102 protein-coding genes, 1 pseudogene and 1 riboswitch are annotated in these 100442 nt (G+C 70.7%); of the genes and pseudogenes, 46 read left to right on the top strand and 57 right to left on the bottom strand.

What is annotated here, in order from left to right:
- Positions 1 to 137: 137 nt before the first annotated feature.
- The 3 genes from creD to creB all read right to left on the bottom strand — a co-directional run bounded on the left by creD (position 138) and on the right by creB (position 3670).
- Positions 138 to 1493, bottom strand: coding sequence for a cell envelope integrity protein CreD (gene creD / locus E4F61_RS01010; RefSeq protein WP_238382745.1), 1356 nt, complete (start codon positions 1491 to 1493; stop codon positions 138 to 140).
- Positions 1494 to 1578: 85 nt separating this feature from the next.
- On the bottom strand, positions 1579 to 3006 hold the full coding sequence (gene creC / locus E4F61_RS01005) for a two-component system sensor histidine kinase CreC (protein ID WP_133477483.1): 1428 nt from the start codon (positions 3004 to 3006) through the stop codon (positions 1579 to 1581).
- A 1-nt stretch (position 3007) separates the two neighbouring features.
- Complete coding sequence (gene creB / locus E4F61_RS01000) at positions 3008 to 3670, bottom strand: two-component system response regulator CreB (RefSeq protein ID WP_133477482.1); 663 nt, start codon at positions 3668 to 3670, stop codon at positions 3008 to 3010.
- Between the two features lie 49 nt (positions 3671 to 3719).
- Between creB and E4F61_RS00995 the strand changes: the two genes are divergently transcribed.
- Complete coding sequence (locus E4F61_RS00995; RefSeq protein WP_133477481.1) at positions 3720 to 4577, top strand: 23S rRNA (adenine(2030)-N(6))-methyltransferase RlmJ; 858 nt, start codon at positions 3720 to 3722, stop codon at positions 4575 to 4577.
- Between the two features lie 18 nt (positions 4578 to 4595).
- Here E4F61_RS00995 and E4F61_RS00990 read toward each other — a convergent pair whose 3' ends face one another.
- Together E4F61_RS00990 and chrA are read right to left on the bottom strand one after the other, a co-directional pair.
- Positions 4596 to 5528, bottom strand: coding sequence for a cation diffusion facilitator family transporter (locus E4F61_RS00990; RefSeq protein WP_133477480.1), 933 nt, complete (start codon positions 5526 to 5528; stop codon positions 4596 to 4598).
- Positions 5529 to 5587: 59 nt separating this feature from the next.
- Positions 5588 to 6853 (bottom strand): chromate efflux transporter, encoded by a 1266-nt coding sequence (chrA, locus tag E4F61_RS00985; protein ID WP_133477479.1) that lies wholly within the window; start codon positions 6851 to 6853, stop codon positions 5588 to 5590.
- Between the two features lie 200 nt (positions 6854 to 7053).
- Here chrA and E4F61_RS00980 point away from each other — a divergent pair, with 200 nt between their 5' ends.
- From E4F61_RS00980 to E4F61_RS00960, 5 genes are all read left to right on the top strand, one after another.
- Positions 7054 to 7593: a GNAT family N-acetyltransferase gene (locus E4F61_RS00980; RefSeq protein WP_202908918.1), complete on the top strand. Its 540-nt coding sequence runs from the start codon at positions 7054 to 7056 to the stop codon at positions 7591 to 7593.
- A 45-nt stretch (positions 7594 to 7638) separates the two neighbouring features.
- A complete protein-coding gene (gene mfd / locus E4F61_RS00975; RefSeq protein ID WP_133477478.1) occupies positions 7639 to 11148 on the top strand; it encodes a transcription-repair coupling factor in 3510 nt (1169 codons plus the stop codon).
- A gap of 69 nt (positions 11149 to 11217) precedes the next feature.
- Positions 11218 to 11736, top strand: a complete 519-nt coding sequence (locus E4F61_RS00970; RefSeq protein ID WP_162301352.1) for a SixA phosphatase family protein — start codon at positions 11218 to 11220, stop codon at positions 11734 to 11736.
- Positions 11737 to 11795: 59 nt separating this feature from the next.
- Positions 11796 to 12167, top strand: coding sequence for a hypothetical protein (locus E4F61_RS00965; RefSeq protein ID WP_133477476.1), 372 nt, complete (start codon positions 11796 to 11798; stop codon positions 12165 to 12167).
- A gap of 146 nt (positions 12168 to 12313) precedes the next feature.
- Positions 12314 to 12766: a hypothetical protein gene (locus E4F61_RS00960; RefSeq protein WP_133477475.1), complete on the top strand. Its 453-nt coding sequence runs from the start codon at positions 12314 to 12316 to the stop codon at positions 12764 to 12766.
- Positions 12767 to 12800: 34 nt separating this feature from the next.
- On the opposite strand, the gene E4F61_RS00955 is transcribed toward E4F61_RS00960, so the two are convergent.
- The 4 genes from E4F61_RS00955 to E4F61_RS00940 form a co-directional block, all read right to left on the bottom strand.
- A complete protein-coding gene (locus E4F61_RS00955; RefSeq protein WP_133477474.1) occupies positions 12801 to 13628 on the bottom strand; it encodes a pirin family protein in 828 nt (275 codons plus the stop codon).
- A 131-nt stretch (positions 13629 to 13759) separates the two neighbouring features.
- The gene (rlmKL, locus tag E4F61_RS00950) at positions 13760 to 15916 is read right to left on the bottom strand and encodes a bifunctional 23S rRNA (guanine(2069)-N(7))-methyltransferase RlmK/23S rRNA (guanine(2445)-N(2))-methyltransferase RlmL (RefSeq protein ID WP_133477473.1); all 2157 of its coding nucleotides are present in this window, start codon (positions 15914 to 15916) and stop codon (positions 13760 to 13762) included.
- 3 nt (positions 15917 to 15919) lie between these two features.
- Positions 15920 to 16438, bottom strand: coding sequence for an alpha/beta family hydrolase (locus E4F61_RS00945; RefSeq protein WP_133477472.1), 519 nt, complete (start codon positions 16436 to 16438; stop codon positions 15920 to 15922).
- Between the two features lie 55 nt (positions 16439 to 16493).
- Complete coding sequence (locus tag E4F61_RS00940; protein WP_133477471.1) at positions 16494 to 16991, bottom strand: MOSC domain-containing protein; 498 nt, start codon at positions 16989 to 16991, stop codon at positions 16494 to 16496.
- 62 nt (positions 16992 to 17053) lie between these two features.
- Between E4F61_RS00940 and E4F61_RS00935 the strand changes: the two genes are divergently transcribed.
- From E4F61_RS00935 to E4F61_RS00925, 3 genes are read left to right on the top strand one after another with little or no spacing between them, the layout of a single operon-like run.
- Complete coding sequence (locus E4F61_RS00935) at positions 17054 to 17638, top strand: N-acetylmuramoyl-L-alanine amidase (RefSeq protein WP_133477470.1); 585 nt, start codon at positions 17054 to 17056, stop codon at positions 17636 to 17638.
- A 58-nt stretch (positions 17639 to 17696) separates the two neighbouring features.
- The gene (locus E4F61_RS00930) at positions 17697 to 18596 is read left to right on the top strand and encodes an acyl-CoA thioesterase (RefSeq protein ID WP_133477469.1); all 900 of its coding nucleotides are present in this window, start codon (positions 17697 to 17699) and stop codon (positions 18594 to 18596) included.
- Between the two features lies 1 nt (position 18597).
- A complete protein-coding gene (locus E4F61_RS00925; RefSeq protein ID WP_133477468.1) occupies positions 18598 to 19458 on the top strand; it encodes a putative signal transducing protein in 861 nt (286 codons plus the stop codon).
- A gap of 86 nt (positions 19459 to 19544) precedes the next feature.
- Here the strand turns inward: E4F61_RS00925 and E4F61_RS00920 are convergent, their stop codons facing one another.
- Positions 19545 to 20312 (bottom strand): EF-hand domain-containing protein, encoded by a 768-nt coding sequence (locus tag E4F61_RS00920; protein ID WP_162301351.1) that lies wholly within the window; start codon positions 20310 to 20312, stop codon positions 19545 to 19547.
- A 126-nt stretch (positions 20313 to 20438) separates the two neighbouring features.
- On the opposite strand from E4F61_RS00920, the gene E4F61_RS00915 reads away from it, so the two are divergent.
- Positions 20439 to 21179: an arginyltransferase gene (locus E4F61_RS00915; RefSeq protein WP_133477466.1), complete on the top strand. Its 741-nt coding sequence runs from the start codon at positions 20439 to 20441 to the stop codon at positions 21177 to 21179.
- On the top strand, positions 21176 to 22405 hold the full coding sequence (locus tag E4F61_RS00910; RefSeq protein WP_133477465.1) for an endonuclease/exonuclease/phosphatase family protein: 1230 nt from the start codon (positions 21176 to 21178) through the stop codon (positions 22403 to 22405). Before E4F61_RS00915 ends, E4F61_RS00910 begins: the two co-directional genes overlap by 4 nt.
- Before the next feature lie 18 nt (positions 22406 to 22423).
- Here E4F61_RS00910 and E4F61_RS00905 read toward each other — a convergent pair whose 3' ends face one another.
- Together E4F61_RS00905 and purT are read right to left on the bottom strand one after the other, a co-directional pair.
- Positions 22424 to 22846, bottom strand: coding sequence for a hypothetical protein (locus E4F61_RS00905; protein ID WP_133477464.1), 423 nt, complete (start codon positions 22844 to 22846; stop codon positions 22424 to 22426).
- A gap of 13 nt (positions 22847 to 22859) precedes the next feature.
- On the bottom strand, positions 22860 to 24059 hold the full coding sequence (gene purT / locus E4F61_RS00900) for a formate-dependent phosphoribosylglycinamide formyltransferase (RefSeq protein WP_133477463.1): 1200 nt from the start codon (positions 24057 to 24059) through the stop codon (positions 22860 to 22862).
- 122 nt (positions 24060 to 24181) lie between these two features.
- On the opposite strand from purT, the gene E4F61_RS00895 reads away from it, so the two are divergent.
- The 8 genes from E4F61_RS00895 to E4F61_RS00860 are packed head-to-tail and all read left to right on the top strand — an operon-like array spanning position 24182 to position 29489.
- Positions 24182 to 25114, top strand: coding sequence for a hypothetical protein (locus E4F61_RS00895; protein WP_133477462.1), 933 nt, complete (start codon positions 24182 to 24184; stop codon positions 25112 to 25114).
- Between the two features lie 48 nt (positions 25115 to 25162).
- Positions 25163 to 26026, top strand: a complete 864-nt coding sequence (locus E4F61_RS00890) for an SPFH domain-containing protein (protein WP_133477461.1) — start codon at positions 25163 to 25165, stop codon at positions 26024 to 26026.
- The gene (locus E4F61_RS00885; protein ID WP_133477460.1) at positions 26026 to 26328 is read left to right on the top strand and encodes a hypothetical protein; all 303 of its coding nucleotides are present in this window, start codon (positions 26026 to 26028) and stop codon (positions 26326 to 26328) included. The genes E4F61_RS00890 and E4F61_RS00885 overlap by 1 nt, the downstream gene beginning before the upstream one ends.
- Entirely contained in the window at positions 26325 to 26525 is a 201-nt protein-coding gene (locus tag E4F61_RS00880) for a type II toxin-antitoxin system antitoxin (RefSeq protein WP_133477459.1), read from the top strand. Before E4F61_RS00885 ends, E4F61_RS00880 begins: the two co-directional genes overlap by 4 nt.
- A complete protein-coding gene (locus tag E4F61_RS00875; RefSeq protein WP_162301350.1) occupies positions 26515 to 26697 on the top strand; it encodes a DUF4177 domain-containing protein in 183 nt (60 codons plus the stop codon). The genes E4F61_RS00880 and E4F61_RS00875 overlap by 11 nt, the downstream gene beginning before the upstream one ends.
- Before the next feature lies 1 nt (position 26698).
- A complete protein-coding gene (locus tag E4F61_RS00870; RefSeq protein WP_133477457.1) occupies positions 26699 to 28033 on the top strand; it encodes an alpha/beta hydrolase in 1335 nt (444 codons plus the stop codon).
- Between the two features lie 9 nt (positions 28034 to 28042).
- Entirely contained in the window at positions 28043 to 28831 is a 789-nt protein-coding gene (locus E4F61_RS00865) for a M15 family metallopeptidase (RefSeq protein ID WP_133477456.1), read from the top strand.
- A 55-nt stretch (positions 28832 to 28886) separates the two neighbouring features.
- On the top strand, positions 28887 to 29489 hold the full coding sequence (locus E4F61_RS00860; RefSeq protein ID WP_202908917.1) for an HAD-IA family hydrolase: 603 nt from the start codon (positions 28887 to 28889) through the stop codon (positions 29487 to 29489).
- A 58-nt stretch (positions 29490 to 29547) separates the two neighbouring features.
- On the opposite strand, the gene E4F61_RS00855 is transcribed toward E4F61_RS00860, so the two are convergent.
- From E4F61_RS00855 to E4F61_RS00835, 5 genes are all read right to left on the bottom strand, one after another.
- On the bottom strand, positions 29548 to 30222 hold the full coding sequence (locus tag E4F61_RS00855; RefSeq protein WP_133477455.1) for a DNA-3-methyladenine glycosylase family protein: 675 nt from the start codon (positions 30220 to 30222) through the stop codon (positions 29548 to 29550).
- Positions 30223 to 30224: 2 nt separating this feature from the next.
- On the bottom strand, positions 30225 to 30596 hold the full coding sequence (locus tag E4F61_RS00850) for a DUF423 domain-containing protein (RefSeq protein WP_238382743.1): 372 nt from the start codon (positions 30594 to 30596) through the stop codon (positions 30225 to 30227).
- Positions 30597 to 30669: 73 nt separating this feature from the next.
- A complete protein-coding gene (locus E4F61_RS00845) occupies positions 30670 to 31740 on the bottom strand; it encodes a polyketide cyclase (RefSeq protein ID WP_133477454.1) in 1071 nt (356 codons plus the stop codon).
- A 379-nt stretch (positions 31741 to 32119) separates the two neighbouring features.
- The gene (locus E4F61_RS00840; protein WP_133477453.1) at positions 32120 to 32782 is read right to left on the bottom strand and encodes a response regulator; all 663 of its coding nucleotides are present in this window, start codon (positions 32780 to 32782) and stop codon (positions 32120 to 32122) included.
- Positions 32779 to 33984 carry a sensor histidine kinase gene (locus tag E4F61_RS00835; protein WP_133477452.1) on the bottom strand — a complete coding sequence of 402 codons (1206 nt, stop codon included), beginning with the start codon at positions 33982 to 33984 and terminating at the stop codon, positions 32779 to 32781. The genes E4F61_RS00840 and E4F61_RS00835 overlap by 4 nt, the downstream gene beginning before the upstream one ends.
- Positions 33985 to 34120: 136 nt before the next feature.
- On the opposite strand from E4F61_RS00835, the gene E4F61_RS00830 reads away from it, so the two are divergent.
- From E4F61_RS00830 to E4F61_RS00805, 6 genes are all read left to right on the top strand, one after another.
- On the top strand, positions 34121 to 34723 hold the full coding sequence (locus E4F61_RS00830) for a GNAT family N-acetyltransferase (protein WP_133477451.1): 603 nt from the start codon (positions 34121 to 34123) through the stop codon (positions 34721 to 34723).
- Positions 34720 to 35493 carry a septum site-determining protein MinC gene (gene minC, locus E4F61_RS00825; RefSeq protein WP_133477450.1) on the top strand — a complete coding sequence of 258 codons (774 nt, stop codon included), beginning with the start codon at positions 34720 to 34722 and terminating at the stop codon, positions 35491 to 35493. The genes E4F61_RS00830 and minC overlap by 4 nt, the downstream gene beginning before the upstream one ends.
- 83 nt (positions 35494 to 35576) lie before the next feature.
- A complete protein-coding gene (gene minD / locus E4F61_RS00820; RefSeq protein ID WP_133477449.1) occupies positions 35577 to 36386 on the top strand; it encodes a septum site-determining protein MinD in 810 nt (269 codons plus the stop codon).
- 2 nt (positions 36387 to 36388) lie between these two features.
- On the top strand, positions 36389 to 36658 hold the full coding sequence (gene minE / locus E4F61_RS00815) for a cell division topological specificity factor MinE (RefSeq protein ID WP_133477448.1): 270 nt from the start codon (positions 36389 to 36391) through the stop codon (positions 36656 to 36658).
- 58 nt (positions 36659 to 36716) lie between these two features.
- Positions 36717 to 37196, top strand: a complete 480-nt coding sequence (locus tag E4F61_RS00810; protein WP_133477447.1) for a hypothetical protein — start codon at positions 36717 to 36719, stop codon at positions 37194 to 37196.
- Between the two features lie 84 nt (positions 37197 to 37280).
- Complete coding sequence (locus tag E4F61_RS00805; RefSeq protein WP_133477446.1) at positions 37281 to 39293, top strand: M2 family metallopeptidase; 2013 nt, start codon at positions 37281 to 37283, stop codon at positions 39291 to 39293.
- Positions 39294 to 39330: 37 nt separating this feature from the next.
- Here E4F61_RS00805 and E4F61_RS00800 read toward each other — a convergent pair whose 3' ends face one another.
- Positions 39331 to 40584 (bottom strand): multidrug effflux MFS transporter, encoded by a 1254-nt coding sequence (locus E4F61_RS00800; RefSeq protein WP_133477445.1) that lies wholly within the window; start codon positions 40582 to 40584, stop codon positions 39331 to 39333.
- A 161-nt stretch (positions 40585 to 40745) separates the two neighbouring features.
- On the opposite strand from E4F61_RS00800, the gene E4F61_RS00795 reads away from it, so the two are divergent.
- On the top strand, positions 40746 to 42548 hold the full coding sequence (locus E4F61_RS00795; RefSeq protein WP_133477444.1) for an ABCB family ABC transporter ATP-binding protein/permease: 1803 nt from the start codon (positions 40746 to 40748) through the stop codon (positions 42546 to 42548).
- A 3-nt stretch (positions 42549 to 42551) separates the two neighbouring features.
- Here the strand turns inward: E4F61_RS00795 and E4F61_RS00790 are convergent, their stop codons facing one another.
- Positions 42552 to 43199, bottom strand: a complete 648-nt coding sequence (locus E4F61_RS00790; protein WP_133477443.1) for a hypothetical protein — start codon at positions 43197 to 43199, stop codon at positions 42552 to 42554.
- A 234-nt stretch (positions 43200 to 43433) separates the two neighbouring features.
- A riboswitch (glycine riboswitch) is annotated at positions 43434 to 43538 on the top strand.
- Between the two features lie 34 nt (positions 43539 to 43572).
- Between E4F61_RS00790 and gcvP the strand changes: the two genes are divergently transcribed.
- Entirely contained in the window at positions 43573 to 46464 is a 2892-nt protein-coding gene (gcvP, locus tag E4F61_RS00785; RefSeq protein WP_133477442.1) for an aminomethyl-transferring glycine dehydrogenase, read from the top strand.
- 58 nt (positions 46465 to 46522) lie between these two features.
- On the opposite strand, the gene E4F61_RS15055 is transcribed toward gcvP, so the two are convergent.
- Positions 46523 to 46918 carry a KGG domain-containing protein gene (locus tag E4F61_RS15055; RefSeq protein ID WP_133477441.1) on the bottom strand — a complete coding sequence of 132 codons (396 nt, stop codon included), beginning with the start codon at positions 46916 to 46918 and terminating at the stop codon, positions 46523 to 46525.
- Between the two features lie 634 nt (positions 46919 to 47552).
- On the opposite strand from E4F61_RS15055, the gene E4F61_RS00775 reads away from it, so the two are divergent.
- The 3 genes from E4F61_RS00775 to E4F61_RS00765 all read left to right on the top strand — a co-directional run bounded on the left by E4F61_RS00775 (position 47553) and on the right by E4F61_RS00765 (position 50112).
- Complete coding sequence (locus tag E4F61_RS00775; RefSeq protein ID WP_133477440.1) at positions 47553 to 48278, top strand: Crp/Fnr family transcriptional regulator; 726 nt, start codon at positions 47553 to 47555, stop codon at positions 48276 to 48278.
- Positions 48268 to 48564, top strand: a complete 297-nt coding sequence (locus tag E4F61_RS00770) for a hypothetical protein (RefSeq protein WP_133477439.1) — start codon at positions 48268 to 48270, stop codon at positions 48562 to 48564. The genes E4F61_RS00775 and E4F61_RS00770 overlap by 11 nt, the downstream gene beginning before the upstream one ends.
- 72 nt (positions 48565 to 48636) lie before the next feature.
- Positions 48637 to 50112: an MATE family efflux transporter gene (locus E4F61_RS00765; protein WP_133477438.1), complete on the top strand. Its 1476-nt coding sequence runs from the start codon at positions 48637 to 48639 to the stop codon at positions 50110 to 50112.
- Here the strand turns inward: E4F61_RS00765 and E4F61_RS00760 are convergent.
- On the bottom strand, positions 50090 to 52747 hold the full coding sequence (locus tag E4F61_RS00760) for an excinuclease ABC subunit UvrA (protein ID WP_133477437.1): 2658 nt from the start codon (positions 52745 to 52747) through the stop codon (positions 50090 to 50092). The genes E4F61_RS00765 and E4F61_RS00760 overlap by 23 nt on opposite strands.
- Before the next feature lie 101 nt (positions 52748 to 52848).
- Between E4F61_RS00760 and modA the strand changes: the two genes are divergently transcribed.
- Genes modA through E4F61_RS00745 form a run of 3 tightly spaced genes read left to right on the top strand, consistent with a single transcriptional unit; the run spans position 52849 to position 54928 of the window.
- A complete protein-coding gene (gene modA, locus E4F61_RS00755; RefSeq protein WP_133477436.1) occupies positions 52849 to 53619 on the top strand; it encodes a molybdate ABC transporter substrate-binding protein in 771 nt (256 codons plus the stop codon).
- Positions 53619 to 54305 (top strand): molybdate ABC transporter permease subunit, encoded by a 687-nt coding sequence (gene modB / locus E4F61_RS00750; protein WP_133477435.1) that lies wholly within the window; start codon positions 53619 to 53621, stop codon positions 54303 to 54305. Before modA ends, modB begins: the two co-directional genes overlap by 1 nt.
- An 8-nt stretch (positions 54306 to 54313) precedes the next feature.
- Positions 54314 to 54928: an ATP-binding cassette domain-containing protein gene (locus E4F61_RS00745; protein WP_133477485.1), complete on the top strand. Its 615-nt coding sequence runs from the start codon at positions 54314 to 54316 to the stop codon at positions 54926 to 54928.
- Here E4F61_RS00745 and E4F61_RS00740 read toward each other — a convergent pair.
- From E4F61_RS00740 to rlmE, 14 genes are all read right to left on the bottom strand, one after another.
- Positions 54925 to 55107 (bottom strand): hypothetical protein, encoded by a 183-nt coding sequence (locus tag E4F61_RS00740; RefSeq protein ID WP_133477434.1) that lies wholly within the window; start codon positions 55105 to 55107, stop codon positions 54925 to 54927. The genes E4F61_RS00745 and E4F61_RS00740 overlap by 4 nt on opposite strands.
- A 61-nt stretch (positions 55108 to 55168) precedes the next feature.
- Positions 55169 to 55885: an anti-sigma factor family protein gene (locus E4F61_RS00735; RefSeq protein ID WP_133477433.1), complete on the bottom strand. Its 717-nt coding sequence runs from the start codon at positions 55883 to 55885 to the stop codon at positions 55169 to 55171.
- A gap of 119 nt (positions 55886 to 56004) precedes the next feature.
- Positions 56005 to 57297 (bottom strand): adenylosuccinate synthase, encoded by a 1293-nt coding sequence (locus E4F61_RS00730; protein ID WP_133477432.1) that lies wholly within the window; start codon positions 57295 to 57297, stop codon positions 56005 to 56007.
- Between the two features lie 225 nt (positions 57298 to 57522).
- Positions 57523 to 57711, bottom strand: a complete 189-nt coding sequence (locus E4F61_RS00725; RefSeq protein WP_133477431.1) for a DUF2065 domain-containing protein — start codon at positions 57709 to 57711, stop codon at positions 57523 to 57525.
- On the bottom strand, positions 57711 to 58574 hold the full coding sequence (hflC, locus tag E4F61_RS00720) for a protease modulator HflC (RefSeq protein ID WP_133477430.1): 864 nt from the start codon (positions 58572 to 58574) through the stop codon (positions 57711 to 57713). The genes E4F61_RS00725 and hflC overlap by 1 nt, the downstream gene beginning before the upstream one ends.
- Positions 58571 to 59689: an FtsH protease activity modulator HflK gene (gene hflK / locus E4F61_RS00715; protein WP_133477429.1), complete on the bottom strand. Its 1119-nt coding sequence runs from the start codon at positions 59687 to 59689 to the stop codon at positions 58571 to 58573. The genes hflC and hflK overlap by 4 nt, the downstream gene beginning before the upstream one ends.
- Positions 59690 to 59810: 121 nt before the next feature.
- Complete coding sequence (hflX, locus tag E4F61_RS00710) at positions 59811 to 61115, bottom strand: ribosome rescue GTPase HflX (protein WP_133477428.1); 1305 nt, start codon at positions 61113 to 61115, stop codon at positions 59811 to 59813.
- Positions 61116 to 61139: 24 nt separating this feature from the next.
- Positions 61140 to 61415, bottom strand: a complete 276-nt coding sequence (hfq, locus tag E4F61_RS00705; RefSeq protein ID WP_133477427.1) for an RNA chaperone Hfq — start codon at positions 61413 to 61415, stop codon at positions 61140 to 61142.
- Positions 61416 to 61561: 146 nt separating this feature from the next.
- Complete coding sequence (gene miaA, locus E4F61_RS00700) at positions 61562 to 62515, bottom strand: tRNA (adenosine(37)-N6)-dimethylallyltransferase MiaA (protein WP_133477426.1); 954 nt, start codon at positions 62513 to 62515, stop codon at positions 61562 to 61564.
- 21 nt (positions 62516 to 62536) lie between these two features.
- Positions 62537 to 63958, bottom strand: coding sequence for an amino acid permease (locus tag E4F61_RS00695; protein ID WP_133477425.1), 1422 nt, complete (start codon positions 63956 to 63958; stop codon positions 62537 to 62539).
- Between the two features lie 185 nt (positions 63959 to 64143).
- Positions 64144 to 65043 carry a dihydropteroate synthase gene (gene folP / locus E4F61_RS00690; RefSeq protein WP_133477424.1) on the bottom strand — a complete coding sequence of 300 codons (900 nt, stop codon included), beginning with the start codon at positions 65041 to 65043 and terminating at the stop codon, positions 64144 to 64146.
- On the bottom strand, positions 65043 to 65201 hold the full coding sequence (locus E4F61_RS14570; RefSeq protein WP_162301349.1) for a glycine zipper domain-containing protein: 159 nt from the start codon (positions 65199 to 65201) through the stop codon (positions 65043 to 65045). Before E4F61_RS14570 ends, folP begins: the two co-directional genes overlap by 1 nt.
- Positions 65202 to 65266: 65 nt before the next feature.
- Complete coding sequence (ftsH, locus tag E4F61_RS00685) at positions 65267 to 67159, bottom strand: ATP-dependent zinc metalloprotease FtsH (RefSeq protein ID WP_162301354.1); 1893 nt, start codon at positions 67157 to 67159, stop codon at positions 65267 to 65269.
- 123 nt (positions 67160 to 67282) lie between these two features.
- The gene (rlmE, locus tag E4F61_RS00680) at positions 67283 to 67915 is read right to left on the bottom strand and encodes a 23S rRNA (uridine(2552)-2'-O)-methyltransferase RlmE (protein ID WP_133477422.1); all 633 of its coding nucleotides are present in this window, start codon (positions 67913 to 67915) and stop codon (positions 67283 to 67285) included.
- Positions 67916 to 67994: 79 nt separating this feature from the next.
- Between rlmE and yhbY the strand changes: the two genes are divergently transcribed.
- Both yhbY and E4F61_RS00670 read left to right on the top strand, forming a co-directional pair.
- The gene (gene yhbY / locus E4F61_RS00675) at positions 67995 to 68303 is read left to right on the top strand and encodes a ribosome assembly RNA-binding protein YhbY (RefSeq protein ID WP_425480085.1); all 309 of its coding nucleotides are present in this window, start codon (positions 67995 to 67997) and stop codon (positions 68301 to 68303) included.
- 32 nt (positions 68304 to 68335) lie between these two features.
- Positions 68336 to 68707, top strand: coding sequence for an Mth938-like domain-containing protein (locus tag E4F61_RS00670; RefSeq protein WP_133477420.1), 372 nt, complete (start codon positions 68336 to 68338; stop codon positions 68705 to 68707).
- Positions 68708 to 68726: 19 nt separating this feature from the next.
- On the opposite strand, the gene E4F61_RS00665 is transcribed toward E4F61_RS00670, so the two are convergent.
- Genes E4F61_RS00665 through surE form a run of 4 tightly spaced genes read right to left on the bottom strand, consistent with a single transcriptional unit; the run spans position 68727 to position 71563 of the window.
- Positions 68727 to 69479 carry a peptidoglycan DD-metalloendopeptidase family protein gene (locus E4F61_RS00665; RefSeq protein ID WP_133477419.1) on the bottom strand — a complete coding sequence of 251 codons (753 nt, stop codon included), beginning with the start codon at positions 69477 to 69479 and terminating at the stop codon, positions 68727 to 68729.
- The gene (locus tag E4F61_RS00660; protein WP_133477418.1) at positions 69476 to 70090 is read right to left on the bottom strand and encodes a YqaA family protein; all 615 of its coding nucleotides are present in this window, start codon (positions 70088 to 70090) and stop codon (positions 69476 to 69478) included. Before E4F61_RS00660 ends, E4F61_RS00665 begins: the two co-directional genes overlap by 4 nt.
- A gap of 13 nt (positions 70091 to 70103) precedes the next feature.
- On the bottom strand, positions 70104 to 70781 hold the full coding sequence (locus tag E4F61_RS00655; RefSeq protein ID WP_133477417.1) for a protein-L-isoaspartate(D-aspartate) O-methyltransferase: 678 nt from the start codon (positions 70779 to 70781) through the stop codon (positions 70104 to 70106).
- The gene (surE, locus tag E4F61_RS00650) at positions 70778 to 71563 is read right to left on the bottom strand and encodes a 5'/3'-nucleotidase SurE (RefSeq protein WP_133477416.1); all 786 of its coding nucleotides are present in this window, start codon (positions 71561 to 71563) and stop codon (positions 70778 to 70780) included. Before surE ends, E4F61_RS00655 begins: the two co-directional genes overlap by 4 nt.
- A gap of 132 nt (positions 71564 to 71695) precedes the next feature.
- On the opposite strand from surE, the gene E4F61_RS00645 reads away from it, so the two are divergent.
- Positions 71696 to 72244 (top strand): Smr/MutS family protein, encoded by a 549-nt coding sequence (locus tag E4F61_RS00645; protein WP_133477415.1) that lies wholly within the window; start codon positions 71696 to 71698, stop codon positions 72242 to 72244.
- On the opposite strand, the gene E4F61_RS00640 is transcribed toward E4F61_RS00645, so the two are convergent.
- The 9 genes from E4F61_RS00640 to E4F61_RS00600 all read right to left on the bottom strand — a co-directional run bounded on the left by E4F61_RS00640 (position 72245) and on the right by E4F61_RS00600 (position 79964).
- Positions 72245 to 72481 carry a hypothetical protein gene (locus E4F61_RS00640; protein WP_133477414.1) on the bottom strand — a complete coding sequence of 79 codons (237 nt, stop codon included), beginning with the start codon at positions 72479 to 72481 and terminating at the stop codon, positions 72245 to 72247.
- A gap of 110 nt (positions 72482 to 72591) precedes the next feature.
- Positions 72592 to 73629 (bottom strand): tRNA pseudouridine(13) synthase TruD, encoded by a 1038-nt coding sequence (truD, locus tag E4F61_RS00635; RefSeq protein WP_133477413.1) that lies wholly within the window; start codon positions 73627 to 73629, stop codon positions 72592 to 72594.
- Entirely contained in the window at positions 73626 to 74114 is a 489-nt protein-coding gene (ispF, locus tag E4F61_RS00630; RefSeq protein ID WP_133477412.1) for a 2-C-methyl-D-erythritol 2,4-cyclodiphosphate synthase, read from the bottom strand. The genes truD and ispF overlap by 4 nt, the downstream gene beginning before the upstream one ends.
- Positions 74105 to 74815, bottom strand: a complete 711-nt coding sequence (ispD, locus tag E4F61_RS00625) for a 2-C-methyl-D-erythritol 4-phosphate cytidylyltransferase (protein WP_133477411.1) — start codon at positions 74813 to 74815, stop codon at positions 74105 to 74107. The genes ispF and ispD overlap by 10 nt, the downstream gene beginning before the upstream one ends.
- Entirely contained in the window at positions 74812 to 75156 is a 345-nt protein-coding gene (gene ftsB / locus E4F61_RS00620; protein WP_133477410.1) for a cell division protein FtsB, read from the bottom strand. The genes ispD and ftsB overlap by 4 nt, the downstream gene beginning before the upstream one ends.
- A 3-nt stretch (positions 75157 to 75159) precedes the next feature.
- Positions 75160 to 76446 carry a phosphopyruvate hydratase gene (eno, locus tag E4F61_RS00615; protein ID WP_133477409.1) on the bottom strand — a complete coding sequence of 429 codons (1287 nt, stop codon included), beginning with the start codon at positions 76444 to 76446 and terminating at the stop codon, positions 75160 to 75162.
- Between the two features lie 16 nt (positions 76447 to 76462).
- Positions 76463 to 77296 carry a 3-deoxy-8-phosphooctulonate synthase gene (gene kdsA, locus E4F61_RS00610; protein ID WP_133477408.1) on the bottom strand — a complete coding sequence of 278 codons (834 nt, stop codon included), beginning with the start codon at positions 77294 to 77296 and terminating at the stop codon, positions 76463 to 76465.
- Between the two features lie 67 nt (positions 77297 to 77363).
- Positions 77364 to 79046: a CTP synthase gene (pyrG, locus tag E4F61_RS00605; protein ID WP_133477407.1), complete on the bottom strand. Its 1683-nt coding sequence runs from the start codon at positions 79044 to 79046 to the stop codon at positions 77364 to 77366.
- 120 nt (positions 79047 to 79166) lie between these two features.
- Positions 79167 to 79964, bottom strand: coding sequence for a hypothetical protein (locus E4F61_RS00600; protein ID WP_133477406.1), 798 nt, complete (start codon positions 79962 to 79964; stop codon positions 79167 to 79169).
- Positions 79965 to 80151: 187 nt separating this feature from the next.
- Here E4F61_RS00600 and parE point away from each other — a divergent pair, with 187 nt between their 5' ends.
- The 3 genes from parE (at position 80152) to E4F61_RS00585 (ending at position 84771) form a co-directional block, all read left to right on the top strand.
- The gene (gene parE, locus E4F61_RS00595; RefSeq protein ID WP_133477405.1) at positions 80152 to 82062 is read left to right on the top strand and encodes a DNA topoisomerase IV subunit B; all 1911 of its coding nucleotides are present in this window, start codon (positions 80152 to 80154) and stop codon (positions 82060 to 82062) included.
- A gap of 148 nt (positions 82063 to 82210) precedes the next feature.
- Entirely contained in the window at positions 82211 to 84142 is a 1932-nt protein-coding gene (locus tag E4F61_RS00590; RefSeq protein WP_133477404.1) for an alpha/beta hydrolase family protein, read from the top strand.
- Between the two features lie 224 nt (positions 84143 to 84366).
- Entirely contained in the window at positions 84367 to 84771 is a 405-nt protein-coding gene (locus E4F61_RS00585) for an antitoxin Xre/MbcA/ParS toxin-binding domain-containing protein (RefSeq protein WP_162301348.1), read from the top strand.
- On the opposite strand, the gene hutG is transcribed toward E4F61_RS00585, so the two are convergent.
- From hutG to E4F61_RS00570, 3 genes are all read right to left on the bottom strand, one after another.
- A complete protein-coding gene (gene hutG / locus E4F61_RS00580) occupies positions 84768 to 85577 on the bottom strand; it encodes an N-formylglutamate deformylase (protein WP_133477402.1) in 810 nt (269 codons plus the stop codon). The two genes, E4F61_RS00585 and hutG, sit on opposite strands and share 4 nt — an antisense overlap.
- 13 nt (positions 85578 to 85590) lie before the next feature.
- Positions 85591 to 86955 carry a glutathione-disulfide reductase gene (gene gorA / locus E4F61_RS00575; RefSeq protein WP_133477401.1) on the bottom strand — a complete coding sequence of 455 codons (1365 nt, stop codon included), beginning with the start codon at positions 86953 to 86955 and terminating at the stop codon, positions 85591 to 85593.
- Positions 86956 to 87046: 91 nt separating this feature from the next.
- Positions 87047 to 88318, bottom strand: coding sequence for an NAD(P)/FAD-dependent oxidoreductase (locus tag E4F61_RS00570; RefSeq protein ID WP_133477400.1), 1272 nt, complete (start codon positions 88316 to 88318; stop codon positions 87047 to 87049).
- 383 nt (positions 88319 to 88701) lie between these two features.
- Here E4F61_RS00570 and E4F61_RS00565 point away from each other — a divergent pair, with 383 nt between their 5' ends.
- Positions 88702 to 90279 (top strand): M4 family metallopeptidase, encoded by a 1578-nt coding sequence (locus E4F61_RS00565; RefSeq protein WP_133477399.1) that lies wholly within the window; start codon positions 88702 to 88704, stop codon positions 90277 to 90279.
- Positions 90280 to 90467: 188 nt separating this feature from the next.
- Here the strand turns inward: E4F61_RS00565 and E4F61_RS00560 are convergent, their stop codons facing one another.
- Entirely contained in the window at positions 90468 to 90947 is a 480-nt protein-coding gene (locus tag E4F61_RS00560) for an FKBP-type peptidyl-prolyl cis-trans isomerase (protein ID WP_133477398.1), read from the bottom strand.
- A gap of 119 nt (positions 90948 to 91066) precedes the next feature.
- On the opposite strand from E4F61_RS00560, the gene E4F61_RS00555 reads away from it, so the two are divergent.
- On the top strand, positions 91067 to 91606 hold the full coding sequence (locus E4F61_RS00555; RefSeq protein WP_133477397.1) for a C40 family peptidase: 540 nt from the start codon (positions 91067 to 91069) through the stop codon (positions 91604 to 91606).
- A gap of 168 nt (positions 91607 to 91774) precedes the next feature.
- Positions 91775 to 92410, top strand: coding sequence for a C40 family peptidase (locus E4F61_RS00550; RefSeq protein WP_133477396.1), 636 nt, complete (start codon positions 91775 to 91777; stop codon positions 92408 to 92410).
- A 49-nt stretch (positions 92411 to 92459) separates the two neighbouring features.
- On the opposite strand, the gene E4F61_RS00545 is transcribed toward E4F61_RS00550, so the two are convergent.
- The gene (locus E4F61_RS00545; protein ID WP_133477395.1) at positions 92460 to 92948 is read right to left on the bottom strand and encodes an acyl-CoA thioesterase; all 489 of its coding nucleotides are present in this window, start codon (positions 92946 to 92948) and stop codon (positions 92460 to 92462) included.
- 28 nt (positions 92949 to 92976) lie between these two features.
- Complete coding sequence (locus tag E4F61_RS00540) at positions 92977 to 94305, bottom strand: dicarboxylate/amino acid:cation symporter (RefSeq protein ID WP_133477394.1); 1329 nt, start codon at positions 94303 to 94305, stop codon at positions 92977 to 92979.
- Positions 94306 to 94481: 176 nt separating this feature from the next.
- Here E4F61_RS00540 and E4F61_RS00535 point away from each other — a divergent pair, with 176 nt between their 5' ends.
- On the top strand, positions 94482 to 96167 hold the full coding sequence (locus tag E4F61_RS00535) for an alkaline phosphatase family protein (protein ID WP_133477393.1): 1686 nt from the start codon (positions 94482 to 94484) through the stop codon (positions 96165 to 96167).
- A 40-nt stretch (positions 96168 to 96207) separates the two neighbouring features.
- Here the strand turns inward: E4F61_RS00535 and E4F61_RS00530 are convergent, their stop codons facing one another.
- Positions 96208 to 96627 (bottom strand): CopD family protein, encoded by a 420-nt coding sequence (locus tag E4F61_RS00530; RefSeq protein WP_133477392.1) that lies wholly within the window; start codon positions 96625 to 96627, stop codon positions 96208 to 96210.
- Between the two features lie 92 nt (positions 96628 to 96719).
- Between E4F61_RS00530 and E4F61_RS00525 the strand changes: the two genes are divergently transcribed.
- Both E4F61_RS00525 and E4F61_RS00520 read left to right on the top strand, forming a co-directional pair.
- On the top strand, positions 96720 to 97328 hold the full coding sequence (locus E4F61_RS00525; RefSeq protein ID WP_133477391.1) for a class I SAM-dependent DNA methyltransferase: 609 nt from the start codon (positions 96720 to 96722) through the stop codon (positions 97326 to 97328).
- 68 nt (positions 97329 to 97396) lie between these two features.
- Positions 97397 to 98644, top strand: coding sequence for a polyhydroxyalkanoate depolymerase (locus E4F61_RS00520; protein ID WP_133477390.1), 1248 nt, complete (start codon positions 97397 to 97399; stop codon positions 98642 to 98644).
- A gap of 62 nt (positions 98645 to 98706) precedes the next feature.
- Here E4F61_RS00520 and E4F61_RS00515 read toward each other — a convergent pair whose 3' ends face one another.
- Positions 98707 to 99642: a sensor domain-containing protein gene (locus tag E4F61_RS00515; protein WP_133477389.1), complete on the bottom strand. Its 936-nt coding sequence runs from the start codon at positions 99640 to 99642 to the stop codon at positions 98707 to 98709.
- Positions 99639 to 100064, bottom strand: a complete 426-nt coding sequence (locus E4F61_RS00510) for a PadR family transcriptional regulator (RefSeq protein ID WP_133477388.1) — start codon at positions 100062 to 100064, stop codon at positions 99639 to 99641. The genes E4F61_RS00515 and E4F61_RS00510 overlap by 4 nt, the downstream gene beginning before the upstream one ends.
- Positions 100065 to 100217: 153 nt before the next feature.
- Here E4F61_RS00510 and E4F61_RS00505 point away from each other — a divergent pair.
- Positions 100218 to 100385: pseudogene (locus E4F61_RS00505) on the top strand (HupB); the annotation flags it as partial.
- Positions 100386 to 100442: the final 57 nt, after the last annotated feature.

Below are 100442 nucleotides of genomic sequence, written 5' to 3'. Positions count from 1 at the left end.
CGACGCGCTGGCTCGACGCGCGCCCGCTGCTCAAGGCCGACCTGCGCACCGAACAGGGCTATTTCGACGGGCTCGGCATGGAACTCGCGCTCGAGACGCAGTAGCGGCCGCCGGGCGGCGGCCGCTCCGCGTGCCCGTCACGCGGCGCCGGGGCTCGGCGCGCCGAGCCGGTACCAGTCGACGCGGCGGGTCACGATCATGATCCCGGCGAGGATCGCGAACAGCAGGCCGGCGCCCAGCACCAGCGCGTTGTCCTCGGAAATCAGCAGCCCGTACAACGCGGCGTACAGGAGCGCGAGCATCGCGGCGAATGCCGTGCCGCGGGCGGCGCTACGCAGCACGGCGCTCAGGTAGAAGCCGATCAGGCCGATGCAGGCGACGCTCGCGGCGAGATACGCGAGGCCGAAGGCGACGTGCTCGCTGAGGCTCACCAACAACAGGAAAAAGATGACCAGCGCGAGTCCCACGAGGCCGTACTGGATCGGGTGGATGCGCACCTGCTTCACCAGCTCGAACATGAAGAAACCGACGAACGTGAGCACGACGAACAGCACGCCGTACTTGGTCGCGCGGTCGGCCTGCGTATAGGCATCGACCGGGTCGGCCAGCACCACGCCGAGCGTGTCGACTCCCACGCCCGGATCCGCGCGCGCGGCCGACGGGTCGCCGAACGGCACCGTTCCGCGACCCGCGAGGTACTGCCGCTGCGCGTCGGTCGCGACGGAGGCGACCTGCCACTGGGCGCGGAAGCCCGTCGCATCGATGCGGCTGCGCCAGGGCGACAGGCCCTGGAAGCTCGGATGGCGCCACGTGGACGCGAGGTCGATGCGGTTGCGCTTGCCGATCGGCACGACCGCGAGCGACTCCGCGCCCGCCAGCTGCAGGTCGAGGCGCGTGGCGAAGCGCAGCGCAGCGCCCGCCGCCGGCGCGGCGAGACGCGCGTGCAGGCCGCTGCCCTCGCGGATGCCGGCGCCTTCGAGCACTTCGACGTCACGGCCGTCGACCCGCAACCGCGGCGAGCCGTGCAGCCCGCGCACGTCGGCGATGGCATAGCCCAGCACCGGCGCCCCGACGACGCGTTCCGCGCCGGGCGGCGCGTCGTCCGGAATGCGGACGTCGAAGCGTGCATTCACGGCGCCCGTCCATTCGTAGACGGCGACCTCGTGGATCCCGCGCTTGCGCGTGGCCGGCACCAGAGGCCCGCCGACGTCGAGTTGGGCCGGAAAGAAGGTCCAGTGCGACGACCGGCGCTTGCGCACCGTGTGGACGAGGCCGTCGCGCCCGGTCTCCTCGACGTCCACCAGCTCTGAGTACGGCACCGTCAGCACGGGGCCCGTCAGCGTCTGCGCGCCGGCATACGAGCGCACGATGTCCGCCACCGCCTGCCGCCGGTACGCCTGCCGCTCGCCGATGAGCCCGTTCACCATCGCCAGCGGCACCAGGATGACGAGCGCCATCACCGCCACCAGCACCATCTTCAATCCGATTCGCATCGCCGTCCGTCCACGTGGGAATGGAGGCACCATCCGCGCCCGCGGTGCGCATGCGATGGAGGGACGGTGAAGCGGAAATGAAGTCTCAGGCGGGCAGCACGAACCGGGCCTGCGCGCCGCCGCCCTCGCGGTTGCGCAGCGTCACCTCGCCGCCGTGCAGGTCGGCGACCTCGGCGACGAAGCACAGCCCGAGGCCGCTGCTGCGGCTGCCGCCGCCGGGCCGTGGCAGCGAGTAGAAGCGCTCGAAGACGCGGTCGGCCGCGTAGTCGGGTACGCCCGGGCCGCGATCGCGCACGTCCATGACGACGCGACCCCCTTCGCGTTCGGCGGCCAGCTCGATGCAGGCGCCGTCCGGCGAGAAATCCGATGCGTTCTCGACGAGGTTGATCAGCGCCTGCCGCAGCAGGAACGCGTCGCCCTCGGGTGCGGGCAGCGCCTCCGCGACGCGCAGCTCGAGCGATTGACCGCGGGCGCGCAGGCGATTGCGGCAATCGGCGGCGACGCCGGCGACCAGCGCGTCGATCTCGACGGGCTCCGGCGCCTCAAGTCGCTGTCGATGCTCGACGGCCGCCAGGGCCAGCAGCTTGTCGATCATCCGCGCCAGGCGGTCGCTCTGGGCGCGGATCCCCGCGACGAACCCCGCGCGCTCGGCATCGCTCATCGGTCGCTCGAGCAGTTCCGCGCTCGCGCGGATCGCGGCGAGCGGGCTCTTCATCTCGTGCGTGAGCGTGTGCACGTACTGCTCGACGTACTGCTTACCCTCGAGGCGCGCGCGCATGGTTTCCAGCGCCTGCCCCAGTTCGGCGAATTCGCCCGCGGTGGCCGGCAGCACCGCGCGTTCGCCGGCGGTCACGGCCTGCGCGTAACCACGCAGCAGGCCGAGCTGGCGCGACAGCCACCATGCCGCGGCGAGTCCGGTCAGCAACGCGACGCCCAGCAGCAGCGCGCCCCAGCGCGCGATGATGCCCTGGCTGCGCTCGATGAAAGGCTGCAGTGCGCGGTTGGGTTTGGCCACGGTCAGCACGCCGATGAGCCGCCCGCCGGCGTCACGCACGGGCGCGGCCACGTGCATCACGCTCGACGCCGGATCGGCGGGGTCCGCCAGCGTCGACCGCGCGCCGTACTGCCCGCGCAGCGTCCGGTAGACGTCGTTCCAGCGCGAGAAGTCCCGCCCGGTGTCGCGGCCCTCGCTGTCGAAGACGACGACGCCGCGCGCGTCGGTGACGTAGATCCGGTAGTTGGCCTGGCGCTTGGAGAAGCCCCAGATCGCCGCGCCCGGATCGCGGCCGCGCAGCGCGCGCACGTGCGTGGCGAAGCGCCCGTCCGCGATGCGGCCGGCCACCAGGTCGTCGGCGGCGAGTTCGGCCAGCACGTTCGCCGTGTCGACCAGCGTGTCCTCCATCGCCTGCCGCACGCCGGGCTTCACCTGCGCGACGAACACCTTGGTGACGATCAGCCCGGCCAGCGCGACGATCGCGAAGTAGCCGAGGAAGATGCGCAGGCCGATGCGCATGTCAGTCGAGTTGCAGCGAGTAGCCGAGGCCGCGCTGCGTGCGGATGGGGTCGGCGTCGGGCGCGACCTCGCGCAGCTTGGCGCGCAGCGTCTTGATGTGGGTGTCGACGGTGCGGTCGGTGCTGTCGCTGTCGCTGCCCCAGACGCGGTCCATCAGCTGCGCGCGGCTGAGGATGGCACCGGGCCGCTGCAGCAGTGCCGCGAGCAGGCCGTATTCGTACCGCGTGAGGTCCAGCGCGCGCCCGTGGTAGGCGATGCGATGGCCATCGGCGTCGTGCGCAAACGCTCCCGTGGACGGCGCGCCGCGGCTGCGCCGGAGCACGGCGCGCACGCGCGCGACCAGTTCGCGCGGGGAAAAAGGCTTGGCGACGTAGTCGTCGGCGCCGATCTCGAACCCGAGCACGCGGTCGGCCTCGGCATCGCGCGCGGTCAGGAAGATCACGGGCAGGTCGCGGCCGCGCCGCAACTCGCGGCACAGCGCGAAGCCGCCGATATCGGGCAGGCCGACATCGAGGATCGCGAGGTCGTGTACGCCGGCCGCGGCCAACCGCAACGCGTCCCCGCCGGTGAGCGCGTGCTCGACCTCGAAGCCCTCCTCGCGCAGCGCGAATTCGATCGTCCGCGCGATCGCGCTCTCGTCCTCGACCAGCAGGATCCGCCCCATCCGCGCCCTCCGTTACGGCCGCCAGTGTGCCACCGCGTAGGCTATGCGCATGAACTACCGACACGCCTTCCACGCCGGCAACCATGCCGACGTGCTCAAGCACGCCGTCCTGCTGGCCCTGTGCGAGGCGCTCGCCGCCAAGCCCGCGCCGGTGTTCGCGCTCGACACCCACGCCGGCCGCGGCCTCTACCGGCTCGACGACGCGAAGGCGCAGCGCACCGGCGAGGCCGCCGGCGGCGTCGGCCGCGTGCCCGACAGCGACGTGCCGCTGCCGCTGCGCCCGTACGCGGCGGCGATCGCGGCCTGCCGCGCGGCGAACGGCCCGACCGCCTACCCCGGCTCGCCCTGGCTGCTCGCGCACGCGCTGCGCGCGCAGGACCGCATCGCCTGCTGCGAGCTGCAGGCCGACGAGGCGGAGGCCTTGCGGGCGAATTTCGCGGGCGACCCCCGCGTCGCCGTGCACGCGCGCGACGGCTACGCCGCGATGCACGCGCTGCTGCCTCCGCGCATCGGCAACGAGCGCATCGGCCGCGGACTGGTGCTGATCGACCCGCCGTTCGAGGCGCAGATGGAGGAGTTCGACCACGCCATCGCCGCGCTGCGCGACGCGCTGCAACGCTTCCCGCAGGCGACCTACGCGCTCTGGTACCCCATCAAGCTGCGCCGCGCGCTGCAGCCGGTGTACCGGCGCATGGCCGCGCTGCCGGCGAAGTCGGTGCTGGTCGCCGAGACCCTGGTTCGGCCGGACGACTCGCCGCTGCGCATGAACGGCAGCGGCCTGGTGCTGATCAACGCGCCGTGGAAGTTCGACGAGCGCCTGCGCTCGCTGCTCCCGGCCATCGCCCGCCTGCTCGGCGAGGACGGCCGCGGCGCCTGGCGTCTCGACTGGATCAAGGCGCCGGACTGAGGGCGCGCGGCCGCCGCGTCAGGTGGCCGCGCACTCCCCGGCCTCGTCGTGGAGGTCGGGCTCGAAGAAGCTCCAGCGGATCTCGGGGAACGTGGCCTTCATGCCGCGTTCGACCGCGTTGATCGCCTCGACCATCGCGATCGCATCGCCGGCCTCGCGCATCTGCGCCTGCACCGAGACCATCGCATCGTTGCCGAGCTGGATGGTGATGACGTTGAGCACGCGCGCGATTTCCGGCCGCGCGGCCAGGTAGTCGCGGAGCTCGCGCTCGCGCAGCGGGTCCATGCTCTGGCCGATCAGCATCGCCTTGATCTCGACCGCGACGAACACCGCGACGACGATCAGCAGCACGCCGATGCCGATGGTGCCCACGGCGTCCCAGATCGGATTGCCGGTGAATACCGACAGGAGGATCGCGACGAGCGCGAACACCAGGCCGAGCAGCGCCGCGAGGTCCTCGCCGAAGATCACCAGCAGCTCGCCCTGGCGGCTCTCGCGGAACCACTGCGCGAGCGTGCGGCCGCCGCGCGCCTTGTTCACTTCCTGCATGCAGGCGCGCATCGAGATGCCTTCGGCGACGATGCCGAACGTCAGTACGCCGGCGGCCCAGCCCCACTGCCTGAGCGGCTCGCTCTCGTGCAGTTTGTGGATGCCCTCGTACAACGAGAACATGCCGCCGACGGTGAACAGCATCACCGCGACCAGGAACGACCAGAAGTAGATCGCCTTGCCGTAGCCCAGCGGATAGTCCGGCGAGGGCGGGCGCTTGGACTGGCGCACGCCGATCAGCAGCATCACCTGGTTGCCGCAGTCGGCCAGCGAGTGGACGGTTTCGGCGAGCATCGCGCTCGAGCCGGTGAAGAACGCCGCCACGCCCTTCGCGATCGCGATCGCGAGGTTCGCGCCGAGCGCGAAGAAGATCGCGCGAGTGGAATCGCCGCCGCCTGCCATGGAAATCCCGTTGCCTGGTGAAGGCCGGCGAGTCTATCAACCCGGTCGCCGCATCCGGCTCAGACCCGAAGCCCGGTGGCCGCGCCGACCAGGCCGCAGGCCACGACCACCAGCGGCACCGGCCAGCCGCGCCGGGCGATGCCGACGTAGACCGCCAGCGCGATCGCGGTGGCGAGGACCGCCCGCGCGGGCGTGGCGTGCGCGAGCAGGTTGTAGGCGAACCACAGCGCGAGGTGCGCGATCACCCCGACGACCGCGGCCGTCACGCCCGACAGCGCGGCGGCCGCGCGCCGCCATCGGCCGATCCGCTCGATCCACGGCGCGAGCGTCAGCACGAACATGAAGCTGGGCACGAACGTCGCCCAGAGCGCGACCGCTGCGGCGGCCAGCGCCGACGACAGCGGCGTCGCGAGGTCCGGCTGGCGCCAGCCGGCCACGAAGCCGACGTACTCCAGCACGAGGATCAGCGGCCCCGGCGTCGTCTCGGCGAGCGCCAGGCCCGACATCATCTGGGCCGGGCTCAGCCAGGCGTAGGTGTCGACCGCGTGCGCGGCCACGTACGGCAACACCGCGTACGCGCCGCCCACGGTCACCAGTGCCGCCTTGGAGAGGAACGCGCCGAGGCGGAACAGCGTGCTGTCGGTGCCGAGCCATGCGCCGATGGCCGCGAGCGGCGCGAGCCAGGCCACCGCGAGCGACGCGGCCGTCGCGAGGCTGCGCGCGAGGGACGGCGCGCGGTCGCCGGCCCCGTCGACGGCGCGGATCGGCGCGGTCGGCCCAGTCCCGGTGCCCGAACGTACCAAGCCCGCCAGCGCGGCGGCCAGCACCACCGCGGGAAACGGCACGCCCGCGGCGATCGCGACCAGCGCCGCCACCGCCAGGCCCCGCGCGAACGCGCCCTTCAGCACGCGACGTCCGAGGCGGTCGAGCGCCGCCGCGAGCAGCCCCAGCACCGCCGCCTGCAGCCCGAACACCACGCCCTGCACGGAGGGGTACGCGCGTCCCGCCATGTACAGCCACGACAGCAGTGCCAGCAGCAGCGACGCCGGCAGGATGAAGAGCACGCCCGCCACGACGCCGCCCCGCAGCCCGTGCAGCCGCCAGCCGATCCACGTCGCCAGCTGGGTGGCCTCGGGGCCGGGCAGCAGCATGCAGACATCGAGCGCGCGCGCGAATTCCTGCTCGTCCACCCAGCGCCGCCGGTCGACCAGCTCGGCATGCATGATCGCGATTTGGCCCGCCGGCCCACCGAAGCTGATGCAGCCGAGCAGCAGCCAGAACCGCAGCGCGGCGGCGAAGGACGGGCGTTCGGGCGCGGCCGTCATGCCGGCGCCTGCGGGCGGCCGACAGCCGACACGGCCGCCCCGGATCGCGCCGGAGCCCCGCGCGGGTGCGCGAGGTGCACCCGCGGAGTCCAGCCGCTGGCCCGCGATGGCCTCGCGCGTTTTGTCGCCGGTCGATCGCGGGCACACATCGCAGGCTCCAGACGACAATGGACTAACGGACATTCTGGAACGATCGCCGCATGACTGCGCGAGATCGACTTCCGCCGTGGCACGAACGCCACCGTCTTGCCAACGGACGGGAGCTGCTGATCCGCCCGATCCGTCCCGAGGACGCCGAGCCCCTTCGCGCGGGCTACGCGCTGCTGGAGCCGTCGCGCCTGCGCGATCGCCTCGCCGGCGCCACCGACCTGACCGAGGCCGCTGCCGATCGCCTGGCGCGGCCCAATCCGCGCACGGAGTTCGCGCTGGTCGCGAGCGAACCCGAGGATCCGGGCACCGCCGTCCTCGCGGCGGTCGCATATGCGCAGACCGACCCGGCGGCGCACGAGGGCGTGTTCACCATCCTGGTCAGCCGGTTCGTCGCGGGGCTCGGCGTGCGCCGCTACCTGCTCACGCGGATCGCCAAGTGGGCGCGCAGCCGCGGCGTCGGCGCCCTGCACGGGGAACTGCCGCGCTCGCCGGACGTGCTGCAGCTGGCGCAATCGCTAGGGTTCCAGCTGCACGAGGACGAGACCGACCCGTCCATGGTGCGGGTCTCGCTCGACGTCCCGCGACGCTGACCATGCGCAGCCGGTGCGACGCGCTTCGCTAGAATTGCGCGCCTGATGCCTCTCCCCCCTTTTCCGACTCCGCCGCTGCCCAAGGCCGGCCAGCAGCGCGCCTGGTGGCGCGCGCCTGCGTCCGCCTCGGCGCTCGCCTTCCACATCGCCGCCGCGGCCGCGTCGCACGACGCCCCGCTGCTGGCGATCACCCGCGACAACCAGTCCGCGCACCAGCTCGAGAGCGACCTGCGCACGCTGCTCGGCGCCGATGCGGGCGCCGAGGGCGCGATGCCGGTGCTCGCCTTCCCCGACTGGGAAACGCTGCCCTACGACGCCTTCAGCCCGCACCCGGACATCGTCAGCCAGCGACTGGCGACGCTGCACCGCCTGCCCTCGCTCAAGCGCGGCGTGCTCGTGCTGCCGGTGCAGACGCTCATGCAGCGCCTCGCGCCGCCGCGACACGTGGTCGGCGGCAGCTTCGACGTGCGCGTCGGCCAGCGGCTCGACCTCGACGCCGAGAAGCGGCGCCTCGAATCCGCCGGCTACCGCCACGTCCCACAGGTGCTCGATCCGGGCGATTTCGCCGTGCGTGGCGGCCTGCTCGACGTCTACCCGATGGGCGCGGACCAGCCCTTCCGCGTCGAGCTGCTGGACGACGAGATCGACACCATCCGCGTGTTCGATCCCGAATCGCAGCGCTCGCTGGAGAAGATCGACCGCATCCACCTGCTGCCCGGCCGCGAACTGCCGCTCGACGAGGCCGCGCTGAAGGGCGCGCTGGAGCGCCTGCGCGAGCGGTTCGACGTCGACACGCGCCGCAGCTCGCTCTACCAGGACCTCAAGTCCGGCCTCGCGCCCAGCGGCGTCGAGTACTACCTGCCCCTGTTCTTCGACGAGACCGCCACGCTGTTCGACTACATGGTCGAGGGCGTGCTGCCGGTCGTCACCGAGGGCAGCTTCGAGGCCGCCGAGCAGTTCTGGACGCAGACCGGCGAGCGCTACGAGCAGCGGCGCCACGACGTCGAGCGCCCGGTGCTGGCGCCGAAGGAGCTCTACCTCGCGCCGGACGCGCTGCGCGGCATCTTCAACGACACCTCGCGCATCGAGGTCTGCGGTGCCGGGCATGCGCAGCTCGACCGCGCGCTGCCGCTGGGCGACCAGCCGGCGATGCCGCTGCCACTGGCGCCGCGCGATCCCGCGGCCAGCGACTCGTTGCGATCGTTCCTCGGCGCGTACCCGGGGGACGTGCTGATCGCGGCGGATTCGGCCGGCCGGCGCGAGGCGCTGCTCGAACTGCTGGAGGCCGTCGGCCTGAAGCCCGTCGTCGTGGCCGACTGGGCCGCGTTCTACGAGCGCGGGCCGGCCACGCAGGCCGGTGCCCCGGACGCGAGACGGAAGCTGTTCGCGATCGCGGTCGCGCCGCTCGACGACGGCTTCGCGATCTCGACGCCCACGTTCACCGTCCTCACCGAGCGCCAGCTGTTCCCGGAGCGCGCGAGCCAGCCGCGCCGACGCAAGCGCGTCGGCCGCGAGCCCGAAGCGATCATCCGCGACCTCGGCGAGCTCACCGAAGGCGCGCCGATCGTCCACGAGGACCATGGCGTCGGTCGCTACCGCGGTCTCGTCACCCTCGACGTCGGCGGCACGCCCGGCGAATTCCTCGATATCGAGTACGCCAAGGGCGACCGGCTGTACGTGCCGGTGTCGCAGCTGCACCTGATCAACCGTTATTCGGGTGCCAGCGAGGAAACCGCGCCGCTGCATTCGCTCGGTGGCGAGCAGTGGCAGAAGGCGAAGAAGAAGGCGGCCGAGAAGGTCCGCGACGTCGCGGCCGAGCTGCTGGAGATCCAGGCCAAGCGCCGCGCGCGCGCGGGCCTCGCGATCGACGTCGACCGCACGATGTACGAGCCGTTCGCCGCGGCGTTCCCGTTCGAGGAGACGCCGGACCAGGCCGCGGCGATCACCTCGGTGATCGTCGACCTGCAGTCGAGCCAGCCGATGGACCGCGTGGTCTGCGGCGACGTCGGCTTCGGCAAGACGGAAGTCGCGGTGCGCGCCGCGTTTACCGCGGCGGCGGGCGGCAAGCAGGTCGCGCTGCTGGTGCCGACCACGCTGCTCGCCGAGCAGCACTACCGCAACTTCCGCGACCGCTTCGCCGACTGGCCGATCCGCGTGGAGGTGCTGTCTCGCTTCAAGTCGAAGAAGGAGATCGCGGCGGAGCTCGAGAAGGTCGCCGAAGGCACGATCGACGTCATCGTCGGCACGCACCGCCTGCTGCAGCCGGACGTCAAGTTCAAGGACCTCGGCCTCGTGATCGTCGACGAGGAGCAGCGCTTCGGCGTGCGACAGAAGGAAGCGCTGAAGGCGCTACGCGCGAACGTGCACCTGCTGACGCTGACCGCGACGCCGATCCCGCGCACGCTCAACATGGCGATGGCGGGCCTGCGCGATCTCTCTATCATCGCGACGCCGCCCGCGCATCGCCTCGCCGTCCAGACGTTCGTCGTGCCATGGGACGACGCGCAGCTGCGCGAGGCGTTCCAGCGCGAGCTCTCGCGCGGCGGCCAGGTCTACTTCCTGCACAACGACGTCGAAAGCATCCTGCGCATGCAGCGCGAGCTGCAGGAGCTGGTGCCGGACGCGCGCATCGGCGTCGCCCACGGGCAGATGCCGGAGCGCGAGCTCGAGCGCGTGATGCTGGACTTCCACAAGCAGCGCTTCAACGTGCTGCTGTCGACGACGATCATCGAATCGGGTATCGACATCCCGAACGCGAACACGATCATCATCAACCGTGCCGACAAGTTCGGCCTCGCGCAGCTGCACCAGCTGCGCGGTCGCGTCGGCCGGTCGCATCATCGTGCGTACGCGTATCTCGTCATTCCCGACCGCAAGGCGATCACCGAGGACGCGCGCAAGCGGCTCGATGCGATCAGCGCGATGGACGAGCTCGGGGCGGGCTTCACGCTCGCCACGCATGACCTCGAGATCCGCGGCGCCGGCGAGCTGCTCGGCGAGGAGCAGAGCGGCCAGATGACCGAGGTCGGCTTCAGCCTGTACACGGAACTGCTGGAGCGGGCGGTGCGGTCGATCCGCCAGGGCAAGCTGCCGGACGTCGACGTGGCGGAGGCGCGCGGCGCGGACGTCGAGCTGCATATCCCGGCGCTGATCCCCGACGACTACCTCCCCGACGTGCACACGCGCCTGACGCTGTACAAGCGCATCAGCAGCGCAAAGAACGTCGACGAGCTGCGTGAGTTGCAGGTCGAGATGATCGATCGCTTCGGCCTGCTGCCCGACCCGGCGAAGAACCTGTTCGCCGTCGCCGAGCTCAAGCTCGATGCCACCACGCTGGGCATCCGCAAGCTCGAGCTGGCCGAAAAGTCGGGTCGCGTGCAGTTCGTCGAGAAGCCGAACGTCGACCCGATGGCGATCATCCGGCTCATCCAGGGCCAGCCGAAGCTCTACCGGATGGACGGGCCGGACAGGCTGAAACTGACGCTGGACCTGCCCGAGGCGGCCCAGCGGATCGCCGCGGCGCGCGGCCTGCTGATCACGCTGGCGGCGCGCTGACATGACCTGCTTCACATGCGCGCCGGCGGCAGGCGCGCTGTGATGCGGGGTCTTCCGGGGAATCTCACCATGCGTCGCCTGCGCCACTGGCTCGTCGCGCTGACCGTCCTGTACGCGTTGTCGGGCTGCGTCACCCCACGCGGCCCGGAGGCCGGCGTCACCTACGTGCTGCTCCGCCACGCGGAAAAGGCCACTGACGACCCGCGCGATCCCACGCTCAGCGCCGCCGGCTTGAAGCGTGCGGAGCGCCAGGCCGAGCGCCTGCGCTTCATGCCGGTGGTGGCGGTGTACGCCACGCAGTACCGCCGCACCCAGCAGACCGCGGCGCCGATCGCGCGCGAGCACCGGCTCGCCGTGACCCCTTACGACGCCGCGCAGCCGGCCACCGCGTTCGCCGCCCGCCTGCGCGCGGCGCACGACCACGGTGCCGTCGTGATCGTCGGACACAGCAATACAGTAGCGGGCATCGCGCAGGCGCTGTGCCGTTGCGAGATCGCGCCGACCGCCGAGACCGAATACGGACGGCGCATCACCGTCACGGTGCTGCCGGACGGCCGCGCCACGGTGGACGACCGCCGGGAGCCGTGAACGCGCCTGTACGGCGCGCGGGCTAGGCTCGGTCGAATCCCGAATCCCCGGAGTCCGCGATGCCCCGTCTGCCGCTCACGTCGTTCCTGCTTCCGCTGGCGCTGCTCGCCGGCTGCGCCACCGCATCGGGGGGCGGCCGCGTACTCGTTCCGGGCGTGCCCGCGACGATGTCGGTCGGCGACACCGTGGCCCTGCCCGATGCCTCGACGCTCACGTACGTCGGCGTCACCAGCGATTCGCGCTGCCCGCCGAACGTGCAGTGCATCCAGGCCGGCAGCGCGGTGCTGGCGTTCCGCCACGGCGGTCATGAATTCACGCTCGAGACCGGCAAGTCGACCACGACCGACCTCGGCGCCTGGCGCCTCACGCTGGTTTCGCTGGACTTCTCGGAGCCGCCGAAGGCGACCGTCCGGATCGACGCGGCCCGCTGAGCGCCGCCCGGCTGACCCGGCGCGTCGGTTTCTGACCCGACGCGCCACCCGCGTGCAAGCCTGAACTCGATTCATTTGTCAAGCGCCCGACGCTGGATTATGGTCGAGTCGTCACCGCGGCACTCGCTGCGGTACGTGGGGGAAACATGGTCAAGAGCATTCGTGCATCCATCGGGCTGGGGCTGCTCGCGATGGCGGGCTTCGCGCAGGCGCAATCCACCGCGACCTGCCCGGCACTCCCCGCCGACAGCGGGCTGACGTGGGAAACCAAGATGGCGGGCGAGACGCAGTTCTGCCGCGCGCTCCGCGCCGACGGCAGCGAGGCGTTCGGCCTGTACATCGCGACGCGCACGGCGTTCAAGCCGACGCGCGCCAACCGCGCCGAGGAAGTGAACATCGACGGTCGCTCGACGTACTGGTACCGCAGCGAACTCGCCGCGCAACCGGACGTGCAGGCGCGCGAAACGGTGATCAACCTGCGCGATGGTCGGGTGGCCTACCTCTGGATCCAGGCGCATTCGAGCCAGGAGCTGTCGAGCGCGATGGCGCAGACCGGCTCGCTGCGCTTCGGCAACGGCGCGCAGCTGTCCAGCAAGTGATGTCGCGGGGCCGGCACGTGCCGGCCCCTGACCGTCAGAACCGTCCGGCCTGGTAGTCGGCGAAGGCCTGCTGCAGTTCCTCGCGCGTGTTCATCACGAACGGACCGTAACGCGCGACGGGCTCGCGCAGCGGCCGACCGGCGACCAGAAGCACGCGGGCCGCGCCTTTCGCCTCGAACGCCACGGCCTCGCCGTCGAGCACGCCCAGCTGCTTCGTGCGCACGTCGGTGCCGCTGATAGCGGCGTCGCCTTCGTAGACGTACACGAAGCCCGCGTGGCCCTCCGGTAGCGCGTAGGTCCACCGAGCGCCGGGTTCGAGCGCGATATCGAGATAATCCGGCGACGTCGCCGGCTGCGCGATCGGACCGACGGCACCGTCGACCTCGCCCGCGATCACCTTCACCGTGACGCCCGGCGCGGGCGTGGCCGACGGGATGCGTTCCGGCGCGAATTCCTGGTACTTCGGCTCGCTCATCTTGTCGCGCGCCGGCAGGTTTACCCACAGCTGGAAGCCGCGCATGCGGCCTTCCTGCTGCTCCGGCATTTCCGAGTGCACGAGGCCACGGCCGGCCGTCATCCACTGCACGCTGCCGGGCACCAGCACGCCCTCGTTGCCGTGGTTGTCGCGGTGGCGCATGCGGCCGTCGAGCATGTAGGTGACGGTCTCGAAGCCGCGATGGGGGTGGTCCGGGAAGCCGGCGAGGTAGTCCTGCGGCCGGTCGGTGCCGAACTCGTCGAGCATCAGGAACGGATCGAGCGCCTCCAGCTGCGGCGTGCCGATGACGCGGGTGAGCCGCACGCCGGCGCCGTCCGAGGCGGGCATGCCGGTGACGAGGCGGGTGATACGGGCGGGACGGGACATGGCGGTTCCAGCAGCGGCGTAAGGCCTACAAGATGGCCCCGCGAACGGCAAAACGAAGTGCGCACGGGGCGCACGTTTCGTTCCATCCATGGGCCGGGCCGGGGCCCCGAGGCTACTGCGGCCTCGCGGCGCTACCGCGCGGTGATGCGCCAGCAGCGGTGGATGCGCGCGTCGCGCTCGAAATCCGGCGGAATCGTCGATGCGCTGATGTCCTCGACGTTCGCGAACGCGCCCACCTGCGCCTCGTCCAGCTTGAAGCGGCGGTAGTTGTTCGAGAAATACAGCACGCCGCCGGGCGCCAGGCGCGCGACCGCCGCGCGCAGCATGCGTACGTGCACGGCCTGCACGTCGAAGTCGCTCGCCCGCTTGGAATTCGAGAACGTCGGCGGATCGCAGAACACGAGGTCGTACTGGCCGGCGTCGCCCTCCAGCCAGGCGATCGCGTCGGCCTGCACCAGCCGATGCTTCGCGCCGCCGAGGCCGTTTTCCTGCAGGTTGTCGGCGCACCACTCCAGGTAGGTCCCGGACAGGTCGACCGTCGTGGTCGTGCGCGCGCCACCCAGCCCTGCATGCACCGTCGCCGCGCCGGTGTAGCCGAACAGGTTGAGGAAGCGCGTATCCCGCGCGTCCTCGAACAGCCGCAGGCGCATCGGGCGATGGTCGAGGAACAGGCCGGTGTCGAGGTAATCGAACAGGTTCACGCGCAGCCGCGCGCGGCCCTCGCGCACCACGACGAACTCGCCGCGGCGGTCGAAATGCCCGTACTTGCTGCCGCCCTTGCCGCGCTCGCGCGTCTTCAACGCGACGTTGTCGCGCGGAACGGCGAACACCTCGCGCGCGGCGTTGAGCAGCTCGTTGCGGCGACGGCGCGTGTCGGCCTCGGGGATGTCGGCCGGCGCGGCGTATTCCTGCACGTGCAGGAACGTGCGCGGCTCGCGCTCGTCGGTGGTGTAGACGTCGATGGCGGCGGCGTATTCCGGCAGGTCGGCATCGTAGGCGCGGAAGCAGGTGACGCCTTCGCGCTCGCGCCAGGCCTTGAGCTTGCGCAGGTTCTTGCGCAGGCGGTTGGCGACCATCTCCGCGCCCGCCGACAGCGTCACCGATTCGACCGGCACCGCGCTGGGCGCCCGGCCGATCGGGTCGACGGTGAGCAGCACGGTCTCAATCGCGCCGTTGAACAGCTTGTAGGCCTTCTTCGCCCGCAGGCCGGTCGCGCGCGCCAGCGTTTCGTCGCCGCAGAGCAGGCTCGCGCGCCACGTCGGCACCGCGCGGCGGAGCGCGTCGCCGAGCGCGCGGTACAGCGCGGGGTCCGCCGCCAGGCGCGCGTCGTAGGGCGGGTTCGTCGCGACGAGGCCGCCCGCTTCGGCGACCTGCGCCGTGAGCGTCGCGCCCGTGTCGCGCACGTCGGCGACCTGCCAGTCGATGACGTCCACCAGGCCCGCGGTGATCGCGTTCTCGCGCGCCGCGCGGATCGCTTCGGGGTCCAGGTCGCGGCCGAAGAACGCCGGGCGCAGCGCGGCGCGCCCGACGGCCTCGCGCTGGATGGCATCGACCTGGATGTCGGACCACGCCGTCGCGTCGAAACCCGACCAGCGGGTCGGCGCGGCGTCGCCATGGCGCAGCAGGCCGGGCGCGACATCCGCCGCCATCAGCGCGCCCTCGATCAGCAGCGTGCCGCTGCCGCACATCGGGTCGAGCAGCGAGCCGCCGTCGCGGTACGCGTCGAGCCAGCGCCCGCGCATGAGTACCGCGGCCGCCAGGTTCTCCTTGAGCGGCGCATCGACCTGCCGGCGGCGCCAGCCGCGGCGATGCATGGGCCGGCCCGACAGATCGATCGACAGGATCGCCCGGGCCTTGCGGACCACGAGGTTGATGCGCACGTCGGGCTGCTCGAGATCGACGTCGGGACGCGCGCCGGTGGCGGCGCGCAACGTATCGACGATCGCGTCCTTGACGCGCTGCGCAGCGTACTGCGCATGGTTCAGCGCACCGCCGCCGCCGACGTGCGCGTCGACCGCGATCGTCGCGTTCGGCGGCACGTGCGCGGCCCAGTCGACATCCATCGCCCCGGCGTAGAGCGCGTGCTCGTCGGCGCAGTCGAATTCGGTCAGCGGCCACAGGATGCGGCTGGCGAGCCGCGACCACATCACCGCGCGCTGCGCATCGGCGAGCGAGCCCTCGACGTTGGCGCCGGCGGTGGTCGCGGTGGCATGCGCGCAGCCGAGCGCGATCAGCTCGTCGACGAGCAGATATTCGAGGCCCTTGCCGCAGCTGGCGAAGAAACGCATCGGTCAGAGCCTTTCGAGGAGCGCGGCGAACGCATGGGCGCTCGCGTCGACGTGGTGGGACAAGCGGTGGCCGTCGTCGACCAGCAGCAGCGTCGCGCGGCGGCGGTGCGCCCAGGCGACGACGTCGTCGGCGGGGATCAGCTCGTCGTCCCAGCCGTGGACGATCGAGGTCGGGACATGCGCTGCCTCGAGCGGGTGCTCGGCATTCAACCGCACCGGCGGCGCCATTAGGAACAGGCCGCGCACCGGCGCCTGCAGCGACACGTGGCCGCTGATCCATGCGCCCAGGCTCGACCCCGCGAGCACCACCGGCGCGGTGGCGGCGCGCACGCGCTCGCGCAGGCGCTGCACGCGCGCGGCCACGTCGCCCAGCGGGCTCACGTGGCGCATCGCGTCGAGGTCGGTGTAGTCCGGTCGTTCATGGCTGAATCCCAATCGCTCGGCGGCATCGGCCAGCGCCGTCACCTTGGTGGCGTCCGGGCCGCTCTCGAAGCCGTGGGAAAGGATGCAGTGTCCGCGCATGGGGCCGTCAAACCGGGGAGGACGGGCATTGTCGCCGGTTCGCGCGGACGGCGCGTCAGTCGACGTGCACCACCGGGTCGCCGCGACGGATCCAGCCGCCTTCCACGACGCGAGCGCACAGCCCGCCATGGCCCCGCATCGCGTTGTAGGCGCCCTCGCCCAGCGCCGCTTCCATCTTCGAGCACGGGTCGCAGGGCCCGGTGCCTTCGAACAGCGCCTCGCCGATGCGGAAGCGCCGGCCCTTCAGCGCGATCAGCGGAATGCCGGCGACGACCACGTTGCGGCGCAGTTGCATTGGGTCGAGCCCGTCCAGGCCGGAAAGCGCGGCGATCACCGGCAGGTGCTCGGCCTGGATCAGCGTGACGCCGCGGCTGCCGCTGCGTCCGGCGTAGCGATCGCCCACGACGCCGCGGCCCTCGACGGCCTCGATCGCCTCGCGCGGTTCGACGGGCGCATCGCGCGCAGGGCGCACGCCGAGCCATTCGACGCGGCCGGCGCGTGGAAACCGGGACATCAGCGCGCCGAGCTGGGATCGGTCGGGAAATCGATTCATGCCGCCGGACTCTAGGACCGATCCGGTGAACGGGGGCGCGTCGCCCGCGCTAGCATCGCGCCATGCTCCCCGACCTGCCGCCGCTTGCCGTCCAGCTCGACCCCCTGCCCTACGAGGCGCGCCTGGAGGCGCGGCCGCTGTCGCAGGTCGACCTGGTGGTCATCCACTGCACCGAGGTGCCCACCCTCGCCGAATCGCGGGCATTCGGCGAGCAAGTGCTGTACGAGGCCAGCGGCACCGGCAACAGCGGGCACTTCTACATCGACCGCGACGGCTCGCTCACGCAGTACGTCGCCATCGAGCGCGTGGCCAACCACACGCGCGGGTACAACCCGCGCTCGATCGGCATCGAACTGGTCAACACCGGCCGCTACCCGCGCTGGTTCGACAGCGCCCACCAGGCGATGGACGAGCCCTACACGCCGGCGCAGATCGACACGCTGGTCGCGCTGTTGCAGGGGTTGGCCGCCGAGCATCCCGGCCTGCATTTCGTCGCGGGGCACGAGGACCTCGATACCGCGATGGTGGCGGCCAGCGACGATCCGTCGAAGCAGGTGCGACGCAAGCGCGACCCGGGCCCGCTGTTCCCGTGGGACTACGTGCTCTCGCGCGTGCCGCTGAAACGCTTCGAGCCGCCCGCGTCCTGACCGGGCGCGCGGAACCCGGCCGGTATACTCGGCAGCCATTCCGCACGGCGTTCCGCGCATGACCTCCCCGGTGTCCGAACTGATCGAGCTGCTCGCGGTGGAGCGGCTGGAAGACAACATCTTCCGCGGCCAGAGCCGCGACATCGGCACCAAGTACGTCTTCGGCGGGCAGGTGCTCGGGCAGGCGCTGTCGGCTGCGCAGAACACTATGGACTCGGCGAAGGACCCGCGCGCCGCGCATTCGCTGCACGCCTACTTCCTGCGCGCCGGCGACATCGAGGCACCGATCCTCTACATGGTCGACCGCACGCGCGACGGCGGGAGCTTCTCGGTGCGCCGCGTGACGGCGATCCAGCACGGCCAGCCGATCCTGTTCCTGGCCGCGTCGTTCCAGCACGAGGAGTCCGGCAGCGAACACCAGCTGTCGATGCCCGAGGTGCCGCAGCCCGAGGACGTCGAGCACGATCATGCGGTGCCGCCCGAAGTGCTGGCGCGCCTGCCGACCAAGGTGCAGCGCTGGCTCTCGCGGCAGGGGCCGTTCGAGTTCCGCCATGTCTATCCGCGCGACGAACTCAAGCCGCCCAAGCGCCCGCCGTACCAGCAGGTCTGGTTCCGGCTCAGCGAGAAGGTGGGCGACGAGCCGGAATTGCACCGCGCGCTGCTGACCTATGCATCGGACTTCCACCTGCTGGGCACGGCCACCTTCCCGCACGGCATCAGCTACTACCAGCCGAACGTGCAGATGGCCTCGCTCGACCACGCGCTCTGGTTCCACCGCCCGTTCCGCGCCGACGACTGGCTGCTGTATTCCATCGACAGCCCCAGCGCGCAGGGCGCGCGCGGCCTCGCCCGCGGCATGATCTACGACCGCGAGGGCCGCCTCGTGGCGAGCACCGCGCAGGAAGGCATGATCCGCGTGCTCACCGACGCGCCCGCGCGCGGCCCGATGGTCGGCTGACGTGCGGCAGGTCTTCTCCAGCGCCCGCCTCGAGAACGTCGAACGCGTCGCCGACATGCTGCGCGAGGCCGGCATCGAGGTGCGCATCACCGACGGCCGCTCCTACAAGGGCGCGCGCCGCACCACGGTGAGTTATCGCGACACCGGCGATACCGCGCGCCCAGCCGTGTGGATCGTGCATTCGGAGGACGCGACGCGAGCGCGGGAGATCCTGCGCGAGGCCGGCCTCATCGATTCGACGCGACCGGGCGCCGCGAAGCTCACGGTCCGCTCGGAGTTCGGCGACGATGCGGCGCGCACGCCGGCCCAGAAGCGCGCGACGCGCATCAAGGTGGCATTGCTGATCGGCATCGTGATCGTCATCGCGTTCGAGTTCATGCATGCCGCGCGCAAGCCGGCCGTGGCCCCGGTCGCAGCCGTGGCGCCGAAGGCGCCCGTCGCGCAGCCGGCCACCGGGCCGTTCGATGGACGTGTCGCGGCGACGCCCGCCGCGCTTGCGCAGGCGGTGCTGCAGAAGGAAATCGCGGGCGTCGACACGCCGGTCGCCTGCATCGCGGTCGACGGGCGCGATCCGCCGGCGGCGGTGCTGGCAGCCGTGCGCGCGCCTGCGGGCGTCGTGCCCGTCCCCGCTTCGCAATGCCAGCGCATCGCCGACGAGGATCGCGGCAGCGTGCACCGCGCGACCGGCCGCAAGGCGACCATGATCGACGTGGAGCATTTCCGCCCGTCGTCGCCGGATGCCGGCACGATCGAATACAACGCCTACCACCACCGCATGTGGGCGAAGTACAAAACGCTCGATGTCCGGCGCAGCGGCGGGCAGTGGCAGGTGGCGCGCACGGTGAAGGTGGTCGCGCCCTGACCGGAGGCGGCGCGTTCCGGGACGCGCCACAAAAAAAGGCCCGCGTCCCCCGACGCGGGCCCACGCACCGATCGTTGCGCGGCTGATCAGCCCGCGCCGCCGGAAGCCGTGCCGTTCGGACGCTGCTCGCGCATGCGCTTGAACGCGGCGCGCGCCTCGTCGCGATCGACGAAGCCGTCGCGATTGGCGTCGAGCTGGTCGAACTTCTGCGCCATCGGCGTGCTGCCGGCCTCGGCGCGGCTCAGGCGACCGTCGTGGTCGGTGTCCAGCTGGGCCATGCGGCCGCCCTTTCCGCCGTGCTGCGGGCGCTCGCTCTTGTCGAGGCGGCCGTCACGATTCTTGTCGAGCTGGTCGAACTTCTGCGCGAAGCCCGGCACCTTGGCGGCTTCGCTGCGATCGATCGCGCCATCGTTGTTGGCGTCCAGCTTGGCGAAGCCGCCGCCGTGGTGCATGCCGCCCATGCGGTGCTGCGGCCGCTCGGACGCATCGATGCGGCCGTCGCGGTTCTTGTCGAACTGGTCGAATTTCTGCGCGAAGCCGGGGTGCTTGGCTGCTTCCGTGCGATCGATGGCGCCGTCGCCGTTCGCGTCGAGCTTGGCGAAGCCACCGCCGTGCATGCCGCGCTGCGGGCGTTCGGTCTTGTCGATGCGACCGTCGCGGTTTTTGTCGAGCTGGTCGAACCGCTGCGCCAGGTGCGGACGCGCGGCCGCTTCGGCGCGGTCGATGACGCCATCGCCGTTCGCGTCGAGCTTGGCATGCGGCGCCTTCACGGGCGCGGGGGCCGGGGCGGCGATCGCGACGCCGGCCGCCAGGACGGAGGCGACAGCAAGGAACAGGAGGTTGGACTGCTTCACGTAGGTGCTCCGGTAGGTCAGGCGCGTGCGCCGATGCACGTGGAAACGCCCGGCCAGCGCGGCGGTTGACGGAGGGCCGTGCGCGTTCAGCCGCGGGCCAGCCGCAGCGGGCGCTATGCTGCCGGCATGGGTACCCCGCCGGCGCGCGAAGGCGACGATCTCCGCCTGTTCCACACGGGCCTGCACGATTGCGGCTACTGGCCCGACCGGCAGGCGCGCGACCTCGTGCTCGATCCGCGCGATCCCCGCCTTCCGGAGTGGTACGCGCTGGCGCTGGGCTGGGGCTTCCGCCGCTCGGGCGACATCGTCTACCGGCCGCACTGCGGCACCTGCCGCGCCTGCACGCCGGTGCGCATCCCCGTGGCCGCGTTCAGCCCCAACCGCGCGCAGCGCAAAGCGCTTCGCCGCAACAGCGACCTGGTCATGCGCATCTGCCCGGCCGAGCGCGGCGACGAACACCTCGCCCTTTACCAGCGCTACCTCGCCGCACGCCACGCCGGCGGCGGCATGGACGACCACGGCGGCCCGGAATTCGACCAGTTCCTCGTCGGCCGCTGGAGCAGGACGCGCTTCCTCGAGTTCCGCACCGCGACCGACCACACGCTGCTCGCGGTCGCGGTGACCGACATGACGCCCGACGCGTTGTCGGCCGTCTACACGTTCTACGACCCCGAGCATGCCGATCGCGGCCTCGGTACCTACGCGATCCTGCGGCAGCTCGAATGGGCGGCGCAGGAAGGCCGCGACCATCTCTATCTCGGCTACTGGATCGCCGGGCACGCGAAGATGGACTACAAGCGCCGCTTCCGTCCGCTGGAAGCCTTCGATGGCCGCCAGTGGCTGCCCTTCCCCGACGAGACGCCATGACCCGACTGCTGACCACCGCGCTGCTCGTCGCAGCGCTGATCCTGCTCGCCGCCTGCGTGCGCGTCCGCGTGCAGGGCGACCGCGAGCAGTGGGCGCGCGACATGCGCGCGAACGGCGTGGCGGCGCTGCGCATCGCCACGTACAACACCTCGCTCAACGACGACCGCGCGGGTGGGCTCATCGAACGGCTCGAAGCCGGCGACGGCAACGCGCGCAAGGTCGCCGCGGTGCTGCAGCGCGTGCGCCCGGACATCGTGCTGCTCAACGAGTTCGACTTCGACCCGCAGCACCGCGCGGCCGACCTGTTCCAGCAGCGCTACCTCGGCGTCGCCCAGCCCGGCGGCGGCGACGCGCTCGCGTATCCGTACCGCTTCCTCGCGCCGGTGAACACGGGCGTGCCGAGCGGCTTCGACCTCGATCGCAACGGCCGCGTCGGCGGCGCGGGGCGCGACGCCGGCAACGATGCCTGGGGCTTCGGCCTGCATCCCGGCCAGTACGGCATGCTGGTGCTCTCGCGCTACCCGATCGACACGCCCGACGTGCGCACCTTCCAGCATCTGCTGTGGAAGAACCTGCCGAACGCGCGCGCGCCGCGCGATCCGGAAAGCGGCGCCCCCTGGTATTCGGCCGAGACCTGGGCGCATTTCCCGCTGTCGTCGAAATCGCACTGGGACGTGCCGGTGCGCACGCCGCTCGGGCGGATCCACGTGCTGGCCGCGCATCCGACGCCGCCGGTGTTCGACGGCCCGGAGAACCGCAACGGCCTGCGCAACTTCGACGAGATCCGGCTCTGGGCCGAGTACCTCACGCCGGGCGAGAAGCCGTGGCTCTGCGACGACCGCGGCCGGTGCGGCGGCCTCGCGGCGGATGCCTCGTTCGTGATCCTCGGCGACCACAACGCGGATCCGGTCGATGGCGACGGCGAGCCCGGCGCGATCCTGCAGGTGCTGAACCATCCCCGCGTCAACCGCGGCGTCGCGCCGACCAGCGAAGGCGGGCCGGAGCGCGCCCGCGCGTACGGCTTTCCGCGCAAGGGCGACATCGCCACGCATACCGGCGACTTCGGCCCGAACGCGGGCACGCTGAGGCTCGACTACGTGCTGCCCTCGCGTGACCTGCCGGTGCGCGGCGGCGGCATCTTCTGGCCCGCGAAGGGGCAGCCGGGCAGCGAGTTGCTCGATGCCAGCGACCACCACCTGGTCTGGCTGGACATCGCGCCGCGCTGAGGCGGCGCGCCGGAACGATCAGCCTTCGGGCGATCCGTCGGCCTTGTCGTCGACCGCCGCGTTCGCGCCGCTCTTGCCGCCCGACTGCGGCGTCGCAGTGGACGGCGTGCGCGGCGCCGGCGCATCGGGGCCCACCACCGGCAGCGCGGTCAGGCCGGGCTCGAGCGTCCGGGCGGCGAAGCCGAACGCGGTGTCGCTGTGGCTGGACACGATCATCCGCACCATGCCCACCGGCACCATCAATTCCGTCTCCGCCTCGTCGCCGCGCGCGTCCTTGCCGACGATCGTCATCTCCACGAATGAGCCCGCGGTGTCCACCGCCTGGCAGGCGATGTACACGCCCGTCGGGCTCTCGAGCAGGTACGGCTTGATCGCTTCGCCCAGCGCTTCCTGCGCCTGCTCGTACAGGTAGACGGCGTAGCCGGTGGTCTGTTCGGTCATGCGGTGCGGCTCCTCATTCGAGTTCGATGTCGATGGCGGCGGCGGATTGCCGCGCACGTTCGCGGGCATCCTCCACGTCGCTGCCGAGCGCGAGCGTGACGGCCACGCGCCGCTGCCCCGCCACGCGCGGCTTGCCGAACAGGCGCAGGTGCGTGTCCGGATGCGACAGCGCATCGCCGAGGTTGGCGAACACCGGCACGCCATGGCCTTCGGCCAGCACCGCGCACGACGCCGCCGGCCCGTACTCGCGGATCGCCGGGATCGGCAGGCCGAGGATCGCGCGGGCGTGCAGCGCGAATTCGCTCAGGTCCTGCGAGACGAGCGTGACCAGCCCGGTGTCGTGCGGACGCGGCGAGACTTCGCTGAACCACACGTCGTCGCCGCGCACGAACAGCTCGACGCCGAACACGCCCCAGCCGCCGAGTTCGTCGGTGATCGCGCGGGCGATGCGCTGCGAGGCCGCGAGCGCGCGCGTGCTCATGGCCTGCGGCATCCAGCTCTCGCGATAGTCGCCATCGCGCTGCAGGTGACCGATCGGCGCGCAGAACGTGGTGCCGCCCACATGGCGCACCGTGAGCAGCGTGATCTCGTAGTCGAACTCGACGAAACCCTCGACGATGACGCGCCCGGCACCGGCGCGGCCGCCGGTCTGCGCGTAGTCCCAGGCGCGGTCTACCTCGCCGTCCACGCGCACGGTCGACTGGCCCTTGCCGGACGATGACATCACGGGCTTCACCACGCAGGGCAGGCCGATGGCCGCGATCGCGTCGCGATATTCCTCGTAGGTGTCGACGAAGCGGTAGGGCGAGGTCGGCAGCTCCAGCGTCTCGGCGGCGAGCCGCCGGATGCCCTCGCGATCCATTGTCAGCCACGCGGCACGGGCCGTGGGCACGATGCGGGTCGGCGTGCCGTCCTCGCGGTAGCGCAGTTCCAGTTCGACCAGCGTCTGCGTGTGGATCGCCTCGATCTCCGGGACGATCAGGTGCGGCTTTTCGAGCTCGACCAGCCGGCGGATCGCCTCGCCGTCCAGCATGTCGAGCACGTGGCTGCGATGCGCGACCTGCATCGCCGGCGCCGCGTCGTACCGATCCGCGGCGATCACCTCGCAGCCGAAGCGCTGCAGCTCGATCGCGACCTCCTTGCCCAGCTCGCCCGAGCCCAGCAGCAGCACGCGCGTGGCGCGGGGAGAGAGCGGCGTTCCGATCGTCGGCATGGCGGCGGCGTCCTGCGGGAAGCGCACAGTCTAGGACGGCGGCACCGCACGGGCACGCACGGGACGTTGCGTCGGCGCCGCGTCATCGAAGTGCATGCGCCCCGCATGCGATGCTTGCACCGATGGCTCCTTGGCTGATCCATGCGCGGCTTCGCGGCGGCATGGCGGGCGTTCTCGCGCTCGCCCTCGCGGCCTGCACGCGCGCGTCCCCTACCGCGGGCGACGCGCGCGTGAGCGGCCTGATGCTGGATCCGCAACTGCGCGAGACGAGCGGCCTCGCCGTCTCGATCCACCACCGCGACACCCTCTGGATGCACGACGACGGCGGCAACCCGCCGCGCCTGTTCGCGGTGGACCGCGACGGCGGGCGCGTGGCGACGTTTCGCGTGGAAGGCGTGCCCAAGACCGATTGGGAGGACGTGGCCGCGTTCCGCCTCGACGGCCGCGACTTCCTGATGCTGGCCGACACCGGCGACAACGGCGGCCTGCGCCGCACGCTGCAGCTGCACGCGCTGGAAGAGCCCGCGACGCTCGAGAACGCGCGCCTGAAGCCGGCCTGGTCGATCGTCTTCCGCTGGCCCGACGGCCCGCGCGACTGCGAGGCCATGGCGGTGGACGCGCGGCGCAGCGAGGTGCTGCTGATTTCCAAGCGGCGCCAGCCGCCGGAGCTGTTCCGCCTGCCGCTCAGGCCGCAGGTCGACCCGCCGGCGGTCGCCGAGCGCCTCGGCCGGCTGCGCATGCCCGCCAGCCTGGCGCCGCAGGGCGGCACCGACGAGCGCGCCCCGCTGTCGGCGCAGGTCACGGCGGCGGACATCTCGCCCGACGGCCGTCGCCTCGCCGTCATGACCTACCGCTACCTGCTGGTCTACGACCGCCGCGGCGACGAGGACTGGGCGCGCGCCATCGCCCGGCCGCCGCGCGAGATCGTGCTCCCGTGGCTGCCGCAGGCCGAGGCCATGGGCTGGGACACCGATTCCCGGCATGTCTTCGCGACCGGCGAGTTCGTGCCCGCCCCGCTGTACCGGATCGACGTGGATGCCGACGAGCGGCGATAGAGGTTGATATCGTTCTGATATCTTTCTCTCGTCCACGAGGGAACCTCCATGAAAGAGCTCCAAGCCCGTTCGCTGCCCGGCATCCCGGTCCTGCTCGCCCTGCTCGTCGCCGGCCTGGCCGACGCCGCGTTCTTCATCCACGCCGTCGCGGGCGCCTCGCCGGTCCAGTCCGTCGCGGCCGGGCTGATCGGCGTCGTGCTGTTCATCTGCCTGTTCGGCCTGTACATGCTCGAGCCGAACCAGGCCGCCGTGCTGAGCCTGTTCGGCCGCTACATCGGCAGCGACCGCGAGGCCGGCCTGCGCTGGAACATCCCCTTCTATTCGAAGAAGAAGGTGTCCCTGCGCGTGCGCAACTTCGAGAGCGGCAAGCTCAAGGTCAACGAGCTGGACGGCTCGCCGATCGAAATCGCCGCGGTGATCGTCTGGCAGGTCGCGGATAGCGCCGAGGCGGTGTTCAACGTCGACGACTACGAGAGCTTCGTGCACATCCAGGCCGAGTCGGCGCTGCGCGCGATGGCGACCAGCTACCCGTACGACCAGCACGAGGACGGCCAACTGGCGCTGCGCAGCCACGCGGCGGAGATCAGCCAGCACCTCGCCGAGGAACTGGCCGAGCGCCTCGCCGACGCCGGCGTGAAAGTCCTCGACGCGCGCATCAGCCACCTCGCCTACGCGCCGGAGATCGCCCAGGCGATGCTGCAGCGACAGCAGGCCAACGCGATCATCGCCGCGCGCACGCGCATCGTCGCCGGCGCGGTCGGCATGGTGCAGATGGCGCTGGCCGAGCTCAAGAGCAACGGCGTCGTCGACCTCGACGAGGAGCGCAAGGCGCAGATGGTGAGCAACCTGCTGGTGGTGCTGTGCGGTGAGCGCGGCACGCAGCCGGTGGTCAACGCGGGCTCGCTGTACTGATGGACGGCGGCACGATCGCACTGGCCTTCGCGCTGACCAGCGTGCCGGCGTTCCTGGTCGCGCAGTCCATCGCGCGGAGCGCGCAGCGACGCGACCCCGACCGCGCCGAATCGGGCCTGGCGCTCACGCTGGTGCGCTACATGCGCATCGTCGGCGGCGTGATGCTCGCCGGCGCGGCGGCGATGCTCTGGGCCGGCGCGGACACCCGACGCATCGTGATCGTCGTGCTCGGCGTCGCGCTGCTGGTGAATGCGATGGCCATAGCGATGCTGGTCGCGGTGGCGCGGCGCCGGCGCGGATGAGCGAGAAGAAGGCCTATCCGCTGCGCATCAACGCCGACGTGCTGTCGGCAGTGCAGCGCTGGGCCGACGACGAGCTGCGCAGCCTCAACGCGCAGATCGAATACGTGCTGCGCGATGCGCTGCGCAAGGCCGGGCGCCTGCCCCGGCCGGACGAACCGAACGAATCCGCCCCGGAGGGCGCGCCGGATGAACGCTAGTCGTTGGCAATACAAGGTCGTGGAGCTGCCGATCAAGATCTTCGGCGGCAAGCTCACCGACCGCCTGCAGGCCGAGCTCGACAGACTCGGTGCGCAGGGCTGGGAGCTCGTCTCGGTCGTGCAGGCGGCGCCGGCCGACGCCACGCGTCTGTTCTTCAAGCGGGAGGCCTGACATGCGGGGTGCCTGGAAGTCCGGCGCGGCCGTCGTCCTCGTCGTGCTGATCGCCGCCGTGGCCGGCGGCGCACGCGCAGCCACGCCGCCCGTCGACGTCGCCACGCAACTGCTCGACCGCCTCGAGGCGGGCCAGTACGACGCGGCGGAATCCGCCTTCGATTCCACCATGCAGCAGGCGGTGCCGGCGGACCGCCTCGCCGGCGTGTGGAAATCCCTGCCGCCGGCGCGAGGTCGCGGCACGCCGCAGGTGCAGCCTGTCGACGGCGGTACGCTGGTCGCCATCCCCCTGCATCGCGACGGCGCGGAACTGATCGCGCAGGTCGTGGTCGGCCCCGATGGCCGGATCACGGGCTTCCTGGTGCGGCCCGCGCCACCGCCCGCGGCCGCGGCGCCGGCGGCGGATGCGCCCTACGTCGAACGCGAGACGCAGGTCGGCACCGGCGAGCGCGCCCTGCCGGCCACGCTCACCCTGCCGCGCAGGACAGGCCCGTTCCCGGCCGTCGTGCTGGTGCACGGGTCCGGCCCGCAGGACCGCGACGAGACGATCGGCGCGAACCGACCGTTCCTCGACCTCGCCCGCGGCCTCGCGGCGCGCGGCATCGCGGTGCTGCGCTACGAGAAACGCACGCACGCGCGACCCGGCGACTTCGCCGGGCGCGACTTCACGGTCGACGACGAGACGACCGACGACGCGGTCGCCGCGATCGCGACATTGCGCACGCAGCCGGGCATCGACGCGTCGCGCCTGTTCGTGTTCGGCCATAGCCAAGGCGCGATGCTGGCGCCGCGCATCGCCGCGCGAAGCGGCCACGTGGCGGGCGTGGTCATGCTCGCGGCGCCGGCGCGTCGCCTGCTGGACCTGCTGCCCGAGCAGAACCGCTATCTGTTCGAGCTCGACGGCACGTTGGGCGACGACGAGAAGGCCGCGCTGCAGCGCATCGACTCGATGATCGCGACGGTGCGCCGAGGCGGCCCGCTCGCCGCGGCCGATGCGCCGCTTGGACTGCCGGTCGCGTACTGGAGGTCGATCGACGCGGTCGATCCCGTCGCCGATGCGCGTGGGCTGGCGCTGCCGATGCTGCTGCTGCAGGGCGGCCGCGATTTCCAGGTCACCGCCAGCGACTGGTCGCTCTGGACGTCGGCACTCGGCGCGACGCCACGCGCGGCCCTGAAGTTCTATCCCGCGCTCAATCACCTCGCGATCGCGGGCAGCGGGCCGTCGACGCTGCAGGACTATCAGGTCCCGGGCCATGTCGATGCTGGCCTGATCGGCGATGTCGCGAGCTGGATTAGCGCGCAGCCGCGCACGCCCGCGCCCGCCCCGGCCCGCTAACCTGTCGGCATGCGCGCGCGTCCGACCGTTCTGCTCAATACGCCCGAGATTGAACTCTGGCCGGCCCACCTGTTGCGCGCGCGATCGAATGCCGACGCGCGCGTGCTGGCGCGTGCCCGCCATGTGATGCGCCGCAAGCGCGACGGCCGCTTCCTCGCGGCCGCGGGCGACGCCGGCATCGACGCATTGATGCACGGCTGGCGCCGCGAGCCGGGCATGGACGTCGCCCTGCGCCGCCTGCGCGAGGTCGATGCGCCGCACCTGCACGATCGCGACCTGTCGCTGGACCGCATCGCGCACCGGCTCGACGCGCTCGGGCTCGACGCGCCGGCCTACGAATCGCGCACCGGGCTGGCGCTGGTCGCCGAACCGGCGGCACTCGCCTTCGCCGGGTTCGACCGCTACCGGCGTCCGCTGTGGCTGCGCGCGCCCGCGGCGCGGGACTGGCACCGCATGCAGGGCGCGGCGCAGCGCGAGGGCATCGTGCTCGAGGCGATCTCGGGCTACCGCAGCCACGATTACCAACTGGGCATCTTCGAGCGCAAGCGCGCGCGCGGACAGTCGGTCGAAACGATCCTGACGGTGAACGCCGCGCCCGGGTACAGCGAGCACCACTCCGGTCGCGCACTCGACATCGCCGCACCGGGCGAGCCGCCCGCCGAGGAATCCTTCGAGTCGACGTCCGCATTCGCCTGGCTGCGCGACAACGCCGCGGCCTTCGATTTCGCGATGAGCTACCCGCGCGATAACCCGCACGGCATCGTCTACGAGCCGTGGCATTGGTGCCATCGCGGCTGAGCGCGCATCCATGCGTCGGCCCGGCCAAGCGGATGGCGAGTCGAGGATCCGTGCGGTGCTGTTCGACTTCGACGGGGTGCTGACCACGGATCCCTCCGGCTCGTTCACCACCGTGCGCCACGTCGCGCTGGCGACCGGGCTGCCGGAGCGACACGTGTGGGAAGCGCTTGCGCCGTACAACGAGGATCTGCTGCTCGGCCGCACCACGCACGCGGCGGTCTGGCCAGCCGTGTGCGCACGCCTCGGCCGCGAACTGCCTCTCGACTTGCTGACTCAGGCCTTCGACGCGACGCCGATGAACCGCGCCATGCTGGATCTGGCGGCATCGCTGCGGCCGAAGTTCTCGCTCGGCATCGTCACCGACAACAAGCGGGACCGCATCGAGCGGTTGGCCGCGCTGCACGCACTCGATGCGTTGTTTTCGCCGATCGTCGTGTCGGCCGACTGCGGCAGCGGCAAGTCGGACAGGGCCATCTTCGACGTCGCGCTGCGTGGGCTCGGGCTTCCGCCCACTGCGGTCATGTTCATCGACAACACGCGGCGCAACCTCGTCGCCGCCGAAGCGATCGGCATGCACACGCTGCATTTCGACGACGCGCGCAACGACGTGCCGGCGCTGGCCGCGACGCTTCGCATGCGCTTCGGCATCACGCCCTGAGGTCTCGCGTCACACCCGCCACGAAGCCGGTCGCGGACGCTGCGTCCGCGGCGCCGCGTCAGTCCTGCGAGCGTTTCACCGGCGCGCGTGGCGCCGGTGCCGCGAAGTCCGCGATGCGCCAGAGGTAGAAGCTCGCGTAGGTGCGGTAGGGGCCCCACGCTTCGCCACGCTCGGCCAGTGCACGCGGCGTCGGCAGCGCATCTAGGCCGTCGACCAGCTGCGCGCCCTTGCGGATGCCGAGGTCGTCGACGGGCAGCACGTCCGGCCGGCCGAGCCGGAACATCAGCATCATCTCGACCGTCCAGCGCCCGATCCCGCGGATCGGCACCAGCGCCGCGACGATCGCCGCCTCGTCCATCACCGACATCTGCCGAAGCGTGGGAATCTCCCCTTCGGCCTCGCGCCGCGCGAGGTCGCGCAACGCCAGCAGCTTGTTGCCGGACACGCCGCAGGCCCGCAGCGTCGGATCATCGCAGCGTGCAAGGGTGTCCGCGTGCAGCCGATCGCTGCCGATCGCCGCTTCGACGCGGGCGACGATCGTCGCGGCGGCCTTGCCGGAGAGCTGCTGGTAGAGGATCGCCCGCGCGAGCGCGTCGGCCGGGTCGAACGGCCGGCGCCAGCGCGGCTCCGCCTCGATCGGGCCGATGCGCCGGATCCACGGCGCGAGCGCGCGATCTCGCCGCAGGTGGCGCGCGGCCGCGTCCACGTCGAACCCGCGGGACCAGCGCGGCACCGTCAGCCCCGTGCGCGGTCGAGCGCCACGAGCAACCAGCCCGCGATAAGCAGCGAGCCACCCACCGGCGCCAGCCGCGTCGGATAGCCGAACGCGTGCGCCGCGACGAGGCTGCCGGAGAACAGCAGCACGCCGGCGACCAGCGCCAGGCGGGCCATGCCGCCGAGGCGCGGGCCACCCGGTACGTACGCGACGAGCAGCACGCCATGCACGAGCGCCATGGCCGCGGCCGTGTAGAGCCAGCGCTGCGCCTCGCCAGTCGCGGCGTGCGCGGCATACGCGGCGAGCGCGACGCCGGCCGCACCGGCCAGCGCGCCGAACACACCGGACCCGCGCGGGCTCATCCGATCGGACGAACGTCGACGATGCCTCATGCCCTGCTCCCCCTTCGCATGCCGCACAACGAAAAACGCGCCGCAAGCGGCGCGTTTTCGAGGTCGGTCGTTCTTACTTGACCGCCCACTGGATCGTGAACTGGCCCTGGTCGGTGAAGCCGGCATCGATGCCGCCGGTCCAGATCTCGTACGGACGATCGAGCGTGGCGTAGCCGTGCGTCAGCGACCAGGCGCGGACCGCGTCGCGCAGGCGCTGCAGGTTGCCCATGTCGCCCTTGAACGTGGTGCCCACGACCTTCGAGGCGTCGTTGTAGGCGACCTTGACCGGCGTGCCCGCCGTGCTGATGCCTTCGATCTTCTCGCTCGCGCCCGCCTTCTTCACCGGCACCGCGACGTCGAACGAGTAGTTCGCCGAGCCCTGCTCGTTGGTGATGATGCGGACCGGACCGGCCTGCTCGAGGCCGTTCGACGCGATCACCTTGCGGATCCACTCGAGGTTCGAGTTCATCTGGCCCTTGATCTTGTCGCGGTCGATCGGCACGACGGCGCCGACGGTCAGCAACGTCTCGGCCGGGCGCTGGCCCAGCGACGGCAGCGGTGCCTGGTATTCCTTCGGCAGCTGGCTGTAGTCGATGTTCGGCACGGACGACAGCGAGTTCACCAGGCGGCCGAGGCCGAGCTTGATGTCCTCGCCCACGCTGGTGCTCACGTACAGGCCGGCATAACGCGCGATCGGGTTGAAGCCGTATTCGACGTCGTACGTCTGCGTGATCTGCGTGTTGCGGCCACCGCGGCCCACCGGCTGCAGCGTGAACTCGCTGCGCTTGTTGTTGCCCGGCGACTCCGTCTCGATGGCGTACAGGACGCGCTTGTTCGGCTCGGACTCGGCGATGGTCCAGCTGCCGTCGCCGACGCCGCGGACGCTCGACTGGTAGCTCACCTTGGCGCCGACGCCCTCGTCCTTGCCCGAGGCCTGGATCTTCGCCGCCGGGTCGTGCAGGAGGATGGGATTCCAGTCGGTGAAGCGACGGGTGTTGTTAAGCAGGTCGTAGGCGATCGCCGGACGGCGGTTCGTCTGCACCGACTCGGACAGGTGTCGGCTGCTGGGCAGGAAGATGCCCACGATCACGAACAGTGCGAACACGATCGCGATGGAAATCAGGATCTCGATCAAACGGGTCATTCAGAGGGTCTCCGGGGCCAGGCCCGCGCCCGCCGTCGCAGGACCGAGGCGCAGACCGACAATCCTAGCAAGACAGCGGCACTGGCGTGAACGCCGGCGGCAGAATGAATGCGATGGCGTGAAGCGCGCCCCGTTTTCCGGGCCCGTGGCCCATGCCGGGTTCGTACTCCGTTGGGCCCTCTGCGTCGTTCGCGCGGCGCCGGCTGGCTCGGCCGCACCAGACAGACGGGGCGCGGGCGTCGCGGGCTCGCGCCCGCTCCAACGCCTCGAGCTCGGCACGCCCACGGTCGCGCAGCCGAGCCTGACGAGGCGTAAGCAGGCGCCGCGTCGCGCCTGCCAAAGCCCGGCGCACTGCACCGGGCCGGACACCAGCCGCCGGTCAGACCAGCTGCAGCTCGAACGCCTTGAGCACGGCCCGCGTGCGGTCGCGCACGCCGAGCTTGGACAGGATGTTCGAGACGTGGTTCTTGATCGTGCCCTCGGCCACGCCCAGCGACTTGGCGATCTCCTTGTTCGAGAAGCCCCCCGCCATGAGCCGCAGGATCTCCGTCTCGCGCTCGGTCAGCGGATCGGGCCGGTCCAGGCTCACGAACTCGTTGCGCATGTGCTCCAGGCCTGAGAGCAGGCGCTGGGTGACGGCGGGCTGCACCAGCGAGCCCCCGTCCGCGACGGTCTGGATCGCGCCCACGAGTTGGTCCAGCGAGACGTCCTTGAGCAGGTAGCCCTTGGCGCCGGCCTTGATGCCTGCGAGGACCAGTTGGTCGTCGTCGAAGGTGGTGAGGATGATGGTCGGCGGCAGCTGGCCCAGCCGCGCCAGCGTCTGCACTGCCTCCAGGCCCGACATCACGGGCATGCGCATGTCCATCAGGACGACGTCGGGCTTGACCTGCGGAATCGTGTCGACGGCCTGGCGGCCGTCGGCGGCCTCGGCCACCACCTCGATGCCCGCGGCGAGCGCGAGCAGCGAACGGACGCCCTGCCGCACGAGGTTCTGGTCGTCGACGAGCATCACCCGTATCGGGCGGTCGGTCTGCGCGGTCATGCGGGAACTCCTTCTCGGACGGCCGATGCGGCCGCGATGGGCAGGACCAGCCGGAGACGGAAACCGTCGCCGGGCCGGGTATCGATGTCGAGGGTGCCGCCGTGCTGCGCGAGGCGCTCGCGCATGCCGCGCAGGCCGTTGCCGGCGACGAACAGGTCGGCGCCACGGCCGTCGTCGCGCGCCGTCATCACGATCGCGCCATCGTCGCGATTCGCCGTGAGCCACAGCGAGCGCGCGCCCGAATGGCGCACGGCATTGGTGATGATTTCCTGCGTGCAGCGCAGCAGGACATGCGCGCGCTCGGGATCATCGAGCGTCAGCGGCGACTGGATGTCCATGTGGATGTCCAGCGAGGGCACGTTCTCGGCGAGCGGGCGCAGTGCGACGGACAGGTCCATCGCCCCACCCTCGCGCAGCTGGCTGACCGCCTCGCGCACGTCGGTGAGCAGCAGGCGTGCGAGCGTATGCGCCTGCGAGATGTGCTCCTTCGCGCGGCCTTCGGCGAGGTGCCCGGCGACCTCGAGGTTCAGGCTCAGCGCGGTGAGGTGATGACCGAGCAGGTCGTGCAGCTCGCGCGAGATGCGCGTGCGCTCGTTCACGCGCGCGCTTTCCGCGAGCAACAGGCGCGTCGCGCGTAGTTCCGCGTTCAGGCGCCGCTGCTCCTCGCGCGCATCGGCCTGCTGGCGCGCGATCAGACTCGTCGCAAAATCGAACACCGAGAAGCCCGTGTACAGCAGCGACTGCATCAACGCTTCGAACAACGGGAAATGGAAGCCGTAGACGAAGACCGGCATGACCGCGAACTGGCTTGCGACCAGCCAGGCCACGCCCGCGCGCACCGGCAGGAGCCACGGCAGCAGGCATGCGGCGGTCATCAGCAGCACGCTGCCGAGGCCGCTGCGGTTGTAGTAGCTGACGCCGATCGCGCTCGCCGTGAGCAGCAGCAGGCCGATGACGTCGACCGGGCGCGCGTGGCGACGTCCGAGCCCACGCGTGAGCCAGAAATAACTCGCGCCGAAGAGCAGGTACACGCCCCAGCCGATGATCGACATCGAGCGCGGGCCGAGCGCGTCCTCGCCGGACAGCTCGTCGGCGGGCACTTCGGGGCCGAAGGACATGTACAGCAGCGGCAGCCCGACCATCGCCCAGGTCGCGAGCCCGGAATAGCGCAGCAGTCGGGTGTGGTTCAGTTGGACCGGCATTGGGGCATCCTACGCCCCATTCCGGTGGCGCCCTCCGGCCGAAAGTCACGCCAAGCGGCGCTGGCCCCGGTGGGCGGCCGTGCGATAATCCCGCGCCGCGCCGCACTGGCCGGCTGCACTCCCGGGAGCCGGAAGAATGTCGATCGTCGTCCGCGACGTGCTTGAGCACGAGCTGGATTCCGTCCTTGCCCTGAACAACGCCGCTGGACCCGCGATCCTTCCACTGGATGCGCACCGCCTGCAGTACTTCTACGAGCGCGCCGAGTATTTCCGCGTCGCCGAGCGCGACGGCATGCTCACGGGCTTCCTCATCGGCATGGGGGACGGCGCCGGGCATGACAGCTCGAATTTCCGGTGGTTCCGTGAGCGCCACGGCGAGTTCTTCTACATCGACCGCATCGTCGTCGCGAGCCGGCGCCGCGGTGGCGGCGTCGGGCGTGCGTTCTACGCCGACGCGCAGAGCTACGCCGAGCTGCGCTATCCGCAGATGGCCTGCGAAGTGCTGCTGCAGGGGGGCACCGACCCGGTGATGCTGTTCCACGGCACCTTCGGCTTCCACGAGGTCGGACAGCACGTGATGCCCGAAACCGGGCTCCGTGCGGCCATGCTGATGAAGCCGCTCTGCAGCTATCCCTGGGTGCGCGAAACCTACGGTCGGGATCTCCCGGACGCGCCGTGGATCCACACGCCGCGCACGCAGCGGCTCGACCGCGCGCGCGCCGCCGGGGGCCGGGCATGAGCGCGCAGGTGGACTACGAGCCCGCGGGCGAACTCAAGATCGGCCAGGTCGGCATCGCCAACCTGCGGGTGCGCACGCTCGACGTCGAGAAGCTCGCGGAGGAGATGCGGGGCCGCGTGCAGCGCGCGCCGAACCTGTTTTCGCGCGCGGCGGTGGTGCTCGACTTCGGCGGACTGACGCGCACGCCCGACCTGGCGACCGCGCAGGCCCTGGTCGACGCGCTGCGCGAGGCCGGGGTGCTGCCGGTGGCGCTGGCCTACGGCACCAGCGAGATCGAGCAGCTCTCGCAGCAGCTCGGCCTGCCCCTGCTGGCCAAGTTCCGCGCGCAGTACGAGCGCTCCGACGGCGCCGCGCCCGAGCCCGCGCCGGTCCGTCGTGAACCGGCGCCGGAGCCCGCCCGCGTGGCGCCGGCGTCCGCGCCCGCGCCGTCCGCATCCCAGCCGGGCATGGTGCAGGCCGCGCCGATCCGCTCGGGTCAGCAGGTCTATGCCGACAATCGCGACCTGACCGTGCTGTCGGCCGTGGGCGCCGGCGCCGAGGTCATCGCCGACGGGTCGATCCACATCTACGGCGCCCTGCGCGGCCGCGCGCTCGCCGGCGCGCAGGGTTTCGAGCAGGCGCGCATCTTCTGCCGCGAGTTCCACGCCGAGCTCGTGGCGATCGCCGGGCACTACAAGGTGTCCGAGGACATTCCCGCGGACCTGCTCGGCAAGCCCGTGCAGGTCTGGCTCCACGACGGCCAGCTGCGCATCGAGGCGCTGGACGCGTAACCCGTCACACATCGGCATGCTTTGAGGCATGCTGTCGCCCGCACCGGCCCGGCCGGTCGGGGAACGAACCGGAGGAACACCAGTTGGCCGAAATCATCGTAGTCACCTCGGGCAAGGGCGGCGTCGGCAAGACCACCACCAGTGCCAGCCTCGCCTGCGGGCTCGCCAAGCGCGGCCACAAGGTCGCCGTCATCGACTTCGACGTGGGCCTGCGCAACCTCGACCTGATCATGGGCTGCGAGCGCCGCGTGGTGTACGACTTCGTCAACGTCGTGCACGGCGAGGCCACGCTCAAGCAGGCGCTGATCAAGGACAAGCGCTTCGACAACCTCTTCGTGCTCGCCGCGTCGCAGACGCGCGACAAGGACGCGCTGACCAAGGAAGGCGTGCAGAAGGTACTCGAGGATCTCGCGGCCGACGGCTTCGAGTACATCGTCGCCGACTCGCCGGCCGGCATCGAGAAGGGTGCGTTCCTGGCGATGTACTTCGCCGACCAGGCGGTCGTGGTGGTGAACCCGGAAGTGTCGTCGGTGCGCGACTCCGACCGCATCCTCGGCCTGCTGGCGTCCAAGACGCGCCGCGCGGAGAACGGCGAGCGAGTGAAGGAACACCTGCTGCTCACGCGCTACAGCCCCAAGCGCGTCGAGACCGGCGAGATGCTGAGCATCGGCGACGTCGAGGAGATCCTCGGCCTGAAGGCGATCGGCGTGATCCCGGAGTCCGGTGACGTGCTGAATGCCTCGAACAAGGGCGAGCCGGTCATCCTCGAGACGCAGTCCGACGCCGCGCAGGCCTACGACGATGCGGTCGCGCGGCTGCTGGGCGACAACCGTCCGCTGCGGTTCACGCAGGTCGAGAAGAAGGGCTTCCTCAGCAAGCTCTTCGGAGGCTGACCATGGGCATCTTCGATTTCCTCACCGCCAAGAAGCCGACGGCGAACGTCGCCAAGGACCGCCTGCGCATCATCGTCGCGCACGAGCGCGCCGGCCGTGGCGGCCCGGACTACCTGCCGATGCTGCAGCGCGAGCTGCTCGAGGTGATCCGCAAGTACGTCAACGTCGACGTGGAGTCGGTCAAGGTCGACCTGATCGGCGAAGGCGACAACAAGGTGCTCGACATTTCCGTCGCGCTGCCGGAAAACGCCGCGCAGACGCCGTCGCCCTGATCCCGTTCCACCGCCGTGCCGATGCCCCGCCCGCGCGGGGCATCGTCGTATCCGCGCCATGCTGACCCTCGCCGACATCGACTTCGACGCCGTCGCCACGCTGCTGGGCCGTTACGGCCTGGCGCTCGAACGCGTGCCCGACGGCGCGCCGATCCCCGGCTCGTACTGGGGCGAATGCGAGGCCGGGCTGATCGGGGCCACGGTGTACGCGCGCGGCGACACGCCGGTGCATTCGCTGCTGCACGAGGCCTGCCACCTGATCGTGCTGCCGCCCGCGCGGCGTGCGCAGGTGCATACCGACGCGACCGACTCGATCGAGGAAGAGAACGCCGTGTGCGTGCTGCAGGCGTTGCTGGGCGATGCGCTGCCCGGTGTCGGCGCCCAGCGCGTGCTCGCCGACATGGACGCGTGGGGCTACACGTTCCGCCTCGGGTCCGCCCGCGCCTACGTCGAGCACGATGCCGGCGACGCCTGGGCCTGGCTCGATCGCGCCGGCCTGGCCGACGCCGCGACGCGGACCCTGCACGTTCCGGACTGAACGGCGAACGGTCGCCTTGCGCCTCCGCGGGCCGGCCTCTAGCCTGCGTCGACCGCACCCCGCGCCGTCGTTCCGGAGTCCCGCATGAAACCCGTTCGCGCACTGCTCGCCTTGGGCGTCGCTGCCGCCCTCGCCCTGCCCGGCTGCAAGGCGCCGCCCGGATCGCCCGGCGCCGCCGGCACGTCGCCCGCCGCCGACGCGCCCGCCAACGAGACCGCGGACCAGTTCATCGCCCGCGTGAACGAGGAATACCGCAAGTCGTACCCGGAGCTCACGGCCTCGCAATGGCTGTCGTCGACCTACATCAACGACGACAGCGAGCTCGTGTCGGCCAAGGCGAACGAGCGCTACCTCGCCCAGCTGAACCGCTGGATCGAGCAGTCGCGCAGGTTCGAGGGCCAGACGATGTCGCCGGAGACGGCGCGCGCGATCCAGTTGCTCAAGCTGCAGGCCGCGATGCCGCCGCCGAAGGATCCCGCGAAGCTCGCCGAACTGACCGCGATCGCCACCCGCATGGAAGGCGCCTACGGCAAGGGCACGTATTGCAAGGGCGAAGGCCCGGCGAAGAGCTGCCGCCAGCTCGGCGACCTCGAGGACGTGCTCGCCAAGAGCCGCGACTACGACGAGCAGCTCGAGGCGTGGCAGGGCTGGCATTCCACCGCCGCCCCGCAGCGAAAGGACTATTCGCGCTTCGTCGCGCTGATCAACGAGGGCGCGCGCGACCTGGGCTATGCCGACGCCGGCGAGCTGTGGCGCTCGGGCTACGACATGTCGCCGGCGGAACTGTCGGCCGAGACCGATCGCCTGTGGGGCCAGGTCAAGCCGCTCTACGAGCAGCTGCACTGCTACGCCGGCACCAAGCTCGACGCCAAGTACGGCGCGCAGCGCGGCCACGTCGCCGGTCACATGCTGCCCGCGCACCTGATGGGCAACATGTGGCAGCAGGACTGGAGCAACCTCTGGGACCTCATGGCGCCGTATCCGGGCGCCGGCAGCCTGGATGTCAACTCGGCGCTGCAGGCGCAGTACCAGCAGAACCTCGCCGCCGCGACCGCGAAGATCGCCGGCACCGCCACTCCGGCAGCCACGGCCGACGCCGAGCACGAGGCCGCGCTCGCGACCGCCAAGCAGATGAACGAGCGCGCGCAGGACTTCTACACCTCGCTCGGCATGCCGAAGCTGCCGGCGTCGTACTGGGAGAAGGCCCAGTTCGTGAAGCCGCGCGACCGCGACGTGGTCTGCCACGCCTCCGCCTGGGACATGAACATGGCCGGCGACGTGCGCATCAAGATGTGCACGAAGCCGAACGAGGAAGACTTCACCACGATCTACCACGAGATGGGCCACGTGTATTACTACCTGGCCTACAACAAGCTGCCGCCGATCTTCCAGGCTGGCGCGCACGACGGCTTCCACGAGGCGATCGGCGACACGATCGTGCTGTCGATGACGCCGGCCTACCTCAACACCATCGGCCTGGTGGCCCAGCCGCAGCAGAGCAACGAGGCGCTGATCAACGCGCAGATGCGCATGGCGCTGGCCAAGATCTCGTTCCTCCCGTTCGGCCTGATGATCGATCGCTGGCGCTGGGGCGTGTTCGACGGTTCGATCAAGCCCGACCAGTACAACAAGGCCTGGTGGGACCTGAAGGCGAAGTACCAGGGCGTCGCGCCGCCGACCCCGCGCAGCGAGGACTTCTTCGATCCGGCGGCCAAGTACCACGTCCCGGCGAATACCCCCTACACGCGCTACTTCCTGTCGCACGTGCTGCAGTTCCAGTTCTACAAGGCGCTCTGCGACGCGTCCGGCTTCAAGGGCCCGCTGTACGAGTGCAGCTTCTACGGCAACCCGGAGGCCGGTCGCCGCTACTGGGCGATGCTGTCGAAGGGCGCCAGCCAGCCTTGGCAGAAGACGATGAAGGAGCTGACCGGCAACGAGAAGATGGACGCCTCGGCCGTGCTGGAGTACTTCGCGCCGCTGCAGCAGTGGCTGAAGCAGCAGAACGAGGGCAAGACCTGCGGCTGGCAGGCCACCGCGTCGACCTCGGCGCCGCCCGCAACGGCGCCCGCCGCGAAGCCGGCGCCCGGCAAGGCGTGACACCCCGAGGGCCGGCGCAATGCCGGCCCTCTTCGCATCAGGTCGGCGGGAGGTCGGCGCCGTCGGAGCGCAGCGACTCGCACTGTGCCGAGCCCGCCTCCCATCGCCAGAACGCGAACGCCACGAGCGTCATCGCGGCGGCCGCGAACGCGAGCCAGCGCGCGTCGTGCGAAATGAGCGGCGACAGCGCGCCGGCGATCAGCGCATTCATCACCAGGCTGGTGAACGCCTGCAGCGACGAGGCGGAACCGCGCTGGCGCGGGTACATGTCGAGGATCGCGAGCGTGAGAACCGGGAACACCAGCGCGATGCCGAAGGCGTGCAGGCTCATCGGCAGGACCGCCCACGGCACCGCAGGCACAGGTACGAGCAGGTTGTAGACGACGTCGTAGGCCATCGCGATCGCACTCGCGGCGAAACCGATGCGCACCAGCCGGTCGCCGCTCATGCGGCCCGCCGCGCGGCCGGACACGAACGCACCGACGATCATGCCGCCGATCGTGGGGACGAAGAACCAGGCGAACTGTGTCTCGTCGAGATGACGGCCGTGCAGGCGCAGCATCTCCAGCACGAACACCGGCGCCGACGCGATGTAGAGGAACAGCGCGCCGAAATTGAACGAGGCCGCGGCGGCGAGGCGCTGGAAGCGCGGGTTCACGAAGATGGCCGCGTAATCCCGCACGAGCGACCGCGCGGCGAGCGGCAGGCGCGAGGCCGGCGGATGGGTTTCCGGCAGCACCAGCCACGTCGCGACGACCAGCACGAGCGCGAACGCGACCAGGAACCAGAAGATCATCGGCCAGCGGCTCCAGCCCAGCAGCCAGCCGCCGATGATGGGCGCGATCGCCGGTGCGATGCCGAAGATCATCGAGACCTGGCTCATCAGCCGTTGCGCGTCGTGGCCCTGCAGCACATCGCGGATCACCGCGCGCCCGACAATGAGGCCGACGCCCGAGGACAGGCCCTGCAGCGCGCGGAACGCGAGCAGCGTCGGCAGGTCTCGGGCGAGCGCGCAGCCCGCCGAGGCGGCCGCGAACACCAGCAGGCCGCCGAGAATCACGCGTCGCCGGCCGATCGCATCGGAGAGCGGCCCGTGCACCACGCTCATCAGCGCGTAGGCGACCAGGTAGACGCTGATGGTCTGCTGCATCGCCACCGGGTCGGCACCGAGTTGCGCGCCGATCGACGGGAATGCCGGGAAGATGGTGTCGATCGAGAACGGCCCGAACATGGCCAGCCCGCCCAGCAGCAGGGCCAGGCGGCGCGTCGTCGGGCGGAGAGTCGGCGTCATGGATCGGGCCGCGGCGGGGCGCACTAGGGTAAACGCGCGGCAGGGCATCACGGGCGCGGCAGCGCGTTGCAGCGGCCGTGGGCGTCGCGTGCCCACCACTGGAACGCGCCATCGGCCGCGGGCGGGTTGTTCGTGGCCGGCGGCGGCCTTACGTTGCCCCCATGGCCTCCCCCGATCCCCTGAGCGTCGCTGCGCGCGGCACGCAGCGCAGCGACTTCGGCATCCTCCGCGCGCTGTTGCCGTACCTGAAGCCGCACGTCGCGCGCATCGTCATCGCCGTGGCCTGCCTGTTCGTGGCGAAGCTGCTCGGCCTCACGGTCCCGATGATGCTCAAGCGGATCGTCGATTCGCTGGACATCCAGGCCAGCCTGCGCGTGCTCCCGGTGGCGCTGCTGCTGGCCTACGGCGCCGCGCGCGTGGGCGTGAACTTCTTCACCGAGCTGCGGCAGGTCGTGTTCGCCCGCGTCATGGCGCGAACCGCGCGGGAGGTCACGCTCAAGGTGTTCCGGCACCTGCACGCGCTCAGCCTGAAGTTCCACCTTTCGCGCCGCACCGGCGGCGTATCGCGCGACGTCGAGCGCGGCGGCACGGCGATCACCGACCTGCTCGACTGGACGATCTACACGATCATCCCGACGATCCTCGAGGTTACGCTGGTCACCGGGTTCCTGGTCATCCACTACGGATGGTCGTTCGGCGTGATCACCCTGCTCACGCTGGCCGGCTACATCGGCTGGACGTTCGCGGTCACGGAGTGGCGCACCCGCTACTACCGCGCGAAGGTGGAAGCCGACACGAAGGCGAACGCGCGCGCGGTCGATTCGCTGCTCAACTACGAGACGGTGAAGTACTTCAACAACGAGGAGCACGAGGCCAGCCGCTACGACGCGAACCTCCGGACGGTCGAGGAAGCCACGGTGATGAGCCTGAAATCGCTCGCCGTGCTCAATGTCGGCCAGACGATGATCGTGTCGCTCGGCGTGACCGCGCTGATGTGGCGCGCATCGGCAGGGGTGGTCGCGGGCCGGTTCACGATCGGCGATCTCGTGCTCGTGAACGCCTACCTGCTGCAGCTGGCGGCGCCGCTGAACTACCTCGGCATGATGTATCGCGAGATCAAGCAGGCCTTCACCAACATGGAACGCCTGGTCGGCCTGCTCGACCAGAAGCTCGACGTGCAGGACCGGCCGGGTGCGACCCCGCTGAAGACCCGCCGGGCGCACGTGCGTTTCGAGGACGTGCGGTTCGCCTACGACCCGCGCCGCGACATCCTGAAAGGCGTGAGCTTCGAGATCCGGCCCGGACAGACGGTGGCCGTGGTCGGGCATTCCGGCTCGGGCAAGTCGACGCTGGCGCGCCTGCTCTACCGCTTCTACGATCCCGACGGCGGCCGCATCACCATCGACGGCCATGACCTGCGCGACCTGACCCAAGGCTCGGTTCGCGCGGCGATCGCGACCGTGCCGCAGGACACCGTGCTGTTCAACGACACGATCTACTACAACATCCTGTACGGCCGCCCCGAAGCGAGCCGTGACGAGGTCGAGGCCGCCGCGAAGGCCGCGCACATCCACGAGTACATCGCGGCGATGCCCGACGGGTACGAGACCGAAGTCGGCGAACGCGGCCTGAAGCTCTCGGGCGGCGAAAAGCAACGCGTGGCCATCGCGCGCGCACTGCTCAAGAACCCCGCGATCATGATCTTCGACGAGGCGACATCGGCGCTCGACTCGCGCTCGGAAAAAGCGATCCAGGCCGAGCTGGAACGCATCGCCGAGGGCCGCACCACCCTGGTCATCGCGCACCGCCTGTCGACGGTGATGAATGCCGACCGCATCCTCGTGATGGACGCCGGTCGCATCGTCGAACAGGGCACGCACGAGGAGCTCATCGCCAGCCTCGGGCATTACGCGCAGCTGTGGCAGCTGCAGTTGCAGGTGGCGGACGAGGCGGCGTCCGCCTGAGGGTCAGGTGGACGGCACGTCCGGAAAATCGCCGTCACGGGCGTCTTCGAAGCAGAGGCGTGCCCGACGCTTGAACGTCCCACGATGGACGTTGGTACGGTCGTTCTCGATGCTGCCCGACTTGCGGATCACCTTGCCCGTCAGCAGGTTCACGCTGACGTCGGTCGTCGCGCCGGTATTGCGCTGGATGTCGCGCTCGTCGATGCCGATCAGGCGCATGCAGCCGTCCTGCCAGCGGAATTTGTGCGTGGTGGAGCCCATCGACCACGAGCCCGCGCTGCTGAAGAAGCCGCTGGTCACCGACAACACGCGACGTTCGAGTGACAGGCCGCCTTCTTCCAGCGGATCGCTCAGCACGGGATTCGTGTTTCGGCGGATCACCTGGTCCGACTGCGCGAGCCGTCGGTAGCCGCCCGCCTCGGCCGCCAGCACGACGAGCAGGCGCGGGTTGGTGTCCAGCCTGTCCACGCCGAGGCCGGCGTTGCGCACGATGTTCTTCGGATCTCGGTCGCGCAGCAGCAGGACCACGTCCGGGCGCGCGTCGTTATCGACCGGACCGTCGAGCCGGGTCTCGATCGCCCAGCCCCGCGGGACGAATGCCTCGACGCTCGCCGCCCGCGATGGTAGCCGCGGCGCCACGACGTCCGGCACCTCGAATTCCTGCCCCCACGCCCCTCCGGCCACTAGCAGCGCGGCGAACGTCCGCGTCCCGGTTCTTTTCATGGCCCCTCCCCCAATGAGCGGCCGCCAGCGTAGGCGCCCGCCCGCCTCCGGGGCCAGCCCTCGGGCTACAATCGGCACCGAAGCACCCGGTGGGAGAAGCGGGCCCGACCCGCTGCCGAAGGCGCAATCGCCCGGAATCGCTCAGGCCCCCACACCGCCGGCTGCACACACTCTGGAGAGACCGGCCGCGAGCCGGCGCCGAAGGGGCAAGAAGCGCATCCTCCCCCGCGCTTCCAAACTCTCAGGCAAAAGGACAGAGGGGCACCTTCCCGCGGCATCCCGCCGTGCCAAGACGCCCGCCATGACCCAGCCTGCCGCTTCCTCCCTGCGCGCCCTCGAGCACCACGACGGCTTCATCGAACGCCACATCGGCCCGAACGATGCCGAGATCGCGCACATGCTGCGCACCGTCGGCCACGATTCGCTCGAGGCGCTGACCAACGCGATCGTTCCCGGCTCCATCAAGTCCGGCAATCCGCTCGCGCTGCCCGCCGCGATCAGCGAAGTGGAGGCGCTGGCGAAGATCCGCGGCATCGCGTCGAAGAACAAGGTCTTCCGCAGCTTCATCGGCCAGGGCTACCACGGCACGCAGACGCCGAACGTCATCCTGCGCAACATCCTCGAGAACCCCGCCTGGTACACGGCCTACACGCCGTACCAGGCCGAGATCTCGCAGGGCCGCATGGAAGCACTGATCAACTTCCAGACCATGTGCGCCGAGCTCACCGGCATGGAGATCGCCAACGCGTCCCTGCTCGACGAGGGCACGGCCGCCGCCGAGGCGATGACGCTGGCCAAGCGCTCCGCCAAGTCGAAGTCGAACGTCTTCTTCGTCTCCAATGGCGTGCATCCGCAGACGCTCGAGGTGCTGCGCACGCGCGCCGAGCCGCTCGAGATCGAGCTCGTCGTCGGCGACGACGCGCAGGCGGCCGACACCGACGCCTTCGGCATCCTGCTGCAGTACCCGACCACCTTCGGCGAGATCCGCGACTACCGCGAGCTCGCCGGGAAGGTGCACGCGCGCGGCGGCCTCGTCTCGGTGGCGACCGACCTGCTCGCGCTCACGCTGATCGCGGCGCCGGGCGAATGGGGCGCCGACATCGTCGTCGGCAACAGCCAGCGCTTCGGCGTGCCGTTCGGCTTCGGCGGCCCGCATGCCGCGTTCATGGCCTGCCGCGACGCGTTCAAGCGCTCGATGCCGGGCCGCCTGATCGGCGTGTCGATCGACAACGAGGGCAAGCCGGCCTACCGCCTGACGCTGCAGACGCGCGAGCAGCACATCCGCCGCGAGAAGGCGACGTCGAACATCTGCACCGCGCAGGTCCTGCTCGCCGTCATGGCCTCGATGTACGCCGTCTACCACGGCCCCGAGGGCCTGCAGCGCATCGCGCGACGCGTGCATCGCCTGTCGGCCATCCTCGCCGCGTCGCTGCGCCAGGCCGGCGTGCGCGTGGGCGAGAACTTCTTCGACACGCTGCACGTCACCGGCGTCGACGCGAACGCCGTGCACGACCGGGCGGTCGACGCGGGGATCAACCTCCGCGCGATCGATGGCGAGAGCCTGGGCATCAGCCTGGACGAGACGACCACGCGCGAGGACGTCGCCGCGCTCGCGCGCCTGTTCGGCGCCGAGATCGGCGACATCGACGCGCTCGACCGAACCAGTGCCGACGCGCTGCCGCCGGGCCTCGTGCGCACGTCGTCCTTCCTCACCCATCCGGTGTTCAACACGCACCACAGCGAGCACGAGCTGCTGCGCTACATGCGCATGCTGTCCGACAAGGACCTGGCGCTCGACCGCACGATGATCCCGCTGGGCTCGTGCACGATGAAGCTCAATGCCACGGCCGAGATGATTCCGGTGACGTGGCCGGAGTTCGCCAACATCCATCCGCTCGCGCCGGCCGACCAGGCCGAGGGCTACCGCCAGCTCATCACCGAGCTCGAGCAGATGCTGGTCGAATGCACCGGTTATGACGCGGTATCGCTGCAGCCGAACTCCGGCGCGCAGGGCGAGTACGCCGGTCTGCTGGCGATCCGCGCCTACCACCGCGCGCGCGGCGAAGGCCATCGCGACATCTGCCTCATCCCGGAATCCGCGCACGGCACGAACCCCGCCTCGGCGCAGATGTGCGGCATGCAGGTCGTGGTGACCAAGTGCGACGCGAACGGCAACGTCGACGTCAACGACATCCGTGCCAAGGCCGAGAAGTACAGCGAGCGGCTCGCCGCGATCATGATGACCTACCCGTCCACGCACGGCGTGTTCGAGGAGGACGTGGTCGAGATCTGCGAGATCGTCCACCAGCACGGCGGCCAGGTGTACACCGACGGCGCGAACATGAACGCGCTGGTCGGGGTGGCCAAGCCGGGCAAGTGGGGCTCGGACGTCAGCCATCTCAACCTGCACAAGACGTTCTGCATCCCGCACGGCGGCGGCGGTCCGGGCGTCGGTCCGTGCGCGGTGAAGTCCCACCTCGCGCCGTTCCTGCCCCGCGCGTTCGGTGGCGAAGGCGACGTCGGCATGGTGTCCGCGGCGAGCTTCGGCTCGGCGTCGATCCTGCCGATCAGCTGGATGTACATCACCATGATGGGCGCCGAAGGCCTGCGCCGCGCGACGCAGGTGGCGCTGCTCAATGCCAACTACATCGCCAAGCGCCTGGAACCGCACTATCCGACGCTGTACTCGGGTCGCAACGACCTGGTCGCGCACGAGTGCATCCTCGACCTGCGCCCGATCAAGGACGCCACCGGCATCTCGGCCGAGGACGTCGCCAAGCGCCTGATCGACTTCGGCTTCCACGCGCCGACGCTCAGCTTCCCGGTGGCGGGCACGCTGATGGTCGAGCCCACGGAGAGCGAATCGCTTCACGAGCTCGACCGCTTCATCGACGCGATGATCCAGATCCGCGACGAGATCCGCGCGGTCGAGGATGGCCGACTGGATCGCGAAGACAACCCGCTGCGCCATGCGCCGCATACCGCGACGATGGTGGCGGGCAGCGAGTGGACGCACGCCTATCCGCGCGAACTGGCCGCGTTCCCGCTCGCGGTGCTGCGCCAGCACAAGTACTGGCCGCCGGTCGCGCGCGTGGACAACGTCTACGGCGACAAGAACGTGTTCTGCTCCTGCGTGCCGATCGAAGCGTTCGACGGCGAGCCCGAGGCGTTCAGCGAGCCGAACGTCATGTAAGGGCGAGCCCTTGACGAAAAAGCCCCGCTCCGGCGGGGCTTTTTCATTCGGGTGCCGCTTAGCGGTCGTCGCCGCGGCCGCCCTGGTTACCCCCGCCGTGCGACGCTTCGCCGCCCTTGCGCGATATCTCGCGCTGTTCCTCGCGATCCATCGACTGGAACCCGCCGCCCTGGTTGCCGCCACCCTGGTTGCCGCCGCGGCCGCCCTGGTTGCCGCCACCGTTCGACGCTTCGCCGCCCATGCGCCCGATCTCGGCCATGTGCTCGCGATCGCGGCTGACTTCCTCGCCTCCCTTGCGGCCTGCCTCGCGTGCCTCGCGCGAGTCGAACTCGTGGGCGTTGCCGCTTTCGTGCGCGGCGCGGCCGCCCATCGATGCGATCTCGCGCTGCTTCTGCGGATCCATGCTGCCGAATCCGCCGCCGTTGTTGCCGCCCTGGTTATTATTGTTGGCCATGCCGTGTCTCCTGCTCTTCAGCTCGTGGCGGGAACGTCGTCCCGCTTGGTGATCCTCGCGAGGACGTCCGTCTCTCGGTGATCGCGGATGTTCCCCGGCGCTTGTCGCGCCTTCGCTCGTCGGGAACGTGTGCAGGCTAGGGGGCGTTGCGTTACGCACGCGGCAATCCTGCGTGTTCGCGCATGCGGGACCACACGCCGCAACGTGAGCGGTTCGAAGAGGTGCATGCTGCGTGTACCAGCGGCCGCGTATGCAGCTCGCGTCCAGCTCGCTCACTCGCCGCACTGCAGCCTGGGCGAGCGCCGGCGGCGCGCCACGGTAATCGCGTCGACACGGATCGCGCCGGCGTCGCAGGCAAGCGCGTTCAGCTCGACAGTCAATCCACTTTCGCGCCGGCGAGCGGCACGGTCGCGCTTGTCGCGAACCGGCCCCGGCGTCGCGCGCCGCCGGAACAGCTAACGTCAAGCACGAAGCGCGCGTCCGATTCCGTCGAACCCGTCGCGCAACCGGCTGCTCGCGGCGTCCGCGGCCAGCGGTTGGAACGTGCCGCCGGACGGCGGCGCGCTTATGTGCGCTGGCGTACATACTCGCCTTCGGCGCTACCCCGAAAATCTCCCTGAACAGGGGAGACCACGTGTCGACAGCAACGAAGACAGAATGGAAGGCCCGCAACGGGCTGCTCGAAACACTCTCGGAAGAAGAGTGCGACCGTTTGCGCCCGGAACTGCAGGTCGTTGAACTGCGCCCGGGCCGCGTGCTGTACGAAGCCGGTGCTCCGCAGACCTGGATGTACTTCCTGCGCACCGGCGTGGTGTCGATGATGTACACGTCGCAGAACGGCGACAGCACCGAGATCGCGATGATCGGCCGCGAAGGGCTGGTCGGTACCGCGGTACTCACCGATGCCGTGAGCACCCCGTCGAGCGCGGTCGTGCAGGTGCCGGGCGAAGCGCTCGCGTTGCGCGCCGAAGTCGCCGATCGCGAGTTCCGGCGCGGCGAGCATTTCCAGTTCATGGCAATGCGCTATTTCCACGTCCTGCTCGCGCAGATGGCGCAGACCGCGGTGTGCAACCGGCACCATTCGGTCGAGCGGCAGGTCTGCCGCTGGCTGCTGCTCTGCCACGACCGCATCGGCTCCGACGAGCTGCCGGTCACGCAGGAAATGATCGCGACGCGGCTGGGCGTGCGGCGCGAAGGCGTCACCGAGGCGGCCGGGCGGCTGCAGGAGATGGGTCTGATCCGCTATTCGCGCGGTCGGATCTGGATCGTCGATCGCAAGGGGCTGGAACGGCAGAGCTGCGAGTGTTACGCGGTGGTGCGCGCCGAATACGATCGGCTGCTCAAACCGCATGGGCACTGATCCCCGCGACGGAACGACCTCGACCCCGCTCGCCGTTTACGCCTGCCGCGACGGCACGATGCTGTTCGTTCCATCGGGCGAGGCGCCCGTGCCCGACGCCATCCGCGCGCATGGCCCGCTCACCTTCAGGGGCCACATCGACGTGGACCCGCGACGCTCGGCGACATGGCGCGAACTGCTCGCCCAGATCGATCGCCATCGCTTCGCGACCGTGGGGCTCGGCGAAGTCGCGCTATTGCTCGGGCCGGACGTCGCCACCCTGTGTACGCCGCCGGCGGCGATCTGACCTGACGGCCGAACCGCTGCCGCGACGTCCACGCGACGGCGCGTAGCCTGCATGCCCGCATCGGAGGCAGGCATGGCCGGAACCCGACACGACCTCACGCAGGGCGCCATCGCGCCCACGCTGTTCCGCTTCGCGCTGCCGATCCTCGGCGGCAACGTGCTGCAGTCGCTCAACGGCTCGGTCAACGCGGTCTGGGTCGGCCGCTTCCTCGGCGAACAGGCGCTTACGGCGACCGCCAATGCCAACAACGTGATGTTCCTGCTGCTGGGCGCGGTGTTCGGCATCGGCATGGCCGCGAGCATCCTCGTCGCTCAGGCGATCGGTCGCGACGACCTCGACCGCGCGCGCTGCGTGATCGGCACCAGCGCGACGTTCTTCATCGGCCTGTCGATCGTGATCGCGGCGTTCGGCCTTCCGTTCTCGCGCCACCTGCTGGCCTGGATGGACACGCCCGCGGCGGCCCTGCCCTTCGCCGAGGCCTACCTGCGGATCATCTTCCTGGCGCTGCCGTTCCTGTATGCCTTCACCTTCATCACCGCGATCCTGCGCGGCTCGGGCGACACACGCACGCCGTTCCTGTTCCTGCTGCTCACGGTGGTGCTCGACATCGGCTTCAACCCGGTGCTGCTGTTCGGCCTCGGCCCGTTCCCGCGCATGGGCATCGCCGGCGCCGCCACCGCCACGTTGATCGCCAACGCGGTCAGTCTCGCGGCGCTGCTGCTGTGGCTGCGCCATCGCAAGCACCGGCTGTGGATCACCCGCCACGAGCGTCACCTCTACCGCCCGAACCTCGCGGTGCTGAAGTCGCTGATCGTCAAGGGCATTCCGATCGGACTGCAGATGATGCTGATCTCGTTCGCGATGCTCGCCATGATCACGATGGTCAACAAGCACGGGGTCGACACCACGGCCGCGTACGGCGCGTCGCTGCAGCTGTGGACCTACGTGCAGATGCCGGCGATGGCGATCGGCGCGGCCTGCTCGTCGATGGCCGCGCAGAACGTCGGCGCGCAGCGATGGGACCGCGTGCATTCGACCGCCAAGGCCGGCGTGCTGTTCAACTTCCTCATGACCGGCGCGCTCATCGTGCCGCTGATCCTGTTCGACCGCACCACGCTGTCGCTGTTCCTGCCGGACGCGAGCCCGGCGCTGGCCATCGCGGTCCACCTCACCCCGATCGTCGTCACCTCGTTCCTGTTCTTCGGCGTCACGTTCGTACTCTCGGGCGTCGTGCGCGCGACGGGCGCGGTGATCCCGCCGCTGATCATCCTCGGCATCGCGCTGTGGGGCGTGCGCGTGCCGTTCGCTTCGCTGCTGCAGGCACGCATCGGCGCCGATGCGATCTGGTGGAGCTTCCCGGTGAGCGCCGTCGTGGCGATGCTCGGTTCGGCCGCGTACTACATGCTGGGCGGCTGGCGGAAAGCGCGCATGCTGCCTGCCGCGCATACCGAAGTCGCAGTGCCGGCCGAAGTGCCGGCCCAGGCGCCGTCGCCCGTCGCGGACGTGGCGAGCTGCGACGAGCGCGCTACCGGCGTGGGCGGCCCATGACCTCGGCCAGGTAAGGCGCGGTGCGGCTGTCGGCGTTGCGCGCCAGCTCGGCCGGCGTGCCGCAGGCCACCAGCCTGCCGCCCTGCTCGCCCGCACCCGGACCGACGTCGATCACCCAGTCGCTCTGCGCGACCACGCGCATCTCGTGCTCGACGAGCACGACCGTGTTGCCGGCATCGACCAGGCCGTGCAGCTGGGCCATGAGGCGATCGACGTCCGCGGCGTGCAGTCCCGTCGTCGGTTCATCGAGGATGTACAGGCCCATGCCGCGCTGGCTGCGCTGCAGTTCGCTGGCGAGCTTGATGCGCTGTGCCTCGCCACCCGACAGCTCGGTGGCGGGTTGGCCGAGCCGGAGGTAGCCGAGCCCGATGTCGCGCAGCACATCGAGCGTCCGCCGCACCGCGGGCTCATCGGCGAAGAAGTCGCAGGCCTCTTCGACGTTCAGACCCAGCACCTCGGCGATATTCCGCCCGTTCCAGCGCACCGCGAGCGTCGCCTCGTTGTAGCGCGCGCCGTGGCACGTGGGGCATGGGGCATAGACGCTCGGCATGAACAGCAGCTCGACGCTTACGAAGCCCTCGCCCTCGCAGGTCTCGCAACGCCCCTTGGCGACGTTGAAGGAAAAGCGCCCCGCATCGAAGCGTCGACGGCGCGCATCGGGCGTCGCCGCGAACAGCTTGCGCACATGGTCGAACAGGCCCGTGTAGGTGGCGAGGTTCGAGCGCGGCGTGCGTCCAATTGGCTTCTGGTCGACGCGCACCAGCCGGCGGATCGCATCGACGTCACCCGCCAGGTGGCCGCGCGTGCGTTGCACGATGCTGGGGCCTTCGTCCGCGTCGGGTTCGTCGTCCTCCGGTTCGTGGCCGAGATGGCCGCAGACCAGCTCGACGAGCGCCTGGCTGATCAGGCTGGACTTGCCCGAGCCCGATACGCCCGTCACCGCCGTGAGCACGCCCAGCGGGATGCGCGCATCGAGCTCGTGCAGGTTGTTGCGATGGACGTCGCGGAGTTCGAGCCAGCCCGACGGCGCACGGCGTTCGCGCACCGGCTGCGGTGCGCGATCGAAGAGGTAGCGCGCCGTTTCCGACGCTTCGATGCGCTCGAGTCCGCCCGGCGCACCGCTGTACAGCACCTGCCCGCCGCGCTCCCCCGCGCCCGGCCCGACATCGACCAGCCAGTCGGCCCGCCGCATCATCGCCAGGTCGTGCTCGACCACGAAGATCGAATTGCCGCCGTCGCGCAGCTGCAGCAGCGCATCGAACAGCGCTTCGCTGTCGGCCGGATGCAGGCCCGCGGACGGCTCGTCCAGCACGTAGACCACGCCGAACAGGTTCGAGCGGATCTGAGTCGCCAGCCGCAGCCGCTGCAGTTCGCCGGGCGACAGCGTGGGCGTCGCACGGTCCATCGACAGGTAACCGAGGCCGAGCGACTGCAGGGTGCCGATGCGCGCGACCAGGTCGGATGCGATCCGCTGCGCGGCGATGCGTTTTTCTTCTGAGAGCGTGCCGGTGCGATGGATGTCCGGCGCGGCCGCATGCGTGGCCTGCCCGGCCGCGGCCCGGCGCGCGCGGTCACGCCGGGTCGCCTGCGCGCCCCGGGCATCGCCCGGCTCGGCGGCCGCGACATCGTCGAAGCGGCCCTCCGCGACCGGCTGCAGCAGCCTCGCGAGCCGGTCGAACGAAAGCTGCGACAGCGTACCGATGTCGACGCCGGCGAACGTCACCGACAACGCTTCGCGCTTGAGCCGCTTGCCTTCGCACAGAGGGCACGCGCTGCCGGTCATGAACCGTGCGACGCGCCGCTTCATGAGCGCGCTCTGCGTGGTGGTGAACGTGTGCATCACGTAGCGGCGCGCGCCGGTGAACGTGCCCATGTAGGCGGGCTCGAGCTTCTTCTTCAGCGCCGCGCGCGTCTCCGCGGGCGTGAAGCCGGGATACACCGGAACCGTCGGCGACTCCTCGGTGAAGAGGATCCAGTCGCGATCCTTCTTCGGCAGGTCCTTCCACGGGCGGTCGACGTCGTAACCGAGCGTGACCAGGATGTCGCGCAGGTTCTGGCCGTGCCACGCAGGCGGCCACGAGGCGATCGCCTTCTCGCGGATCGACAGCGTCGGGTCGGGCACCATCGAGGCCTCGGTCACCTCGTACACGTAACCGAGCCCGTGGCACCGCGGGCACGCGCCCTGCGGCGTGTTCGGCGAGAAGTCCTCCGCGTAGAGCATCGCCTGCCCCGGCGGGTAGGTGCCGGCGCGCGAATACATCATGCGCACCAGGCTCGAGAGCGTGGTCACGCTGCCCACCGTCGAGCGCGCGCTCGCCGTGCCCCGCTGCTGCTGCAATGCGACCGCCGGCGGCAGGCCTTCGATCGAATCGACGTCGGGCACGCCGACCTGGTCGATCAGGCGCCTCGCGTAGGGCGCGACCGACTCGAAATAGCGGCGCTGCGCCTCCGCGTACAGCGTGCCGAAGGCCAGCGAGGACTTGCCGGAGCCCGACACGCCGGCGAACACCACCCACGCGTCGCGCGGGATGTCGACGTCGACGTCGCGCAGGTTGTGTTCACGCGCACCGCGCACATGCACGAAGGCATCGTGGCGCGGCGCGTTGCCGGTGGTGGTCGGTGTCGGGCGGGCCATAGCGTCCTCGCGGTGGAGCCGGGCCATTGCACCCCGGCGGCATGGGCGACAGGGTGAAGCCGGGCATCTGCTCTAATGCGGCATCGTCGCCGAACGCCGCCATGCCCCGCCTCGTCCGCTCCCTGCTCCTGTTCGTGTCGTGGATGTTCATCGCCACGGCGGCGTCGGCCGCGCCGCTGACGGTGTTCGCCGCGTCGAGCCTGAAAGAGACGCTCGACGAGGCCGCCGCACTCTACACGCGGACCCACGGCGTGCCCGTGCGCATCAGCTACGCGGCGAGTTCGGCGCTCGCCCGGCAGGTGCGGGACGGCGCGCCGGCCGATGCATTCGTGTCGGCCGATCGCGACTGGATGGACGTGCTGCAAGACCAGCGTCTGATCGACGCGCGGACGCGGCGCGACGTCGCCGGCAACGCGCTGGTCCTCATTGCGCCCGCGGCTCGACGCATGCCGGCGATCGCGCTGCGCCGCGGCGTCGACCTGCGCGCGCGGCTCGGTCGCGACGGCCGCATCGCGCTGGCATTGACGACGGCCGTGCCGGCCGGCCGCTATGCGCGCGCCACGCTGGAATCGCTGGGTGAATGGCCCGCGCTGCGCCCGCGCGTGGTCGAAGCGGAGAACGTCCGCGCCGCCCTGCAACTCGTGGCGCGCGGCGAGGCCGCGCTCGGCATGGTGTACGCCACCGACGCGCGCGCCGAGCCGCGCGTGCGCGTCATCGCGCGCGTGCCCGCGGCGCTGCATCCGCCGATCGTGTATCCGGCCGCGCGGATCGCGTCGAGCCGGCATCCGCGCGCGGCGGAGTTCGTCGCCTGGCTCGGTTCGCCGCCGGCGCAGGCGGTGTTCCGCCGCCACGGCTTCCTGCCGCCACCATGATGCTCAGCACCGACGAAGCGGCGGCGGTGCTGCTGAGCCTGAAGGTCGCGACCGCCGCGACGATCGCCAGCCTGCCGCCTGCGGTCGCGATCGGCTGGCTGCTCGCGCGACGCCGCTTTCCCGGCCGGCTGGTGCTCGACGCGCTGGTGCACCTGCCGCTGGTGCTGCCACCCGTGGTCACCGGTTTCGTCCTTCTGCGCGTGTTCGGTCTGCGCGGCGCGATCGGCGGGTGGCTGCACGACACGCTCGGCATCACCTTCGCCTTCCGCTGGACCGGCGCCGCGCTGGCCTGTGCCGTCATGGGCTTCCCGCTGATGGTGCGTGCGATCCGGCTGTCGATCGAATCGGTCGATCGACGCCTCGAGAACGCGGCGGCCACGCTCGGCGCGTCGCCGTGGCGCGTGTTCCGCGACGTCACGCTGCCGCTCGCGTGGCCCGGGATCGTCGCCGGCGCGGTGCTCGGCTTCGCGAAGGCGGTCGGCGAGTTCGGCGCCACGATCACGTTCGTCTCCAGCATTCCCGGCGAAACGCAGACGCTGTCGTCGGCGATCTACGGCCTGCTCCAGGTGCCGGGCGCGGAGGCGCGCGTCTGGGCGCTGTGCAGCGTATCGGTAGCGATATCGCTGGTCGCGATGCTCGCGGCGGAAGGGCTCGCACAACGGCAGCGCCGGGAAGCCGTCACGTGAGCGCGCCCGTGCACCGGATCGCCGTCACGCTGCGACGCGGCACGTTCGAGCGCAGCGTTTCCATCGCGAGCGACGCCCGCGTGCTCGCGCTGGTCGGCGCGTCGGGCAGCGGCAAGACCTCGCTGCTGCATGCGATCGCGGGCCTGGTGCGCCCGTTGCGCGGGCGCATCGAGATCGACGGCACCACACTCTTCGACGCGCAGCGCGGCATCGACGTGCCCGCGCACCGCCGTCGCATCGGGTACGTGTTCCAGGACGGCCGCCTGTTTCCGCACCTCGACGTGCGCGCGAACCTGCTCTACGGCGCCCGCACGGCGACGGCCGGCGGCTTCACCCTCGACGACGTGACCGCACTGCTGGCGCTCGCGCCTTTGATGGCGCGCCGCATCACCGGGCTGTCCGGCGGCGAAGTCCAGCGCATCGCGCTGGCCCGCGCGTTGCTGACGCAGCCGCGGCTGCTGCTGCTGGACGAGCCGCTGTCGATGCTCGACCTCGACCGCCGCGAGGAACTGCTGCCCTACCTGCAGCGCGTGCGCGACGAGAGCGCGCTGCCGATGATCTACGTCAGTCACGTGGCCGACGAGGTCGCGCGCATCGCGCAGGACGTGCACCGCCTCGGCTAGCGGCGCGCGGACCGCGACACGATGAAGCCGATCGCCGCGAGCACGACCACCACCAGCACGACCAGCCCGAGACCGGGCGCGCGGAACAGTTCGCCGAGCATGTCGCAGCCGCTGGCACCCAGCGGCATCAGCATCACGGCCACGCGCGGCATCCTGCGGATCGTGTGGTGTGGACGCATCGGCGCTGCCCCGCGGTGGGAAGCTCCAGACTAGGCGCGTCGCGTTAGGCGCAGGTGCAGGTCAACGCCAGCCGGCGTCCCGCGCGCGCCGTTCGCGCGCGGCATCGAACGTGTCGCCCTGCAGTCGCCGCTCGATCGCCGCCAGCACTTCGGTAGGCACGTCGCCGGCCGAAGGGAGCGCGTCGGCGCGGCCGTCGACCGCGCTGACGACCGGCAAGGTCCAGTCCCCGCCGGTGCGACAGGCGAGTCCGGCCACGCGCGGGACGCGCGCGACGAAGCTCCGGCAGACGCGGCCGTCGACCGCGCGGAAGGTCAGCCCGAGCGATACCGTCGAGGACGGATCGGACTCGGCGGCCAACCCGACGTCCAGACGCCGCTGCAGCTCGCCGCGCGCGACGAGCGCGCCGTCGACGACGACGATGTCCGCGCCGGGGGTGCGCAGCCGCTGCGCGATCACGAGGGCGCCGATCGTCGCCGCCAGCGCGATCACCGCGGTGCGCCAGCGGCGGCGGGGCGATGCCGGCCCGCGGCGGGTGTCGACGACGTCATCGACCTTCGCGGCGCACAGCGCGCGGGTCGACCGCGGCGCGCTCTGCGACGCCGCCGCGCGCGATGGCGTATCGAACGCGCCACGCGGCTGCGCCCGAAGGTGCCGCGCGCGCTCCACCCGCGCGGCCACGAGCACGTCCGACGCGATCGCCGCTTCGATGCGGCCGACCTGGTCGGCAGGCAGTGCACCGTCGACGTAGGCCTGTAGCGTGTCGTCGGAAAGGTCCATGTCGCCTCGGGAGGGTGAGCGGTCGATGCCGATACGGTGCCCGGACGCGATGGCGCGCCGTGCCATGAACGACGGAGCCGCCCGTGGGCGGCTCCGTGCGTGGCGCGTTCGGACGCGGCTTACGCGAACGGGTCCTGCAGCACGATGTTCGCATCCCGGTCGGGACCGGTCGACACGATCGCGATCGGGCAGCCCGCGAGTTCCTCCAGCGAGCGCAGGTACGCGCGCGCCGCCGGCGGCAGGCGGTCCCATTCGGTGATGCCCGCGGTGCTCTCCTCCCAGCCCGGGAACTCGAGGTACACCGGCGTGCACTCGTCCCAGCCGGCCGCATCGAGCGGCGCGTATTCCGTGCGCTTGCCGCGGTATTCGTAGGCGATGCAGATCTTCAGCTTCTCCATGCCGTCGAGGATGTCGAGCTTGGTGATGCACAGCCCGCTGATGCCGTTGATGGCCACGGCGCGCTTGAGCGCCACGATGTCCATCCAGCCGCAGCGACGCGGCCGACCGGTCGTCGCGCCATATTCCTGGCCGCGGTCGCGGATGCCCTGCCCGACCTCGTCGTCGAGTTCGGTCGGGAACGGGCCGCCGCCGACGCGCGTGGCGTACGCCTTGGCGATGCCCAGCACATAGTCGATCGCGTCCGCGCCGACGCCGGTGCCGGCGAGCGCGCCGCCCACCGTCGTGTTCGACGAGGTGACGTAGGGATACGTGCCGTGGTCGATGTCGAGCAGCGAACCCTGCGCGCCTTCGAACAGCACCTTCTTGCCCTGCTTGCGCAGCTCGTGGAGGATCCCGGCGACGTCCGCCTTCATCGGTTCGACGTACTCGCCGAACTGCAGCGCCTCGTCGAGCGTCTGCTGGAAGTCGACCGCTTCGACGCCGAGGTACTTCGTCAGCACGAAGTTGTGGTAGTCGAGCGCCGCGCGCAGCTTCTCGGCCAGTTCCTGCGGATAGTGCAGATCCGCGACGCGGATGCCGCGACGCGCGACCTTGTCCTCGTACGCCGGGCCGATGCCGCGTCCGGTGGTGCCGATCGCCTTGCCGCCCGCCGCCTTCTCGCGCGCCTGATCCAGTGCGATGTGATACGGCATGATCAGCGGCGTCGCCGGCGAGATTTTCAGGCGCGAGCGCACTTCGACGCCGTTGCCTTCGAGCTCCGCGATCTCCTTCCGCAGCGCGCCCGGGTGCAGCACCACGCCGTTGCCGATCAGGCACAGCGCGTCGTCGCGCAGGATGCCCGACGGAATCAGGTGGAGCACCGTCTTCTTGCCGCCGATGACGAGCGTGTGGCCGGCGTTGTGGCCGCCCTGGAAGCGCACGACGGCGCCGATGTCCTGCGTGAGCAGGTCGACGATCTTGCCCTTGCCCTCGTCGCCCCACTGCGCGCCGAGCACCACCACTGACTGACCCATTGCCGCATCTCCGGTTTCGCTGCAATCGCGTAGGTTGCGCCGGGCCGCGTGGACGCGCGGCATCGATGGGCGCGCGGCAGCACGCGGCGGTGCGCCGACCCGGCGCTTTTCCATCGACCGGCCCGCCGTAGCGGGCCGCAGACACGAGAAAAGCCGGCGGGTGTCCCCGTCCGGCTTTTGTGCATTATCCGGGTTTCCACCCGCCGGGGCCACCCCGGCGACGCGTCAGCCGCGCACGGCCCAGAGCGACAGCAGGCCCAGCGCCACCACGACCGCGCCGAAGACCCGCAGCTGCCCGGTGCTGAGTACGTACAGCCGCTCGGCCGTGCGTTTCCACCCGTCGGGGGTGAGGAACAGGAACAGGCCTTCCAGCACCGCGACCAGGCAGAGCGCGGACAGGAGCTCGCGCGCCATCAACGATCGGATTTGAGGTACTGCAGGAACGGGTCGTTCTTGTCGACGACGATCACCGTCTGCCCGCCCGAGAACGCGTGGCGATACGCCTCGAGGCTGCGTTGGAAGGCGTAGAAGCCCGGATCGCGCTGCGCCGCATCGGCGTACAGGCGGGCCGCCTGCGCGTCGCCCTGGCCGCGCAGCTGCTGCGCGTCCCGCTCCGCCTCGGCAACGATCACCGAGCTGTCGCGATCCGCATCGGCCTTGATGCGTTGGGCCTGCTCCGCACCTTCGGCCCGCAGCTGGCTCGCCACCTGCTTGCGCTGCGCGCTCATGCGGCTGTACACGTCGCCGATCACCTTGCTGTCGGTCGGCAGGTCGATCTGCTTGATGCGCAGGTCGAGGATCCGCACGCCGAGCGTGGACGCGCCGCGATTGATCGCGGCGAGCTGGCCCGCGACGATCCGGCTGCGATCGCCCGACACCACCTCCGACAGCGTGCGCGTGTTGATCTCGTTGCGCAGCGCGTCCTTGATGATCGGCGCGAGGCGCTCGATCGCGATCGTCTCGTCGCCGCCGGTGGCGCGGTAGAACGAACGCAGGTTCTCGATGCGGCCGACCGCGAAGAAGTCGACGCTGATGTCCTTGCGCTCGGACGTGAGGTAGCGCTCCGGCTCGGCGGGCAGCACGTTGAGGCGGCGGTCGAAGACGCGCGCGGTCTCCACCAGCGGGAACTTGAAGTGCAGGCCGGGGCCGATGTCGGTGCGCGACAGCCGGCCGAGGTTGAGCACGATCGCGCCGTGGCCTTCGGGCACCACGAACACCGAGCCCATGAGCGCGAACAGGGTCGCGACGACCAGGGCGATCCAGACGGGATATCTCATCGTTCGGCTCCTGCGCCGCGCGGTGCGCGGGGCGCGCGCGGGCCGCGTCCGCCCGCCTCGGCGGTCACGGTCGGCAGCATGTCGGGCACCAGCACCGGCGCCGACTGCGCCTGCGACGGCGACAGCAGCGGCGGCACCACGGGGTTCGACGACGCCTGCGGCGGCGCCATCGGCACGTAGATCAGCTGACGCGAGTCACCGCCGACGATCGTGCGGTTCTCGGCCATCACGTCCTGCACCGTCTCCAGCCACAGGCGCTTGCGGGTGACCTCGGGCGCGGCCTTGTACTGCTCGACCAGCAGCGAGAACCGCTGCGCATCGCCGGTCGCGCGCGCAATCGCCGAGAGGCGCTCGCCTTCGGCCGTCGCGCGGATGCGCGCCGCGTCGCCGCGCGCCTCGGGCACGACCTTCGCGGCGTAGGCACGCGCTTCGCTGATCACGCGGTCCTTGTCCTGCTGCGCGCTGTTGACGTCGTCGAACGCCGGCTTCACTTCCTCGGGCGGACGCGCATTCGGCAGGTTGAGTTCGGTGACCGCGAGGCCGGTGCGGTAGGCCTGCAACGAGCCCTGCAGCCGCGTGCGCGCCGCGACCGCGAGCGCGTTGCGCGCGCCGAGCACCGTGTCCAGGCTGGACCGGCCGACCATCTCGCGCACCGTCGACAGCGCGGCCTGCTTCAGCACCTCGTCCGCATCACGGGTGCCGAACAGGTAGAGCTCGGGGTCGGTGATGCGGTACTGCACGTTGATGTCGACGTGCACGATGTTCTCGTCCGACGTGAGCACCGGCACGGTCTGCGAGAACGTCTTGATCTGGGTGGCATTGACCTTCGCGACGTGCTCGATCGGCCACGGCATCTTCAGGTGCGGACCCGGGCCCAGCACGCGCACGAACTGTCCGAAACGGAGCACCACGCCGCGCTGCTGCTCGGAAACCAGCACGAAGCTGCTGAAGACCAGCCAGATGCCGATCAGCAGGGGAATCCAGCGGGCCGGACCGCCCGAGCCGTCGAACCACGACTTGAGTCGTGCGAACAGGTCGGTGGGCGCGAGTCCGCGGTCGCGACGCGGGCGTCGTCCGGGGTCGCCGTTGTCACTGCCGGGCGTATTCCAGGCCATGCGGGCTCCTGAGGGGTGCGCTGCGGGCCGCCGACGGGGCGCGCACCGGGCGGGCCTTCGCGGGACGGCGGACTCGCCGGCGCTGGGATGGGTCGGATTCTAGGTGGGGGGTCCGGCCGCCTCAACCAAGGGGCGGCTCGAGATCCGTTGGCGGCAACAGCGGAGCCAGGACATGGCCGCCCGCGCCGGCGGCCATCCGGCGCGCCTCCGCCTGCGGCAGGTCCAGATCCAGCCACCAGCCGTCGTCCTCCGCGCGCTCGGCGCGGATCGCACCGAGTTCATACAGGCGGCCACGCAGGCGCGCCGCCGTGGTCGGCAGATGGATGCGCCCTGTCACGCGCTCGAGCCCGAGCATCTGCCCGAGCGCCTCGCCCAGCAGCTCCAGCCCCAGACCGTCCCGGGCCGAGATCCACACGCGCGGGCGCTCCTCGACGAAGCGGTCGTAGCGCGGCGGGGTGTCCTCGAGGCGATCGATCTTGTTGAACACGAGCAACTGCGGGATGTCGCTGGCGCCGATCTCCTTCAGCACCGCGTCGACCTGCGCGATGCGCTCGCTGCGCAGCGGATCGGCGGCGTCGACGACGTGCAGAAGCAGGTCCGCCTCGCGCGCTTCCGACAGCGTGGACCGGAACGCGGCGACGAGGTCGTGCGGCAGGTCGCGCACGAAGCCGACGGTGTCGGCCAGGACGACGCCGCCACCGGGCAGGTCGATCCGGCGCACGGTCGGGTCGAGCGTCGCGAAGAGCTGGTCGGCCGCGTAGGCCTCGGCGCCCGTCAACGCATTGAACAGCGTCGACTTGCCCGCGTTGGTATAGCCGACCAGCGCGACGCGCGGCATTTCGCTGCGCATGCGCGCTCGGCGCATCTGGGTGCGCTGCACCTCAACCTTGTCGAGGCGCTTGGAAAGCTGTTCGAGGCGCTTCTGCAGCAGGCGGCGGTCGGTCTCGAGCTGCGTTTCGCCGGGACCGCGCAGGCCGATCGAGCCGCCGCGCTGGCGCTCGAGGTGGGTCCAGCCGCGTACCAGGCGCGTGGCCATGTGGCGCAGCTGCGCGAGTTCGACCTGCAGCTTGCCTTCGTGCGACCGCGCGCGCTGCGCGAAGATGTCGAGGATCAGCCCGGTGCGGTCGACGACGCGGCGCTTGAGTGCGCGCTCGAGGTTGCGCTCCTGGCCGGGGCTCAGCGGATGGTTGACGAGGATCAGGTCGGCGCCGGTGGCTTCCGCGGCCGCCTGCACTTCCTCGAGCTTGCCGCTGCCGATCAGCGTGGCGGCGTTGGGCCGGTCGATGCGCGCGGTGACCACCGTGGCGACGGTGGCACCGGCCGACTTCGCGAGTTCCTGGAACTCCTCCAGCACCGACTCGTCGAGCGGGCCGGCATGCGGCTGGATCAGCAGCGCGTTCTCGCCTCGTTTCGAACGCTCAAACACGCCGCACCTCCGGCCACGCGATCGTCATTCCGCGGGGATCTCCGCACCGGCTTCGCCGTCGGTGGGCTGCACGTAGCCGCCACCCGGGCCGACCTTCACGTTGCGCGCCGGCACGACGGTCGAGATCGCGTGCTTGTAGACCATCTGGCTGACCGTGTTGCGCAACAGCACCACGAACTGGTCGAACGATTCGATCGTGCCCTGCAGCTTGATGCCGTTGACGAGGTAGACCGAGACCGGCACGCGCTCGCGGCGAAGCGCGTTCAGAAACGGATCCTGCAGAGATTGCCCCTTCGACATTGCTGTTCCCCACCTTCTTATTCTGTTTTCGTTATGGGCGGCCGCGTTGGTACTGGCCGTGCGCCGGGGTTGTCCCCACTCCGGCGACCGGCCGATGGTAGCGCAAAGTGGCTGATTTCCCGTGGTAGCCGCGTGCAGAGCGCGACTCAGTGCGCGAGAAACGCGGCGAGCCGTGCTTCCAGGCGCGCCCGCTCGGTGGCCGGGTCCGCCCAGATCGCGTCCAGCTCCCCGCGCAGCCACGTCAGTTGCCGCTTCGCGAGCTGGCGTGTCGCCTGGATGCCGCGCTCGCGCAGGTCCGCGAGGTCGTACGCGCCGTCCAGGTGCTCCCATGCCTGCCGGTAGCCCACCGCGCGCAGTGCCGGCAGGTCGAGCGGGCGCGGATGTGACGCCAGCTGGGGCTGCGCACGCAGGCGCCGTACCTCGTCGAGGAACCCGCCATCGAGCATCGCGTCGAAGCGCAGCGCGATGCGCTCGTGCAGCACCTCGCGGGCCCGTGGCGCGACGACGAGCTTCAGCACGCGACAGGGGAAGCGTCGCGCGACCGGCTCGCGGCGCCAGGCGGTGATCGTGCGGCCGCTGAGGCGCCAGACCTCCAGCGCCCGCTGGATGCGTTGCGCGTCGGTCGCGTGGATGCGCGCGGCCGCCTCCGGATCGATGCCCGCGAGGTCGGCATGCAGCGCCGCCCAGCCGCGCGCGCCGGCCTCGGCGGCGATCGCGTCGCGCACGGCGGCATCCGCCTCCGGCATCGGCGCGAGGCCGTGCAGCAGCGCGTGGAAATACAGGCCCGTGCCGCCGGCGAGGATGGGCAGCCGCCCGCGCGCCAGGATGTCGTGCACGGCGTCGAGCGCGTCGGCGGCGAACTCGGCCGCCGAATACGGCTGCCAGGGCTCACGGACGTCGATGAGGTGGTGCGCGATGCCGACGCGCTCCGCGGGCGTCGGCTTCGCGGCGCCGATGTCCAGCCCGCGGTAGACCAGCGCCGAGTCGACGCTCACCACCTCGCCACCGAAGCGCGTCGCCCAGTCCACCGCCAGCGCCGTCTTGCCCGACGCGGTCGGGCCCATCAGCGCGATCGCGAGCGGGCGCGGATCCGCGCTCATGCGCGGTGCGGCCGCCGATTGTCAGGCATGACCGGTCTTGGCGAGCTGGCTGTTGCGTCGCGCATAGGCGAGGTACACGACCACGCCGACCGCGTTCCACACCAGGAACCAGAGCTGCGTGCGGTGCGGCAGGCTCACGAACAGGTAGACGCAGCCGACGATCGCGACCGGCCCGACCACCCACGCGGCCGGCGTACGGAACACGCGCGGGCGCGCCGGATCGCGGCGACGCAGCACGAGCAGGCAGGCGGCCACCGCGACGAAGGCCGCGAGCGTGCCGGCATTGGCGAGTGCGGCGATCTCGTCGAGCCGTGCCACGCCGGCGAGCGCGGCGACGATCACCGCGGTGAACAGCGTGATCGCGACCGGCGTGCCCGTGCGCGTATTCACCTTGGACAGCGAGCGCGGCAGCAGGCCGTCGCGCGACATCACGAAGAACACGCGGCTCTGGCCATAGAAGAACGCGAGCAGCACGGTCGGCAGCGCGACGACGGCGGCGCCGGCCACGATCTTGGCCGCCGCGCCCTGCCCCAGCTCGCGCATGATCAGCGCGAGCGGCGCCGGGCTCTGCGCGAACGCCGTGTAATGCATCGCGCCGACCGCCGCCAGCGCCACGAGCACGTAGATCAGCGTGCAACCCACCATCGAGCCGACGATGCCGATCGACAGGTCGCGGCCCGGGTTCTTGGCCTCTTCCGCCGCCGTGGAGATGGCATCGAAACCGTAGAACGCGAAGAAGATGATCGCCGCCGCCGCCATCACGCCGCGCTTGACCCCATCCGGTCCCGTCGACTCGGTGAAGCCGTAGGGCATGAACGGCTGCAGGTTCGCGGTGTCGAACCGCGGCAGCGCGATCGCGACGAACACGCCGAGCGCCAGCACCTTGATCACCACCAGCGCGGCATTGAGCGTGGCGCTCTCGCGCGTACCCAGCATCAGCAGGCCCGCGACGGCGAACACGATCAGCACCGCCGGCAGGTTGACGAGGCCGCCCGCGTGCGGACCGGCGACCAGCGACGGCGGCAGCGCCACGCCGAGGCCGTGCAGGAACTCGACGGCCGACCCCGACCAGCCCACCGCGACCGCGCTCACCACCAGCGAGTATTCGAGGATCAGGCTCCAGCCCACGATCCAGGCGATGCCCTCGCCCAGCACCGCGTAGCTGTAGGTGTAGGCGCTGCCGGCCGCCGGCATCATCGTCGACATCTCGGCATAGGCCAGCGCCGCGCAGGCGCAGACCACGCCGGCGACCAGGAACGAGAGCAGCACCGCCGGGCCCGCGAGGTTCGCGGCGACGCCCACCAGCGTGTAGATGCCGGTGCCGACGATCGCGCCGATGCCGAGCGCTACCAGATGCGGCCAACCGAGCGTGCGCGCCAGCCGCCGGCCCTCCTCGTGGACGGTGATCCGGTCGATGTCCTTGCGACGGAGCCAGGAACTCATGCGCAGCCTCGGGCGTGGGCGATCGGCGGAGTTTGGCCGAAGCGGCGGCCGGATGCGACGCACGGCTGGCCAAAACTTCGCCAACCCGGCCCGAAGCGCTGCCGCCGCGCGGGCGCGCGATCGTTATCCACAGTCGTGCCCCACCGGTTATCCACAACGCATGTGGGTAAACGCCGACGCGTCGCTCAGTCGTCGTCGGGCCAGCGGATCGCGGGCGCGGAGGCACCCGCGCGCGGCACCGGCTGCGCGGCGACCGCAGCCCATACCTTCAGCGCGTCGACGGTGGCGGCCACGTCGTGCACGCGCACGATCGACGCGCCCCGCTGCACGGCGATCAGGTGCGCGGCGACCGAACCCGCGACGCGCTCGGCCGGCACGCTGCGACCGGTGAGGTCGCCGATCGTGCGCTTGCGCGACAGGCCCGCGAGCGCCGGCACGCCCAGGTCGGTGAACCGCTCGAACCGCGCGAGCAGCTGCAGGTTGTGCTCGCGGGTCTTGCCGAAGCCGAAACCCGGGTCGACCACGATGCGCTTCTTGTCGATGCCGGCCATCTCGGCGGAGAAAATGCGCTCCGCGAGGAAACGGTGCACCTCGCCGACCACGTCGTCGTAGCGCGGGTCGTCCTGCATCGATCGCGGCTCGCCCAACATGTGCATCAGCACGACCGGCACTCCCAGCGATGCCGCCGCGTCGAGCGCGCCGTCGCGTCGAAGGGCGTAGACGTCGTTGATCATGCCGGCACCGGCGGCCACCGCCGCTCGCATCACCTCGGGCTTGCAGGTGTCGATGCTGATGGGCACCGCGGTTTCGCGCGCGAGGCGCTCGATCACCGGGACGACGCGCGCGAGTTCGTCGTCGACGGATACCTCGTCTGCGCCGGGGCGCGTGGATTCGCCGCCGACGTCGAGCAGGTCCGCGCCCTCGGCCACCAGCTTCAGGCCGTGCGCGACCGCGTCATCGACGTCGAAATGGACGCCGCCATCGGAAAACGAATCCGGCGTGACGTTGACGATGCCCATGACGCGCGGCGCATCGAGCACCAGCCGGCGGCCGCCGCAGTCCAGCACGGGCGCGACGTCGAACATCAGCGCGGCTCCCGGCGTGCCGCGAGTGCCGCGAGCACGAGTCCGTACACGACCCCTAGCGCGACGCCGAGTGCGATGCGATGCATCGCGGCGCCGATCCCGACCCCGACACCCATGCCGATGGCGAGGTATGCACCCCGGTTGCGACTGCGCTGCATGGCGACCACCCAAAGAAAAAGGCCAGAGCGGACTCTGGCCTTTTCGTGTTTCGCTAGCAACGCGGTCAGGTGCCGCTGGGCTGTACGCCGCCCAGGTGGAGCCGCTTGGGCTCTTCGGTCGCCGGGCCACCGCGGCCCCAGCCCGTCGGCGGCGGCGGATCGCGGCCTTCCATGATCGCGTCGATCTGCGTGGCGTCGATGGTCTCGTACTCCAGCAGCGCCTTCGCCATCGCATGCAGCTTGTCGACGTTGTCGGTGAGGATCTTCACCGACCGCGCGTAGGCGTTGTCGAGGATACCGCGCACGACTTCGTCGATCTTGCGTGCGGTCTCGTCCGACACGTTCTTGTGCTGCGTCACCGAGCGGCCGAGGAACACCTCGTCCTCTTCCTCGCCGAACGTGATCGGGCCGAGCTCGGACAGGCCCCACTTGGTGACCATGTTGCGGGCCATCTTCGTGGCGCGCTCGATGTCGTTGGACGCACCCGTGGTCACCTTGCCGGCGCCGAAGATCAGCTCCTCGGCGACGCGGCCGCCGTACAGCGAGCACAGCTGCGACTCGATGATCGTGCGGTTGTAGCTGTAACGGTCGCCTTCGGGCAGGTACATCGTGACGCCCAGCGCGCGGCCACGCGGAATGATCGTGACCTTGTAGACCGGGTCGTGCTCCGGCACCAGGCGGCCGACGATCGCATGGCCGGCTTCGTGGTACGCGGTATTGGTCTTCTCCTCGAGGCTCATCGCCATCGAGCGGCGCTCGGCGCCCATCAGGATCTTGTCGCGCGCCTTGTCGAACTGCTCCATGTGCACTTGCTTGGCGTTGTCCCGCGCGGCGAACAGCGCGGCCTCGTTGCAGAGGTTCGCCAGATCGGCGCCCGAGAAGCCCGGGGTTCCGCGCGCGACGACCATCGCATCGACGTCCTCGCCGAGCGGCAGCTTGCGCATGTGCACCTTGAGGATCTGCTCGCGGCCGCGCACGTCCGGCAGGCCGACGGTGACCTGGCGGTCGAAGCGGCCCGGGCGCAGCAGCGCGGGGTCGAGCACGTCCGGACGGTTGGTCGCCGCGATGACGATCACGCCCTCGCCGCCCTCGAAGCCGTCCATCTCGACCAGCAGCTGGTTGAGCGTCTGCTCGCGCTCGTCGTGACCGCCGCCGAGGCCGGCGCCGCGATGGCGGCCGACCGCGTCGATCTCGTCGATGAAGATGATGCAGGGCGCGTGCTTCTTGGCCTGGTCGAACATGTCGCGGACGCGGCTGGCGCCGACGCCGACGAACATCTCGACGAAGTCCGAGCCCGAGATCGAGAAGAACGGCACCTTCGCCTCGCCGGCGATCGCGCGCGCGAGGAGCGTCTTGCCGGTGCCCGGCGGGCCGACCATCAGCACGCCGCGCGGGATCTTCCCGCCGAGCTTCTGGAAGCGCGAGGGATCGCGCAGGAACTCGACGAGTTCGCCGACCTCCTGCTTCGCCTCGTCGCAACCGGCGACGTCGGCCAGCGTGACCTTGACCTGGTCCTCGCCCTGCATCTTCGCGCGAGACTTGCCGAAGCTCATGGCGCCCTTGCTGCCGCCCTGCTGCATCTGCCGCATGACGAAGATCCACGCGCCCACGATCAGCAGGATGGGCAGGAAGTTCAGCAGGATGCCCCACAGCGACGGACCCGTCTGCGGCGGCTTCTGGTTGATCGACACCTTGTGGTGCATGAGGTCGTACATCATCCCGGGGTCTTCGGGCGCGTACGTCACGAACTCGGTGTTGTCCTTGCGCTTGCCGGTGATCGTCGTCTTGTCGTCGCTGATCACCACGTTCTGCACGCGGTCGGACTGCACCTGCTGGATGAACTGGTCGTAGGCCAGCGTTTCCGTCTGGGCGCTGCGCGGGCCGAAGGCCTGGAAGACCACCATCAGTACGACGGCGACCACCACCCACAGCAATAGATTCTTGGCCAAGTCGTTCATCTTCATACCTTGTCGTGCCATTGAAGCACGTACGAGCTGTACGCCCCTTCAAGATGCGTTGCCGGACGGATCCGGCGGCTGGCGGCGGCCGCTCGCGTCGATCGCAAGCGGCCGTGAGCCACGTTACTTCATCTGCGCCCGCCGGCCCTGCGCGAGCGCATAGACCTCGGGCGATCGCTTGCGGGAGGCGGCCGGCTTGCGGATCACGACCTTGTCGTACCGCCGGCGCAACTCCTTCACGTACTCGTCGAACCCCACGCCCTGGAACAGCTTGATCAGGAAGTTGCCGCCGACCTTCAGGTGATGGTCGGCGAAGTCCATCGCCAGCTCCGCCAGGTGCATCGCACGCGGCAGGTCCACCGAGTCCATGCCACTCATGTTGGGGGCCATGTCCGACAGCACAAGGTCCACAGCCTGGTCGCCGAGCGTGGCCTCCAGCCGGGATAGGACGGCATCCTCCCTGAAATCGCCATGAAGGAATTCCACGCCGGCCAGCGTCGGCATCTCGAGGATGTCGAGTGCGATGACCCGGCCCGAATCGCCCATCGACTGGCGGACCCATTGCGACCAGCCGCCGGGCGCGGCGCCGAGGTCGACGACGACCATGCCGGGCTTGAGGAGGCGATCGCGCTCGACCAGTTCCTCGAGCTTGTAGGCGGCGCGCGAGCGCAGGCCCTCGGCCTTCGCCTTCTTCACATAGGGATCGGAGAAATGTTCGCGGAGCCAGCGGTGGCTCGATTTGCTGCGCGTGGCCATCGATATGTGCAGAGGCCGGTAAAAGCCGGCGAAGGACCGCATGGTAACCTGCGCCTCCCCACGCTCCCGGAACGCCTGCTTGACCGCGCCCAGCCTCACCAATGCCCAGATCCGGTTCCTCCGCGGGCAGGCCCACGGCCTGAAGGCGATGCTGCAGGTCGGCGGCAAGGGCGTCACCCCGGCGCTCGTCGCCGAAGTCGGTCAGGCGCTCGAAGACCACGAGCTGATCAAGGTGAAGGTCGCCGCCACCGACCGCGACGAGCGCGATGCGCTGATCGGCGCGATCGCCGACGGTGCGGGCGCCGCGCTGGTGCAGCGCATCGGCCATACGGCGGTGCTGTACCGGCCGAGCCGGGACAAGCGGCAGATCGTCCTGCCCCGCGCCTGAAAGCCGCCGCATCGTCGCCACGCGGAGTCGAGATGCAACTGACGCTCGAAAACGCCGAACACCGCTACGTGCTGCGCGGCGCGAACGGCAGTGTCGCGATCGTCAACGACCTGCGGCTCACGCGCAGCTTCGTGCTCTCGACGGACACGCTGATCGAGGATTGGCCGGTGGCCGCGGTGGATGAGCTCACGCCCGAACGGCTGCAGGCGCTGCTCGCCCTGTCGCCGGATGTCGTGCTCATCGGCAGCGGCGAGCGGCAGGCCTTCGCGCCGGCGGTGACCCAGGCAGCCTGTCTGCAGGCCGGCGTCGGCTTCGAGGTGATGAGCAACGAGGCCGCCGCGCGCACGTTCGCCGTGCTGGCCGGCGAGGGCCGGCGGGTCGCCGCAGGCTTCATCCTCGGCTGAACGGGCCGCGCCCCGCGCCTCAGCGCGGCGGCAGGTAGAGCAACGGGTCGACCGGTTTGCCGGTGTAGCGGATCTCGAAATGCAGCATGTCGCGCGGGGCGCCGCTGTGGCCCATCTCGGCGATCGGCTGGCCGGCCTTCACCAGCTGGCCTTCGTTCACCAGCCGCTTCCGATTGTGCCCGTAGGCCGACAGCCACTGGTCGCCATGCTTGACGATGACCAGCTCGCCGTATCCGACGAGGCCGGCGCCGGAGTACACGACCGTGCCGTCGGCCGCAGCGCGCACCGGCGCGCCCTCGCTGCCGGCGATGTCCACGCCCTGCTTGGTCGGCTCGCCGGTCACGAAGCGACCGACGAGCGCGCCCTCCGCGGGCCAGCGCCAGGCGAACGGACTCGTCGGCGGCGCCACGACCACCGGCGGCGGCGCGGGCCGGGCAGGCGTGCTGGCCGGTCGCCGCGGGGCCGGGCCCGGCGGTGGCGTGGACGCAACGCGCGAACCGCCGGGATAGAGCCGGAGACGCTGCCCGGGATAGATGGTGTACGGCGGCGCAAGCGCATTCCACGACGCGAGGTCGAGCACGCTGATGCCGTTGCGCGTGGCGATCGAGTACAGCGTGTCGCCGCGCTCCACGAGCGTCGTCGCACCCGGCTTCGGCGTCGATACGCGATGCGCGGGCGCGCGAGCGGAGGGCTCGCGCACCACCGTGCTCGAACAGCCGGCGAGCAGGACCACCACTCCGATGCAGACCAGGTTCCAGCGCGTCATGCTCATGCGACCTGCGACCTCCACACCAGCCAGCCGATCGCCGCAGCCAGTGCCAGCAGCGCGACCCAGCCGATCGGTTCGATGTAGCGGCGCAAGGCCGCCTCGGCGCGCTCGCCGCCGACGCGGATCACGGCGGCGAGCAGGTAGACGCGCTTGCCGCGCCCGACGGCCATCGCGAGCAGGTACTGCAGCATCGGCACACCGACGATGCCCGACGCCCAGGTGAAAATCTTCATGGGGATCGGGGCGAAGCCGCCGCCGACGAGCAGCCAGAACACGCCCCACGGCGACTGCGCCATGCGCGCCTGCATCGACGCGATCGTCGCCTCGATCTTCGGCAGCAGCCCCATCGATGCGAACAGCGGCTTGATCGCCTCGAACGCGTAGTGGCCGAGGTAGTAGCCCACGATCGCGCCGAGCAGCGAGAACACCAGGCTCACCGTGGCGTAGCGGAAGGCCCGGCGCGGCTGCGCCACGCACATCGGCGCCAGCATCACTTCGGGCATCACGGGGAAGATGATCGCCTCGAGGAAGCTCAGGCCGGCGAGGTAGCGTTCGGCATGCGGATGGCGGGCCCATCCGATCGCGCGGTCGTAGAGCGGGGCGAAAAGCTTCAAGCGCGACTCCGGTTCAATCGACGGTACCCGACAGCAGCGGGACGAACACCACGGGCGCCAGCACCTCCTCGTCGATGCCGCCGTCCTCGCGCTTCACCAGTTTCACCAGCGACTGCGCGTTCGCGGCGCCCACCGGCGCGATCAGCGTCCCGCCCGGAACGAGCTGGTCGAGCAGCGCGTCCACCAGCGCGGGCGCACCGGCGGTGACGAGGATGGCATCGAACGGACCGTTCTCGGCCCAGCCGGCGCGGCCGTCGTCGTGCTTGCTGCGCACGGTGAGGCCGAGCGTGCGGAAGCGCTTGCGCGCGATGCGCAGCAACTCGCCGATGCGTTCGACGGTATGCACCTCGAGCCCGAGCGCCGCGAGCACCGCGGCCTGGTAGCCCGAGCCGGTGCCGATCTCGAGCACCTTCCCCGGATTCGACGCCATCAGCGCCTCGGTCATGCGCGCGACAACCCACGGCTGCGAGATCGTCTGGCCGTGGCCGATCGGCAGCGCGGTGTCCTCGTAGGCGCGCGTCGCGAGGACCTCGTCGACGAACAGGTGGCGCGGCACCACGCGGATGGCATTGAGCACGCGTTCGTCCTGGATGCCGTTCGCGCGCAGGCGCTCGACCAGCCGGTCGCGCACGCGCTGCGAGGTGAGACCGCTGCCCGCCGCTTCGGGCTTGAGGTGCATGCGCATGCTCATGCGCCCGCCCGCAGCTGGAGCGTGTCCGCGAGGCCGCCGACCCAGCCCGCCACCTGCTCCAGCGCGCGGTAGCGCGTCAGGTCGACGTGGATCGGCGTGATCGAGATGAACCCGCGGCGCACCGCGTTGAAATCGGTGCCGGGACCGGCGTCCTGCTCCGGGCCCGCCGCGCCGATCCAGTACCACTGCCGGCCGCGCGGATCGGTCTGCGGGATGCAGGCTTCGGCGCGATGGCGATTGCCGAGGCGGCCGACCTCGAAGCCCTGCAGCGCTTCCCACGGCACGTCGGGCACGTTGACGTTGAGGATCGTGTCGGCCGGCAGCGGATCCACCGCCAGCCGCGCGACCAGCTCGACGGCCGCGCGAGCGGCGGTCTCGTAATGGCGGCCGACGTGATCCACCGTCGCCAGCGACACGGCGATGGCCGGCAGACCGAGGCCTCGGCCTTCCATCGCCGCGGCGACGGTGCCCGAATAGATGACGTCGTCGCCCAGGTTCGCGGTGTTGTTGATGCCGGACACCACGATGTCCGGCAGCGCGTCGAGCATGCCGGTCACCGCCACGTGCACGCAGTCGGTCGGCGTGCCGAACACGCGGTAGGTCCGCTCGTCCTGGCGGATCACCCGCACGGGCGCGTCGAGGGTGAGCGAATTGCTCGCACCGGACCGGTCGCGGTCGGGCGCGACGGTGATGACCGAATGGCCGGCGGCGCGCAGGTGCTCCGCGAGGACGCGGATGCCCGGCGCGTCGACGCCGTCGTCGTTGCTGACAAGGACTCGCATGAATGGTCGCGCCGGGTGAGGGGCACCGCCGGCGTCGGCGGGGGGTCATGATAGCCGATGCCCGCGGGCGACCTTTCGCGGAATGAAGACGGCGTGCTGCGCGTCGCGATTGCTTGCCGCTACGCTGCCCGCATGGGCGAACACGATCCGCGTGACGACGATCTCGAACTGTTCCGGCAGGCGGTCGGGCCGGTGCGGCCGGTCGCCGCGGCGCCCGCGCCGCCGGAAGGCCCCAAGCCGCGGCCACGCGCGCGGATGCGCGAGCGCGACGAGGCGTCGGCCGCCAGCGAATTCAGGCTCGCGCTGGACGAGCACCTGCTCGGCGCGGGCGATGTGCTCAGCCATTGCACCGACCGGCTCCCGCCCGGGACCTTCCGGCGCCTGAAGCGTGGGGAGCTCTCGGCGCAGGAGGAACTCGACCTGCACGGGCTCGACGCCGCGCAGGCGCAGTCGCTGCTGCGCGAGTTCCTGGCCGATGCGCGCAAGCACGGCGTCGGCTGTGTGCGGATCATCCACGGCAAGGGCCGTGGCGCGGCCGAGCTCGACAGCAGCGGCGCGCCGATCCTCAAGAACCTGGTCGACCGCGTGCTGCGGCATCGCGCCGACGTGCTCGGCTTCCACTCGGCGCCGCCCGCCCAGGGCGGCACCGGGGCCGTGGTGGTGTTGCTCGCGAAGCGCTGATCAGCGCGTCGCGACGGTCTTCATGCGCTTGGTGGGCGGATTGATCCAGCGCACGTCGATGCCGCGCATCCGGGCCTGCTGCTCCACCTTCTGCATGTACGCCGTGTCCTCCTGCACGGTGGCCTGCTGGCTGGACGGCGGCGCGACGTAGGTGGTGGCGTTGTCGTCGCGCATGCTCGCGCAACCGCCGAGGACCAGCGTGGCCGCGAGCGCGACCGCGATACGGGGTGTGGCCATGACCGTCTCCTGATGGAATCGGGGGGCGCCCGCCCGATGCGGGCGTCGATGCGGTTATACGCCCGGCGCATGGCCGGAATCGGGAGGCGGAGCGCCCGTACGACGAACGGTCAGGCGCCGGCGCGACCCGGTTCGTCCACGTCGCCAAGGGCTTCCAGGACGCAGGTGGCATAGGTGCCGGGCGGCAGCGAGAACCGCAGCACGAGCACGTCGTCGGCGGCCCAGTCGGCGGCCATGTCGGCCGGTCGGAGCCGCAGCGCCCGCCGTTCCTGCTCGAGCCCGGCGGCTTCGAGCCCCCGTCGCAGCGACAGCGCGTCCGCATCGGCGAGCACCGCTTCCTCCAGCGCCCTGCACTCGCCTTCGCTGCGCAGCGCGCCGCGTCCCCAGAGCGGCCCGGTGGGATGGATGTCGAACCGCGCCAGGCGATCGGCGAGGTCGGCCGACCAGGGCTCGGGCCCGAAAATGCTGCGGCGGCCGTCGAGCATCCAGACCTCGCCATCGAGCGGCGCGTCCCAGCAGTCGCGCGACACCCGCTCGCCGAGCACGCGATTGAACAGTTCCGAGCGCGCCGCCGAGAGCAGCAGGCTGCGCTCCTCGCGGCGCACGCGCCGCCCGCCGAACATCGCGCGCGCCTGCTCCACGTTGCCGCCGCCGCGGCCGAAGCGCTGCTCGCCGAAATAGTTCGGGACGCCGCGCGCCGCGACCGCCGCGATGCGGGCGTCGATCGATGCACGGTCGCCGCGCACGTCGCGCAGTGTCAGTTCGAACCGGTTGCCGGCGAGTGCGCCGCGCGGCAGCTTGCGCGAATGGCGCGTGGCGGCGAGCACGCGCAGCGAACCGTCCTGCAGCGCGTCGAGGTCGGGGGCGTCGCGCCCCGGCAGATGGACGCTGAAACGCTGTCGCGTGACCGCGTGGCGGTCCTTGAGGCCCGCGTAGCCGACGGCCATCTCCTTGACGCCCGCCCATTCCGCGATTCGCTTCGCGGCGAAGGCGGTGTTCATGCCGCGCTTCTCGATGTCGAGCAGCAGGTGTTCGCCGCTCCCGCTGGGCTCGAATCCCGGAAGCTCCTCGACGACGAAGTCCTCCGGTCTCGCGCGGTACACCGCCGTGAGCACGGCGGGCCCGTGTGCGCGCGCAAGCGCCGTCATGCGGGGCGTCCGAGCAGGCAGACCGCCATCGCCGCGATCCCCTCGCCGCGACCGGTGAAGCCCAGCGTCTCGGTGGTGGTCGCCTTGACGCTCACGGCCTCGAGGTCGACGCCGAGATCCGCCGCGATCGCCTCGCGCATCGCCTGTGCATGCGGGCCCACCTTCGGTCGCTCGGCGATCACGGTGGCGTCGACGTTGACGACCTGCCAGCCGGCGTCGCGGGCGAGGTCCCGGCAATGACGCACGAACATGCGGCTGTCGGCATCGCGCCAGCGCGCGTCGGACGGCGGGAAATGCCGGCCGATGTCGCCCAGCGCGAGCGCGCCGAGGATCGCGTCGCAGATCGCATGCAGGACGACGTCTCCGTCGGAGTGCGCCTGCAGGCCGCGCGAATGCGGCACGCGCACGCCGCCGAGCATCACGTGGTCGCCCTCGCCGAAGGCGTGGACGTCGAAGCCCTGTCCGATGCGCAGGTTCATGGCGATTCCGCAGTGCGCGCGCGGCGCGCGAGGATGGATGCGACCAGACCGAGGTCGGAGGGCGTGGTCAGCTTGATGTTGTCTTCGCGCCCTTCGACGAGTCGGGGCCGCAGGCCGGCCCGTTCGAGCGCCATCGCCTCGTCGGTGACCGCGATGCCGTCATGCAGCGCGGCGCGCAAGGCGTCGCGGAGCGTGCCCAGGCGCGCGGCCTGCGGCGTGAACGCGCGCCACAGGTGCTCGCGCGGCTCGGTGCCGGCGCTGCGACCGTCCGCATCGACGCGCTTAAGCGTGTCGCGCACCGGTGCGGCGAGCAGCGCGCCGTCGGTGCACGCGCGCGCCGCGGCGATCAGCCGGTCGACGTCGTGCATATCGAGGCAGGCGCGCGCGGCGTCGTGCACGAGAACGAGCACGTCGTCGCCGCGATCCGCCGCGAGCGCCTCCAGCGCCGCCAGCACCGAGCTCGCGCGATCGCCGCCACCGATGCAGGTGCGCACCGGCTTGCCGTGGCGCGCGGTCCAGCCCGGCCACTGCAGGTCGTCGGCCGCGAGGGCGACCATCGCCCCCTCCACCGCGGGATGCGCGAGCAGGGCATCAAGCGCATGCGCGATCAGCGGTTGGCCGGCGACGTCGACATATTGCTTCGGACGCTCGCCGCCGAAGCGGCTGCCCGCGCCCGCGGCGGGAACGACGGCCCAGATCGACGTCACGGCGACGCCGGGCCGGCCGCCGGCGCGCCGGGCTTCGGCGCGGGGCCGGGGTTGTCGATCACGCGATAGAACACTTCGCCCGGCCGGATCATGCCGAGCTCGCTGCGTGCGCGGTCCTCGACCGCCGCCTCGCCGGATTTCAGGTCCTGCACTTCCGCGGCGAGCGCGTCGTTGCGCTGCCGCAGCCCGCCGTTCTCGTGCGCCTGCGCATCGACCTGGCGCTGCAATTCATCCACCGCGTCGCGCCCGCCCTCCCCGCGCCACAGCCGCGCCTGCAGGCCCAGCAGCATCGCTGCCAGCAGGCCGATCAGGACCAGCAGGCCGTAGCGCGTTCGCTCCATCGGTCAGCGCTTCAGCGAAACGAACGCATCGCGGCCGGCGTAGCGCGCGGCGCTGCCCAGCTGTTCCTCGATGCGCAGCAGCTGGTTGTACTTCGCGACGCGGTCGCTGCGGCAGAGCGAGCCGGTCTTGATCTGCGTCGCGGTGGTGGCCACCGCGATGTCGGCGATGGTCGTGTCCTCGGTCTCGCCCGAGCGGTGCGAGACGATCGCGGCGTAACGGTTCGCATCGGCCATCGCGATGGCTTCGAGCGTCTCGGTCAGCGTGCCGATCTGGTTGACCTTGATCAGGATCGCGTTGGCGACGTGCTGCTCGATGCCTTCGCGGAAGATCTTCGGGTTGGTGACGAACAGGTCGTCGCCGACCAGCTGCACCTTCGAGCCGATGCGCTCGGTCAGCAGCTTCCAGCCGGCCCAGTCGTGCTCGGCCATGCCGTCCTCGATCGTGATGATCGGATAGCGCTGCGACCAGTCGGCGAGGAAGTCGACGAACTGCTCGGGCGTCAGGCGCTTGCCCTCGCCGGTCAGGTTGTACTTGCCGTTTTCGAAGAACTCGCTGGACGCGACGTCGAGGCCGAGCAGCACGTCCTCGCCGGCGCGATAGCCGGCCTTGCCGATCGCCTCGAGGATCGTCTCCAGCGCTTCCTCGTTGCTGCGCAGGTCGGGCGCGAAGCCGCCCTCGTCGCCCACGGCCGTGCTCAGCCCACGGCCCTTCAGCACGCTCTTGAGCGCGTGGAAGATTTCCGTACCTGCGCGCAGCGCCTCGCGGAAGCTGTCGAAGCCCACCGGAAGCACCATGAATTCCTGCAGGTCGACGTTGTTGTCGGCATGCGCGCCGCCGTTGATGATGTTCATCATCGGCACCGGCAGCGAGACGTCGCGACCGTTCGCGAGGTGCTGCCACAGCGGCATCTTCTTCGACGCGGCGACGGCATGCGCGTTCGCCATCGACACGCCGAGCAGCGCGTTCGCACCGAGCCGGCCCTTGTTGTCGGTGCCGTCGAGGTCGATCAGGCGGCGATCGAGCCCGCCCTGGTCGGCGGCGTCGAAGCCGGCCAGTGCCTGCGCGATCGTCGTGTTGACGTTCCGGACCGCCTGCGTCACGCCCTTGCCCAGGTAGCGCGTGCGATCGCCGTCGCGAAGCTCCACCGCTTCCTTGGTACCGGTCGAGGCGCCGGACGGCACCATCGCGCGGCCGAAGCTGCCGTCGGCCAGCGTGACTTCCGCTTCGAGCGTGGGGTTGCCGCGGCTGTCGAGGATCTCGCGGGCGTGGATCGTGGCGATCGTCGTCATGTTTCGGGCGTCGTCCTTACAGGGTGGATTCGAGGAAACCGTTGCGCTTGGTCACGTCGTCGAGCGCCTTCAGCGTTTCGAGCAGCGCGCGCATCTTCGGCAGCGGCCACGCGTTCGGGCCGTCCGACAGCGCCTTCGACGGGTCGGGATGCGTCTCCATGAAGATGCCGTCGATGCCCGCCGCGATGGCCGCGCGCGACAGCACCGGCACGAACTGGCGTTGGCCGCCGCTCGACGTGCCCTGCCCGCCGGGCAGCTGCACCGAATGCGTTGCGTCGAACACGACCGGGCAACCGGTCTCGCGCATCACCGCGAGCGAGCGCATGTCGCTCACGAGGTTGTTGTAGCCGAAGCTCGCGCCGCGCTCGCAGACCATGATCTGCGTGTTGCCGGTCGACTTCGCCTTCTCGACCACGGGCTTCATGTCCCACGGTGCGAGGAACTGGCCCTTCTTGATGTTCACCGGCTTGCCGGCGCTGCAGACCTTCAGGATGAAATCGGTCTGGCGCACGAGGAAGGCCGGCGTCTGCAGCACGTCGACGACGCTCGCGACCTCGTCGATCGGCGTGTATTCGTGCACGTCGGTCAGCACGGGCACGCCGAGCTGACGCTTTACTTCCGACAGCACCTTCAGGCCTTCCTCGACGCCCGGGCCACGAAAGCCCGAGATCGACGTGCGGTTGGCCTTGTCGAAGCTCGACTTGAAGATGAAGGGGATGCCCAACTCGGCGGTGATCTCCTTCAGGCGGCCGGCGGTCTCCATCTGGAGTTCCATCGACTCGATCACGCAGGGGCCGGCGATCAGGAAGAACGGTTTGTCGAGGCCGATCTCGAATCCGCAGAGGTTCATCGATTGCTCCAACGCGACGCGGCGCCCGGGGCGCGCGCGGCAGGGAAAGGGAAACGCGGGACGCGCATCAGGCGTGCGCCGCCGTCGACGCCGCGTCATGCGCATGCGCCTTGTGGTCGCGCGCGGCGTGGATGAAGCCGATGAACAGTGGATGGCCGTCGCGCGGGGTGGACAGGAATTCCGGATGCGCCTGGCAGGCCAGGAACCACGGATGCGCATCGCGCGGCAGCTCCACCACCTCCACCAGCAGGTCGTCCATCGACTTGCCAGAGATGACGAGCCCTGCGTCCTCCAGCTGCGTGCGGTAGCGGTTGTTGAACTCGTAGCGATGGCGATGGCGCTCGCCCACCACGTCGCGCCCGTACGTCTCGCGCGCCAGCGTGCCCGGCTTGAGGCGCTGGTCCTGCAGGCCCAGGCGCATCGTGCCGCCCAGGTCGCTCTCCTCACTGCGGCGCTCGACGTCGCCGGTCGAGGTGCGCCATTCGGTGATCAGGCCGATCACCGGATGCGGCGAGTGCTTGTCGTTCTCGGTGCTGTTGGCGCCTTCGAGCCCGCACACGTTGCGCGCGTAATCGACCACGGCCGCCTGCATGCCGTAGCAGATGCCGAAGTACGGGATGCCGTGCTCGCGCGCGTACTTCGCGGCAAGCACCTTGCCCTCGAAGCCGCGATCGCCGAAGCCGCCGGGCACCAGGATGCCGTCCACGCCTTGAAGCGCGGCGATGCCCTGCTTCTCGACATCGCTCGATTCGATCCAGCGCAGCTTCACGCGCGTGCGCTGGCGCAGGCCGCCGTGCTTGAGCGCCTCGGCGACGGACTTGTACGCGTCCGGGTGGTCGACGTACTTGCCGACGACGCCGATCGTGACCTCGTCGACCGGGTGCTCGCTGGCGTCCAGCACCGCGTCCCATTCGGACAGGTCCGCCGGGCCGGCGTCCAGGCCGAGGCGCCGGATGACGATGTCGTCCAGGCCTTGGTCGTGGAAGAAGCGCGGCATCTTGTAGATGTTGTCGAGGTCGACGGCCGAGATCACCGCGCGCTCGGAGACGTTGGTGAACAGCGCGATCTTGCGACGCTCCGAATCCGGCAGCGGCTGCTCGCTGCGGCAGAGAAGCACGTCGGGCTGGATGCCGATCGAGCGCAGTTCCTTGACGGAGTGCTGCGTCGGCTTCGTCTTCAGCTCGCCGGCCGCGGCGATCCACGGCACCAGCGTGAGGTGCATGAACAGCGTCGACTCGGGGCCGCGCTCGCTGCGCAGCTGGCGGATCGCCTCGAGGACCGGGAGCGATTCGATGTCGCCGACGGTGCCGCCGATCTCCACGAGGCCGATGTCGAACCCGTCGGTGGCGTCGACGATCGCGCGCTTGATCTCGTCGGTGATGTGCGGGATCACCTGCACGGTGCCGCCGAGATAGTCGCCGCGGCGCTCCTTGCGGATCACCGACTCGTAGATGCGGCCGGTGGTGATCGAATTCTTGCGGGACAGGCGCGTGCGGACGTAGCGCTCGTAGTGCCCGAGGTCGAGGTCGGTCTCGGCGCCGTCGTCGGTGACGTACACCTCGCCGTGCTGGAACGGGCTCATCGTGCCCGGATCGACGTTGATGTACGGATCGAGCTTCATCATCGTCACGCGCAGGCCGCGTGCTTCGAGGATGGCCGCGAGCGAGGCCGCCGCGATGCCCTTGCCGAGCGAGGACACCACGCCGCCGGTGACGAACACGAGCGGCGTTACATGGCTTGGGGAAGTCATGGGCACGGGTACGCTGGAAACCCGTAGTTTACCGGTCGGCGCGCCGCACCGCGACCTTCGCGGATCCCAACGACGACGCCCCGGTATGAGCCGGGGCGTCGGTGCTGCGGTGGAGGTCGCTTACTTGTGTTTATGCGCGGCGCGCTTGGGCTTGGACGTCTTGGCATCGCTCTTGCCGGCGGCCACGTCGGCCTTGGCGGAGGCCTGGCCGGTGCCGATGAGCGCGTCGTCGCCGACGGTGGTACCGGCCGCGGCGGTCACGGCGGAGCGCTCGGCGGCGCGGACATTGCCCGACACCGCGTCGACGGCGCCGGTCGCCGCATTGACGGCGCCCTGCGCGTTCACGCGGGCGGGAACGGCGGCCGTGGCGGACGCGCTCGTGTCCGCGGTCGTGGCGGCGACGGGGGTCGCCGCATCGACGGCGGTGGCCGCAGTGCCGGTCACGGCACCGCCGGCGGTGAGGGCCGAGTTCGTCGCGGCGTCCGTCGTGCGCGACACCGCGCTGCTGGCCGTGCGGCCGGCCTTCGTCGCGGCCTTGGTGCCTGCGCGGGCCGTCGTGCGGCGCGCCTTGCCGGTGTCGGCCTTGATCTCGGTGGCGGTGCCGACGGTCGCGCCGGCGTCACCCGCGTCGATGCCCGTGGTGGTGCCCGTGGTGACGGCGGCACCGTCGGCCGAGACGGTCGCACCGGCCGTCACCGCCGAGTTGGCCGCAGCCGTCGGCGTCTTGGAGACGGCCTGGACGGCACGATCGGCGGCCCGCGGCGCGGTGGCCGCCACCGGCGGCAGCGGCGGGCTCGGCAGCGTCACCGCGGCGCCGGCCGGCGGGGTGGCGGGCAGACCGAGACTGACCTGCGCGACGGCAGCGGCGGGACTGGCGAGGGCGGCGGCAACCGCGACAGCAAGAAGGCGATTCGTCATGGGCTAATGGCTCGTGGGGGAGGGAGAGGACCGCGGCGGGGGCCGACGCGATCTCGCCGCGGACCCTACCGGCGGCCGGTGTTCCCGATCCGTGAAAGCGTCGTTCACATCGCGCCCGCCGCTGAACCGCCCATTCAGCTCGACGCCGTCCCAGCCGCTGCGACGCGCTCTGTTAGCATTCCGACTAATGAACAAGCGCTATAACGCCGCCGATATCGAGGTGCTGTCCGGGCTGGACCCGGTCAAGCGCCGCCCGGGCATGTACACCGACACCGCCCGCCCCAACCACTTGGCGCAGGAGGTCATCGACAACTCCGTCGACGAGGCCCTGGGCGGCCACGCGCGGACCATCGAGGTCACGCTGCATGCCGACGGCAGCTGCTCCGTGCAGGACGACGGCCGCGGCATGCCGGTCGACATCCATCCGGAGGAGAAGATCCCCGGCGTCGAGTTGATCCTCACCCGCCTGCACGCCGGCGGTAAGTTCAGCGGCAACAACTACACGTTCTCGGGCGGCCTGCACGGCGTCGGCGTGAGCGTGGTCAACGCGCTGAGCACCAGGGTCGACGTGCGCATCCGCCGCGACGGCAACGAATACCGGATGACGTTCAAGGACGGCTTCCGCGACTCCAAGCTCGAGGTCATCGGCACCGTCGGCAAGAAGAACACCGGCACGCGCGTGCACTTCTGGCCGGACCCGAAGTACTTCGACACGCCGAAGTTCAACGCGCGCGCGCTGCGCCACCTGCTGCGCGCGAAGGCCGTGCTCTGCCCGGGCCTCACCGTCCGTCTGTTCGACGAGGCCACCGGCGAGCGCGACGAGTGGTACTTCGAGAACGGCCTGCGCGACTACCTGAAGGGCGAGCTGGGCGATCGCGAGGTGCTGCCGCCGTCGCTGTTCGTCGGCTCGCTCGCGAAGGAGACCGAGGTGGTCGACTGGGCCGCCGCGTGGGTGCCCGAGGGCGAGCTGGTCCAGGAGAGCTACGTCAACCTGATCCCCACTGCGCAGCACGGCACGCACGTCAACGGCCTGCGTACCGGCTTCACCGACGCGCTGCGCGAATTCTGCGACTTCCGCAACCTGCTGCCGCGCGGCGTGAAGCTCGCGCCGGAGGACGTGTGGGACCGCGTCGCGTTCGTGCTGTCGATCAAGATGACCGACCCGCAGTTCTCCGGGCAGACGAAAGAGCGCCTGAGTTCACGGCAGGCCGCGGGCTTCGTGGAATCGGCCGCGCACGACGCGTTCTCGCTGTGGCTCAACCAGCACGTCGACCTCGGCATGCGCATCGCGCAGCTCGCGATCGAGCGTGCCGCCGCGCGCCTGAAGACCGAGAAGCTGGTCGTCCGCAAGAAGATCACCCAGGGCCCTGCCCTGCCCGGCAAGCTGGCCGACTGCGCCTCGCAGGACCTCTCGCGCACCGAGCTGTTCCTGGTCGAGGGCGACTCGGCCGGCGGCAGCGCGCGGCAGGCGCGCGAGAAGGACTTCCAGGCGATCCTTCCGCTGCGCGGCAAGATCCTCAACACGTGGGAAGTCGCGTCCGGCAGCGTGCTCGCCTCGCAGGAAGTGCACGATCTCGCGGTCGCGATCGGCTGCGACCCGGGCAAGGACGACCTCAGCGGCCTGCGCTACGGCAAGGTGATCATCCTCGCCGACGCGGACTCCGACGGACTGCACATCGCCACGCTGCTCTCGGCGCTGTTCCTGAAGCATTTCCCGACCCTCGTCGAAGCGGGCCACGTGTTCGTCGCGATGCCGCCGCTGTTCCGCGTCGACGTGGGCAAGCAGGTGTTCTATGCGCTCGACGAGGAAGAAAAGCGCATCCTCATCGACCGCATCGAGCGCGACCGCGCCGCCAAGAAGAAAGGCGCGCCGCAGGGTTCGATCAGCGTCACGCGCTTCAAGGGCCTCGGCGAGATGAACCCCGACCAGCTGCGCGAGTCGACCATGCACCCCGACACGCGCCGCTTGGTGCAGCTCACCGTCGACGACCAGGACGCGACGCTCGCGCTCATGGACATGCTGCTGGCGAAGAAGCGCGCCTCCGACCGCAAGGCCTGGCTGGAGAGCAAGGGCGACCTCGCGACGCTGGAGGTCTGAGCCCCCGGCGCCCGCGGACCCCACCGCCCCGACGGCCCGCACGCGCGGGCCGTTTCCTTATGGCCGCCGCAGCGCCGGCCGGTTCAGGCGTCCCGGATCCGGCTCCCCTAAACTGGCCCCGGGGATTGAACCAACCAGGGGAACGAACATGTCGACATGGGGCCGGCGCGCCGCCGCCGTGGGTCTTGTGCTGTGCTTCCAGGCGTCCGCCGATCCGGTCCGGATCGATGATCTGGCACGGCACGCGGAGCTGAACGAAGCCAGCCTGTCGCCATCGGGCGACTACGTCGCGCTGGCCGTTCCGTCGAAGGACGGCAAGGAAACGCAGCTCGAGATCCTGAAGCTCGACGGATCGGGGTCGACCCAGGTGCTGCGCTTCCCGCTGAAGCAGCACGTGATCGACATCGTCTGGACGTCCGACGAGCAGATCGTGATCGCGCGCGCGCGGAACCGCCCCTTCAAGCCGCTGCCCGTGAGCTATGGCGAGCTGCTGACCACCGACATCAACGGCAAGCACCAGGACCTGCTGTTCGGCTACCAGCCGGACGGCCTGACCTACCCCGGCCGCCGCAAGGACCAGGGCTTCGCGAGCGTCGCGAAGCTGCTCCCGGACGAGCCCGGCAAGATGCTCGTCGAGTTCACCTGCTGGAACTGCGGGGACGAACCCGACACCGCGATCTACAAGGTCGACAGCGTTACCGGTGAGCGCAGCGAGATCGAGCGTTCGAAGGGGCCGGGGCGCTTCCTGTTCGACCGCAGCGGCCGTGCGCGCATCCGCACGACGTACGACGCGCAGGACGAGCCGGTGCTCGCGTATCGCCGCACGCCGACGTCCGACTGGCGCCCGATGCCCAGGAACCTCGTCGGCTACGACGTGACGGGCGGGCTGTTCACCGCCGACCCGAACGTCGCGCTGCTGGAGATCGCCGACGGCGGCGAGAACGCGAAGATGTACCGCGTCGACATGTCCGCCGGCACCCGCACGCCGCTCGCGTCGCATGCGGACCTCGAGTACACCACGCTGCTCCGCGCCGGCTACAGCGGCGAGCCGTTCGGCGCGATGTACACGTCGGGCAAGCCGTCGGTGAAGTACTTCGACCCCGCCTCCGAATGGGCGAAGCTCCATGCCGGCCTGATGAAGGCGTTCCCGGGCGAGCTCGTGGGCATCGCGGGGGTCAGCCGCGACGGCCAGCGCGTGCTGTTCACCGTGACCTCCGATCGCCATCCCGGCGCGTACTACCTGCTCGACCGGCGCGCCAACAAGGTGTCGCTGATCGGCGAACGCGCGCCGTGGATCAAGCCCGATGCGATGGCGACGAGCGTGCCCGTCGAATTCACCGCGCGCGATGGCCGCCGGATCTACGGCTTCTACACGACCAGCAGCGACGACCCGCGCCCGCTGATCCTGATGCCGCACGGCGGGCCCTTCGGCATCGCCGACACCTGGGGCTACGACGTCGACGCGCAGTTCCTCGCGAGCCGTGGCTATGCCGTGCTGCAGGTGAACTACCGCGGCTCGGGCGGCCGGGGCGCGCAGTTCCAGCGCGACGGCTGGACGCACTGGGGCGACCTGCTGATCAACGACATGGTCGACGGCGTGAAATGGGCGAAGGCGCAGAAGCTCGTGGACGGCGACCGCGTCTGCGTCTACGGCGTCAGCTACGGCGGTTACGCCGCGCTGCAGGCGTCGCGCGTGCAGCCCGACCTGTTCAAGTGCGCGATCGGCTATGCCGGCGTGTACGACCTGGCGCTCGCGCAGAAGCGGATCTCCAACGACGGCTCCCAGCGCTACGTCGCGCGCACGATGGGCGCGGATGCGGCGGTGCTGTCGGCGATGTCGCCGGCCCTGCATGCCGACGAAGTGAAGCTGCCGGTCTTCCTGGTACACGGCAAGGACGACCAGACCGCGCACATCGACCAGTACGACGCGATGCGCAAGGCGATGCTAGCCGCGGGCAACGTCCCCGAGACGTACGTGGTGCCCGGCGAGGGCCACGGCTTCTACAGTCCAGAGTCGCAGGCCGAGCTGTACCGCCGCATGGAAGCATTCCTGGCCAAGCACCTGCCCGCCGGCCACTGACCGGTACGCCGACTAAAAAAAGGCCCGCGGATGCGGGCCTTTTCGTTACGGGCGCTATGGTTGGAACCCCACGGCTTCACGCGCGAATGCAGGCCACCGCGTCCATCGCCGGTTCGACCGCCGGACCGACCGCCGGTCGGCGCGCACCTGAACGACCGCAGCGCCGGCGGCCGTCCTGTACCTCCCCGTCATCGCCGCTGGCGGACGCTTGGGCCGTGAGCATGATGACCGTCCAATCTTCGGAAGCCCTCGACGTGGTTCGAGGCAACGCACGGCACTCGACCGAGGCGCTTGCCCTCGACACGCGCCGGGCGGTGCGCGCGCTGGGCATGGGCGTGGACCAGCTCGCGGACGTGCTCGACGTGGACGACCGGACCGCGGACGCGATCGTCGCCGGCCATGCACGCATCACGCCGGGGAGCGAACTCGCCGAACGCGCGCTGCTGCTGGTGCGCCTGCACCGGGCGCTGGGCGACGTGCACGGCTCGGTGGAACGGATGCATGCATGGCTCGAGACCGACGAGCCGGCGCTGTCGGCCTCGCCGCGCGAGCTGATCCGCACGACCGCGGGCCTGCAGCGCGTGGTGCGCCACATCGAGGCGCACTGCAAGGACTGCCTGCTGTACTAGCGCACGTCGCGCATCACCCGCAGCAGCCGGTCGAGCAGCGCCTGCAGCGCGATCGACCGCGCGTCGTCGTACTGGCCGCTCGCCTCGTCCATGTAGACGCGCTGGCTGATTTCCAGCTGCACCGCGTCGACGCCGTCGTCGGGACGGCCGTAATGGCGGGTGATGTAGCCGCCGCGGAACCGGCCATTGCACACCCAGTCGTAGGTCGACTGCGAGTCGAGCACGGCCTCGAGCTGCGCCTGCAACGCAGGGCGGCAGCTGTCGCCTCCGGCGGTTCCCAGATTGAGGTCGGGAAGTCGTCCCTCGAACAGGAATGGCAGGTCGCTGCCCCGAATCGAATGTCCTTCCCACAGCCCCACGCGGCCGTGCGCGGCGCGCAGGCGCGCGAGCTCCGTCGCGAGGGCGTCGTGGTAGGGCCGCCAGTACCGGTCGACACGCTGGCGCACCTCGTCCTCGTCGGGTGCGCCGCCCTCGCGATAGACGTCGCGACCGCTGAAGCAGCGCGCGGGGCACAGCCCCGTCGTGTTCTGCCCGGGATACAGCGAGGTGTCGTCCGGCGGTCGGTTGAGGTCGACCACGTAACGCGAATACCGCGGCACCAGCAGCGACGCACCGAGCGCGTCGCGAGCGAACGCGTACAGGCGCGATACGTGCCAGTCGGTGTCGGGCGCGGCGCGCGCCTCGTCGGTCATGCGCGCGGCCAATGCATCGGGAATCTCGCTCCCGTCGTGCGGCAGGCTGACGAGCAGCGGCGTGCGGCCGCGGTACAGGGTGAACGTATCGGTGGTGAGGAGGTCGTCGTTCATCGCGGCGGCGTGCTCAGCGCATCAGCACGACTTCCTCGGCACTGGTCGGATGGATCGCGATCGTATCGTGCAGGTCGTCCAGGGTGATGCCCCGCCGCATGGCGACCGCAAAGCCCTGCAGCATTTCGTCGGCGGCGTCGCCAAGCAGATGCAGCCCGACGACGCGGCGGTCCGCGCCGGTGCAGACGATCTTGAACAGGCTGCGCTGGGGCGACGCCGCGAGCGCGTGCAGCATCGGGCGGAAACCCGCGCGCAGCACGTGCACGTCGTCGCCGAATGCCTCGCGCGCCTGCGCCTCGGTCAGGCCGATGCGGCCGATCGGTGGGTGGGAGAAGACCACGGTCGGCACGTCGTCCAGCACCAGCGCCTTGCGCGGTCCACCGCCGAACAGACGGTCCATCAGCCGGCGTGCGGCCGCGATGGCGACCGGCGTCAGCGCCGGCGACGGGGTGACGTCGCCGACGGCGTACACGCCCTCGACCGCCGTGCCGTTGAAGGCGTCGACCGGAATGAAGCCATCGGCGTCGAGCGCGATGCCCGCAGCCTCCAGCCCGAGGCCCTGCACGTTGGGCCGGCGTCCCGTCGCCAGCAGCACCGCGTCCACGGGCTCGCTCCATTCCCCGTTGCCGTCGCGCAGCCGGAGGCCGTCGTCGACGCGCTCGATCGCGGTGGTGGCGGTCGCGAACCGGCAATCGATGCCGCTCTGCCGGTAGTCCTCGGCCAGCTGGTCGCTGATCTCGGCGTCGAAGCTTTCCAGCAGCCGGCGTCCGCGCACGCGTAGCGAAACGTGGCTGCCCAGCGCCTGCAGCACGCCGGCCAGCTCGACCGCGACGTAGCCCGCACCCACGATCGCCACCCGTTCGGGCGCCGCGCGCCAGGCGAAGAAGTCATCGGAGAGGCCCGCGAGTTCGGCGCCGGCTAGGTCGGGCCGCACGGCATGCCCGCCGGTGGCGATCAGCACGTGCGAGGCACTCAGCACCAGGCCGTCGTCGGTGCGCACGCGGTGCGCGTCCAGCAGCCGGCCGCGCGTGGGCATGAGCGCGATGCCGGCCGCCTCGAGACGCCGCCGGTAACCGGCATGGATGCCTTCGATGTAGCGCTCCCGGTGCGCGACGAACGTGGTCCAGTCGAGCGTCGCGGGCGAGGCCTCGAAGCCCAGCACCGCAGCCTGGCGCAGCTTGCCGGCGACTTCCGCCGCCAGCCACATCGCCTTCTTCGGCACGCAGCCCACGTTGACGCACGTGCCGCCCAGCGCGCCGGGCTCGAGCAGCGCGACGCGGGCGCCGTGGCCCGCGGCGCGGAAGGCGCCCGCGAGGCCGCCTGAGCCGCCACCGATCACGATGAGGTCGAAGTCGGTGTGCGCGGACGCGTCGGTCATCGGTAATCCGTTGTCGGCGATGCGAGGCATCGATTGCGACACGTTAATGCGGCGCCCGCCTGCGCGGCGTCGCCGCGGCCGGACGACGCGGTCAGCGGGCGAAACGATCCGGCCGGTAGGGCGTCGGATCGATCGCGGGCGTCGCGCCGGTCATCAGGTCGGCGAGCAACTGGCCGGTGCCCGCGCTCATTCCCACGCCCATCATCCCGTGGCCCGTGGCGAGCCACAGGCCCGCGCGGCCGGGCACCGCGCCGATCAGCGGAACATCGTCGAGCGACATCGGCCGCCACCCGAACCAGCGCTCGCGCACGCGCGGGCCCACCGGCTCGCGCAGGTACTCGGCGGCGCCGCGCTCGAGCGCGCCGAGGCGGCGCTCGTCGAGGCCCTCGTCGTAGCCGGAGAACTCCATCGTGCTGCCCAGTCGGTAGCCGCTCGCCCAGGCGGTCACGCAGACCGCGCGCTCGCGCAGGACCAGCGGACGCCGCGGCACGCGTGACGGCGGGTCGTAGGTGATCGAGTAGCCCTTGCCCGGCTGGATCGTGCGGGCGAGCCAGCCGAGGCCTTGCGTGCGCGCGAGTCGCGGCGACCACGCGCCGGCGGCGACCACGACGTCGCGCGCGCGCAGCGGCCCCGACGTCGTGTCCACGACGGTGCCATTCGCGTCCTGCGCCAACGCCACCAGCGGCCGGTGCTCGTCGATCGCCACGCCCCGTTCGCGCGCCGCCCGTGCGAGTTCGGCGACGTAACGGTCCGGCCGCAGCGCCGCGTCGCCGTCGAACCGGATCGCACCGGCGACCCCGGGCCGCATCGCCGGCTCGGCCGCCTCGTAGGCGCGTCCGTCCAGTACGTCGACACCGATCCCGAGCTCGCGCAGCAGCGCCAGCTCGTGCTGCCCGCGCTCGAAGGCCCGCGGATCGCGGAACACGTAATCCTCGCCGCTGGGCGCGAACTCGCAGTCGAGCGCGTAGCGTTCGATCCACGCTTCGAGCCGATCGCGGGAGTCGCGCAGCAGCGCCGCCTTGGCACGGGCGCTTTCCTGCCAGTGCCGCGGATTGCAGCGCCCGCGCAGCGCCCAGAGCCAGCGCCACAGCGCCGGGTCGACGCGCGGCCGGATGTACAGCGGCGCATCGGGCGTGAGCATCATCGACAACGCCCTCAGCGCCATCCCGGGCGCGGCCAGTGGCGGCGCATGGCTGGGCGTGATCGTCCCGCAGTTGCCATGCGAACTGCCGCCACCGACACGGCCGGCGTCGATCACGCGCACTCCGCGTCCCGCCTCGGCCAGCGCCAGCGCGCAGGCCAGGCCGCTCACGCCGGCGCCGATGATCAGGACGTCGCAGATCGGTTCGGGCGCGGAGGCCATGGGAGTCCGGAAGTGGCGGAGGTCGGCGCGGAGCGGTCGCGGCCGGAATGCGCGCCGGGAAAGGTGCGTCGCGGATTTTCGCATGTCGCGCCGGGACGTCCGCGCCGGTGTACCCCCGCGCCGTCGCTCGATCGTCGCCGCGCTACGCCGACTCCGGGCCGCGCAGTCGGACTGCGGCGCCGCAGCATTTCGGACCGACTTGGCGAAATTTATGTGACGCACTACTCATAACAGGAAATGCATCAGCGAATCATGGCCGCTTTTCCTATGTTCGGCGTTACCGCACGCGCCGCGCCGACAGGATGCCGCCGGACGCTGAGGTCTTCCGCCCGAGCGGTCGAGTCCACAGCCCACGTCATCCGAATCCATTTACAGGGGTCTCCATGTCCAACACGAACTCGCGCGTCCTCGCCGCCGCCGTGCTCGCGGTCCTCGGTGTCTCGGCCTACGCGGTCGCCGGCAGCAGCGAAAGCTCCGCGGTGCAGCGCGCCCGCGGCCTGATGAACACCCACCGTGCCGATGTCCGCGGGACCGATGGCGACGAATTCGTCGTGCGCAGCACGATCGTCGACCGCGACGGCACCGAGCACGTCCGTTTCGACCGCACCTACCTAGGCCTCCCGGTCATCGGCGGCGACGTGGTCATGCATTCGCGCAACGGCCAGCTGAAGGCGGCGTCGCTCACCCTGAACTCCAGCGCCCGCCCGAACATCGCGCCGCGCCTGGACGCGAACGCCGCGATCGTCGAGGCGGGTGCGCAGTTCGGCACCGACTTCACCGGCACGCCGACGGCGCGCAAGGTCATCTACGCGCGCGGCGCCCGTCCGGTGCTGGCGTGGGAAGTCACCTTCGACGGCGAGACCGCCGACCAGACGCCGACGAACATGCATTTCATCGTCGACGCCGACTCGGGCCGCGTGCTCGACAAGTGGGACACCATCCACACCGCCGGCGCCACCGGCACCGGCCGCACGCTGTTTTCGGGCAACGTCGCGCTCGCCACCAACTCGACCGCCACCGGCTTCGAGATGCGCGACACCCTGCGCGGCGGCACGTACACCACCGACTTCAACAACGGTTCGACCAGCAAGCCCGGCACCGGCACGATCTTCACCGACGCGGACAACACCTGGGGCAACAACACGAAGTCCGACCGCGCCAGCGCGGGTGCGGATGCCCACTACGGTGTCGGCGTGACATTCGACTACTTCAAGAACGTGCATGGCCGTAACGGCATCGCCAATGACGGCAAGGGCGCGTACAACCGCGTCCACGTCGGCCGCAACTACGTCAATGCGTTCTGGTCCGACGGCTGCTTCTGCATGAGCTACGGCGACGGCGACGGCGTCACGTATGCGCCGTTGGTCGACCTCGACGTCGCGGGCCACGAGATGACCCACGGCGTGACCTCGCGCTCGGCCAACCTCACCTACTCGGGCGAGTCCGGCGGCCTCAACGAATCGATGTCCGACATCTTCGGCACGATGGTCGAGTTCTACGCGAACAACGCCAGCGATCCGGGCGACTACCTGATCGGCGAGAAGATCTACATCAAGTATCCGCAGGGCAACCACGCGCTCCGCTACATGTACCACCCGAGCCTGGAAGGTGCGGGCCGCTCGGTCGACTGCTACTCCTCGACCGTCGGGTCGCTCGACGTCCACTACTCCTCGGGCCCCTCGAACCACTACTTCTACCTGCTGGCCGAAGGCAGCGGCGCGAAGACCTTCAACGGCGTCGACCACACGTCGCCGACCTGCAACGGCTCGACGGTCACCGGCATCGGCCGCGACGCCGCGGCCAAGATCCAGTACCGCGCGCTGACGGTGTACATGACCTCCAGCACGAACTACGCGGGCGCCCGCGTGGCGACGCTCAAGGCGGCGACCGACCTGTACGGTGCCGGTTCGGCGCAGTACAACGCCGTCGCCGCGGCGTGGAGCGCGGTCAACGTCAACTGATCGGCGGATCCATCGCAAACCGGAACGGCCCGCTACGGCGGGCCGTTTCTTTTGGCGCCACGGGTGCGATCGCGCCCCGTACCGCGCCACCACGTGCGGCGGCCGGGGCCCGGTCGACCCACCGGGCCCCGGAAAAGGAAAGGCCCGCTCGCGCGGGCCCGTCCGGGACAGCCGACCGCGGTGGCGGCTCAGTGCTGGTGGCCGCCCTCGCCGTGCACGTGGCCGTGCTCGAGGTCCTCGGCGCTGGCCTCGCGCACTTCCACGACCTCGATCGAGAAGTGCAGGTCCTTGCCGGCCATCGGATGGTTGAGGTCGACGTCGACGACGGTCATGCCGACCTTCTCGATCGTCACCGCACGCGGGCCGAAGTTGGTGTTGAGAACGACCTGCATGCCCGGCTGCAGCGGCTGGCCCTCGAAATGCTTCTTCGGGATGCGCTGGGTCAGGCCGTCGCGGCGCTCGCCGTACGCCTGCGCGGCCGGCACGTCGACCTCGAACTTGTCGCCGGCCTCATGGCCCATCATCGCCTCCTCGAGGCCCGGGATAATGTTGCCGTGGCCGACCAGGATCGCGAGCGGCTCGCGGCCCTCGGAGGATTCCAGCGAATCCTGACCCTGCTCGGCGACGTTGTAGTGGAAGAGGACGACGCTGTTCTTCTCGATCTTCATGGGAATCCTGATGCCGCCGGCGATGGCGGGAGCGGGCCGGCGGTGCCGGTCGTGGACGCGGCGGCTGGCGGGACGGGCGGCCTTGCCGGCCCGTGAACGAGCCGTCAAGCTTGCCGACGATGGAAACCGCGCATTATCCCGGCAAGCGTTTGCGCGCGCCAGCGAGCCTGCTGCTGGCGGCGCTGCTCATCGGTTGCGGTGGCACGCCACAGACCGTGCGGCGCGCGCCACCCCATCGCCTCGTGCTGCCGGCCGTGTGGCCGAACGTGGCCCCGGCGCAGCCCGAGGCCGCCACCGCCGTGCTGATGCGCGCGCTTTCGCTGGTCGGCACTCCTTATAGATATGGTGGCAACACGCCCGAGGCCGGCTTCGACTGCAGCGGGCTGGTGGGCTACGTGTTCCACGACAGCCTCGCGCGCGCCCTGCCCCGCACCTCGGCGGCGCTGGGCGCCGCCGGCGACGGCATCGGCCTGGAACGCATGGCGACGGGCGACCTGGTGGTGTTCGGCGAAGGCTCGGACGTCAGCCACGTGGGCATCTACGTCGGCGAGGGCCGTTTCGTGCATGCGCCCAGCAGCGGCGGCACCGTCCGTCTCGACCGTCTGGATGCCCCGTACTGGCGCGATCACCTGCTCGGGGCCCGGCGTCTCCTGCGCTGACCCGGAAGCGTCCGTTCAAGCGGCCGCGTTATGGCCGTCGTCACGACGCTGAAGCCCATTTCTGGGACACCGGCCTCAACCCCGCGGCCGCTTCCTAACGACTTGCTAACCAAACGGCGGCGTTCGGCGGGCATGATGGCCCCGTGATGATTCAGTGAGACCCCGGTGATGACCCGGAACTATTTCAACCGCTCCTTCACCCGCGCCGCTCTGGCCGCCCTTCTGGCGCTGGCGGCGGTTCCGGCTTTCGCCGATCCGGCGACCGGCGGGATGGTGGCGGATCGCGCCGATTCCCCGGCCGATACGCGCGCGGCGCTGCCCGATTCCATGAGCCTGTCCGACCGCGCGCTGATGCTGGCGTCGGACATCAACCGCCTGATCGTGCCGGGCGCGCGCTCGGCCGCGACCTCGCAGGCACCGGCCAGCGGCCGCGTCCAGAGCGTGCTGTCGCGCGCCTTCGCGCTGCTGGGCACGCCCTACCGCTGGGGCGGCACCTCGACCGACGGCTTCGACTGCTCCGGCCTCGTCGGCTACGTGTTCCGCAACGCGCTGGGCATCGAGCTGCCGCGCGTCTCGCGCGACATGGCCAACACCGGCGCCTCGGTCGATCGCAGCCAGCTGACCGCCGGCGACCTCGTGTTCTTCAGCACGCACAGCAAGGGCGTCGACCACGTCGGCATCTACGTGGGCGACGGCAAGTTCCTGCACGCGCCGCGCACGGGCCGCGACGTCACCGTCTCGAACCTGGACACCGGCTACTGGAGCGGCAAGTTCATCCAGGCGCGCCGCGTCGCGGGCATCTGACGCACCGCGCGCTTCCGTCGAAGGCCGCCCCCGGGCGGCCTTTTTCGTTTCAGGCCGCGCTGGACGGCAGCCCTTCGATCATCGGCTCGATCGCGCGGCTCAGCGCCATCACCTGCTGCGCGTATTCGGCCAGGCGGCGGTCGTCCTCGTCGGTCGGCGTCCACGCGGGCACCGGCACGGGCTTGCCCTCCGGTGCGTCGAGCGCGACGAACACGATGACGCAGTGCGTGCACAACCGATCGCCGCTCGCGGCGTCCTTCGGATCCCGCGCGCGCACCTCGACCGCGAAATGCATGCTGGTCGTGCCGGTATGCACGAGCTTGGCCTGCAGGGTGACGAGGTCGGAAATCCGGATCGGGGCCAGGAAGCGGATGCCGCCGACCGCCACGGTCACCGAGTAGTGCCCGCTCCAGGCGACCGCGGCCGCGTAGCCGGCCTGGTCGATCCACTTCATCACGGCGCCGCCGTGCACCTTGCCGCCGTAGTTGACGTCGGTGGGCTGGGCGAGGAAACGCAGGGTCAGTTCGCGATCGCTCATGGGCGTCGGTGTACCACGCGACCGGTGGTCAGGCCGCTTCGGCCTCGTCGGGCGCCAGGCCGACGTCCGTCAGGCCCGCGTTGTATCGCTCGACGTCGAGCAGTCCGGTCTCGCGCGCGACCAGCACCGGCACCAGCACTTGGCCGGTCACGTTGGTCATCGTGCGCATCATGTCGAGCACGCGATCGATCGCGTACAGGTAGCCGATCACCTCCAGCGGCAGGCCCGCGGCGCTGAGCACGACGGTCGCCATCACCACCGCCGTGCCCGGTACGCCCGCGGTGCCGAAGCTGCCGAGCACCGAGGCGATCAGCACGATGAAGTACTGGTCGGCGGTGAGCGGCACGCCCGTGTACTGCGCGATGAAGACCGCGCACAGCGCGGGATAGATTGCGCCGCAGCCATCCATCTTGATCGACGCGCCGAGCGGCACGGCGAACGCCGCGTAGTCCTTGTCGACGCCGAGGTTGTGCGTGGCCGAGCGCAGCGACGCGGGCATCGCCGCGAAGCTCGACGAGCTGACGAATGCGACCTGCATGGCCGGGAACGCGCCCTTGAAGAAGCGCAGCGGATTGAGCCGGTGCGCGAGCAGCAGCCCGCCGTAGGTGATCACGATGTGCGCCGCGCAGGCGATGTACAGCGCGAGCACGAAGTTGCCCAGCGGCAGCAGCTTGGAGAAGCCGAACTCGCCCACCAGCGCGGCGATCAGGCCGAAGGTGCCGATCGGCGTCATCTCGAGCACGAACCGCGTGACCTGCACCATCAGGTCGCGGCCCTCGCCCATCAGCTCGCGCATGCGCGGCACGCGCTCGCCGAGCTTGACCATCGCGAAGCCCAGCAGCGCGGCCCAGAAGATCACCGGCAGGATCGAGCCCTTGCCGAAGGCGAGCACCATCTCGCCCGCCGCGTTCTTCTTTTCGCCGATGCCGGTCATGGCGGCGAACGCGTTGTCCGGCACCACCGACAGCAGCACGTTGGCCACGCTCGGCACGTAGCGAGGCGCGTAGTCCGGATCCACGGCGAGCCGCGCGACGCCGACGCCGGGCTGCATCAGCGTGCCGACGCCGAGGCCGATGCACACGGCCACGACCGCGGTCAGCGCGAACCACAGGAACGTGCGCCCGCCGAGCCTGGCCATCGACTTCTGGCCGTGCAGCGCGGAGACCGAGTTGACCACCGCGAAGAAGACCAGCGGCACCGCGATCATCTTGATCAGCCGCACGTAGAGGTCGCCGAGCGGCCCGAACCAGGTGGCCGCCGCCGGGCCCATCACCCAGCCCGCGAGCGCGCCGAGCACGAAGCCGGCGAGCACGCGCTTCCAGAAACGGATCTTCAGCCAGCCTTGGACGAGGGACATGGGCGGTCCGGTCGGGGTCGATACCGCACCATAGCGGAGGCCGCGTGGCGGAACGACGACGCGCGTGGCGTCGCAGCGTCCCGCGGGCGTGACACACCGCACACCCCGCCGCGCCGGGGCTCGGCGCGTACGCGGCGCTCCGCATAATCGGCGGTTCCCCCCGTTTCCGCCCGACCATGCCCCGATACACGCCCGCCGCACTCGCCTTCGCCGCCGCCCTGCTCTGCGCGGCCTGCACCACGACGCCCCCGAAGGCGACGACGTTCGCCGTCGACGTGCCCGTGATCGAGCGTCCGGGTGGCGAGTCGAGCGCCTGGTGGTTCCGTGCCGGTGCCGCGCAGGCCGCTGCACGCGGCGCGATGGGCGGCCGCGCGAAGAACGTCATCGTGTTCCTCGGCGACGGCATGAGCCTGACGACCGTCGCGGCCGCGCGCATCCTCGAAGGCCAGCGCCAGGGCCGCCCCGGCGAGGAGAACCGCCTCGGCTGGGAGGACTTCCCGTACACGGCGCTGAGCAAGACCTACAACACCGATTCGCAGACGCCCGATTCCGCCGGGACCATGAGCGCGATCGCGACCGGGGTGAAGACCCGCATGGGCGTGATCTCGGTCGGCCCCGAAGCGCCGCGCGGCGACTGCGGCGCGGGGCGCGCGCACCCCCTGGCCACGCTATGGGAACTGGCGGCGCGCGCCGGCCTCGACGTCGGCATCGTCACCACCACGCGCGTCACCCACGCCACGCCCGCGGCGACGTTCACCCACATCGCCGATCGCAACTGGGAATCGGATGCCGACCTGCCGGAGGCGGCGCGCACGGCGGGCTGCGTCGACATCGCGCGCCAGCTGGTCGAGTCGCCGCTCGCCGGACGGATGAAGGTGCTGATGGGCGGCGGCCGCACCAATTTTCTGCCGGCCACCGCGCAGGACCCCGAGTACGCGGACAAGCGTGGGCTGCGGCAGGACGGACGCGACCTCGTCGCCGAGTGGCGCACGCGCCATCCCGGCGGCGCCTACGTCTGGAACGCGGCGCAGCTGCAGCAGGCGCCGGTCGATGCGCCTCTGCTGGCGCTCTTCGAGCCCAGCCACATGAACTACGAGCACGACCGTCCGCGCGACGCCGCCGGCGAGCCGGACATCGCCACCATGACGCGCGCGGCGATCGCGCGGCTCTCGCGAAATCCGGGCGGCTACGTGCTGCTCGTCGAGGGCGGGCGCATCGACCTCGCGCACCACGAGGGCAACGCGTTCCGCGCGCTGGGCGAAACGGTCGCGATGAGCGATGCGGTGCGCGCGGCGGTCGAGGCGACGTCGGCCGACGACACGCTGATCCTGGTGACCGCCGACCACTCCCACACGATGACGTTCGTCGGCTATCCCGAGCGCGGCAACCCGATCCTCGGCAAGGTCCGCGGCATCAGCGGCGAAGGCGGCGGTGGCGGCGCGCTGGCGCTCGACGCCAACAAGCGCCCGTACACGACGCTGAACTACGCGAACGGCCCCGGCTACACCGGCGCGAGCGGGACGCAGCCCGAAGGCCCGAAGCGCCACCTGCACACCGCGCGGGGCTTCCAGCCGGCGAGGAACGGGCGCCCCGACCTGACGCAGGTCGACACCACCGATCCGTCCTACCTGCAGGAAGCGCTGGTGCCGATGGCCAACGAGACGCACGGCGGCGACGACGTCGGCATCTGGGCGCGCGGCCCCGGCAGCGAGGCGGTGCGCGGCTCGCTGGAGGAGAACGCGATCTTCCACATCCTGCTGCAGGCCGCGCCGACGCTGCGCGCGACCGTATGCCGCGCCGGCGGTTGCGATGCGAACGGCGTGCCGGTGTCGATGCCGGCCTCGCTGGCGCCCGCGCACTGAGCGAGCGAGCGATGGCGGCGCCTTGCGCGCTGCCGCGCGGTCAGAACGGCTTGGCGATCACCAGGTAGACGATCGCCACCAGCAGCAGCACCGGAATCTCGTTGACCAGCCGAAGCGTGCGCGACGACGGCAACGCGCCGCCCGCGGCCGCGCGCTTGAGCCAGCGCCCGGACAGGATCCAGAACGCGAGCACGACGAGCACCGCCGCGAGCTTCGCGTGCAGCCAGCCGCCGGCGATGCCGAAATGCAGCCACAGCGCCAGCCCGAACACGATCGCCAGGCCCATCATCACGTGGCCGAAGCGGTAGAGCCGGCGCCCCCTCAGCACGAGCCGTTCGCGCACCGGCGCGACGTCGCCCGCCTCCGCAAGGTTGACGAGGATGCGCGGCAGGTAGAACACCGCGGCCATCCAGGCGATCACGAACACCACGTGGAAGGTCTTGGTCCAGAAGTAGGCCATGGGCGCGGCGTCGGCGGTGAGGGGCCGGTAGGATGCCACGCGCGCGGAGCCCCACCCGCGCGCATCCACGACGACCCGCAGCGGACACGCCCATGGCCAAGCAGTACGACCGCGACTATTTCGAACGCTGGTACCGCGATCCCGCGCTGAAGCGCGAGGCGATCGGCGGCGCCGCGCGGCTGTCGCGTAAGGTCGCCATGGCGGTCGCCACGGCCGAGTACTGGCTCGAGCGCCCGCTGCGCAGCGTGCTCGACGTGGGCTGTGGCGAAGGCGCGTGGCAGCCGGTAGTGAAGAAGCTGCGCCCGAAGGCGTCGTACCTCGGCTTCGACAGCAGCGCATACGCGGTCGAGCGGTTCAGTCGGCGCCGCCACCTGCACCACGCCGCGTTCGGCGATTTCGCGATGCTGCGCCCCTGCCCGCCCGTCGACCTGCTCGTCTGCAGCGACGTCATGCATTACCTCGATACCCGCGAGCTGGACGCCGGCCTGCCCGGCCTCGCGGAACTGTGCGGGGGCATCGCGTTCCTCGAGACGTTCACCTCCGGCGACGAGGTCGCCGGCGACACCCACGGGTTCCGGCGTCGCCCGGCGCGCTTCTACCGCGAACGCTTCGAACGCGCGGGCTTCGCCCCGCTCGGCTCGCACCTGTGGCTCGCGCCGGGCCTCGTTGACGCTGCGGCGACACTCGAAACACCGCGCTGAACGGGGCGACCCGCATCACGTTCCGGCCTACCGGCGGCGGTTATGCTGCTCTGCAACAGGGGGATCCGATGCTCTATCAGATGCATGAAATCGGCCGGGCCTGGCTCGCGCCGATGACCTACTGGGCCGATGCGATGAGCAAGGCCTTCGGCGCGCAGGGCAGCTGGCTGCGCGGCATGCCGGGCGCGCCGCAGCTCTCGGCGGGCTACGAGCTTTTCTACCGCTTGGGCAAGGATTACGAGAAGCCGGCCTTCGATATCAAGGAAATCGATGTCGATGGCCGCGCGTATCCGGTCGTCGAGCGCGAATCGCTGCGCAAGCCGTTCTGTCGCCTGCTGCACTTCAAGCGCTACACCGACGACGCCCAGGGCGTCGCGGCGCTGGCGGACGATCCGAAGGTGCTGGTCGTCGCGCCGTTGTCCGGCCACCACGCCACGTTGCTGCGCGACACCGTGCGCACGCTGCTGCGCGACCACGACGTCTACATCACCGACTGGGTCGACGCGCGCATGGTGCCGGCCGCCGAAGGCCCGTTCCATCTCGACGATTACATCGCCTACGTCGAGGAGTTCATCCGCCACCTTGGCGCGGCGGACCTGCACGTGATCAGCGTCTGCCAGCCGACGGTGCCGGTGCTGGCCGCGGTGTCGCTGATGGCCGCGCGCGGCGAGGCCACGCCGCGCTCACTGGTGATGATGGGCGGCCCGATCGACACGCGCGAGAACCCGACGCAGGTGAACGACCTCGCCGTGCACAAGCCGATGTGGTGGTTCGAGTCGCAGCTGATCCATCCGGTGCCGCCGCCCTATCCGGGCGCGGGGCGGCTGGTGTATCCGGGCTTCCTGCAGCACATGGGCTTCGTCGCCATGAACCCGGAGCGGCATTTCCAGTCGCACTGGGATTTCTACGAGAACCTCGTGCAGGGCGACCTCGAGGACGCCGAATCGCATCGCCGCTTCTACGACGAATACAACGCCGTGCTCGACATGCCGGCCGAGTACTACCTCGACACGGTGCGCATCGTGTTCAAGGAGCACCTGCTGCCCCGGGGCGAGTGGGACGTGCGCGGGCAGCGCGTGGATCCGTCGAAGATCCGCGACACCGCGCTGATGACGGTCGAGGGCGAGCTGGACGACATTTCCGGGCGCGGCCAGACCCGCGCGGCGATGAAGCTGTGCTCGGGCATTCCGTCCTCCAACGTCGAGCATCTGGTGGTCGAGGGCGCCGGCCATTACGGCATCTTCAGCGGGCGCCGCTGGCGCACGCAGGTCTATCCGAAGCTGCGCGATTTCTTCGCGGCGCATTCAAAGCGCTGAGCCGCGATGGACGAAAAAAAACGGGCGCCTCGGCGCCCGTTTTCGTTTGCGATGCCGCGGGCTCAGCCCGCGTAGGCCGGCCCCGAACGCACCAGCATGTGCTTGGCGAGCTGGCCGTGCAGGTGGCCGATCGCACGTGCCAGGTGCAGCGTCGCGAACAGCAGCACCACGCCGCCGACGAACACGAACGGCAGTCCCCAGTAGTCGACGCCGCTGACTTCGAAGTTGTCGAACGGCACCCCGCCCGCCCAGGCGAACAGCGCGAGCACGGGCGCGGCGATGAAGCCCGCGGCGACCGACAGCAGCGTCACCGCGACGGTGAAGTACACGATGCCGAGCGGCAGCATCAGCAGCATGTAGAGCATCGTGCCCCAGGTGCGCGGGTCGACGAACATCGCCTTGATGCGCTCGAGCAACGGCGCGTCGCGGGTGACGTACAGCGGGCGGCGCGGCATGCGCTCGCCGAGCATCACCTCGACCAGCCGGCCTTCGACGAGCGACAGCACGCGCACCGATCCGAAGAACAGGATCACGAACGGGATGCCGATGATCAGCACCGACAGGCCGGCGCTGAGCGACAGGCCGGTGACCGTCCACGTGAAGTAGAAGATGCCGGTCGCGAGCGAAAGCAGCATGTAGAACAGCGCGGCGTAGGTGCGCGGCTCGGCGGCGACGCCGAAGAAGCGGCCCAGCGCGGAACGGCGTGCCGCCGGCTTCGGTGCCTGCAGCGCGGTCTGCACGCGCACCTCGGTGTCGCGGTAGATGTCGGCGACCTCGTCGGGCGCGCCGTAGCTGCCGGCGACGTCGGCGATGACCTGCGCCTCGCTGCGGCCGGGATTGGCGGCCATCTCGGAGCGCAGGTAGTCCTCGGCGTCGTAGAGCGCGTCCTGCACGAGCGCCGGATCGGCACCGGCGAGCGCGGCGCGCAGGCGGTCGAGGTATTCGGCGATCGTGGTCGGGGCGGCCAGGCCGGGGGCGAAGGTGTGGGCGGCGTTCATGCGGAGTCTCCCCGGAGGGCGGTGGCGTCGGTGGATGTGGAGTCGGAACGGGCGAGCGGGCCGAGCACGGCGTCGACCGAGTCGCGCGTGCCGCGCCAGGCGGCGGCCCAGTGCGCGAGCACGCCGCGGCCGGCGTCGTTGATGCGGTAGTAGCGGCGCGGCGGCCCGGAGACGGAGGGCTCGACGTGGCTCGACAGCAGCCCCGCCCCCTCCAGCCCGCGCAGCACGGGGTAGAGCGCGCTCTGCTTGCCGGCCAGCACGCCCTCCAGCTGTTCCAGCCGCTTGGCGATCTGGTAGCCGTACATGGGCTCGGCGGCCTCGCCGAGCACGGCGAGCAGGGCGAGCGAGACCGTCCCGGCGCTGAGCTCCTTCTGGAACTTGCGCAGGTGCAGGTCGGGATCGGCGGCGGGTTGGGCTGACATGGCGGAGCCTCTGCCTGATGACGACTTCACTGTAGTGCGAAGTCCGATATACCGAACCTGCCATTGGTCACTGAACCAACGTCACGGCCGCTTTGTCCCCGCCACGACACCGGCGGCGGTATCACCGGGACGAACCCACCACCGGAGCGCGCCATGAGCCGCGGCGACAAGTCCAGCTACACCGACAAGCAGAAGCGCGAGGCCTCGCACATCGAGTCCAGCGAGAAGAAGGCCGGCAAGTCCGACAAGGACGCCGAGCGCATCGCCTGGGCCACCGTCAACAAGCAGGACGGCGGCGGCAAGAAGTCGGGCTCGGGCCGCACGCACCACTGAGTCCGCCCGTTAGGTTGTCTCTCGACGCCCGGTCCCGCGCCGGGC

It is taken from the genome of Cognatilysobacter segetis (assembly GCF_004359965.1).
In the GTDB taxonomy this organism is placed as follows: domain Bacteria; phylum Pseudomonadota; class Gammaproteobacteria; order Xanthomonadales; family Xanthomonadaceae; genus Cognatilysobacter; species Cognatilysobacter segetis.
This window is presented reverse-complemented; position numbering and strand designations above follow the sequence as displayed.

Bases quoted from the DNA above. Each gene is read 5' to 3' on its own strand.
- creD (WP_238382745.1), bottom strand. From the start codon at position 1,493: ATGCGAATCGGATTGAAGATGGTGCTGGTGGCGGTGATGGCGCTCGTC.
- creC (WP_133477483.1), bottom strand. From the start codon at position 3,006: ATGCGCATCGGCCTGCGCATCTTCCTCGGCTACTTCGCGATCGTCGCG.
- creB (WP_133477482.1), bottom strand. From the start codon at position 3,670: ATGGGGCGGATCCTGCTGGTCGAGGACGAGAGCGCGATCGCGCGGACG.
- E4F61_RS00995 (WP_133477481.1), top strand. From the start codon at position 3,720: ATGAACTACCGACACGCCTTCCACGCCGGCAACCATGCCGACGTGCTC.
- E4F61_RS00990 (WP_133477480.1), bottom strand. From the start codon at position 5,528: ATGGCAGGCGGCGGCGATTCCACTCGCGCGATCTTCTTCGCGCTCGGC.
- chrA (WP_133477479.1), bottom strand. From the start codon at position 6,853: ATGACGGCCGCGCCCGAACGCCCGTCCTTCGCCGCCGCGCTGCGGTTC.
- E4F61_RS00980 (WP_202908918.1), top strand. From the start codon at position 7,054: ATGACTGCGCGAGATCGACTTCCGCCGTGGCACGAACGCCACCGTCTT.
- mfd (WP_133477478.1), top strand. From the start codon at position 7,639: ATGCCTCTCCCCCCTTTTCCGACTCCGCCGCTGCCCAAGGCCGGCCAG.
- E4F61_RS00970 (WP_162301352.1), top strand. From the start codon at position 11,218: ATGCGTCGCCTGCGCCACTGGCTCGTCGCGCTGACCGTCCTGTACGCG.
- E4F61_RS00965 (WP_133477476.1), top strand. From the start codon at position 11,796: ATGCCCCGTCTGCCGCTCACGTCGTTCCTGCTTCCGCTGGCGCTGCTC.
- E4F61_RS00960 (WP_133477475.1), top strand. From the start codon at position 12,314: ATGGTCAAGAGCATTCGTGCATCCATCGGGCTGGGGCTGCTCGCGATG.
- E4F61_RS00955 (WP_133477474.1), bottom strand. From the start codon at position 13,628: ATGTCCCGTCCCGCCCGTATCACCCGCCTCGTCACCGGCATGCCCGCC.
- rlmKL (WP_133477473.1), bottom strand. From the start codon at position 15,916: ATGCGTTTCTTCGCCAGCTGCGGCAAGGGCCTCGAATATCTGCTCGTC.
- E4F61_RS00945 (WP_133477472.1), bottom strand. From the start codon at position 16,438: ATGCGCGGACACTGCATCCTTTCCCACGGCTTCGAGAGCGGCCCGGAC.
- E4F61_RS00940 (WP_133477471.1), bottom strand. From the start codon at position 16,991: ATGAATCGATTTCCCGACCGATCCCAGCTCGGCGCGCTGATGTCCCGG.
- E4F61_RS00935 (WP_133477470.1), top strand. From the start codon at position 17,054: ATGCTCCCCGACCTGCCGCCGCTTGCCGTCCAGCTCGACCCCCTGCCC.
- E4F61_RS00930 (WP_133477469.1), top strand. From the start codon at position 17,697: ATGACCTCCCCGGTGTCCGAACTGATCGAGCTGCTCGCGGTGGAGCGG.
- E4F61_RS00915 (WP_133477466.1), top strand. From the start codon at position 20,439: ATGGGTACCCCGCCGGCGCGCGAAGGCGACGATCTCCGCCTGTTCCAC.
- E4F61_RS00910 (WP_133477465.1), top strand. From the start codon at position 21,176: ATGACCCGACTGCTGACCACCGCGCTGCTCGTCGCAGCGCTGATCCTG.
- E4F61_RS00905 (WP_133477464.1), bottom strand. From the start codon at position 22,846: ATGACCGAACAGACCACCGGCTACGCCGTCTACCTGTACGAGCAGGCG.
- purT (WP_133477463.1), bottom strand. From the start codon at position 24,059: ATGCCGACGATCGGAACGCCGCTCTCTCCCCGCGCCACGCGCGTGCTG.
- E4F61_RS00895 (WP_133477462.1), top strand. From the start codon at position 24,182: ATGGCTCCTTGGCTGATCCATGCGCGGCTTCGCGGCGGCATGGCGGGC.
- E4F61_RS00890 (WP_133477461.1), top strand. From the start codon at position 25,163: ATGAAAGAGCTCCAAGCCCGTTCGCTGCCCGGCATCCCGGTCCTGCTC.
- E4F61_RS00885 (WP_133477460.1), top strand. From the start codon at position 26,026: ATGGACGGCGGCACGATCGCACTGGCCTTCGCGCTGACCAGCGTGCCG.
- E4F61_RS00880 (WP_133477459.1), top strand. From the start codon at position 26,325: ATGAGCGAGAAGAAGGCCTATCCGCTGCGCATCAACGCCGACGTGCTG.
- E4F61_RS00875 (WP_162301350.1), top strand. From the start codon at position 26,515: ATGAACGCTAGTCGTTGGCAATACAAGGTCGTGGAGCTGCCGATCAAG.
- E4F61_RS00870 (WP_133477457.1), top strand. From the start codon at position 26,699: ATGCGGGGTGCCTGGAAGTCCGGCGCGGCCGTCGTCCTCGTCGTGCTG.
- E4F61_RS00865 (WP_133477456.1), top strand. From the start codon at position 28,043: ATGCGCGCGCGTCCGACCGTTCTGCTCAATACGCCCGAGATTGAACTC.
- E4F61_RS00850 (WP_238382743.1), bottom strand. From the start codon at position 30,596: ATGAGGCATCGTCGACGTTCGTCCGATCGGATGAGCCCGCGCGGGTCC.
- E4F61_RS00845 (WP_133477454.1), bottom strand. From the start codon at position 31,740: ATGACCCGTTTGATCGAGATCCTGATTTCCATCGCGATCGTGTTCGCA.
- E4F61_RS00840 (WP_133477453.1), bottom strand. From the start codon at position 32,782: ATGACCGCGCAGACCGACCGCCCGATACGGGTGATGCTCGTCGACGAC.
- E4F61_RS00835 (WP_133477452.1), bottom strand. From the start codon at position 33,984: ATGCCGGTCCAACTGAACCACACCCGACTGCTGCGCTATTCCGGGCTC.
- E4F61_RS00830 (WP_133477451.1), top strand. From the start codon at position 34,121: ATGTCGATCGTCGTCCGCGACGTGCTTGAGCACGAGCTGGATTCCGTC.
- minC (WP_133477450.1), top strand. From the start codon at position 34,720: ATGAGCGCGCAGGTGGACTACGAGCCCGCGGGCGAACTCAAGATCGGC.
- minE (WP_133477448.1), top strand. From the start codon at position 36,389: ATGGGCATCTTCGATTTCCTCACCGCCAAGAAGCCGACGGCGAACGTC.
- E4F61_RS00810 (WP_133477447.1), top strand. From the start codon at position 36,717: ATGCTGACCCTCGCCGACATCGACTTCGACGCCGTCGCCACGCTGCTG.
- E4F61_RS00805 (WP_133477446.1), top strand. From the start codon at position 37,281: ATGAAACCCGTTCGCGCACTGCTCGCCTTGGGCGTCGCTGCCGCCCTC.
- E4F61_RS00800 (WP_133477445.1), bottom strand. From the start codon at position 40,584: ATGACGCCGACTCTCCGCCCGACGACGCGCCGCCTGGCCCTGCTGCTG.
- E4F61_RS00795 (WP_133477444.1), top strand. From the start codon at position 40,746: ATGGCCTCCCCCGATCCCCTGAGCGTCGCTGCGCGCGGCACGCAGCGC.
- gcvP (WP_133477442.1), top strand. From the start codon at position 43,573: ATGACCCAGCCTGCCGCTTCCTCCCTGCGCGCCCTCGAGCACCACGAC.
- E4F61_RS15055 (WP_133477441.1), bottom strand. From the start codon at position 46,918: ATGGCCAACAATAATAACCAGGGCGGCAACAACGGCGGCGGATTCGGC.
- E4F61_RS00770 (WP_133477439.1), top strand. From the start codon at position 48,268: ATGGGCACTGATCCCCGCGACGGAACGACCTCGACCCCGCTCGCCGTT.
- E4F61_RS00765 (WP_133477438.1), top strand. From the start codon at position 48,637: ATGGCCGGAACCCGACACGACCTCACGCAGGGCGCCATCGCGCCCACG.
- E4F61_RS00760 (WP_133477437.1), bottom strand. From the start codon at position 52,747: ATGGCCCGCCCGACACCGACCACCACCGGCAACGCGCCGCGCCACGAT.
- modA (WP_133477436.1), top strand. From the start codon at position 52,849: ATGCCCCGCCTCGTCCGCTCCCTGCTCCTGTTCGTGTCGTGGATGTTC.
- modB (WP_133477435.1), top strand. From the start codon at position 53,619: ATGCTCAGCACCGACGAAGCGGCGGCGGTGCTGCTGAGCCTGAAGGTC.
- E4F61_RS00740 (WP_133477434.1), bottom strand. From the start codon at position 55,107: ATGCGTCCACACCACACGATCCGCAGGATGCCGCGCGTGGCCGTGATG.
- E4F61_RS00735 (WP_133477433.1), bottom strand. From the start codon at position 55,885: ATGGACCTTTCCGACGACACGCTACAGGCCTACGTCGACGGTGCACTG.
- E4F61_RS00730 (WP_133477432.1), bottom strand. From the start codon at position 57,297: ATGGGTCAGTCAGTGGTGGTGCTCGGCGCGCAGTGGGGCGACGAGGGC.
- E4F61_RS00725 (WP_133477431.1), bottom strand. From the start codon at position 57,711: ATGGCGCGCGAGCTCCTGTCCGCGCTCTGCCTGGTCGCGGTGCTGGAA.
- hflC (WP_133477430.1), bottom strand. From the start codon at position 58,574: ATGAGATATCCCGTCTGGATCGCCCTGGTCGTCGCGACCCTGTTCGCG.
- hflK (WP_133477429.1), bottom strand. From the start codon at position 59,689: ATGGCCTGGAATACGCCCGGCAGTGACAACGGCGACCCCGGACGACGC.
- hfq (WP_133477427.1), bottom strand. From the start codon at position 61,415: ATGTCGAAGGGGCAATCTCTGCAGGATCCGTTTCTGAACGCGCTTCGC.
- miaA (WP_133477426.1), bottom strand. From the start codon at position 62,515: ATGAGCGCGGATCCGCGCCCGCTCGCGATCGCGCTGATGGGCCCGACC.
- E4F61_RS00695 (WP_133477425.1), bottom strand. From the start codon at position 63,958: ATGAGTTCCTGGCTCCGTCGCAAGGACATCGACCGGATCACCGTCCAC.
- folP (WP_133477424.1), bottom strand. From the start codon at position 65,043: ATGTTCGACGTCGCGCCCGTGCTGGACTGCGGCGGCCGCCGGCTGGTG.
- E4F61_RS14570 (WP_162301349.1), bottom strand. From the start codon at position 65,201: ATGCAGCGCAGTCGCAACCGGGGTGCATACCTCGCCATCGGCATGGGT.
- ftsH (WP_162301354.1), bottom strand. From the start codon at position 67,159: ATGAACGACTTGGCCAAGAATCTATTGCTGTGGGTGGTGGTCGCCGTC.
- rlmE (WP_133477422.1), bottom strand. From the start codon at position 67,915: ATGGCCACGCGCAGCAAATCGAGCCACCGCTGGCTCCGCGAACATTTC.
- E4F61_RS00670 (WP_133477420.1), top strand. From the start codon at position 68,336: ATGCAACTGACGCTCGAAAACGCCGAACACCGCTACGTGCTGCGCGGC.
- E4F61_RS00665 (WP_133477419.1), bottom strand. From the start codon at position 69,479: ATGAGCATGACGCGCTGGAACCTGGTCTGCATCGGAGTGGTGGTCCTG.
- E4F61_RS00655 (WP_133477417.1), bottom strand. From the start codon at position 70,781: ATGAGCATGCGCATGCACCTCAAGCCCGAAGCGGCGGGCAGCGGTCTC.
- surE (WP_133477416.1), bottom strand. From the start codon at position 71,563: ATGCGAGTCCTTGTCAGCAACGACGACGGCGTCGACGCGCCGGGCATC.
- E4F61_RS00645 (WP_133477415.1), top strand. From the start codon at position 71,696: ATGGGCGAACACGATCCGCGTGACGACGATCTCGAACTGTTCCGGCAG.
- E4F61_RS00640 (WP_133477414.1), bottom strand. From the start codon at position 72,481: ATGGCCACACCCCGTATCGCGGTCGCGCTCGCGGCCACGCTGGTCCTC.
- truD (WP_133477413.1), bottom strand. From the start codon at position 73,629: ATGACGGCGCTTGCGCGCGCACACGGGCCCGCCGTGCTCACGGCGGTG.
- ftsB (WP_133477410.1), bottom strand. From the start codon at position 75,156: ATGGAGCGAACGCGCTACGGCCTGCTGGTCCTGATCGGCCTGCTGGCA.
- eno (WP_133477409.1), bottom strand. From the start codon at position 76,446: ATGACGACGATCGCCACGATCCACGCCCGCGAGATCCTCGACAGCCGC.
- kdsA (WP_133477408.1), bottom strand. From the start codon at position 77,296: ATGAACCTCTGCGGATTCGAGATCGGCCTCGACAAACCGTTCTTCCTG.
- pyrG (WP_133477407.1), bottom strand. From the start codon at position 79,046: ATGACTTCCCCAAGCCATGTAACGCCGCTCGTGTTCGTCACCGGCGGC.
- E4F61_RS00600 (WP_133477406.1), bottom strand. From the start codon at position 79,964: ATGACGAATCGCCTTCTTGCTGTCGCGGTTGCCGCCGCCCTCGCCAGT.
- parE (WP_133477405.1), top strand. From the start codon at position 80,152: ATGAACAAGCGCTATAACGCCGCCGATATCGAGGTGCTGTCCGGGCTG.
- E4F61_RS00590 (WP_133477404.1), top strand. From the start codon at position 82,211: ATGTCGACATGGGGCCGGCGCGCCGCCGCCGTGGGTCTTGTGCTGTGC.
- E4F61_RS00585 (WP_162301348.1), top strand. From the start codon at position 84,367: ATGACCGTCCAATCTTCGGAAGCCCTCGACGTGGTTCGAGGCAACGCA.
- hutG (WP_133477402.1), bottom strand. From the start codon at position 85,577: ATGAACGACGACCTCCTCACCACCGATACGTTCACCCTGTACCGCGGC.
- gorA (WP_133477401.1), bottom strand. From the start codon at position 86,955: ATGACCGACGCGTCCGCGCACACCGACTTCGACCTCATCGTGATCGGT.
- E4F61_RS00570 (WP_133477400.1), bottom strand. From the start codon at position 88,318: ATGGCCTCCGCGCCCGAACCGATCTGCGACGTCCTGATCATCGGCGCC.
- E4F61_RS00565 (WP_133477399.1), top strand. From the start codon at position 88,702: ATGTCCAACACGAACTCGCGCGTCCTCGCCGCCGCCGTGCTCGCGGTC.
- E4F61_RS00560 (WP_133477398.1), bottom strand. From the start codon at position 90,947: ATGAAGATCGAGAAGAACAGCGTCGTCCTCTTCCACTACAACGTCGCC.
- E4F61_RS00555 (WP_133477397.1), top strand. From the start codon at position 91,067: ATGGAAACCGCGCATTATCCCGGCAAGCGTTTGCGCGCGCCAGCGAGC.
- E4F61_RS00550 (WP_133477396.1), top strand. From the start codon at position 91,775: ATGACCCGGAACTATTTCAACCGCTCCTTCACCCGCGCCGCTCTGGCC.
- E4F61_RS00545 (WP_133477395.1), bottom strand. From the start codon at position 92,948: ATGAGCGATCGCGAACTGACCCTGCGTTTCCTCGCCCAGCCCACCGAC.
- E4F61_RS00540 (WP_133477394.1), bottom strand. From the start codon at position 94,305: ATGTCCCTCGTCCAAGGCTGGCTGAAGATCCGTTTCTGGAAGCGCGTG.
- E4F61_RS00535 (WP_133477393.1), top strand. From the start codon at position 94,482: ATGCCCCGATACACGCCCGCCGCACTCGCCTTCGCCGCCGCCCTGCTC.
- E4F61_RS00530 (WP_133477392.1), bottom strand. From the start codon at position 96,627: ATGGCCTACTTCTGGACCAAGACCTTCCACGTGGTGTTCGTGATCGCC.
- E4F61_RS00525 (WP_133477391.1), top strand. From the start codon at position 96,720: ATGGCCAAGCAGTACGACCGCGACTATTTCGAACGCTGGTACCGCGAT.
- E4F61_RS00520 (WP_133477390.1), top strand. From the start codon at position 97,397: ATGCTCTATCAGATGCATGAAATCGGCCGGGCCTGGCTCGCGCCGATG.
- E4F61_RS00515 (WP_133477389.1), bottom strand. From the start codon at position 99,642: ATGAACGCCGCCCACACCTTCGCCCCCGGCCTGGCCGCCCCGACCACG.
- E4F61_RS00510 (WP_133477388.1), bottom strand. From the start codon at position 100,064: ATGTCAGCCCAACCCGCCGCCGATCCCGACCTGCACCTGCGCAAGTTC.